The following is a 115,343-nucleotide window of genomic DNA, read 5'->3' on the forward strand; positions in this document are numbered from 1 at the left end:
ATTTTTAATTACTGAGAAATAATAATTTTTCTATATCTATGAATAACCACAACAAGACATACAACAGTTATGCATGAAATATAAATTGCCGAAACCTGCTGTATTCTATCTGTAAGTACAAACATATGAGTCAGAGGAAAAATATTTGATATTTTTCTCATTACTGATGGAAGTATGCTGACATCCATCATAATTCCGCTCAGGAAAATAGATGGTAAAAACAAACACTGAGACACAATGATAGCTACATTGTCTGACTTACAAACCATTCCTATTACAATTCCAATCAATGTTGATATAACAATACACGCCAATAATGTACATAAAAAATATCCCAGTGATGCCGGCAGTGCGGCATGGAAAAATACAGGTGCTGTGAGAATAATAAGTGTGCAAACAACAATAGAGTTAATCATGTTATTGATTGCAATTGATAAAAACACATGCCATAACCTAATTCCTCCAATAATGTATGCCCTGTTAATATCACCTACCGAATATTGGATTACGTTTCCTGGTAATCCCACTAAACTATTCATTGTAATAGCAAAAAGACACATACTACGTATTATAGTTTTCTTATTTTCTTCACTTATAGATACAAATACCGCACTGAACATCAGATAAAATACTATAGGCATTAAGTAGGATGAAATAAATAAAAAAACATTTCTAAAATTTATTTTGTAATAAACTGCTATATTTTTTCTGAATGCTTTCATGTTTACGCTCCTTTTATTAAATCCGCTAATTCTTTTTCTATCGAACTCTTTCTAACATATAAATCCTCAATTTCATCATCATTTTGTAAAACTAATAATAAGAATTCATTCAAAAAAGATGCTATCGAAATACAGTGATATTCCTCATATTCTTTTGTTTTGCCATGATATGTAGCCGATGAAATACCTTCAATATAGTTTCCTATACCTTTTTGAGTTTTAATACATATTACAAATTCTTTTCCTTCATTTTCTGGTGTACTCATTTCATCAATTCTGACAATACGACCATCAATAACAAATGCTACCCGATCACACAATTTTTCTACCTCAGTCATATCATGAGAAGTAATCAGTATAGTTTTTCCTTTAGCTTTTAATTCATCAATAACAGCATAAAGCTGTTCTTTTCCTTCAATATCAAGTCCTGCTGTTGGTTCATCCAATATTACAATCTGTGGATCATGAAGAATTGCAATAAATAAATGTAAACGTCTTTTCTGACCTGTTGAAAGCTGCTTATATTTTTTCTTTAGGAAGAACTGAATTCCAAACTTTTCATAATCTTCCTTAGAATAAGTAACTCCATGTTCAACTGCGAACAAATCCATTGCTTCTATAACCTTGATATCAGCAGGAAGTGAAGAACTTTGAAGTTGGACTCCCAACACTTCTTTATATTTTCCTAAATTGTTAACTCCCTGAATAGAAACTGTTCCGCTTTCCCACTTTCTTATATTTTCAATACATTCCAAAAGAGTGGTTTTTCCTGTGCCATTCTTTCCAACAATTCCGAGACATTCACCCTTCTTTACATTCAGGTCAATATCCTTTAACACACGCTTGGATCCATATGACTTGTTTAACTTACTAATATGAATCATTATCTCTTCCATCTACACTCTTCCTTTCTAGCTCATTGAATATATCTTGTGCATTTTTTAACTTTTTTAACTGTTCATGATATTTTTTCAATACTTTCTGATCCTGTGGCTCACAAAATAATTCTTTAATTTTAATAATACAATCTGACTGTTCAAACATTTCGTACTGCTTAAAGCATTGAAAATATAAGCTTTTTGATTCTAATGGAGCGATGTAATCATACCATCCCACAGGAAACGTCTTGCACTTGTATGCATCTTCATCCACACTTGAGTTAATAAGCACTACCCCTAGAATCCCTTTTAATATAACTTTCGCAAAGGATGTTGAAATAATATTTCGACTTAAAAATAAATCAGTTGCATCAATATATTTATCAAACGTATCTGGCGAAACAGATGGTAAATAATGAATGTTACTATCTGCTTCATTTTCTTTTCCTATTACTACGACGTAATAGTCTTTTGATAATTCCTCTAATATAGCCTGAAAATAACGTTCAGCCTTTTCCACAAAGCTAACTGCTCTCTCATACTTTCGATAAGTAGATTGCCACTGTGCATTTGTGATAAGTATCACCTTTTGTTCAATATTGATTCCAAGTGCTTTTTTGACGTTTTCCTTTTCCTCTTTACTTCGCAGTGTTAGTTTGTCCACCAAACGAACTGCAAAGCGATTTTTATTTTCATTAGTTACATCTCCTTCCAGCAATGGACATGGATGTAATATAAACTTTATTCTTTCGTCAACCGTAGTTAACTTGCTTTGGAATCCATATGTATCCATTCTTCGTGGATTTTCTACCTGATTGTATAAATCAAAACCACCAATTGTTCCTGTAAAATAATCTAAATCATCTAATGTTAACCCATAGTGTTTCTCACAAAATACATAGTTGAGGTAATCCGACAAAACAACAAAATCTGGGGCAAATGAATTTTGAATATTCTCTAGCATTATTTTATTAAGTTTTACCATGTTAAAATACAAAGATACAGTCTGAAAACCCTTTGTTTTTACATAATTCTCATGCTTTCTTGGTACCCAGAACAATACATCTTGAGGATTAGCTAATCCTTTGGCAAACTGAACTGCTATCTCCATCTCACCAATTGCCCAATAACTAGTTACAATGAACAATATCTTCATCTCATATCCTCTTTATGCAAGTTTTTTTACAATCTCCTCTGCTCTGCCATACAAATCTTCAATATCCTCATTAATATAAATTTCACCTTTATAATATTTGATGTCTCCACCAATCATTGTCATTAGAATATTAGTTGGATTAGCACTGTATACTAAAGCATTTTCTAAGATGTTAATAGGTTGCATATTTGGTTTCTTTAGGTCAATCATAATCATATCTGCATACTTTCCAACTGCTAGAATATCACAATCGATTAACCCCATTGCAATAGCACTACCTCGTGTTGCCATCCGTACAACCTGTTTAGCAGGACAAGCCGAAGCATCCTTATTGATAAGCTTTTGAAGTGTTGACACTAGGTACATTTCCTTAAACATATCAAGACCATTATTACTTGCTGGTCCATCTGTTCCTATACCAACATTAATACCATTCTCCGTAAATTCGCTGATTCTTGCCACACCACTGGCAAGTTTTAGATTTGAGCCCGGATTAGTTATAATCGATAATCCACGTTTCTTATATATTGAAATGTCACTGTCAGTCAGATGTACTCCATGAAAAGCTCCTCCACCAAAATCAAATAAACCCAAACTATCAAATAGCTGTGTTGGAGTCTTTCCATATCTATCAATACAATCTTTAACTTCTTGTTCTGTTTCTGAAACATGTGTATAGAATGGTTGTTTATATTTATGAACCATTTCTGCCATCTTTTCTAACAATTCCAAACTAGTCGTATATTCAGCATGAATTCCCAATCGATATGATATATACTTATGTAATTGATTATAGTGTAAGAATGCGTTTTCTATTGTTTCTGGTGTTTCTCGAAAATTATTTATTGCACCACATAATACTGTTCGAAAACCATATTCTTCTGACAGCCGTGACATTGACTGTGGTTCGTAATACATATCAAAACAAGCCGTAATTCCGTTTACAATATATTCAAGGAAAGCAATCTTGGAAAGCTCATATACATGCTCCTGCGTCATTTTTGCTTCCATTGGAAAAATAACATTAGTTAACCATTCTCCACCTTTTAAGGTGTCAGAATAATTTCTCCCAAAAGTCATTGCTGAATGAGTATGTGCATTTTTAAAGCTTGGCATAAGCAAATTACCCTCAGCGTCAATTTCCTTATCAAAGTGTTGATTTAATATATCAATATTCTTACCTACGTAAGAAATCCTTTCATCATCGATCCATATTTCTCCTTGAAATATTTCTTTTTCATTTTCCATTGTTAATATTCTTGCATTATAAATTCTGGTTTTCATTCAAATCCGGTTCCTCCTTTAAACTGCTTACTAATCTGCTCAACAAAACTACAAGCTTATCTGCAACGGCTTGAGCAGTATCTTTAACATCCTGATAAGACTGTTTTTGGTTAGTTATACCCGTTGCCATATTAGAAACACAGGAAATTCCACATACCCTAATCCCCATATGCCTACAACAAACTGACTCGACGACTGTACTCATTCCTACAAGATCAGCTCCCAAATTTCGAAGCATTCTAATCTCTGTAGCAGTTTCAAAACTAGGTCCCATCAGTTGAACATATACACCTTTATGTATATTGATGTTCTCCAATTTTGCTATTTCCTCCGCTCTACAGATCAGCTCAGTATCATAGACTTGTGTCATATCTGGAAATCTTATCCCAAATCTCTCGTCATTCTCCCCCATTAAACAATTAGGTACAAAAAGCGAGATATGGTCTTCTATCAAAACAAAATCACCAACCTCATACTGACAATTGATTGCGCCTGCTGAATTTGTCAGAATCATGATTTTAATCCCCATTAATTCTGCAATTCTCATAGGAATTATCACTTCATCCATAGAATATCCTTCATAGAAATGAATACGCCCTAAAAAAATGAGAGTTTCCACCCCCTCAAGTGTTCCATACAACAGTTTTCCACTATGACCTTCCACAGTAGATTTAGGATATTCATCGATTTCTTTTAAATCAATTTGCTTTTTCAACATGAAATTTTTCAAGTTATTCTCTAAGCCAGAGCCTAATACAATTCCAACTTTAGGATTTGCATCAATTAATTTTTCAATTTGGAAATGAATACGAAAAACCTGTTCTTGATCTATTCTTTTATTCAATATTGTCAATCTCCTACACTTATTATAGCAAAGGAGGTTTTTGCTTGAAGCTAAAGCTATTTGGGGACACACCTGCATAGCAGATGGTTTTATTTTTATCGTGAATACAAAAAACTGCCACCAAACGTAGCAGTCGAACCACCTTTGATTATTATTAATCTTTCGACTTCTAACTTTGCGTCCTTATATTTCTATAAGTTTGCCAATATTTTTATATTAATACATGATTTTCGTCAACAACCAATCCGAAATATTACACGATTGCCGACTATTTCATCACAGTTTCCAAATCACTTGACTTTAAACTTATTAGCCGCTTTTGGAAATTCAGGTTGGTGAGCCACCCATATACATGCCGAATTTGCAGTCTGCATAACCAACAATAACGCTAAGACATTTAAACCCTTCATTACACCTTTACCCCAATTTTTTTTTACTTTCATAGATTTATCCTCCTATATTTTTTTGTGCATCATACACCCATTTCCAAAATATTTAAATACAATGTCCCGATTTCGACATTTAATGTCCAAACTTTTCACAAACCCCTTTTATTTTACAAATCTAAATAACAAAAAAACTCCCTTTCAGACTTCAGGTAATCCTCATTTTATTACCTGCCTGAAAGGGAGTTTATCATTCTATCTAAATATGTAATTATTAATCAAACCGCCAGCACTACCACAGCATTAAATTTTTCATCACTAATATAATGTTCTAAATATCCATTATTCTGCTCGGCAATCTTTGAAACGCTTGTCAATCCTATCCCATGCATTCCTGCTTCTTTTTTCGTGCTTATCAATCTTCCCCTATCCTCCTGAATTTTTTCCACGAAATCATTTACTACCTTAATCACACAAAGTTTTCCTTCCTTTTGCATAAAAATTCTTACAATAACAGAGGAATCCTTCTCCTTCTTTGATGCAGCCAAAATAGCATTATCCAGTAAATTACCTAACATGGTAATCAGGTCAACATCCGGAATATGATTCAAAATACAGCCGGGTTCCACATATGCATCAAAAACAATCCCTGCACTTTCTGCTTTAGTCGAATATTCAAACAAAATTATATTTAACATTTTATGATTGCTGTATTCACAAATCTCTTCCCTGTTTAGCTTTCCATTCAGCTTATCCACCACTTTACATATTTCATCATTTTTTCTTTCATAAGCCAACTGTCCTATTACCTTAAGATAATGTGATGTATTATGTACAATTTCATTATAATTGTCATTCCACTCAGCAATTTTAGTCAATCTCTCTACTTCAGCTCTTTGATAAAGAAGTTCTAATTCCTGTTTAGAATTTTCACTTAAATTTTCCGTATACTTTTGAAATGCATAAAATAATACCATGTTTCCAGTTATCATACATACAAAAAACAATGTCATTAATATCTTTAAAACCATATTGTTTCCGATATCTATTCCTGAATAAAACACGATAAGCATAGTACCTAAAGTAGACACAGGCACGCATAGATAAACAAGAAACAGTTTGTTCGTCATTCGTTTTTTCGATTTTGCAGACATCTGTTTTAATACAATAAACGCAATATAATTCAAAAATTTTATAAGCAATAATTGCCATAAATATTCTGACACCGGAATTAAACCTGTTTTCGCCAACAATGCTGTTGTTGTATTGGACAATATAATGTACAAAAACTCCATACCAATCATGACACTATACGCCATAATAAAATACACAAATCTGATTCCTAATTTAGAGTCAAATAATACTGTCACAAAAATCCACAGTATCATAGGAATAAGAATCAAATTCAAAATACTACTTTGCAACATATTAATCAAAAAAATTGCACCTATTGTTCCTGCACATAATATTTTAATGTATTTTCTTTTTACCTTAAATTCAAAAAAATTGTTAAAATAGTCATACAGCAGGAAAACTTCAATAATACAACAAAAAAACAGGATAAGCAAATCCAACCATCCCATTATTTCCCACCTCTCTTATTAATATTTCCCAGCAATACTTTTTGTAAAAATTTGGCGGAATTCTTTTTGATATGTTCTTGATATAGACAAGCATTCATCATTATCCAAATAAACCTCATTATCTACTATTTTTTCAATATGTCCAATATTTATTATGTAGCTACTATGTGCAAAAGCAAGTTCATGATATTTAGCTACCAATGCATCCAGTTTATCATCTACCAGTATCTGTCCCTCAAATTTTGCCGCTTCACAATCTGAGCATACAGTAATTTTACTACCTCTTTTTGCATTTTCTGCATATAAAACATCCTGAATATTAACCCGAATTACATTATTTCTATAATGCCCTACCATATATTCTTCTTTAAACTTTTTTGTTACCTCTGTCAAAATTTCTTTCATTTCACATACAAATTGTCCATCTGAATGCGATTTCAACAAATATCTATAGGGCATCACCTTAAATGATTTGACCGTTGGAGCACGCACTCCTGAACAGAATACCAACACAGTGTCTTTGAATTTTTCACGAATTTTTCTTGCAGTTTCATCCCCATCAATACCACCTAATTCCATATCCAAAATAAGTAAATCTAAATGCACACTAGTATCTAAACTATTAACCAATTCCTCTCCTGAATAAAACTCATGAATTTTAAATTGATATTGATTACTCCCCTTAGCTTGATTAAAAATTTTTCTAATATATGATATAAATACCTTATCATCATCACAAATAGCCACATGATACATAGGGTTTCACCCCTCCTTCGATTTTTATTGGCTAAACATTATAGCGCATTCCCTATGTATAGGTCAATACCATTTTTAATTTTTATATGGTTTGTAAATTAAAAAAGTAAATTCTACTCTGGTTATCCTAACTGGAGTTTAGTCTTTCACATGTGGAGTTAACCCTTTCACATCCAATTTCTACGAGTATTTGATATTCCCTTAATTCTGTAGTATTCTGATATCTGTTGTTCTGACGGCATGGAGGTACACTATGTCGAAATCAATACCCGGTAATCAGAAACATCTGACCTTTGAGGACAGACAGTACATTGAAGACACACTGAATCAGCGTACATCGTTCAAAGATATCTCGAGGTTTCTCTGTAAGGATCCTACAACGATTTCCAAGGAGATCAGAAAACATCGTTCTCAGAATACCTGGAACAGAGGGAGTTTTAACAACCCTTATAACTTCTGTATCCATCGGTTTCGCTGTAAGAAAACAAATGCATGCCAAAAGGTGATTATCTGCGACAAGCATTGCAGATCCTGCCATAAATGCAATCAGGTCTGCCTGCGATTTGAACGGGAATCCTGCACCCGTCTTTTACATGCTCCTTATGTCTGCAATGGATGCAGTAAGAGAAAAAATCTCTGTTCCATCCCAACGAAATATAATTATAATGCCCGTACTGCTCAAAGGGAGTATGAAGAACTTCTGGAAGGCGCATGATCCGGAATCAATCTTACACGCTCAGAGCTTCATAGAATTGATTCTGTCGCTGCTCCGCTGATTGCACAGGGACAGTCACCTTATATTATTGTAACAAATCATCCGGAACTGGGTCTGTCTGTAAAAACACTTTATAACTACATTGACCAGGGGATCCTTCTTTCTCGGAATATCGATTTAAAACGCCAGGTGAAATATAAAGCCCGTAAATGCCATAAAACACAGATTGTAAATCGTGAGGTATTTCAAGGACGAACCTATTCGGATTTTAAAGTTCTGGGGCTGTCTCTTGGCGGGTTCGTTGAAATGGATACCGTATTATCAGCCCGAGGCTCTGACAAATGCATTCACACACTGTATTTCCCGGATATAGAACTATTGCTGGCACATCGTATGGACCGATCTCCGGGAGCTGTGCGGCTTGTATTTGAGCATTTGCAGGCTTCTCTGGGAGATGCCTATGAATTCCAGTCTCTGTTCCCCTGCCTGTTGACCGACCGGGGCAAAGAGTTCGGAGATCCGGACGGATTGGAAACGGATCCGGAAGGGTTTCAGAGAACCAGCATTTATTACTGTGATCCCATGAGAAGCAACCAGAAAGGCGGAATTGAGAATGTACATACCATGCTTCGAATGATTCTGCCAAAAGGCACTTTGTTTGAATCACTGACCCAATGGGATCTCAACAGGGTTGTGAACCATATCAACTCTGCTCCAAGGAAAAATCTGGGAGACCAAACGCCATATGAACTGGCATTAAAAAAATATGGCCCCGAAGTACTCGGGGCCCTGCAGCTAAAACTCATCCCACCCGATGAGGTGATCTTATCACCTAAGCTGCTGAAACACTAGAACCAATAAGAAAAACCTCTGTCAGGACAGACAAATCTTAAATTTAAAGCAGGACCTGTGGAATTAACTTTTTCATACACCAAATCCATAGGTCTTGTTTGCCATACCCAAAAACAGGAAGTTTCTCAAATCTTAGGATCATTATAACATCATTTAAGGGGTTTGTCTTAAGAAACTTATAAAAACTCAAGGTTTTTAGAGGGGGTGTGGAATTTAGTTCTGCATACGGAATTTACTTTTTCAATTCAGGTATATCTTCCGCATACGCTGCATCATCATCGTACCAAAAGACAATTTTTCTTTCCGTTCCCTGAAGCAAGGTATTTAGTTTATCTTGTATTTCCTGTAAATTCATGAAATCCATCTCCTTTATCTACGACATGATATGCGTCATTTATTACGACATTATTTACGTCATATATTACGACATTAAAAAACTATAGAACATTCCAAGTGCCGTTTCTATTTGATCCACTTCTTTCAATTATACCATCATCTTTCATAGTCTTTAACAATCTCTGTATCTGTCTTTCAGACATATCCAACTTCTCTGCTGCACTTTTAGCAGATATTTTGTTATCTTCTATTAACAATGCCAGCAGTTTATCCTGAACGGATTCATTGTCTTTCTTTCCATCTTTCGCAACATTCTGTGTTAATTCCATTAATGCCTGCTTGATAATTTGTAAGTGCTCCAAAAGATATCGTCGTGTAATTCCCGAGAAAATTCTGTAAAATTGACCTAAAATATCTTTAGGAGGCCACGCAATGGATCAGGATAATAGAGCTTTATGGAAAGAACGGATTCAAGAGCAGGCATCTAGCGGTATGTCTATGGCTGCATGGTGCCGGCAGAATCATATAAAAAAGTCTACTTTTTACTATTGGAAGAAACGGCTACATATAGAATCCAGGGAAATACAACCTGTAGCACCTCAGTTTGCCAAACTGGAGCTACCAGCCTCACCAGTACCATCAGGTACAACAGTTATGATGGATCTGTTTGTAAAAGATGCAAGACACATCTACCTGGCATGTGGGGCAACAGACTTCCGCAAACAGTCGGCGGGGCTTGCAGCTATTGTTAATATGCAGTTTGAACTGGATCCTTTTATAAATGAATATGTTTTCCTGTTTTGTAATCGGAAAAGAAACGCAATCAAAGTGCTCCGGTACGACAGCAATGGTTTTATCTTAGCAAACAAAAAGCTTCTGGATGGGATGAAATTCCAGTGGCCAAAAGATCCCTCGGAAGTAAAAGAGATATCCTACCAGCAAGTGCAGTGGCTTTTACAGGGGCTGGAAATTGAACAGAAAAGAGCGCTCCATCCGGTAAAAATGGATGCGAAGTCCACCTGTTTTTGACCACTGAAAAGTGACAGATAAAGCCTCTGGAAAGCGCGTAAAATTAGCACTTTTCGGTGCTTGGGATGTGCAAAAAAGATGGCATTATATGCTCCAAAATGGTATAATTATAGGTAAGAAAACAAAGGATAAGTATACCAATGACAGAACATGAATAACTGCTGAAACTTCGAGTGCTTGCCGAAAAACAACAAAAGGAAATCGAAGCAAAAGATAAGATTATCCAAAAACAGAATATACAGATCGAAAACATGATCTAGGCACTTCTTCATGCAAGAAAGAAGTTGTTTGGTTCCTCCACAGAAGTATCACAAATGGAAGGACAATTATCTTTGTTACCTCTCTGCAGGATCTTGCGGGAGGGCTGCTTAAAGAGAAAAAGGAGATTGCTGTTCCTGGTTATACAAGGACAGCACGGAAACCTGGGGTAAGAGAAGAAATGCTTGCAGGGTTGCCGCAGGAAGTAGAGGAGTATGTAATTCCAGAAAAGGAGACCTGTTCTAAATGTGGTGGAGAGTTAATCGTTATCGGTAAAAAGGTCGTCCGTACGGAAGTGGAGTTTGAACCGGCAAAGCTGAAGGTAAAACAGATCATTCAGCAGGTGGCAAAGTGTACAATGTGTGGAAAAGAAGGAAGTGAAAACCCAAGAGATCACTTTCAGAAAGCGGCAGTTCCTTCACCGATACTACCTCATTCAATAGCAACCTCCTCTCTTGTGACCCAGGTCATATATCAGAAGTTTGCACAGGGTTTGCCGTTTGCCCGTCAGGAGAAGGACTGGTATCGGATGGGATTGGTGTTGTCAAGAGGAAACTTGACCAATTGGACCATTCGCTGCAGCGAGGAATGGCTGACCCCCATTTATAACAGGATTCATGAGGTGCTGTTGAACTGCCAGATTCTGCACATGGACGAAACCCGAATCCAGTGTAATAAGGAAATGGGGAAAAAGGCAAGCAGTGAGTCCTATATGTGGGTAATTCGCAGCGGTGCCTGTGAAGACATTCGGGCCGCCTTCTTCCATTACTCCCGCACCAGAAGCGGTGACGTTGCAAAAGACCTATTATGGGGATTTCACGGATATCTGACCACGGATGCATACATAGGGTATGAAAAGGTGGAAGCATCAAAGGAAATTTATTGCCGGCGTTACTATATAGAAAGCATCCCGTTGGATAATCAAGGGGAGGAAATCCCCGGGTCCAAGGGAGCAGAAGGCAGGGAGTTCATCAATCTCCTCTTTAAAGTTGAGCAAGAGATTAAGGATCAGCCTTATGAAGATAAAAAACAGAAGCGTCAGGATGCGTCACGTCCCATCCTCGAGGCCTTTTGGTCGTGGGTGGAAGAAACAGCGGCCCTTTCTACTACGAATGAAAAACTGACAACTGCGCTGGTATACTCTAAAAACCAGAGAAACTATCTGGAAACATTTTTAGAAGATGGCAGGCTGCCAATCTCGAATAATTTATGCGAAGCAAATATAAAACCTTTTGCCACAGCAAGACGTGCATGGCTTTTTGCAGACACACCTAAAGGTGCAACGGCCAATGCCGTTCTCTATACATTAGTAGAATCCGCCAGGGCCAATGATCTGGATGTTTATGAATACCTGAAATACATCCTGGAAAGCATGCCCAATAACGACTATCTAAATCATCCAGAGATACTGGATAAATACCTGCCCTGGTCAAAAGAATTGCCAGAAGAATGCAGGTTGATTCATAAGCATAAAAAATGTCTCAAAAAATGATAGGCTTGGAATTACACAGCGCCATCTTTTGAAGCACTTACATCATTAGCTTTGATTCGTTTTCCTTTATGTTTAAAGATTGTATCACTCCTTTCTTGGGTATGAAAAAGCAAGTGGCATTTACCACCTGCTCATTTTTATTGCACTTCCATTATTTGAGAAGCAATAGCCTCATATTTATCAGAGGATAGCAAATGTTCTTCTACTTGAATAATGTTATAGCTTTTTATGCTTTCTAAATATTGAACATTGTCTGTTACTATTGAAAAGAAAATCTGATGTTCTAAAGATAAGAAGTATTTCTCAATCGCTTGGAACAATGTATTTGCGGTATCAGTAGAAATTTCATTTTTAATAAAGGAATCCATACAGAAAGGTATTTTATAAATTCCATATTTCTCTATCAATGAAAAATACATTAAATAGTAGCCAAGATATTTGATGTTTTTATCCATACCACTACCATCAATTTTTTTGAACTCTAAAAATCCTAATTCATTAGAATCTGTAAGTCCCAATGTGATTCGTATTCTGTTTTTAAAATCGTCAAAAGTCGTTTTTATTTGATTTTTTAAATCTTCTTTTTCTTTCTCCAATTTCCGCTTTTCTTTTTGAAGTTCTTTCTTTTTAGTATCATGCTCTAATCGAGTTGCTTTCTCTTTCTCGACAGTATTTTCTATTTCCGATACTGCAACCGTCTTAGCCCTAGCCTTGATATATTCATCTATTGTCAGTAATTGCTTAGATTTTTGAATTCTACTATTTAATTCGTCTATTTTCTCCTCAACCGTGTATTGTTGGCACTGAATATCTTTTACTTCTTGCTCCAATTTCTCAATCTTTTTTGATATTTTATCTCTCAATACAATAATTTCAAATTTGTTATTGTTAAGCCCTAATCTGGTAAGAGATTGTTCTTGTGTTAATTTTGAATGACAATATTTACATTCTGTTTCAATATACTTATGACGCTTTTCGTTCATCTTCAAAAGTTGATTCAATTCATCAAAATCTTGTCTTTGTAAGTCCAACTCTTCTCTTTTCTTCACTAATTTTATTTTAAATGTCAGTGCTACTTCTCCATATTCATTAACCAATCTCAAATAGTTTTTTATTTCCGTATCAAGCTTATCTCTATCAATTTCCTGTGCTTCGGGGACTTCTGATGTTTTTTCTTTGTAGTTGTCTAAAACTTTCCCCAGATTATCAATAATACTATTACAAACTTTAATGTACTCACTATACTGATTTATTTGGTTCTGTAATTTTTGCACTTCAATATCTGATATTGAAAAAATATATTCAAAAATCCCTTTGGGTACATCACTATATTGTCCCAATGTATCTGATACCCTGCGATATAGTACACCGTCCCAAGAGTCATCTTGATCGATATAGAATGGCAATAACAATGCCGTTGAATATACTGAATGTAGTTTCTTGGATTGCTTATTTGGTAATTTCATATCTATACCCAATGTTATTTGAAGCCATTCTGAATATTCCTTTGAATTCAAAGGTGTATCGTCTGCATCTACTTTATATATATCACTCTGGCGTGTGACAGTATGGCTAATACCATCATCAAACTTGACTTTTAGTTGAAAAACTTTATTACTTATATTCCAACCACTTGGGAATTGTCTAATATCAAATCCTAATGTGTAATATATCGATTTAAGTAAACTAGACTTTCCTTTTTTATTTCCAGTACTAACTATAAGATTAGTGCCATCGGAAAAGTCATAACTGGTAGCAGTTTTATCTTTAAAATCAACAATAGATAATGATTCAATTATCATGATTCTCCCTCCCATAAATCACAAAGGCACTCAACCGAAATAGCAACAAGTAAATTAACATCGCTAATTGTATCATCAGTTTCTCTTACAATAGTAACAAGCTCGTCAATCAATTCATCTTCCGATGAATTTTCAAAATCTAAATTGCAACAATTGCAATGCTCTTTGGCTTTCTTTTTAGTATTTTGATAGTGAATTAATATTTTAGTTCGCTCAAATCTAATTCTTTCCTTTTTAAAGGTATTATATTTAGATTTATCTAATATCTCATCAAATAAATCTAACTGTTGAACACGAATAAAAATATTTTTCAAATATTCACCATTAATTGTCTTCTCAGTGTAATCATCACCACTGACAAGTACTTCACTTTTTTGATCAATCATAAGGGATAGCTCAGCCAAAACTGCTCGACCGCTCTCCTTATCAACATGCAACCCTTGCGTAACCATTTCGCCAAACAATCTTGATATTGCTTCTGTCAAGTCATTGTTAAATGGTGTTGTATAAAGAAATTGATTATCCAACCTCTCTTTTTGACTCTCATCTAATTGTAGTTCTGTAGTAATTTTATCCTTATGTTCATCTGTATATTTTAAAAGTGGAGAGGTAATATTGCCCGTTGGAAGAACTGTAAGCTCTTTTTTAAAAGACGCACTTATGTCCCAAAAGAAGATTTTACGAATATCTTCATCTTGACCAGGAATAAGATTTTTCCCAATTATTTCTTTTTTAATTAACTTATTTAAAGTCATACATTTTGAGCCTTTAACCTGTATAAAAATATTTTTATCATCTATATGGACTTGAAAATCATCTTCTGCTTCTGGAATAATGTGAAACTCATCTCGGCTATAATTCTTTATCATAACCAAAATTATACAAGCCTTTTGATAATTGAATCCCTTTATAGCTATTGCTCCGCCATTATCTGTTGTAGACATTTCACCCCTCCTAACCTTACTCTAATTTTAGATTATAACATGAATAAAGGTAATGTTAAAGAAGTGTTATTTTTCCTCATGGTTCTGTTTTGATGGATTAGGCTGATTCCTAGCAGAATTTTCCAAAATTATGTCATCTGCCTTGATGTACCAGTCAACATCAGCACCCATATAGGTAGCAGTAGCTACTGTATCAGCAACTGGATTGATAAGCTCTACTCGTGCGTTGTAGTCAAACTCCTTCAAAGATACGCTGGCAGGAATGCTCTCTCGAATCATGCGTCCTTGTCCTTTGGATTTAAGGTCATAGGTTCTTTCCTTGATTTCTTCCGATACTGTACCGTCTTCATTCTGGATTCTTACTTCACGACGAAGTGCAGAGTACTTCATTTCCATTTACTACATTCGTCGTATAACTTGCACGGCTTCTGTGTTTTGATTTGAACTTTGGAAAACCACTCTGCGGATTTCTAAAAAAGTTCTGATATGCCCTTTCCAGATGAAGCTGCACATTGGCTAGTGCCAGTGAATCCACCTCTTTCAGCCACGGATACTGTTTTTTATAAAAAGCCGGCGTATTCTTCAACCGCTTTTTACTTTTTTGATATTCTTTCATCTTATCTTCCAACATCACGTTGTATAGAAACCGGCAGCATCCAAAGGTTCTTGCAAGCTGTTCTCCCTGCTCTTTATTTGGATAGATACGAAATTTTATGGCTTTGTTCATGCTTTTTCACCCTGACTTTCAATATAAGCCCGTATGGTTTCGATTGGTGCTCCTCCTGCACTGAGCAGACAAAAACTCTGGCTCCAGAATGCTTCTTTCCAAAGTTTCTCTCGAATCTGTGGATATTCTTTCTTAATTAACTGACTGCCTGCACTCTTATAGGCATTGATAAATTTGCTGAGTTCGCTTTTCGGCTGAGCCCGGAACATCACATGAACATGATCCCTGTCATGATTCCATTCTTCCAAGGTAATTCCATACTTGGGTGCAATATAAGAAAAAATCTCCTCCGCCCTTTTAGAACTATCATCATCAATCACTTTTCTCCTGTATTTTACGACCATAATCAGATGGTAATACAGGAGGAATACTGAATGTGCATTATTGTCCAATTTATTCACATCTATCATCTCTTTTCTCTTATCGACTGATGATAGCATAACACATTTTTGTCATAAGAACAAGTGTTCTCTCCATGTTTTAGAAAAAGTTTTGGAGGATACATGCAAAAAGCAACGATCCCTATACTGGTCGCTGTATATAATCTTTTCCAAAGATTTGGACATTATGGCAATTCATCCCGCCACCTGAAGAGGAAGGGGAATTCTTGCTAATTTATGTTAAATAAATATAATATTCCTACTTGCAACTTCGAATTTGCAATTCTCATTATTTTAAAAATGGGCAATCCCGATTGGGACTGCCCATTCACGCTTGTAATTATGCGTTTTTTTCGATCTGCACCGATCTCTGCATTAAATAATGTAATTTTAATGTAAATCACTGTTTTTTCAGAATTTCAACAAATGAAGTACATCTCGTTTATCGGGCAAAACGGTACATCTTAATACAGTTTCGCCCCTGCCGGAATATGGTCATCTACTAATAGAAGGTGCAGTTTCTCTTCTCCCTCTTCTTCATGAACAGCAGAAATCAGCATTCCACAGGAATTAATTCCCATCATCTTTCTCGGAGGAAGATTTACAATTGCAATTGCAGTCTTTCCAATCAGTTCCTCCGGCTCGTAGTATGCATGAATACCACTTAAGATCGTGCGGTCTGCATCAGTTCCATCATCCAGCGTAAACTGTAAAAGCTTCTTGCTCTTTGGAACAGCAATACAGTCTTTGATCTTCACAGCACGGAAATCTGATTTGCTAAATGTATCAAAATCTACCATTTCCTCGAAAAGCGGTTCGATCTTCACCTTAGAAAAATCAATCTTTTCCACTGGTTCTGCTGCCTTCTCAGGAGATATCGCAGCAGCCTTCTTTTCTCCACCGATACTCTTCATCGTCGGAACTTTCTCCGACGCAATTCCGAAGCCACTCATATTCCTGAGCAACTCCCTACTTTGCTTTTTTCAACCAGATAAAAAGCCTTGTTTACCTTTAAAATTGATTACTTTCCGCATAAGCAGTTGTATTATTTGATGTATTTGATGTAAATCCCGATTGAGAGAATGGGTTCTTCAATCGGATTGCTTACTAAATTATAATCATTATTATTAAATAAGTCAATCAGACCAAAAAAGCAGCGTACCAATTTTCATTTTAAAGTACGCCACTTTTTCCTACGCTATTGAATTATTGAAGTATTTATCCAGTCCATCAAACTCAGTTCTTTTTAGTTCCTTTGTTACATCAGTATAGATATTTAAGGTTGTTGTTATATCCTTATGTCCGAGTGTATCCTGAATAACTTTTATATTTACACCTGCTTCACACATTCTTGTTGTAAATGTATGTCTGAGCGAATGACAACTAAAATGCGGTAAAAGCACTTCTGGGTTTTCTGTTTTCAAAAACTGCTCATCGTTGCAATCACGGATTATGCGTCGGATTGCCTTATTCAAAGTTGATTGATGTTGTGGCTGTCCGAAGCGATTGAGAAATATAAAATCTGTATATCCATCTATGGTTGCTTCGCAGTGAACCCCTAGCAGTTCTTGTCTTTCTTTTTCCATAACAAATGCTTCTTTAACAAAATCGAGCATCGGAACTTGTCTATTTCCAGCTTCTGTCTTTGGAGTATTCACATTGAAATAGCAGCCCTTTTTTCCTTCAGAAGTTCTGTGGTCATAATAAACCAACGTGTGATTAACATCTATAATCCCATCTTCCAAATCAATATCACACCATCTGAGTCCGGTAACTTCTCCAACTCTTAACCCCGTTCCAAGCATTACTGCAAACACCGGATACCAATACACTGCTGCATTAGAGTTCTTCAGATAATCCATAAACAATTCCTGCTCAGGTCGAGTAAGTCCCCTGCGTTTCTCTGTCTTGAAGCAATGAGCTTTTTTCAATTCCCTTAAAACATTATTTGTCGGATTGTTTCTGATATAGTTATCATCAACCGCCATATCAAATATCTGATGAAGAATGTTGTGGACACCATCAACCGTTGCTGGCTTCAATCCTCGCTCATCAACCAGATAATTATAAAATCTCTTAATATCTGATTTCAAAAATGTTGAAACTCTCTTAGAACCGATTTGCCGACGTACAAAGGTTTCATAAATATATTTGTAATTCTCAAAAGTGTTGTTTTTCAATCCTCTCTTCAGGTCTTTCCACAACTCATATAAATCATCGAGTGTAACATATCGTGCTTCCGCTTTTATGCCATCACTTTTGTCTTTCTCAATCGCTTCCTCTTTAATCCTGAGTGCTTCAAGCGTTTTTGAATAGACATATCTTCTTTTATGGTTTTCATCAGTCCAACTGTACTGATAACTTCCATCACTTCTTTGAAGTTCTCCCGTCCGAAGAACTGTCCTTGTTTTATCTTTTCGTTTTGGTCTTGCCACGGCTGTTCCTCCTATATTTCATTCCTGCTATTTAAAAATTCCACAAATTTGTCGATGATGACATACACCTGATAACCGTCTGTCGTCATAAAATTGCAGTCTTTCCTTTTCATCAGCTCTCGTATTTTTCCCCTTCCGATACCTGTATAAGCGGCTGTTTCATTTACCGACAAACATTTCTTTTTCCAAAATGGCTGCTCTTTTTTCTTTTCTATAAGGCTTTCCCGATAAGCAATCATTTCTTCATCTGCAAAATCCACATTCATCGTTCCACCTCCTAAATCTCATACATTTTTTCAATGTACTCATCAAACAATTCTCTTTTTATCATTCGGCGTTTTCCCACCCATAACACAAATGGACAGTCAGCAAACCTTGTCATTTCACGAAGTTTTTCTCTGCCAATGCCGGTATAGGCAGTAGCTTCATCAATGGTCAGATACGGCTTATGCCATATCGGCACTTCTAATCTTTCTTTTTTTACTGGATTACTCACAATAATACCTCCTCATATCGAATACTGCTTTTTTATAAATTCAACAAATTCTTCTCTCTTGATAAGTCGCTTTGAGCCATTCCATAAAACGAACGGACATCTTTCATTATCGGTAAGCTGTCTGATTTTTCTGCTTCCAACACCTGTATAAGCTGCGGCTTCATCAATTGTAAGCATTACTTTCTCCCAAAGTGGGACATTATAGATTGTTTCATCTTTTTCGTTGTTCATATGCTGTAACCTCCTTTGCGTGGTTACAGCATACTCAAAAATCTACACTGAGCCAACGATGCGAATTTGCTCATCGCAGATTTGACTTTTTTATTAAATAGAATACTGATTTGCAATATATTTCTCAAAAATTTTTCGCTTTATCATTCGGCGGCTTCCTATCCAAAGTACAAATGGGCAATCTTGCTTTTCCGTCATTTCATAAAGTTTTCCTGTTCCAATATTGGAATATATAGATGCTTCTTCAATCGACAAATTAGGCTTATGCCAAAGAGGTACATTATAACTCTGCTTCTTTACACTGCTATTAGACATTCTTGCACCTCTTTTCTTTCTTTGATGAATATCTGTCGGTAACAACATAATCCCAACCATCCCCATCGCACTTATCACATCTGTCTTTTCGCTTTGCAAATGGGTCAAGTCGCCTTACAATATAGTCCGGATTGTGGATGTAATCATTCAGGCACTTCGGGCATAGACAACGAATATTTTCTTTCCTCTCCGGCTTGTAAACCCAAAGTCCAAAAGTCTTTTTCAAAGTTGCATTTATCTGCCTGAAAAGTTTATCGTCATCTATCGTACCTATGTATTCACGCAAATCCTCTCTATTGACTGTCCGAATTTGCTCCAGAAGAACCATTGACGGTTTCTTCAGTCCAAACTCCTCGCCAAGAATAATGTGCGATGGCAAATATCTTTTCTTGATTACACTTGTAACCGCTGCAACAATAATCGTTGGAGCATTCTGGTTATAATCGTCTGCCTGAACGACAAGCACCGGACGTTCTCCGCTTTGTACTGAACCACTGTTATCTCCAAAGTCATAGTAGAATAAATCCCCACGACAAATCATTTTTTCTTTCATATACATAACCTCACAAGAATCAAATTTTTAAAGTGTCATTCGTATCCGGAATGAAATAACCCCTTCACTCATTTGGACAAAGGGGTCTGAAATGCACACCCAAAATCAGAGATTTTCATAAAATTTGATAAAGTTTTTCTTTGCCGCAGCAATGGACTTATCCACGGAGCTGTAATATACGCCCTCCTGCTTTGCAATCGCTCTGGAACTCAGACCGCAGCATACATTCTTCATAAGGCGTTCCCTTTGAAATGGCTGCAACATTGAAAGTGCTATCCTTGCTTTCCTGATTTCACACTGACGCAATTCTTCTCTTTCCAGTTCAAGCCTTTCTTCCTCTGCTCTTTCAAACGGGTCGTCAAACATAATGGCAAGTTCTTTATGGAACTGTGATGACATTTCATCGTCATATCCATAGCAGTCAAGTGTGCGACTGCTTCTCTTTGCATACTTATCCTCATTTCGGTTTGCATCGTCAATTACCTCTCCCTGTGCAATGGAAAGATGAACAAACGGAGAATATCTTTCTATAACAAGGGGATACTTCTCCCAAAGCTCTTTTACAGACAATTCCGTAATAATCGCCCATTTTTCATCTCCGGTATAACCGTTATATTCGTATTTAAGATTTATCAGTTTACAATTCTTTTCAAATAATTCTTCTTGTTCTGTTAATGTAAGTTTGTTTGTCATTTCCGTAATCTCCTTTGAATTTTGAAAAATTGATAAGTTTCAAAATTCGGAGATTACGGGTACTCAGCTATCTGGCACTGCCATGCGTTATAAAACATAAAAGTCCTTTCCCAAGTAAGGGAAAAGACCTAATACTGCACGAAGCATAATCGAATAAAACAGCAACAAAAAAAGCACCGTCGAATCTGGACAGCAAAGAATACTTCTATTCTTCACTTATCCGGCTTCGTACGGTGCTTGGTAGTTTAGCAAATAAATTGCTTATCTCCGCTTACTCGATTAGAAATCGTTTCGATATTTACTTGTAATCTTCATCGCCTGCAATTCCTGCCATATCCGTTCCTACGGATTCTTCGGAAGTAAGCGAGATTTAAGATGTGGACATTCTTGCATTTCTGACACTTCACACTCAAATGTCCGGTTGCGTCTGAAAAAACTCTCTGTATCCTGAACCCGCAAGTCGGGCAGAGAATATCACGCTCTTTCAGGCTTTCTGCTTCTACTCTTGACAGAAGCAATCTCTTTTGTATTTCAGGTGCTACCTGAGTCTGTAACCTCATTGCGAAACACCTCCCAGATTTAACTCATTGGAAATGTACTCAAGGATATTGTGATACTCAAATAGTCCCATATCTCTCAATCTGATAACCAAGGCTGTATAAGATACTCCGATATAAGCTGCCATTCTGCGGATAACTGCTTTATCATTTGAAGTAATGGTATTATCGCCATAAACCTTTATCGGATTTGACTGATTATATTTCGCCAAGGCATTTTCAATAATTCTTCTCGGCATAAGAAGCGAAGCTCCCATTGTATCTGCCTGCCACTCAACAGACGCAAACATCTGAGCCAGTTCCTCTTTGGAATAACTACGCTCACTGTCATACTCTGCATGAAAGCGTCCTTCACTCGGCATTGCATACATCTTACTCAAGATATGATGTGACGCTTCGTGTGCCATTGTAAACCTGCGACGTCCCTGCTCCTTTTCGGCAAGAAGAAATTTATCAAGTACGATGGTATCTTTCGGGAAAACAAAGGGAATAATTTTTCCGTCCTGATGTATCAGCAGTGGTGTTGCTCCATCTGCCAGAAAACCAATCCTGCCTGCATCATCTTCTGCGAAAGAAGCGTATTCAATTCGTAACATAAGAAATTCTGTAATGAAATGTTCTATGTCGATGGATTGAATCACTCGATTGCTAAACTTATTAGCATAAGCTGTTATCAAGCCTTCGCTGATTTCTTCCAACTCGGCTCTTGACATATAAATACTCAAGTTGTGTCCACCTCCGACTCCACCTTGTCCGGCGGTGCAACTCCTCCGGCAAAGTTCTGTTGTATTTCCGCACTATCCAAATTGATTAGATAGCGAATTCCTTCAAGTGTTCTCATTCGTCTGTCCTCTGTTATAGTTCTTTGATGATATGACAAGCCACACCTTGAATGCAGCACTCATCTACAATAATGTCTTTCATCTTCTTATTTTCCGGGTGGAGAATGATTTTCTTATTCTCATCATCTCGGAAGTAGCGTTTCAACGTATTCTGATTATCCACAAGAGCAACTACTATATCGCCCTCTTTGGCTTCTACCTGCTTTTTAACAACCACAAGGTCGCCGTCATCAATCCCTGCTTCAATCATAGACTGACCGCTCGCTCTTAATATGAAGAAATCTCCTTTGCCGAAAATAGCAGTAGGAAGTGATACATATTCTTCAATATTTTCTTCCTCATACTGAGGACTGCCACAAGGAATAGAACCTACAATCGGCGTCTGTGTCTGTTCGCCACTGTACTTACGGGTCACATTGGTACGAATCTCCTGCCCGTCATATTCAATCATATTCTTCTGAGCCATCTCTACCAAGTATTTGTATGCTGTACCTCTGGCAATACCAACCGCTTCAGCAATCTTTGTAGTCGATGGGGATTGTCTGTTTTGCAGGTAATAATCCTCGATATACTTTTTTATCTCACTCATAAGTTCAGGACTCTTGCTTCTCATACCTGCACCTCGCCTTCTTTTCTATCGGAAGCAGTTTGCTTTCGATAGTTTTATTATACCTGATACGAAAAATTTTTCAAGTAGGTTTTTCGTAAAAGAAAAGAGGTGTCGCAATTTGCTAACACCTCAAAATTCCTTTGCTTGCACTGAAATCATTAACTCCAATGGCTTACTATTTTTCTCTATTCTCATCTTTTCTTATACAATACAAGTTCCGGATTTTTACCGTCTTCTTCATAAGTGCAAATAAGAATAAAATCCATATCTGCAACAACGCCGAAACATCTATCGCCGCCGTATTCACATTCAAGCTGATTGCCCAGATATGTCTTTGCCTCATTCAAAAACTTAGCCGCTTGCCCATTCGGAAGTCGGTACTCAAGATTCACATACTTTCCCACAAGGGCATTCAGTTTTTCCACCTTTGGCATTCCGTCAACATTCAATTCGTTAATCTCATTGATTAACTTTTTCTTGAATTCTTCAAACTGACCGTTATCACTAAGCTCATCATATTTCTTCCAGTAATCCAAAGTAGGAAGCAGCTCTTTCATATAAGAACGGGCTTGTTCCTCCGTGAAATTCTCGCTTACCATATTTTTAACACAAACTTCAATCAAATCATCCATATCATTGTAAGTATATGTTCCATCGGCATAACACCACTTACAATAGTCCTCGTTGAAAGAACCATCGTGATTGTGTCCGATAATATCATCATCTTCAAGCGGCATTCCGCAGCATTGACAAATAAGCTTTCTCGGTGAGCCTAAAAGTGTATTTATAGAAACATCGAATACTTCTGACAGCAATTTCAATGTTTCCGTATTCGGAACTGTTTCTCCGTTTTCCCAACGTGAAACTGCCTGACGACTTACAAAAACTTTTTCTGCAAGCTCATCCTGTGACATTCCCTTTTGAGTACGAAGTTCAAGTATGACCTGTTTTGTATCCATTATGCAGTACCTCCCTTACACCTTTATTATAGTCTAACGCATTATCTCAAACAAGCAACTCGCAGTTGCTGTCCTTATTACTCGCCTTTTTCGTTCACGGCTACCCAAATTTCACAATGATAGTTTGGGGCGGTTGTATCCGCAGACGGATAAACTTCAAACTCCACACCCTCGGCATATTCATACTGCGAGCTTTGCGGGAAGATTCTGCCGTTTCTTGACATCGTATGCTTTGGAGTGTTAGATTCCCTGTTCTTTGTTTTCTTTTTGCTGCATACCCTCATCGGCTTGTGCAATCATCTGCCTGTACTGTTCTTTCACACTTTCCGGTGCAAGTATTTGTACCTTGCCATTAAAGCCAAACACCCAACCAAAAAAGGTCGGACTGGCTGATACTTCGGTCTGTACCCTGAAAGAAGTCATATCATACGCAAGGGTTGTCACATCTTCTCCGAAACGGTCAACCATTGTTTTCATCAAGCTGTTATCACACCGTAAATCCACAAGAACTTTCTCGCCTGAGAACATAAAGAAAACTTCCTTTGTGTAATTCTCAATATCAAAATCATCAGGCATAGGAATAATGTCCTTATTCAATATCTCCGGCTTGGAAGCAATACGGTCTACCCTGAAATTGATAACCTTACTTTTCTTCTCAGAATATCCGAGAACATAATAATAGTCCCCACACCAGAGAAGTTTATACGGACTGAGTTTATAAATCTCGCCCTTATTCTTTAGAACCTTTTTCTTTAATCCGGTATAATCATAATACTGAAAAGAAATCTGTTTGCCTGCGTTGATGGCATCGTTTATAGCGTCAATAATGTAATATATCTGCTCATTATCCGGCTTAATACGATTGACCACATAGTTATTACGCTTCAGCTTTGCCACCTGCCCAGGACTTGTCATCGTATGTATCTTCTCAATCAGAGTTTCGCTTTTCTTCTTTGTGATGAACTTCGATGACTCCACTGCATCTATCAGCAGTTTCAGTTCCGGCAGTTCTAACTTGCGGCTGGCTACAAAGTATTTGCTCTGAGTAGAGTGGATAGTAACAATATCCATTCCAAACTCCTGAAGTGCTGCAATGTCTTTTGTGACCGTCGTTCTATGTGCAGATATTCCGTATTCATCATTCAATATATTGATTAACTGTGTTGTGGAAAGAGGATTTTCTTCATCAGTTCTTTCCAGTAAAATCTTTTGTAGGTATAAAATCCTTGGCTTTGTTTCCATTGTTGTCCTTTCCAACTACTAATACATATCTCCAAACATTTCTCCATCTATATCACTTATCTGCTTAATCGGGATGACCGTCTTATCTTCCATAATAACTGTATGTTCATATGCATCAAACTTCTTTACGCAACCGGAGCAGGTAATGTATGCTCCTCCAGCTTTTTTATTATCCGGTACGAAATAAGTGATTCTAACCCTTTGTTGTGTACCGATGGTTTCAGCAATCAGATTTAGCTTTTCATTCAATTCTGCTATGACTTCATCACTCAGCATCAATTTTTCGTCCGTCTGTCTTGCAGCTTCCTTAATAGCTGCTTCGTGTCCAGTAAGTGCCGCAAAAGGAGAAAACTGTGCTGCCCTGTCATAAAGGGACATACGAGGGTGTTTCTTTGAAGTCGGATTCGGCAGATTGATAATATCATCATATCTGTGATTGTCTTGATTCTCCATGATCTTCCTCCATTACAGTGGCATAGGTGTCTGTGCGAGTAGAAAACTGCAAATGATAGCTAGAATAACTGCTACGAATGCAACGCATATTGCTGTTTTCACTCCGTAACGCTTCTTCATTCCTTTGTAAATCAAAGCTACACACCACTCACATATGGCAACAATTAGAATAAATATCCCTATTGACTTCCACAGCCACGAAAGTTCATATATCCATCTCATATTCTGTTTCCTTAATCATATACCTTATTTTTCTACGCCTTGTGTCCACCTATCTGTTCATTACGGTCTTTGGCTGTCGCTCCCTCCTGAAGATTCATTCCTTTCAAGATGGCATTCTTCCCAAACTTCTTTTTTATCGTAAGCATTGTTTGTTGCATACGCTTTTCACGCTCTAAAGCTGCTTCTTCTTTGACTTGCTCCTGTTCTTTTGCCTTATAATCCGTAAAAAGGTCAAGCTGCTCATATTCATCTTCTTTCTTTGCTGAGTTCTCGTCTACAAGTCGGTTCGCTGTAATGTTAATTCTTCTGATAAGCAGATTTTTATCCACGATTCTGTCATACAGTTTCATCACAGCATCGGTTATCAGCATTGTTGATGATGTCTGCCTTTTCAGGTTTGTTGTTCCGTGAGCGTGTTTAGGAACTCTTCTTCCATATCTGTCAATTGTGACATCTCCCTTGTATTTTCTGCTTCGGTCTGGGTCTGTCAGATTTTCTATATCATAACCTATCGTCAACACAATCTGGTCAGTAACAAGTCCCTTATCTACTAAATCAAGAACCATAAGGTCGGTCATTTCTTTTACAACTAACTTCGCCTTATCGAAATCATACGGGCAGTGAAGTACCTGTCCTGAGCATACACTGTTGGTTTCCGGCTTATAGGCTTTGACCTGCTCCATCGTACAAGGTTCATATCCCCAAGCATGGTCAATTAGCAGTTCCGCATTGATTCCAAACAACTTATAAAGCAGTTCTTCGTTATACAGTTCATTCGACTTTCCGATGGAACACCTTGCAATATCTCCCATAGTAAAAAGTCCGTGTTCTTCCAGTTTCTTTGCATAACCTTTACCTACTCTCCAGAAATCTGTAAGCGGTCTGTGATTCCATAGCTGTCTGCGGTAAGACATTTCATCCAATTCGGCAATCCTCACACCGTCCTTATCCGGTTCAATATGCTTTGCCACAATATCCATCGCAATTTTACACAAGTACATATTCGTGCCGATTCCGGCTGTTGCTGTGATTCCAGTTGTTTTCAAAACATCCTGTATCATCGTCATGGCAAGTTCCCTTGCGGTCATCTGATAGGTATTCAGATAATTTGTTGCATCTATAAATACTTCATCAATCGAGTAAGGAAAAATATCTTCCGGAGCGATGTATTTCAAGTAAACACTGTAAATCTTGGTACTATACTCCAGATAGTATGCCATACGAGGTGGTGCAACGATATAATCAATCTCCAATGCTGGATTCGCATTTAATTCTGTACTGTCATCAGACGAACCAGTAAATGTACGATTTGGTGCTTTCCATCTTCGGGTGTTATTAACTTCTTTTACCTTTTGTACGACCTCAAACAAGCGTGGTCTGCCAGGTATCCCATAACTTTTTAATGACGGAGATACCGCAAGGCAGATTGTTTTCTCTGTCCTGCTCTTATCTGCAACAACAAGATTTGTTGTCAAAGGGTCACGATTTCGCTCTTTACACTCCACAGAAGCATAGAATGATTTAAGGTCGATTGCGATATAGGTCTTTTGCTTTGCCATCATTCTATGCCCCCTTCTAAAATTCCTTTGAGTAAATTATGCTATCGTTGCAATATAAAGATTGTCCTTGTCTACTAATAACTGTACCGGATTATTATTCAGTCGATTTACAGTATCAATATTATCAATAAACGGACGGACAAAGTTACTCTGTCGTTCAATCAACTGCCGCATCTGTTTGCGAATTTTTTCTGTTCCTATGTCGCCAAGCTTTTCCCCTGCTGCAATGAGCGTTTCATCAGCCTGCGTATCTCCAACAACTGGTATCCTCTCTACAATCTTGCCGACCGCTTTCGTTGTCTTTGATAATCCTTTCAGTAGAGAGGATTGTATAGAAGTAGAAGAATATCCAGATATTTCTTCATAGCACTGCGTATAAAGTTCTCTGTATTTCATCGAATAATCATCCAATTTTTCTGAAATACCGGACAAATACTCTTTGTCATAATTTCCCACAAGCATTACATCTAAGAATGAGGAGAATGCAAGTGTATATAATGCAAGCTGGTAATCTTTAAATTGGTCTTGTACCGCCTGCAACTGCTTATTTATCGTCTGGTCACTATGAATCAAAGATTTCTTATTTACTTTGGCAATTATCTGTTCACGGTAAAATACTATCTTTGCTTCTGCTTCTTTTTTTATAGCAAGCACCATTGTATGATTGCTATTCTTATACATTTCATTATTCCAGTTATACTTGTAATTATTGAACACATCATACAGAAATGTAAGATTTCCTTTTAATTCAGCCTTTTCCTTCTGAACAAAAAAATCCATCATTTCCTGCTGCATTTCTTTTATAGAATCCAGTTTTTTATCAATATTCGCAAGTGCAGCCGCCATAAAAAGCATTGTTGGGTCAAAAGCAAGCGGCATCATCTGAGCCTGTCCTCCGCCAACCAAACCTGCTGATGTTTTCAGAGAACCGATAAAATTGCCCGTTTCCTTCATCTGAAACATTGTTTTTCCGGCTGTATTAACATAGTACAATCCACTTCCACCAGCTCCGGTTACTGCGGTTTGCACAGCAGTTGTCAATGGTTGAAACGCTGTTCCCATAGCAGCCAATCTTGTTACTGGTAATTTTGTGTAATTGGAAACACCAACTTTTGTTTCCTCTAACAATGGACATAGCGATGCATCGTTCATCATTGCCATTATCTCATTATCTTTCCCATTATCCATTCTTACAATCTCGCCCATATTCATACCTCTTTTCGGTCTGTTATTTTAGTTTCATAACAGACCTTGTAAATTTTGCGAATATCCTGCCCGTAATTAAGAACAGTCAAAATATCTTTGTACTATATCATCTAACTGCCTCTTTATTTCTGCAAATTCACAGTCCAAATCCAGTGTTTTAACTGATATTTGATTTCCACCCATTTTATAATCATTATTTGGCAACACAATCTCATCTGTTTTGGCATATAATAACATTCCAGCAACATTACCGGAGTTGCTTGTATCAAGATTTTTCACATAAGTAAATATCTGATATAAATTTCCAGAATGCAGCGTATTTGTATTGTATTGACTTTGCGTGGTATGAGCATAGTATTTTGCATCAATTACCAAAATTTTATCTACGCTTTTAAGCATAATATCGCTTTGCATAACAGGGAGCATTTCTCTGTAATCATCGTCAGTATCCCAAGGAATTTGAGACGCTGACGCCCGAATTTCAGGGTGTTCCTTACGGTAGTATTCAAGAATGAACTTCTCATAAAGCCTGCACATACGCTGTTCATCAAGGAAGTCCATCAGTTTTGTGCTTCCGTCAGAGGTCGTTTGCAACAACCCTTTAAGTATCAGATAACAAATGGAAATCAGCATTTGATATGTCTGATTATTCTTGTTGAATTGAAGCTTCCAGTTTATGCTCTCCCGGCTCAATGGTTCAACTTCTGAAAAATAGATGAGCAATTTGCGAAGCTGCTTTTTTCTATCCTTACTGATTCCGCTTTTGACGAGAACATCCATCGTAGTACGAATAATTCGGTTCATATATGAATTAACCGAGAATTCATCAAAATTGCACACCAACCGCTTTTTCAACATTGATTGCTGTTTTATCGAAGCAGCTATATCTATTTTTCCACGGAGGGAGGATAACGGTTCACTTTGAACCACATACTCCTTACCTAATCCTCGCTTTATCTGCAAAGACAGCCCTTTAATAAGAATAGCAGCACACAACTCCGCAACATTGTCAAATTCCTCGGTAGCAACCTGCTTGTACCCTTGCTCATTTAAGACCTGAAACGCATATGAAAGCATATAGTATATGTTTTGTATGCGTATCATTTTATGGCACTCCTTAGTGCGGATGACCAATCCCTTACCTTAGCGGGTTCGTCAAACCAATACTCTTTAATAAGGGGAATAACTTCATATTCTACAACTGATTTCAGCCATCCATCTGTCACTTCATCATCTGTGCAGAAATAGCTATGACCAATTCTAAATCCATCTCCTAAAGATTCATCTGCCGCAATTGCATTATTAAGTAATTCAACTGTACTTATCAATTTTTCAAGTTTAGAAGAATTCTTTTCTGTTAAGTAATTTTTAAATCCATCCGAAGCAAATGCTGGTGCAAAGTCAAAAAAAGCAAATCGCCTACGTAACGCATAATCCATAAGGGCAAGGCTTCTGTCTGCTGTATTCATCATCCCGATAATCCGTACATTCTTCGGCACTGTGAACCATTCATTCGAGTAAAGTAGCTTTATTTTCTCACCACGCTTATCTTTTTCAATAAGCATCATAAGTTCACCTAATATTTTGCTCAGATTTCCACGGTTAATTTCATCTATGATAAAAAAATACGGTCTTTCGTTATCTTCCTCCGCTTCTTTACAAAACTTATAGAAAGCACCATTTTCAAGTTCAAATCCGTCTTTATATGGTCTATATCCCTGTATAAAGTCCTCATAAGAATAACTCTGATGGAACTGAACCATTGCGACACGACTGGTATCAATTTGTCCCATAATAGAATATGCAAGTCTTTTTGCTGCATATGTCTTTCCAACTCCCGGTGCCCCTTGTAAAATCACATTATACTTTGTTTCAAGTAACTCAGTCAGTGTATTATATGTATCCTCATCCATATAGACCTGATTCAAAAATTTTTCTTTTGAATATGACGGGTATTTAATCTCTTTCTGTTCCTGTACCTCTTCTGGTGTATCCTCTGCAAACAAGTCCAATAATTCCTGAACATAATCAGAATAAGGGGTAATGTTAGTTAATGTTTTCATTGCAGCTTGCTTCTGGAGTTCCCATTCGCCTTTATTCTGCCAGTCAACCTTTCTTATATGCCTATAAGTATCTCTTGAAGTATCATAAACATAACCAGAAGTAACAACACCTTTTCCTACAATTTTGTGCATACCTTTTTTAGCAAACACAACATCGCCTTCTTTTATTTCATTGGCAAATTGCCACAGGCAATGTGCATTATTCTTGTATGAATAGCTTGCGTCATATGTTTTTCGCATGTATTCCTTAATTGCTTCCTTTGATACAAACTGCTTCAAATCTGTAACATCATCCCAACCGATAGCCATTATACCAAGATTATAAAATTCGTCCCACATCGAAGCATTATCGCCCGGAGAATAAAGCCAGTAGTTTGTTTCTTTTACATTAGAATCAACAGGTGTTGTAGGATTATCATTTTCATTTTCTTCCTTTGTCGATTTCCACGCATAATACGATAATTCTGGGAAACTATGATATGGATATTCCTCATTCTTTAAAGCATTTCTCGCCTGCTCACACATATAGAAATAATTTGCACCATCTGGAAGCCCTTTATTCACATTTGCGAATATTGAAGTAAAATAATGTGGCATATTATCCACGTCATTTAAAAACTCTCTATTGCGAGAATCAAGATTGATAAATATATTTGGTCTTATCCAATATAATCCCATCGTAATGTTCCAGTTCACACCTTTTTGTTTTCTTACTTCATCATAAGATTTTTGCATATTACTTTTATATGGTTCACTTAACGCATTAGAATATTGAATGGCATTATCAAACAACTCCCAAAGATTATCTATATCTTTAGCATCTCTTTCTCCCTTAAAATAATAAAATGTTGCTTTTAAGTTATTTACGACAGGTACTCCGTCAAAAGCTATCGGCACATCGGCTTTTATATTAAATATTTTTGCTATTGCTCTGAGAATTTTTATTCTATTATCATTTGTAATACCTTTATTAAATAAAGCAAAAATTGTAAAAGGGTCTATATCCACAATATTATTATCCGTTTCCAATTTGGGTAATTTAAAATTTATGCTAGAATATACTTCTCTAATTTTATGAATTAAATCGAAGCGATTATTCTTATATTGAAGCAAGACATCCGCAAAATTCATATAAAACTCAACCCATCGATAATCCGCTTTACTATTTCTTTTGTCAGTCATTTCTGCCATTCCCTGTTTGAATATATCCGAAGCCAATTCATCCGTCATATCAACATTCCATCCCTGCTCCGTTAATTTCCACATACCATAAACACTTTTATCAAGATATCCTCCCGAAACAAGATAATTTCTTGCAAAAGCAACTTCATTTTCAAACTTATTGACGTTGTTTTTTCCTCTTGTTTCTGACAGTTCTTCTTCTGTTAAATGTTCATTTTTAGCAATGATAGAACGTACTTCCTGTGGTTTTCCTTGTCCACCTAATTCTTTTAATGCAATTATTATTGGTTTCATCCAATGTAAAAAAGCCGCATTAGATTTGCTATTTTTTGTTTCCATCTATTACACCCCTATATTTCCATCACATTATCAGTCCAAAGCTCGCACTGTGTCATAACAGTTTGCACAGCGTCTTCCATACCTTCAGGCGGATACTTGTGCTTTTTCAGAAGTTTTTTGATAAGCATACGCATTTTTGCTCTTGCGGACTCTCGTTTCTGCCAATCAATCGTCTTATTCTTACGGAGGGTATCAGCAAGCTCTTTTGTGATGGCAATCAGCTCATCATTCTCATAGAAGTCTTTGATTGCCTGCGGTTTTGTCAGAGCGTCGTAGAAAGCAAGTTCATCAGCAGTAAGTCCGAGTTTATCGCCCTCTTTCTGTGCGGCTGCAATCTGCTTTGCCAACTTCAGCATTTCTTCAATTACTTCTTCGTTAGTTAGCATACCGTTAAGATATGCATTGATAGAACGCTGCATAATCTCGCTGAACTTTTCGGATTTAACCACATTTGTTCTACGGTAAACGGACACTTGCTCCGCAATCAGTTTTTTCAGCAACTCTACCGCAAGGTTCTTTTCTTTCATATTAGCGACTTCTTGGAGAAACTTCGGGTCAAACAGAGAAAACTCCTCTTTGATGTCGGAAAAAAGATTGATAACACCATCGCTCTTGATACTCTGTTTCAAAAGCTCGTTTATTCTTGCGTTCATTTCCGGCAGAGAAATCTTTTTGCCCACACCGGCATTCGTCAGCCTGAGAACCAGTACACGCACAGACTCAAAGAACGCTGCTTCAAATCTGCTGTCCTCATCAACCAAAGAAGAGCAGAGAGACAATGCTTGATGGAGCATAAGGGCTTCTTTTACGAAAGAGTCTTTCTCATCATTTTTTTCTCTGCCCATAATAAAGTTGACAGCACCGCTAATTGTTTTTGCTCTTTCAAGGTCTGTTCCGTTTTGGAACTTAGAGTAATCATATCCGTGGAATTTATCACGGCAAACCGACAGCTTCTCCAAGAACTTCGGATATGCAACCTTTGCAACATCGGTATCGCCGTAGTTCTTTTTATCACGGGAGGTATAGTCATTCATTGCCTGTTTCAAAGCTGTAGCAATTCCTACATAGTCAACAACAAGTCCGCCTTCTTTATCACGGAACACACGGTTTACACGGGCGATAGCCTGCATAAGATTATGTCCGGACATAGGTTTGTAAACATACATTGTTGCAAGAGACGGCACATCAAATCCGGTCAGCCACATATCAACAACAATTGCAATTTTAAGAGGACTGTTGTTATCCTTAAATTTTTTTGCTAGCTCGTTTTTGTGGTGCTTGTTTCCAATTATTTCACGCCATTCTTCTGGGTCATTGTTGCCGGAAGTCATAACAACTGCAACCTTTTCTGTCCAAGCAGGACGAAGTTCTAAGATACGCTTGTAAATCTTCATAGCGATAGGGCGAGAATAAGCAACAATCATCGCCTTACCGGTCAACAGATTTTCACGGTTGTTTTCGTAATGGTCGAGAATATCGCAGACAAGGGAGTTGATGGTGTTATCGTTGCCGAGAACAGCTTCCATCTGTCCAAGCTCTCGTTTGCTCTTTTCGATAACCTCATTGTCGGCATTCTCCGCCATAATATCATATTCGGCATCAATCATCTTCAAGGTCGCTTCGTCAAGATTGAGCTTGATTACACGGCTTTCATAGTAAACAGGACGTGTAGCACCGTCCTCAACAGCTTGTGTCATATCGTAGATGTCGATATAATCTCCGAATACCTCACGAGTGCTGCGGTCTTTAGAAGAAATAGGTGTACCCGTAAAGCCGATATATGTAGCATTAGGAAGTGTATTACGAATAATACGAGCAGTTCCTATTTTAACCTTACCGGTCTTAGCGTCTACTGTTTCGGTAAGTCCATATTGACCTCTGTGTGCTTCATCAGCCATAACTATAATATTGTGGCGTTCAGATAACGGCTCGTGAGACTCCTCGAACTTCTGCATTGTGGTAAAGATAATACCGTTTGCTTTTCTGCCATCAAGCAAATTTTTAAGGTTTTCACGACTTTCTGCGTGCATAGGCTCTTGCCTTAAAAAGTCCTTACACTTTGCAAACTGACCATAAAGCTGGTCGTCTAGGTCGTTTCTGTCGGTAATTACAACAATAGTCGGGCTGTCTAATGCTTGCTGTAATAAGTGAGCATAAAATACCATAGAAAGCGATTTTCCGCTCCCTTGCGTGTGCCAGAACACACCACCCTTACCATCGGTAACGGTAGCGTGTTTTGTAGATTCGATTGCCTTTCTAACCGCAAAATACTGGTGGTATCCGGCAAGAATTTTGAATGAATTGATACCCTCGTTAGAAAAGCAGATAAAGTTTTTGATAATATCCAGCAGTCTTTTCTTTTGGAACATACCCTCAAAGAAAGTATCAAACTGGGCATACTGTGTGTTTTCATAGTCGCCGTCTTTTGTTTTCCACTCCATAAAGCGGTCTTCACCGGAAGTGATCGTACCCGCTTTGGAGGTCAACTGGTCGCTCATAACACAGATAGCGTTATATACAAACATTGACGGAATTTCCTGCATATAGTTACGAAGCTGTCTGTACGCTTCGGAAGCGTCCGTTTCTTCACGGGAGGGAGATTTCAGCTCAACCAAAACTACCGGCAAGCCGTTCAAAAAGAGAATTACATCAGGGCGTTTATTGCTATTTTCAATAAATGTCCATTGATTTGCTACAATAAAGGAGTTATTGTCGGGATTTTTGTAGTCAACAAGATAGACGATAGAGGAGTGTTCCTCACCGCTGACAAAAAATCTAACAGGAATGCCGTTTTGCAGATAGTCCATAAAGACAGCATTTTTCTGCACAAGCTCCCCGTTTTCAAAATTTTTGAGCTTGAATAAGGCGTCCTGAATTGCGTCATCAGGCAGTTCTCTATTCAAACGATACAGAGAGTCAATTAAAATCTCCTCATATAGTGGACTGTAAAAGTCCCTTTCTATATCGGGACCGTATGCGTACTCGTATCCCAAATCATTTCTGAACAGCTCGATTACTGAATTCTCATAATCGGCTTCGGTATATAATCCCGGCATTTTCGTTTCTCCTTTTTTTACAGCTCGGAGCTGCATATTCTTTCTTCGTTATACTTAATTAAATTGTCGTAGTTTCCGGTTTTACAGTCAAACATCACAACCTTAGAAAGTTCAAAAATTCCTTGTGATGTTCTAAGTAGTTTATATGGTGCATACCAAATCAAGTAATCAATTCCGCTATGCAAAAAGACATTTACGAAGTTTTTGTCCCAAAAGAACAAGTGCGGTTTTCCTGCTATCATTTCGCCTTCGTGTGCTTCATCCATATTCGGCTTATTATTTTCACATTGAAGATACGCAGAGGACTCATCCATAACAAACAAAACGGTTTTATAACCGATATGGTTGCTTTGGTAAAGCGGAAGTTTTTTTATGTGTTCAGAAACTACTCGCTCAAAATTTGATTTGTAGAACAAATAGTTATGGTCTTGCTCTGACGAAAGAAGCGTCTTGGCATTAACTATAAGTTCTGCATTAGAAAATATTTCTTGTATGCCACTTTCTTTAAGTTCTTTATAAAGCTTGCTTTCTCCGGCGTTTGTCGGATTTTGAATTTTTCCCTTTTTATCTACAAAAGCGTGGTCGTCAACTCGCATAACATCCATCATCAGCTCGTCTTTTGGCGAATAATAATCAGGTGGCGGGTCAGACTTACCGGAACTATTTATCCAATTGTTCCATAAGGCTTCCGTGTGAATTGATAAATAAACAGCTTCAATCGTCTCAGACTGAGTGGCAAACATAACCTCATTGTCGTTGACTCTCTGAAATTGAGATATTATCTTATCTTCATCATCAAACCTATTCATTTCCACCCCTCCTATCCTTATAAACAATAATTTAGTAGCTTAAAGGTCAATGCCGGAGACATCAAGTTCGCCAGACATAAGTTTGGGTAATAATTTATCACGAGTTTCTGCGAGTTTTTGATTTTCCTTGATGTTATTCTCTATTGTGTCGTACATAGGAGATACAATAGAGCAAAAAGCTTGGATAGTTTTCTCATCCGGTACAATAATATCATAAGTCAAAGTAATACTCGGAGTAGCTCGTTGCCTACTATTTGTTGAACCCGTAGTATGTGAACACAAAAAAGCTGAAAATCCTATACTATCAATAATTGAGTAAATAAAATCTCTATTCAAAGGATTTATTGGTTCATATACAATAAACTCAGTTGAACAAATCGGATTATCGGAAATACAGTAAGGTCTCCAAATTCTTTTGGTATCGGGATTGAGCTTTGAAATCATTACCGAATTTGATGATAGCCGGTATTTATTGCTCTTAATACCATTAGAAGTTTCAAATACCGGATAACGCTTTTCGTCATAAGCAGGAATACTATAATGCTCTACTTCAACATTTGGGTTCTTGGCAGGCGAAAATACCTCTGTTGAAATCTTCGCAATAGAGCCAAGCTGCGAGACTTTCCAATCTGAGGGCATAATCCCATAATTTAGTTCAAAGTCTACAAACCAAGACTTGAAAATAGCCTGCGTTTGTTGCTCTAAATTATTGTTTATTCTCTGATTGTTCTCAACTTTATCATCAATATTAGCTAACATTTTCGCTACACGCTGTTGCATTTCAATATCCGGTATAGCAACATCAATATTTGCGAAAGTATCCCTTGTAATCGTATCGAATACTGAACCGTGAGTCATTGCTTTAAGCTTTCTCACACTATGTTTTATCAAGTAATACAAGAAGGTACTATCAATGCCTTCTTTAGCTCTTATACCATAACAAGACTGATTAAAAGCCATCGGGAACGGTATCATAGCCAGTTCTCCAACAGTTCCTCTGGCTGAAATGATGATGTCATCTTTTCTGAGTAATTTTGTTGAGCTGTTATTAAGCCCTTCTTCTGTAATAGTTTTTTCTGTGGAATAGACATATCGGTTTTCATTATTAAAATCCTTAACTGATAACCAGTTAATATTTCCGCCCCAATACTCTGCTTTAGATGTTTTTGGAGTTCCACCACCGATAAGTTCTACTATATCTATCAGTGAAGTTTTCAACCATTCAGACATAATCTTTTCCTCTCTATCCAATGTATTTTCGGTGTGCAATCTTAACATTGCTCTGTTTAACCATTGCATACTGCAAAGTCGTATCTATCTTTCTATGCCCCAAGAGCTGTTGAAGCTGCTCAATGGGCATTCCTTTATCTATTGCCATAGTTGCAAGTGTACGCCTGAACTTATGCGGGTGTACCTTGTTAATTCCTAATTGCCTTCCAAATTCTCTAAGGCGAACCTCAACACCGCCGATTTTCAGCCTTTCGTGTGGCGATTTCAGCGATACAAACAATGCTGGATTATTGTCCGTCCTGCTATCCAAATAGTTCTGCAAATGTATCTTTGTGCGAGCGTCAAAATAGACCACTCGTTCGTTACTACCTTTACCGAAAACAATACATTCTCTTTCATTGAAATCAATATCATTCCGGTTAAGTAGTACCATTTCGCCAACACGCATACCCGTTGAAGCCAGCATATCAATAATCGCCAAGTCTCGAAGTTCCGTGCAGTTATCTCTCATAAGCTCTAACGCTTCATCGGAGTATGTCTCCTTTATGTTTGTCCCGGTTTTTACTCTGTGTATACGTCTGACCGGGCTTTTCAATATATAATCCTCGTCCTCCAGCCAAGAGAAGAAACTGGAAAGAATACGGCGAATATTGTCTATCGTTACCTTGCTTGACTTCTTCTTTTCCTGATATTCCGTCAGGTATCCTCTGATGTCGTCTGTAACTATGTGTTTAACATCTTTTTGAAGTTCACAAAGCATAGCTTCGATAGTCGCCTTATAGTATTTAAGAGATTTCTCGGAGCAGCCCTCAATTCGCTTCGCCGATAGGAACAGTTCTACATAGTTCTGCTCCGAGTGTTTCGCTTTGCTTTGATTTTCCGTTACCTCATACTTTGCAAGTGTGTATTTCAACACCTCTTGCAATTTTTCATTTTGTGCGTTGTTCAGGTAGGGCAACATTCCCTGAATAACATCTTTGATTAAATCTTGTTTCACAGTCAATTCTCCTTTGAAATATTCTTAGAGAACGACTATGGGGCGGAAGTCCCCCGAAATTAACTCCCGCCACCCACGGAAGTTATGGGATATGTTATAAACAATAATTTAGAGCAGCAAGCTCAGGCTGTGTATTATAAGATGTTTTCTGAGGTAAACACTGTACCAGTCGAATTATCAAGCATTATTGATGTTAGAGATGGCACTCACGACTCGCCTAAAGCACAAGCAACGGGATACTATCTTATTACTTCAAAACATCTTTTACCATTTGGTGTTGACAAAGCTTCAGCAAACCACATATCCAAGGCTGATTTCGATAAAATCAATGAACGTAGCCTTGTTGAAACACAAGATATATTGATGAGTATGATAGGGACTATTGGTTTAATATCTTATATTCCATATGAAACTGTTGACTTTGCCATAAAAAATGTGGCATTGTTCAAAACCTCTCATACACCTGAACTCGCATATTATTTTCTTTGCTACCTTAAAAGTGAGAAGACATTACAACATATTGGGAAATGTCTTGCGGGTAGCACTCAAAAATATATCAGTTTAGGTGAATTACGCAAAATGCCTATATATTCGCCAACAACCAATGAAATACGAGAGTTTAACTGCCTTGTAAAGCCAATGTTTGAGAAAATTGTATCTCGCACCTACGAAAATGCTCTGCTTGCAGAAATGCGTGATTCACTATTGCCAAAACTTATGTCCGGCGAATTGGATGTCTCCAAAATTGACATCTAAGCCGCTAAATTATTGTTTATGGCATTATTGAGTGCAATTTTTTCATCTATCGGATTAAGGCAAGAAAGTATTGTTTCTTGCTCTACCAATGACGGAATATCAAATTCAAGTCTATTAAGAGTTTCAGTTCTCAAGCTTGGAATTGTTGTCCCCTCATTATAGTTATTTAAGTCAATAAGCGACATAACATAATAAAGATACTTAGGAAGTACAATATCCGTATTTACGATGGTGTAGAAAAGCGTGTCAACTGTCCAAAACGGATGCTCTACATACTTAACTTTTCCTATTGTGCCTTTTCTTCCAATCAATACAGAAGGTTTATCATAAAGAGCGGTTGTCGCATACCCCATCAGTCCACCAGTACCATAGATAGGAATGTTTCCACTTTCTGAAAGAACTTTTTTTTGATTCTTTCCGTATTTAATAGTTGCCAAGTCGGAAAGAGCGTATCTATTAAATTTCATATCCAATCGCCCCCAGTTTCTTACGTATTTCGTCCTCCAGTTCGTGAGACTTTGCAAACATCTCCGATAATTCAGAAGTAAGACGGGTCATCTTTTCTTCAAACGGTTCTCCGTCATCCTCAACTTCTTCAATACCGACATATCTGCCCGGTGTCAAAATGAAGTCCTGCTTTTCGATTTCCTGAAGGTCGACAACAGCACAGAAACCTTTTACATCTTCGAGAGTGCCATCTTGAAACGCCGTAAATGTATCTGCCAACTTTTGAATATCATCATCGGTAAAATCTCTGTGCTTACGGTCAACCATATAACCCATTTTGCGGGCGTCGATAAAGAGGGTTTTGCCTTTTTGCTTTTTGTTCTTGGTAATAAACCAAAGCGTAACAGGAATGGTAACGCTGTAAAAGAGCTGAGTCGGCAGAGCGACGATGCCTTCCACAAGGTCAGCCTGAATAATGTTCTTTCTGATTTCTCCCTCGCCGCTGGACTGAGAGGACAACGCACCGTTAGCAAGTACAAGACCGATTTTCCCATTCGGTGCAAGGTGGTGTATCATATGCTGAATCCACGCATAGTTGGCATTGCCGGCAGGCGGTGTTCCGTATTTCCAACGAACATCTTCTTTGAGCTTTTCCTGTCCCCAGTTGGAAAGATTGAAAGGCGGATTTGCCATAATGAAATCTGCTTTCAGTGTTTTATGTAAGTCATTGAAGAATGTATCTGCTTGATATGCACCGAAGTCAGCATCAATGCCACGAATAGCCATATTCATTTTAGCCATTTTCCAAGTGTCAGCATTGGACTCCTGACCGTAAACGGCGATTTCTCCACGCTTGCCGCTGTGTGCCTGAATGAACTTCGCACTCTGTACGAACATACCGCCCGAACCACAGCAAGGGTCATATATACGACAGTTCTTAAACGGCTTTAAGATAGCAACGATTGTTTTAACAATACTTGCCGGGGTATAGAACTCGCCACCCTTAACACCTTCGTAAGCGGCGAACTGCTGAATACAATACTCGTAAGTTCTGCCGAGAAGGTCTTTGCTTTCCTCTGTGTCGCCCATATCCATATTAGTGAACAAGTCAACAACATCACCCAAAACACGCTTGTCCAAATCAGGGCTGGCATAGTTTTTAGGAAGTACATTTTTAAGGGTAGTGTTTTCCTTTTCAATGGCTCTCATTGCTTCATCAATGACAGTTCCAATTTCAGGGGTATGCGCCACAGAAGCAATCTTGCTCCAACGAGCGTCCTCCGGTACGAAGAAGATGTTGTCCTCTGCGTATGCGTCCTTATCATCTTCAAAACCGTCGCCCTCATCAACAAGCTGCTGATAGCGTTTTTCAAAAGCACTTGAAATATAACGCAGGAAAATAAGACCTACGATAACCTTTCTATATTCTGCTGCGGGAATATGTCCCCAAAGGACACACGCTGCGTCCCAAATCTGTTTTTCAAATCCGATATTTGCATTATTACTCGATGCCATTAACATATCCTCCTATAAAATCAAGTAAACCATAATACATAACTTTTTTATTACTCATCTAAAATAACTTCGCATATATCTCCGATGTCACAGTGAAATACCTGACATATCCTCATCAATACTTCAAGAGATACTGGCTCATTCTTATTTATCTTCGTTGCAGCGTATGATGTGATTTCGGCTGCACGCATTAAATCCTGTCTTTTCATTTGATTGTCAATCATAAGTTTTTGAAGTTTGTTATAGCATATCTTCATCAGTAACACCTCTTCATCTTATAATTCTTCTTCGTTACAGTTAACCATTTAATATTATATATTAAATTTTCAGGCATTTCAAGATTTCGGACAGAAATGTAACCTTTCAGACACTAAGGTGTCACTTTTTACAAACACCTAATACAACTCTTTTAAAGAATAATAAAAAAGAGATGCCGAAGCACCTCAATTATACATTCTATTATTAACATTCAATGCAATCATTGCTATGACCTTTTCTATCGGCGGCTCTTTTCCGTCCGGTGCAACTGCTTTCCAAAAAGCGATTGCTTCCGGTTCAGCACTTTTCATTGCTTCCCGAATGGCAAACTGCATTTCCTCTTTTACTGCTTTTTCGGTTGTTCCATTTTCTTTCGCTATTTGTCTGAAAATGTCGTTCACTTCTACTTCCTCCTATGTCTATTAGTATGTATCTATCACTGACAGTTGTTGTTATAGCATATTCTCTCTGTCGAAGTCCCGAAAAATTTGTCGATAGCAGAAATTTTTTATACTGAAAAAAAATAAAGCTCGTCGATTAGGACGAACTTCTGTGTTTTATGGAAGTATTTGCTTTGACTGCTTCACAAGTGTATCTATGACTTCATAAATTCTGTTTCTATCTTCAGGAACAAGTTTTTCAAGCTTCTCATTCAGCATTGAGTTCTTGACTGTATATCCCGTTTCCAGAACATCTGTAAGAACCATATCCGATGATACACCTAAAGCATTTACTATCTTTATGAAAGTTTCGAGTGACGGAATTTTCTCTCCACGCTCAACCATACCAATATAATTTGTTGTCAAATCTGTTTTCTCAGCCAAATCTTCTTGGCGTAATTTCCTCGCAAGTCGGAACTTTCTTATATTCTTGCCGATTGTATCGAGCTTCATCACATCACCTCCCCTAGTGTGTTTCCATAACTAATAGTATAGGTTAAGTCGATTTTAAATCACACGCACCCAAAGGAAGTCAAACCAACTATTAGTGATGATTCCCAACTATTTTTATGTTATACTATAAAAGTAGTAATTCACGATTGTTAATGGCGAACGACAAATCACAACCCAAGAGCCAAGTTAAACAATCTCCAAAAAAACTTAGGGGTAAAAAGGAATGGAAGAAAGAAAAATAATATTCAGTAAGCGTTTCAAGAAATATAAGTTCATGAATTCTGATACAGAATCCAAAGACGATGCTGATTACGATGCCGCTATTTCACAAGTCAGTGATTTCTTTGAATATATGCGAAAGAACCGCAAAAGTGTTCCTGATGAAGAAAGAATCGCCAATAAAGATAAGTTCATTAAAACCGTAGAAGAATTATCTAACACCTATAAAATTGATGTAGATTTAGAAGAATTTAGCGAAGGTTATGTAGCACACATCTATCTTGATTATGGTTGCTACAACGGATATATTAAGAAGCTGCTAGCAATGTTGTTTATCCTTGCCGATGATATTTCCTTTTTAGATGGCAAAAAAGAAGATGCCGATATGCTTTTCAGTTTCACTTATCACACACATCATATTTTCCTAAAAGACAGAGAAACAACCGATTTCTCATAATGTACCCGATGGCTACTCAACTGAGCAGCCATCTTTTCGATTTTCCAGACACCGTCTGGAATTTTTAATATGCCGGAATACCGTATCCATAGATATTGCTGCTTCCGACTGTGTACTGTCTTTGCTTGCAGGCGTCGCCTGAGTTGCCCTCTACGGTATAAACTGTACCATTCTCACATTTCTCTACAATACCAACGTGGTCTGTTGTACCGTCGCCTTCCCAATCAAAGAAGATAATATCTCCTGTCTTTGGTTCATATGTGCGGTCTTGCCATTTTCCATTTGACTTAAACCAGTTTGCACCCTCCACACAACCTGCAAATTTCGGAACAAGTCCGCTTTCAATATACCCGCATTGGTCAGCACACCAAGATACGAAGCAGGCACACCATTCCACTCGACTGTCAAAACCATACCAACTCCAGTAAGGTTGTCCTCCCTGATTGCCTAGCTGCGTCAAGGCAACCTCAACAATCGCCTGATTACCTCCGACAGTAAAGGCTCGCCCATACGGATAGTACCTCAGAACGTGAGCCGGATATTGGGTATCTCCATAACTATCCCAACCAAGCCTTTGTGCCTGCTGAGTGGAAAACTCCACTGCATTGGCATAAGAATAACCGCCATACTTTGATTTTGCCCAAGAGATATATCCATTACCGAAGTTGTAGCCTTGCAAAGCAAGTTTAATATGCTCCATATCTATCGGACTTTCCACTTCTGCCGAAGTAAGAGCCGCTTTCAATTCCTGAACTCCACACTGGATAGAATATTCAGGGTCTTTAATTCCATTGGGTTCGTGTGGATACTTCGTATTGAAACTTCCTTCTGCTGCCTGCATAGGGTCAAGTCCCCTGCCGCCGCTTTCCTGCATCATAACCGCCTTGATAAGTTCTACATACTCAGGAATGCCGTACTCTTTGGCATATTTCTGTATGATAGGTTCATAGGCTTCTACCTCTGCACTTACCGGAGTATAGGAATTACTGTCACTTCCTCCTCCAAACATTGCTACGGCAGCACCAAACAACACGACAATCATAATAATCAGCACCGCTATCCAACCGCCTGCTGCGATTGCTGCTACAAGTGCTTTTGTCCCTGCAATAATCGCTTTGACTGTCGCAACAGTAGCTTTCGCTGTGGCTTTAACGGTATCTGCTGTGGCTTTCGCCGCTTTCTTTGCCGTCTGAGCCGCTTTCTGTGTTGCTTTGGCTGTTGTTTTTGCTGTTTTCTGTGCTATAATGGCAGCTTCTTTTGTGGTCTTAATAGAAGTCTTTGCCGTTTGTTCTGCGGTCTTGACCGACCTTTGAACAGTATTGGTTGCACCTTTCGATACGGTCTTGACTGTCGAATTTCCTGCTGACCTTGCAGACTGCTTAATTGTTTTCTCCGTATGCTCTAGAGTTCGGATACTCTGTTTTCCGACAGGATTGACCGATTGTTTCTGAAGCTGTTTTTCTGCACGCTTGGTCTTGAAATTCTCAATTCCCGTTTTGGCTTTCTGATAATTCTGTCTTGTTTCACGCACACCCCATCTGCCGACTTTATCCGCACGGTATGCAGTTTCGTGAACAGTCCTATCCGTTGCCGCTTCGATTTTATCGGAAGCATATTCCTCTGCGGAATTTTCCGAAGCGTTAGTGGAATGTTCTGCCTTATCTTTCGTCATTACATAGGCTTTCTTCATTCGCTCCGTGGCAACTGCTGCCTTATTTATGGTCTTGATTGTACCTTTGCTTGTATCTCTTGTTTTTATATCAGCCATCGGTTTCCTCCTTTCTCGAAAAATAATAGAGAGTGGGGTTTAATCCACTCTCTTAGCGACAACAACAAGCCTGCCATTGTTTCTTGAATATTCACAAGTAGAAAGAGAAATCAGCTTGTCGCCATATTCTGCCGATACTCCGGTATCATACAAAGAAAGTTCCTTGCACTTAGCAACATACGCATCAAACTCTGCCGCATTTTCTGCGTCCGTAAACTCATAATACTTAAAGCTATCGGAGCTGTCTGTATAAACGACTGTCTTAAAGACTGCAATCACTTCATACTGGTGTCTGTCCGTCAGTGTATCAAAGGTAATAGTCTTATGACCTTCCCAAAAGCTCTTGTTTCTGTACTTCATCAGTCCCGTAAACATCGAACCGTCATTCATATGGTGTCCGTATATAATGATGTTGTCTGAAGGCTTCTGCACATCACAATTTTCCTGCACATATGGACAGCCATAAGCGGAATAGGTCTTATCAAACTTGTGCTTCAGGTAGAAGTTCGGCTCATTTACAGACTGCACGACCGGATAGTTGATATTGGTATCCTCAACCTTTATCCAACCCACCATATCCTCATTCTGCCGATAGAGTTCAAGATATTCCGCAAGATAGTCCTTATCTTCCGAAAACGTCACGCCCTCATTTTCCTTTGGCGGCTCGTCCTCCACAATCTCCGCAAGGTTATCATAGACTTCATTCTGCTTGGCAGAGTCAATGTGATTACGGATAATAAAGAAGGTGCTTACAGACAACACTACCGTAAACACCATCGCAATAATAATATAGATTTTTCTGCTCATTTTCTCTTACCTTTCCATATCGTTTCTCTTAGGTGGAGTCAAATCTCTGCAATACTCCGGATACCTCAACTTGATACCCTCCATGAAATACGGAGCATATCCACAACAGAACAGTTCCTCCGGTGTATAGAGATTTTCCCTGCCTTCTTCCGTAAATCCATTCCAGAGATTAAAGGCAAGGTGGCAGACCTTGACTGTGCCACTTGTCTGCCAACCGCCGTGCATACCTTCCGGTATGATGCAGTCCCTCTTAAAATCAAACATCTTTCCGATGTTCATTCTCGTTTCTTCTGAAATACCCATCACATAGAAAAACGCTCTGTGATAGCAGTCGTTTACTTTGCACTTATCCAGATTTTCCAATACAAAATCTCTGTGTGCAGCATTGCGAAATTGAATCTTAGACATTGTAAATCCCTCCTTACGCTTCGCCCGGCTTGGTCGTCATCAGTTTATAAAGTTTCGTGTTCTTAGGGAATTTGTTTGCAAACGGTACAAGCGAACTTCCCACCTTGATAAGTCCGTGTCCTGCTTCCACATTCGTGATATAGGACATCTGAAGGTCGGAAATATTCAGAAGTTTTGCAAGCTCAAGCCTGTCTGTGGAAGCCTGATTCAGCATAATAATGAACTCTGAGTTTGCAAGCATTGTTCTCGCTGTGTGGCTCTGCAAAAGGTCATCGACATTCTGAGTGATTCCACTTGCGTATGCACCGTATTTTCTCACACGCTTCCACAAGGTAAAGAGGAAATTTGCAGAGTATTCGTGCTGGAACAGAAGATAAATCTCATCAATAAAGATAAAGGTATTCTTACCCTTTGCACGGTTCTGTGTGATACGATTCAGGATAGAGTCAAGGACAACAAGCATACCAATCGGCATAAGCTGTTTACCCAAATCAAGAATGTCATAGCAGATAAGGCGGTTATTGGTATCCACATTCGTCTGCTTTGCAAAGGTGTTCAGAGAACCGTGTGTAAAAAGCTCAATAGCAAGTGCCAGTTCCTTTGCTTCCGGTTCGTCCTGCTGCAAAAGTTCTGCCCTGAAATCCTGCAAGGTCGGTATATGCCCTTGATAGTCATTCTGCTGATAACTGCGGTACACGCTTGCCGTACAACGGTCAATGATAGACTTCTGCTTTGCTCCGAGATTAGTTCCTCCGATAAGCTGTTCACAAAGGGACATGATGAACTCGGATTTCAAAATGACAGGGTTTGCACCGTCGCCGTAATCCTTATTCATATCCATTGCATTGATGTGATTATCGGAAGTAGCAGAAATATTGATTACCTCTCCGCCCATTGCATTGACAAGCTGTGAATACTCTCGCTCAGGGTCGATAATGATAATATCCGCATCCGAAGAAAGCACCTGATTGATGATTTCTCCCTTTGCCGCAAATGACTTACCGCCACCAGATACACCGAGAATAAAGGAGTTACCATTCAAAAGCTGCTTACGGTCTGCGATAATCATATTTTTGCTGATAACATTCTGACCGTAATAGATACCGTTCTCGTGGAAAATATCCTGCACCCTGAATGGGATAAATACCGAAAGGCTCTCTGTTGTAAGTGTTCTGAACGCATCAATCTTTCTTGTTCCAAACGGCATTACCGTGTTGAGTCCATCTACCTGCTGAAATCTCAGTGTTGCAAACTGGCAAAGATGTTTTCTTGCTGTGGTAAGCAATGCTTCCGTATCATTCTCAAGCTGTTCCTTACTGTCTGCTGTAATAACCATTGTGATAACAGCGAACATCATTCTCTGGTCACGGGTCGTAAGGTCATCGAGGAACTCTTTCATTTCTTTCTTCTGCTGCTCCATATCATACGGAACAGTTGCAGAGAAGTTGTTATTGGCATTCTGCCTACGCTGCCAGTTTGTGATATTGGTTTCCACACCAAGCAGACGGTTCTCTGCTTCCTTTACTGCTTCATCAGTTGGAACGGGAACAATATCAATGGACATCATCAGATTTCTGTTCATATCCGTAAGTTCCGCTACCATACTGTCTTTGATATAGGACGCATATTCACGAAGAAAAAGGACTCTTCCATAACGGTTTCCCATCTTGAAATAGTCCTTTTCAAATTCCATTGTGTCGGGGCAGATATAATCCTTAAAATCGTGTCCCTTTTTTCTTGTTTCCTTAATATCAAAGTGGAAAGAGCTTTCTTCTCCCACACGATAGAAGTCGTGGAAAATACGAAGTCTTTCGTCTGTTTCCAGTTCCACACACTTACTTCCAAGCCTGCCGAAGTGAGCAATCAAATCTGCACCGACACGGGCAAAATAAGTTCTTGCGTCCTCCACACTCTTTTTGTTGATGGAAATGGTAATATACTTATCCTGAACAATAGAGTTTGCCCCCGTTGCCTTATCAAGAAGCATTTTGTTGTATTCCTCTCGATATTCGTCCAGATTATCTCCGGTTGTCGGAATAAGAATTGTCTGCTCAAAATCCAGTCTGTTGAGCCGACGGTTATTGATTGTGATTTTTGTCGTCGCACCACTGTCAAGTGAGTTCAGAAGTTCGGAATATTCAAGAAACATCGCTTCCTTATCTTCACGGCTTGCCACTGCATAGTTAATATCCGTAAAGCGATAAGTCTTTGAATATTTATCCTTTCCCACTTTGAAAATGCCATCATCAAAGATAGCCGCCACGGGAATCACGTCCTGCACCCCTTTCGGTACAACAAATTTTTCTTTGTCCTGCTTAAACAAATTTGTAAGAGTCTTAATCATTTGACTTCAATACCTCCTTCTGCTTCTGTTCAATGCTTGGCTTCATCAGTTCGTAATACACATTGGTAGAATGAAACACCAGCTTCTTCGGCATTAAAAACTCCGACTTTATCCACGCATAGATTGCTTTCTCTGCGGTCATACCGTTGTACTTCACAAAACCAAGTGCCGCAAACGGGGCAGCACCCAAAATGCACACCCACGATACGGTTTCCGTGCCAACATACGGTCTGAGCAAGAAATACAGTCCTACCGCAACGCCACAAGCAAGAACAGAAAAAATGAACTGTCTGAGCGACAGTCCAAAAAACATTGACTCTGTATAATTTCTGATTTCACGGTTAATTTTTACTTCCATATCTGTTTCCTTTCCTGCGGTTTCGGTCGTTCTCCCTCCCGCATTTATCATTCAGGCAAAAGACTTTGCCCTTCCGTTTACCGCCATAGTAAACACATTTCTTACAATCTCTTTGGTTCATCTCAAAATCTCTCCTTAAAGTCCCATCATTTCTCGGATAATACGGTCAGACATCTTTACCGCACCGACAAGAACGAGCATATTAAATACCAGTTCCCCAATATATGCCCACACCTGCGTAACTGCTGCTGCATCAGGATTAACCACTGGCGGCGATGAAGCAAATACGGAGAAAATAATACAAGCAAGTACAATGACTGCCCCCTCAAGCAGAACTGCACAATAGCTCTTGATAAAACTCTTGCCTACATTCTGTGTCGGTTCTCCTGCAAATGTGGAAAGTGGTATCGGTGCAAGTGCTGTGTACATATAAAGTTTAAAAAATCGTCCATACACTGTCATTATCAGAATGAACGACAGCACCGTGATAAATAATCCTCCGATAAGCGTTACCGCCCACAAAGGGATACTCTCAAAAAATCCGCAATCCTCTATGGTCGTTACCATCTCTGCGGATAAGGTCGTCTGTTCCGGAGTTCCAAATCCGGCAGCATTCATAATGGTTGAAATCGTCCCTTGCACGATATTAAATAATGCAAGCATAAGCTCCATTCCGTATGTGATAACACCTTTCGCCAATGCAAAACGGACAAAGAGTTTTAAAGCGTGTTCCGGTTTCTTCACATCTGTAAAACTTCCGCAGGTCTTTACCATACCTATCACGAAAAACAATACAAGCAATGCAAGCCCGATAGCCTGAACTGCACCATTGATGTCAACGATAACCTTCCAGATATTCCCGCCCTTAAAGTTCTGCGGTGTAGTTGTGATGAGTGTCCATATTTCCGACAGTTTTTCATTCCAAGTTTCAAGGGCATTTTCAAGATTTTGAACTACCCAGTTATCACTCATTCAAAGCACCTCCTTACAATTAAGGGGTGTCCCGTAACTTGGCACACCCCTCGATAACTGTGTAACTCTTATCTTAGCCTGTGATAAGAGTAAGGATTTCTTTCGCAAAAGTGATAATGACACCGCCCGCAAGAGTCAGGAAGCCATTGGCTCTCTGAGAAGGGTCGTGAGATTTGAGTGAAAGACCGACCTGCACGATACCAAAGCCAAGCAAAATCATACCGATGGCACGGATAAGTCCGAAGATAAAGTCAGACAAATTATTAACTACGGTAAGCGGGTCATTCGCTGCAAATGCAGTCGTTGTCATTCCAAGTGCCAACGCACCGACAATGACCATTGTGCAGTAAGCACGGAAGCCTTTCTTGACCTTTCCGGTCATAGGCAGTTTCTTTGTTTCCTGAGTGTCAGTTGCTTTTTTCTTAAAAATAGTCATAGTTGAATACCTCCAAAATTTAATTTGTTTGATTGTTTATGAACAGAGCTTCCATCTCCTCATCGGAAAGAAGTTCCCAGTTCGTTTCTTCCATTTCCTTTTCAGGAAGTGTTGCAGGGTCAATGTCCCAAATGGCAATCGAAGCAATATCTTTTGTGACTTCTCCGTGCTTATAAGGACTTGCCTTTCCGTCTGTGGTAAGTGCCACATTCGGGTGTTTCATAATGTCATATTTGAAATCCATAATGGGTCTTTCCCCACGGATAAATAAAATAGCGTACTGATTATCGAGCATACGCACCTCATCAGGAGTAAGTAACTCTCTGCCGCTAATCTGATAGTTGGTGGAATAGTTACCGCTTCTTCCGGTACTCTTTCCGAACGTGTTGGTATCAATGGTTTCCTTGCCCAACAGCTCCGACACATATTTATGGGTTGACTGCTCATTTCCACCAAGGTAAAGAAATTCATCGCAGTTACCCACAATGCTCTCCCACTGTTTTTCAAACAAGGCTTTAAGCTGTGCCAAGTTCTGTAAGATGATGCTTACCGATACACCACGTGAACGCATAACCGACAGTATCTTGTCGAAGTCGTCCGGCAGTGAAACATTGGCAAATTCGTCCATCATAAAATGAACAGGCATCGGCAGACAGCCGCCGTGGATATGGTCGGCTGCATAAAACAACTGCTGAAAAAGCTGTGTGTAAAGAATGGATACCAAGAAGTTGAAACTAGAGTCGTTATCCGGTATCAATGCAAACAGTGCCACCTTTTTCTCTCCGAGTGACTGCAAATCCAGTTCATCGGCAGAAGTAAGAGCAGCAAGACTTTCCAAGTTAAACTTTTCAAGCCTTGCTGCAAGGGTTATCTGTATGGATTTTAATGTTTTGGAAGAACCGGAATGATAAGAGTGGTAATACTTCAAAGCAATGTGGTCAGGATTATCTATCATCAAATCCGAAAACAGATTATCAAGCGGAGAAGGACTTGGGTCGTCCTCATCCTCAATCGCCCCGGCTCTGAGCATTTCCATTACCATTGCAAAATTTTGTTCTTCCGGCGGTGCTTCATAGTGCAGATAAAATACAAGTGCAAGCAGAAGCATTGACGCTGCCGTATCCCAAAACGGGTCATTACTCTGTGAACCTTTCGGAGTGGTACTCTTGAATAGATTGGTTACGAGCTTCTGCACATCATTGTCATTCTGCAAATAAACAAACGGATTGTAACAATGGCTTTTCTCCATTGAAATCAAATCAAGCACACGCACTTCGTAACCTTTCTTCTCAAGAAGATGTCCCGTATCTCGCAGGATTTCCCCTTTCGGGTCTAATATCACATAGCTGTTTCTGGCAGCATTCATAATATTAGGCTTTGCATAAAACCTTGTCTTACCTGCACCGGAGCCGCCGCACACAAGCGTATTCAGATTTCGTCTGTGCTTCTTGGCATTAAGCCCAATGCACACATTCTGAGTCATCAGCTTATTTTCTGACAGCGGCTTTTGTCGGTACTTTTTATCAATGGCTCTGACATTGCCCCATTTGGCAGAACCGTGTTCCTCTCGTCTGCGGTAATTCTTTCTTGTTGAGAAATAAATCCCGATACCCATTCCATAGCATAAAAGTAAAATGAGGACAGTTTTCAGGCTGTCCCCACATAATTTTATGGAAAATGGATTATCAAAAAGTGTCGCAAGATTGGCTGCTATCTCCGGCAATCCTCCGCTTATGGAAGGTGCAATCAGAAGTGCCAGCCATATGACCGGAACGATACCGACAATGGATAAAATAATGGCAGTCTGCCTGTCATTATCTCGCTTCATCTGAGCGTTTCCTTTCAATCACTTTGAACTTTTTCAATGGGGCATTTCCGACTTTTACAAGCAGGTCGTCTACTGCGTCTGCGGACTTGCCTTCCTCCATCAACTTTGTTTTCTCATCGTTTAAGGAGCGAATGACAACACCGTGTTCGTAATCGTCCAAAGCAATGTGGTAGAGTTTTTCTTTTTTCATATCTGCCCTCCGTTATCTCTCATAGTCCTTTGAACGCTCCTGCTTTTTGCGGAACATTTCATCAGAGATATGACTGTGAATTTCTGCCATTGCATTTCGTGTCTTGGAAAGCTCCGCACGGATTTCTTTCGGCTCTTTGGAAGCCAGTCCCTCCGGAATACGGTTAATTGCAAAATTCTGTGTATCTACTCCATACTTCTTGCAAAGCATATATCCGATACACACTGCCTGAAAGCCCATATCCCTGCGGCTGTAACTTTCACTGTTGATAGAAAGCTGTGCGTGTCCGAGTTCCTGAGCGACACACTGGGCAACTGCTACGCTGTCGCCCACATTACGCTTCACATACAAGGTCTGCTTTTCATTATTATAGAAAGCTGCCATATTCGGATACGGAAGTTCATCGGTTGCCGCAACCTCCACCGGAGATACATCAAGCATTGTCGTGATAAGTGCTTTCGGGTCACGGTTTGCTGATACTGCCGGAGCTTTTCTTCCATTTGTCTGCGTAACATCAAATACCTTTTTGACATTGTAGGAAATACCCGGAGAACCATCTGCTCTTGTGTATTCCACTGGTTCAAGAATAGAAATACTCTTTGCCCCTTTGGTAATCTTCACATTGTCCTTACCCCAATCATCAAAATCTTTAAGCTGTGTCGCCTGCGGATACTGACTGTAAATAAGGAGAGCATTTGCTGCGGAATATCTGTCCATTCGACTCTGCGTATCAAGAAAGCTCTTGAACTTCTCAGGGTCATTCACAATCTCACGGGCAGCGTCATCAATCATCTGATAGACTTTTTCTTTTTCTGCTCGCTTCTTTTCCGCATACTCCTCTTTGGATAATCTTGGCTGAGTACCGCCAGCCTTTGCGGGTTTGAAATCATTTGTCATAGTGAATTACCTCTCTTTTGTTTTGGGTTTCTTCTTCGGCTGACGGTGTACCGTCTGACCGTTTTTCTGCTGCGGCTTCTTACCGTCTTTCTTAACCTCCGGCTCTTTACGCTCTGCTTCTTTTTGCTGTTTTGCCTGTGCCTTGTAACGGTCAAGTTTCTCTTTGACCGATGGCTTTTCTACTGGCTTTGCAACACCCTTATCAGATTGCGTTTCTACCGGCTCTGAGTTTTGCCTTGACAGAGGGCTTTTGTCTGTTTTGGCGACTGAGGGGTTTGCGTTTGCTCGCTCCTCTTTCTGCATTGGATTTCTGACCGCTTCTTCCATAATGATTTCACTCTTGGATTTGGTCGGCTTTTCTTTCTCAACCGCTTCACGGTCTGCGATAGCCTTCTCTGCTTCACTGACAATCGAAGCCTTATCCACCTTGCCAAGTTCAAATCTTTCAACGATACGCTGAATTTTAGAAGCGTCCTCTGCTCTTGCAATAATATCTACCGGAGCGTTCTCTCCCTTTGTGTTCTTATCTCTGAGGACACAATAAAGAACGCCATAGCGTTTTGCCTGTTCGGTAAACTTCTTCAAGTCCTTTTGCGGAATGGAAAAGACTTTCAGCTCCTTGCCTGACTTAATCATATTGGTAAGCCTTGCTTTACCCTTCGTCTTTTGTTCCTGCTTCAGAACCGATACCAAAAGCAATGCGATATTCTTCGCCGCCGAACCGCTTAATCTTGCAGCAACTTCAAATCCTTCAAGCGAAAGCCTAACGACCTGCTCTGCTGCGTCACCACCGTTGTTCATAGCGTGATTTCTCCTTTCTCTGCTGTTTTTGTTCCTCTGTTTCGATATGCTCAAGGTTTTCTTCCATAACCTTTGACCTCTCCGCAATATCCTCGCAGAGTTTTACTTCCCGTCGGAGTTTTTTTAATTCTCCGTTGATAGAAGCGATTTCATCTTTTGCCGCCTGAAGCTGACCATCATCAATATTTGTTCTTCTCTTTTTTCGGAGATGTGTTCTTCCGGCAATCAGATTTTTCATCTGCTCCTCTAAGGAAGTCTTATATGAAAAAAGCTGTTCGTCCGTGGAAATATTTTCTCGTCCGAGCAGCCTTACTTCATCAGTAATCTTATCGAGCTTCATCAAATCATCTTTCAAAAGATAATGAAGCCTTGCGTTATTCTGTTTCTTATACTTGGGCAGATAACCGAGTCTGTAACAGTAATACAGATACAGCCCATAAAGTCCGCCTTTCTTTTTCAGCTTCTGCCCTCTGGTCTGCATACGGTACTGTCTTGGTTTATAAGTCGCCCTCTGGAACGGCTCAATCTCTGCCCATCTGTCACGATTTTCTTTGATACGCTCTACAATCCGGTCATTGGTATAATCTGCTCCGAGATTTTTCAGTCGTATCGGCTTATCGTATCCCTTTGGAATGACCGTCCAGTATTTTCGGCTTGGACTTAGGTTATAGGCATATCCCATTTCCTTGAGAGCAAACTGAAATTCTTTCAGGGTCTTGCTATGGTCGATAGCATAATCAATGGCTTCTTTTGCAACCGAATAGCGTGTCGGCATACCTGCCTTTTCTTTCATCGTCAGATAATCCGACTGCTTACTGCGGTTCGGATTCGGGTCATAGTAAAGTCCGTACTTCTCACAAATTCTGTCTGCAACTTTTCGGAATTTGAACCACGCTTTTTCCTCGCCCCACAAATGTTTGCCATCGACAAAAGAAATAGAGTTGATGACAAAATGGCAATGCAGGTGCTTTGTGTTCAGGTGGGTTGTCACAACGACCTGAAATCTTTTACCCCACACTTCATTTGCAAATTCCATTCCGATTTTCTGTGCCATCTCAGGAGATATATCTGTTTCCTTGAAACTCAAATATCCGTGATAGGCTTGGATACCTTCTGTCTTTTGGTACTGTTCCTTAACTGTTATGAACTGTTCACGGGCAATCGCCACATTACAGTTGATACCCTCAACATAAAATTCTCGCTCTGTTTTTTCTTCGTCCTTTGCATAAGCAATAACATCAGCAAGAGCCTGATACTGTTCCGGTGAAAACTCCCTTTTGATATTTGCAGAAGTCTTTTCGGGATTGGTTGCATAGTCAATGACCTGACCAAGCCTTTCTGTTACCGACCACAACTTTGTTACTGCCATTTCATTTCGCTCTGATTTGGACGAAGATATGTCCTCTCAATCTCTGACTGGAACTTATTCCACTTTGCAGCTTCATTCTTCAGCATAGGTGCGTCAATGAAACCAAGTGTATTCGCTTTGGCAGCAAGCTGATTGATGTTATTACCGATAGAGGAAAGTTCCCTCATCACATCATAGAAACGGTCATCGGGTTTCTCTTTCGGTTCGTAACCTCTGATAAGTAAACGGATAAGTCCTGCTTCGGAAAGACAAGCCTTCTTTGCCTTAGCTGCCAAATCCTGTGCTTCCTTGCGGTTAAAGCGGACAATCTTCTGAATGTTTCTCTTTCTCATAATCAGTATCTTCCTTTCTCTTTACTCTGCAATCTTTGTTAATCTGGAATAAGCACATCATCGTAACGCCAAGACAACTGCTGAGCAGTGTCCCAGCGGCGATAAGTAATAACTCTCTCAAATCAAGTTCTCCTTTCTCACGGGGTATTAGGGGCAACCCCTAACGAGCCTTTTACCGTTTGGGAAACTGTGTTTATCCAAATGGTCTGCTCGCTAAGAATAAACATCTCCTCCGGGTTGCCCCGTTCTCAGTCTACTATCTCTCATAATCCTTTGATTTCGGCTTAAAAGGTTCAGCCACGATATTGCCGCCCACTTCCTTAGAAAAGCGTTCGGGATACTTGAACTGTTCCTTGTATTTCTTCATCATATCGTCCGGCAAGCTCTGAAAACTCTCACTCTCAGGCGGTGCATAACAGATAAAGAATTTGCCGCAGATAATATCTACCATCTCTTTCTTATCATTGTCCTGCACATAAACTGCACGGTTAAGCGGAAGTCCTCTCATCTTTCCTTCCTCATTACAGATGATTGCAACGTCATCGTCATAGGGCATATATTCCTCAATATCCCCGCCGACAACCTCCTGCATTGCTTCCAGACTGTCGTCAATTACAATTTCCTTTGGGTATTTTTCCGGTTCTACCAAGAGAACTTTAATCTTAGAATCATTCATCGTTCTTCATTCCTTTCGTGTGTTTTTTTATTGTAAATTCCCATCCGCATACAAAGAAAATCGTTGAAGTCCTTACCTGCTTTTGGTGGCTCATCAACGACTTCATACTTATCCGGCAGAATAGTTTTTAAGGTCTGTGCTGCCTTTCTGCCCGCTATATCATTGTCAAAATGGATACGGATTTTCCTGACAGATGGGTTACTGCCAAGATACTTTTCCAGTGCAATCGGCACTTTACTGTCCTCAATTTTCTTTGCCGGAGAATACACCCCGGACAGCGAAACAAAGCTCATTTCTTTCCAATCCTGCCCGTTCAGCTTCGCAAGCGTGGCATAGGATAACAGGTCTATGGCACACTCAAAGAGGTGTACTTCCTCCAAGTTTTCCTTACCAAGCCGAAAAGAATAATCTTTTTTACTGCCACTGCAATCGCCCATAATCCTACGCTTATTCGTGGAACGGTAGGCTGCATATTTCGGCTCTTTCTTCTCGTCATAGCCTACAAACACAACATTATGATACGGCAGGCTCTCAAAGATAAGGTCATTAGAGATACAGTAATTGATGATTTCAAAATCTATTCCTCTCCCGAAAAAATACTCTGTAATCACTCTGTTGGAAGAACATTTTTCAGGGAGAAGAAGCGGTTTATTTTCCTCTTTTGGCTGTGGCTTTTCATAGACCGGAGCCTGAATCGATGTGTGTCCGATAATGGTTTCCACCGCTTCAAGGAAGCTGTAACCTTTGACCTTAATCAGATAATCCAAAGCACTCCTGCCACCGATACCTCTCGACCACCATATCCATTTCCCGTTTGAAATCTTCAAACTATCGTGGGTTCTTGTGCAATAGGTGTTACCTGAAAACTTAACCAGCTCATACGGTTCATAATTTATCAGGTAGGTTAATAAGTCCATCTGCTTCGCCTGAATGATTAACTCAGGTGCGATAAATGGCATATCGACCACCGCCTTCCTGTTTATCTCTCATACGATTTCTCCTTTCTGCCGCCGACTGCTTCGCCCTCATCAGGCTCTCCGCCGACAATCTCATTTTCCTTTTTATCCATATTGAGCAGGATATTCAGCTCATCAAGTCGGGCAGTTTTTGCCCTCAATTCTTCCTCCTTTGCAAACGGCTTTTCGATTTCCTGCTTCGCTGTTTCAAACTGCTTCTCCGTATTTTCAAGGCTGTTTTTCGTATCAGCAAGTGCTTCCTCAAAGCGTTCTATGCCGTTATCTATTCTCACGATATTACCGTGAGCATCATCGCCAAGCGGTACATCTCTGCTCGTTTCGCCTTTCAATTTCACAACATAATTACGCTGCACCGTATCAAAATACAGTTCCATTTGAAAGCCACGGTACTCGCCAAGTGGTATCGCATCAGGACTGTTCATTGACTTGCAGGTATTGATGATTGCCTGACCTGCTTCGGCTTTTTCGGAATAAGAAACACCCGATACCGTCATTCCAAGCGGCTGCTCGTCTATCGGTTTCGGGTGTAATTTTGCTGTTTCAACATCTTTTGTAAGTCCCTCTACACGGGATTTTAAGTAAGCAATCTGTTGTGGGTAGAACTTGATGACCTTATCCTCTAGTCCATATTTCTCCGATAAAAAATTGGATTTTAACATCTTTAGCTTCTGCACCTGAATGTCTAAGTCCATCTTTTCTTTGATATACGGATTGCCTGTTGCAAGCATTTTTATCTCCGCATAGGACAGTGCTGTTTCATCAATATCCTCTGCCGACCTGACCGGAGATTTGCTCGTCATAATCTGACTTGCGAACTTCTGCTTACCTTCCACAAGCTGATAGAGGTATGCATCAAATGTCTGCTCTGTTACATAACGGTAAATATCTACCTGCGGATTTTCATTGCCCTGACGGACAATTCTACCGGAACGCTGCTCCAAATCTGAAGGTCGCCACGGACAATCCACGTCGTGAAGTGCGATAAGTTTGTCTTGCACATTCGTTCCTGCTCCCATCTTCTGAGTAGAGCCGAGAAGCACTCTGACTTCTCCCTTGCGGGTCTTTTGGAACAGTTCTTTTTTCTTCATATCCGTGTCGGCTTCGTGTATGAACTTCACTTCACTTTCAGGAATACCTCTCTCAATCAGCTTCTTTCTGATGTCGTTATAGACGGAAAATGTGCCATCATTCTTCGGCGTGGAAAGGTCACAAAACACAAGCTGTGCTGATTTCTTGTCGGCATTTTCTTTCCATATCCGATAGATGTTATCGACGCAGGCATTGATTTTACTGCCCTCAAAATCAGGCAGCATATCGTTTAGCATACGCTGGTCAAGAGCCAGTTTTCTTCCGTCATTCGTGATTTTCAGCATATTATCTACGCTTGAATCCACACCGCCGCCACGCACCTGCTCGGCTCTCTCTGCAAGGGAAGCAACCATTTCTTTCTGCATTTCTGACGGCTTTACTGCAATGCTATGGTACTTTGCTTCCGGTACTGGCAGGTTCAACATATCCGCTGTCTTAATGTCCGCTATCTCCTTGAACATCGCCATTAGTTCAGGCAGGTTATAGAATTTTGCGAACCTTGTCTTTGCTCTGTATCCTGTTCCTTCCGGTGTAAGTTCCACTGCCGTAATGGTTTCTCCGAAAGTGGAAGCCCAGGCGTCAAAGTGCTGCAACCCATTTTTCACAAGCGTGCTGTACTGCAAATATCGCTGTATCGTATAGAGTTCCACCATGCTGTTTGAGATAGGTGTACCCGTTGCGAATACGGTTCCTCGACCTCCGGTAATCTCGTCAAGGTAACGACACTTCATAAAGAGGTCGGAAGATTTCTGTGCTTCCGTCTGTGCGATACCGCCCACATTACGCATTTTTGTATAAAGATAAAGGTTCTTGTAATAATGGCTTTCATCAACAAAAAGCCTGTCTACACCAAGTTCCTCAAAGGTTACAACATCATCTTTTTTCGTCTGGTCATTGAGTTTATCAAGTTTCTGCTTGATAGATTTCTTTGACTTTTCAAGCTGCTTTATGGAGAAGTTTTCCCCTCGGTTTCGCTTGAGTTCTGCAATTCCTCCAGTTATCTCCTTAAGCTGCTGTTCTAAGATTGCCCTCTGTCTTTCAATGGACATCGGGATTTTCTCAAACTGTGAATGTCCGATAATAACGGCGTCATAATCTCCGGTTGCAATCCTGCCGCAGAACTTTTTACGATTCTTGGTTTCAAAATCTTTCTTTGTTGCGACAAGGATATTCGCCGCCGGATAGAGCTGCAAATACTCAGCCGCCCATTGTTCGGTCAAGTGATTTGGTACAACAAACAGTGACTTGTTACAAAGTCCAAGCCTTTTCGACTCCTGTGCTGCCGCTACCATTTCAAAAGTTTTTCCTGCTCCGACTGCGTGTGCAAGAAGCGTATTTCCTCCGTAAAGGATATGGGCAACCGCATTTTTCTGATGTTCCCTGAGTTCAATTTCAGGGTTCATACCATTGAAGATGATATGACTTCCATCATACTCACGAGGTCTGACGCTATTGAATTTCTCATTGTAGGATTTGCAAAGCCTTTCCCTTCGTTCAGGGTCAGACCATATCCAGTCCTGAAATTCCTGCTTAATCATTTCCTGCTTCGACTGAGCAATCGCTGTTTCCTTTTTATTCAGGACAGCCTTTTTCTTTCCCTCATCATCTTCGATATAATCAAAGATACGCACATCTTTTAAGTTCAGTGTTTCCTCGATAATCTTATAGGCATTGATGCGGGAAGTTCCGTAAGTGTTATATGCCCTTACATTTCCTTTGTCGTAAGATTTGCCCTCAATATTCCACTCACTCGTAAATGGAGAGAAGTGAACTTTGATATTCCATTGTGCATAGCGTGGTGTTTCAAGCAAATGAAAGATAAACTCCTGCACATCGTCCGGCGGCAGCCAAGTTGCACCAAGTCGCACGGAAATTTCACTTGCAGTCAGGTCTTTCGGCTGCACCTTTTGAAGTGCTTCCACATTGACCTTATAATCTTCCGGATAGAGTTCTGCCGAGTTCTTTGCAATCCTCAGCTTTTCCCTGACATTACCCGAAAGGTATTCATCAGCCATCAGATACTTCGGCTCGTAAGAATTTCCATACTCATAAAGCGGGTTTAAGAAGATAACACCCTTTAAGTCCTCAAAGATTTCATTCTCCGATTTACCGGAAAGCTCCATCATATAGTCCATATCAATCGTGGCTTTTTCTCCAAGAGATACCGCCAATGCTTCGCTTGCCGTATCAACAGAAGTAACCGGAGTATGCGGTTTAATTGTCCTCTTAGAAAACATATCAGCCTTACGCTCCAGTTCTCCGTCCTCTCCGATTATCTCCAATGCGGAAAGCAAAGAGAATGAACTGTCCTGCGAGAAAGCAGAAGTATTTGCACGGTTGTTAATGAGTCCGTACTTACCTGAAAAGGTATCATAAAGTCTGTTTAATCGCTCCTGCTCCGCTTTGATTTCGCTGTCAGGGTAATCTTCTGTCTGCAATTCAATCAGCGTTCTGACGGAATTTCTAATAGCAATCATACCCTTAATTCGGTTCTCTGCGGTTGCCGACACTTCCACCGGAGTCATACGGGAATTTTCACGATAATAGATTTTATCGTCCACCACCGTATAGGAAAAGTTTCTCACTGTCGGGTCTGCCGGAATAGAATTATCTTCCTCCTCCAGTTCTTCCTCGGTTTCATATTCCGTGATTTCTCCGTGAATGTTTGCTACTGCTTCATCAAGCTGTGCTGCAAGGTCTGCGTTTTCATATGGCACACAAGTTGCTTCCATACCAAAACGCCCTGATACCATTTTCATTTCTCCGAGTATCATTTCAGGGTGCTGCACAAAATAAGAGTTCATCTTAATTCCGTTCTCATCGGTATCAAGATGAACCCAATCCGGCTCAATATCTATCAGTCTGTCACGCTTTTGTAGGATAAGAATATCTGAAACGACTTCCGTTCCTGCATTACCCTTAAAGGTGTTATTCGGCAATCGGATTGCTCCAAGAAGCTCTGCCCTCTGTGCAATATATTTTCGTACCGCCGAGTTTTCCTTATCCATTGTGCCTTTGCTCGTTACAAGAGCCATTACACCGCCGGGTCTTAACTTATCAAGGGACTTGGCAAAAAAGTAATCGTGTATCAGGAACTTATGCTTGTCATACCTTTTATCCGATACCTTAAAATCTCCAAAAGGTACATTTCCGACAACTCCATCAAAGAAGCTGTCCGGCAGATTGGTTTCTTCAAATCCCTCTGCCGCAATGGTTGTTTTCTGGTAAAGCTGCTGTGCAATCCCTGCGGAAATCGTATCAAGTTCCACACCGTAAATCTTACTGTTCTGCATTGCGTCCGGCAGCATACCGATGAAATTACCGATACCGCAGGACGGCTCTAACAAGTTGCCTTCCTTAAAGCCCATCTGCTCCATTGCCTTATAAATAGCTGTGATAACTTCAGGCGGCGTGTAGAACGCAGTCAATGTGCTTTCTCTTGCCGAAGCATATTCCTCCGGTGTTAATACCGAAGAAAGTTCCAGATATTCCGTTGCCCACGCTGAATTATTTTCATCAAAGGCTTCTGAAAGCCCACCCCAACCGACATACTTTGATAAAACAATCTGTTCTTCAGGCGTGGCAAATCTGTTTTCTTGCTGACATTTTTTGAGAAGCTGTATTGCCATAATATTTCTGCGGAAGCGTTCCTTTTTACCAACCGTTTCAACCTCATTTTCTCTAAGATTAAAGGTGTGACGGTCTGCCATAGGCACATCAGGATGCAAGTCAAAGCCTTTGACTTTTTTCTTCTGCTCCCAAGCGGGAACTACCGGCTCAGGCTCTTTTTCATTTCTTTCTTCGGCAGGTTCTTCCTTTACAATCAAATGCTCATTCATCGGATTCTCTCGCACTTTTCTATCAAACTCTGTGCGTGAAAATTCCTTATTAAACAGTGGCACATCATAGTCATAGAGCATTACTCTCTCATCATCAACAGATAAGATTTCGTACTCAGAAGCACCGATATACACCTTATCGCCAAGATGATATTCATATTTCACATCTTGCAGCTGTTCTGCTTCTTCAGGTTCTTTTTCGGCTGGTTTGACCTCCTGCTCCGGTGGTGCATTAGAGAGTATCTCACGATTTCTTTTCGTTTCCTCGATTTTGGCTCTGCGTTCCTCTTGACTTTCAAGCCACTGAGGATAGTGTTCTTTTTCCTTTGGGTTTAAGTATCTGTCCATTCGGATAAGTTCCCCGATACGCTTCTCCACCTGCGACCACGAAAGCGTGATATGTGGCTTCTCTTTACCGATGCCTTTCGTAATCGTAATACCTTTTCCATCATGGCTCTCATCAATGCCTGCTCCGATTATGACAGGATAAGAACCGCCCCAACCGTATTCATTTTTCAAGAAGTCGGCATTTTCTTTTGCAGAAAGGCTTTTTTCAAACTGTTCATAGATACGCATTTTTCCCTCAGAAAATCCGCTTCCATTCGCAAGAACAGCATCGATAATCTCCTGAGAAAAAGTAAAGGCAGAGGTTTTCTTTTCCTCTGCCCGACCGTCTAATATGAATGTCATCTGACCGTTCATTGACGGTAATGGTTTTATGCTGTCACTTAATTCTCCCAGTAATCGCATAGCTTCAAAATGTCGGGCAATAACAGCCCAATCATAAAAGCTCTGTGCGGTTCTGCTGTCGTATTTGCCCTCCCACAAATGCAGAACGTTTTCAAAGGTCTTGTACCCTACTATCCTGCCGTCCTCTAAAGTAAGTTCAGTATAATCATTATTGAAAATACTCTTTATATACTCTGTGCGGTCTTTGTTATCAGGATTACGTTCATAATAATCTTTGATTTCTTCCAGACTAGCCGACAAATGTGGTGTCGTTCTGAGAATTTCATTGATTACTTCATCACGTCCAAAGAACGGAAGGCTTTTATCCTCGTGTGTTCTGTCGTAATACTCTAAGCGAATATCACTTCCGCTTTCACGATTTCCTGTGCCGAGCTGCGAAGGGAGTTCATCAGACGAACCCATTTCATCATATCCTCCGCTTTCATCTGTTCGGTCACTCCCTCTTTCTGTGCCATCTGGCTCAGGATTGTTTCCTCCATCTTGCTGGCTCTCTGTTCCACTTCCGCCAAGTGCTGTGTCAGTTCGCCCCTCGTCAGGAGATTGTAGTAAAGGACTCTGTGATGTTCCTTCAGAAACTCTCTCCTCATCTGAGCGTATCTGCCCAAAGTCACTTCCGGCTGCTGTGGAAGTTTCAGGTTTGGAAGGCTGTAATCGCCCACCATCGTGTAGGTCAGTTCGTTCATTGTCCAAACTCCTTTCGTCGTTATTTTCAACCTTATTGTATTCATTTCTGTCCTGACCGACAATTATGCGATTTTGACGGTTGAGTGCAGTAATTGTTTTAGATATTTCCATCAATCCCATTTCTGCAATATCACTGGTAGCAAATCCAAGTGCATTGAGTGTTTCCTGCGTATTGAAATTGGTAACATCTCTGAAATCATCAAGTTCAAAATAACCATCCGTATCGATGCCAAGCCTTGACATCATCATATATGCCACACTGTTTGCTACAACATTTTTATAAATGGAAGCCACAATATCCTCTTCCACTTCCTCAAATGAACTGCCCTCGGTTGCATAGTAAAGGTCTTGCAGATAATCAGGGATATTATCCTCTGCCGCATTTCTTGCTGCTTCCATAATTGCTTCGGCAAGACTGCTCTTATTCTCAATCTCTCCGAAAGTGCTTTCCAATGTTTCAATCACATCAGCTTCGTATTCCTGACGCATATCCCAAATCGGGACTGTTCTTGAATATCTGCTTTCGTGAGTATCTGAAATGTCAAAGTAATGTGTCAGTCTTTGCCGTGAACGGTTTTCATCAGCAAAAACAGCAATACCTCTTGCACCTCGGTTGACCCATCTGCCAAAAATTTTGTTCCACTGCTCTATCTCAAGAACCGCTGTTGCATCAGGTCGCTGTGCATATACAAGAAGCTGTTCGTCATAACGTAACTTATAATTTCGGCAAGCCGAAGCTAAGAATGCCTGCCAGTTCTGAGGATTTGACACAACCGTTTTGCAGGTGCGGTTGTAAAGCTCAGAAATAAGGTCATATTTTCGTGCCATTACTCTTGCACCTCCTTATCGCTGTTTTTCTCTGTTTCTGGTCTTGTTTTTTGACGGTTCGGATTGATTGATAGGTTCAACTTTGCTTCCATTAAGCTCCATTTTTTCAGCAAACTCGCATATATGATAGCAGCAATTCCCGACGTACAAATGGTAGTCATCAATATACTTGCACACTCTGTCTGCTGTGTGTCCATCACGAAAAGTAATCCTGATTATTCCACCATCGGGAATATAGAATTTTAAGTTGTAATGACTGTCTATAAATCGAATTTGCTTTTCCTGCGGCTCTGCTCTATTCTCCTGTTGCTTCATTTTCCTTACCTCTCATTTTTGTTGCTTCATCAGAACCGCCGCCCAAATACGAAAAGAGTTTACCGGACTTTGTATTCTTCTGAAGCTCCATAATCACACCCATATCAGGAATCGTGATATTCGGGATTTTCAGGATTGCTTCCATATCAAGCTGCTGCAACTTTTTCTCCGTATCACAACCGGAGTCAAAGAGTTTATTCAGCACCTTGACCTTATTCTGAAAAGTTGCTTTGTCTTTCACGAAAATACCTCCTTAGTTAATGTTGATTACAATAGAAATACTCCCGCTCTGTTCTTCTTTCTGCGGATTACGTGAATACTCAGGAAAAAGGGACTGTACTCTCTGCCTTGCCCTGCGTATGGTTTCAAAACAAGGAAGTCCGTATGCTCGGTAATTAAATACAATATCCTCAAGCGGAAGATTTCCGGCAGGTATATATCCGTACCGATTGTAATAATGCAAAATAAGAAGCATATCATCATACCTCGACATCGGGCATTCCTTTAAGATTTCAAGCACTCGGCTCTCCACCGTTTTCTGTTGTTTCATAATGTTCCTCCAAAAATTAAAGGGACAGAGTTTTTACGCTCTGCCCCGACTGGTTAATGTTCGCTTGTTACTTACTTCTTACGGTTTTTAACCTGAAGAAAGATAAAGCCACCGACAATAACGGCAACTAATGCGATAGCGATAATTGTCTTTGCTTCCATTACTCGTTACTCTCCTTTTTCTTCTTTTTGTGTGCAACAACAGAAGTTACAGCGATACCGACAGCAGAAAGTCCGGCAAGGACATACCAAAGTTTCATATTGGTATCATCTCCTGTTTTCGGCGTATCTCTTAACTCATTGTGCATTTTTACAACGGCTGTTTCATCAAGTTTGATAGTAACATTCTGGTCGGCAGGTGTGATATATGCGGCAGATGCATTGTTTGCCACTTCTGATATGGTATATTCGCCAATACGAAGTCCCTCAATCACGATTTCGCCATTCTTATCTGTTTCAAATGTCATATCATACCCGTTTGCTCCGGTTACTCTGAACGCAAAACCTTTGACCTTACCGTCTGAAGATGTCTTGACGATTTTCAGTGTTCCACGCATAGCTTCATTGATAAATCCAACTCCAGCCTTATTCTCAACGGAATAAGTTGTTTCGTCTTTCTCAATGAAAACAGAGTATTCTCCCTTATCAAGCAGGAAGCCCTCCGGTGCTTTTGTTTCACGGACAATATATTTTCCGTAAAGCAGCTCTTTCATCTCATAAATTCCGGTTTCAGTTTCTTCAAGATTTCCGATAAGTTCATCTCCATCATCAATCTTTCCGTTCTCATTGGTGTCCTTATATACCTCAAAGGTTGCACCCGTAAGCTTGTTATCCGGATATTCAGCGTCCACCTTCGTGAGTCTGATATTGCCGTGAACATACTCATTGACAATCTCAATTTCAACTACCTGCTCGGCTTTGCTGATATTGACCTCATACGCTTTTTCATCAAGAACAAATCCCTTTGGCTGCTCGATTTCTCTTACAATCCATTTGCCATAAGGAACTTTTGCAAAAGAAAAACTACCGTCTTTTTCAGAGGTAGTCGTCATAAGTGCAGTATCCTTTGTAAATTCTGTTTCTTCGGCTTTGAAGATACCGATAACAGCACCCTCAAGTGCTTCTCCATTCTCGTCAATCTTCTTACCTGATACAGAACCATAGATAAGTTCATTCTTGATTTCTTTTCCGTCATTCACTTTGATTTCAACCGTTGCGGTATCCTGACCTGCGTATTCAAATACAACCGGATACTTCGTATCAGAGAGAATATAATGCTCATCGGTTGCAGTCTCTTTGACATAGTATTTGCCAAACGGAAGGTCTGACTTCATAACAACTGTTCCATTTTCATTTACGCTGACAATCTCAATCAGTCCATCAGCCGGAATAACTGTACCGCTTGCAGATACAATATCTTCTGCGGCATAAAGACCAAAGCTGATGTTTTTGATTTCTCCGTTATCGCCAATATCAAATGTCTTATCCTTTTCAATGGCTTTTGCAAGGCTTACCTGCACTTTCTGTCTTTCGTTATAGAACGATGTGGAAGTTTCGGTAACAGAGATATTCTGACCTGCATAAGTAAGCTCAACCGTATGTGTTTCGCCACTCACTACCATTCCATAAGGTGCGGTAATTTCCTTGACCTCGTATTTTCCGAGATAAAGTTCTTTGCTCTTAACAAATCCATCGGAGCTTGTTGTGATAGTATCTACCACTTCGCCCTTTGAATAGCGGAGTGTACCGTCCGGTGTGCTAATATCTTCCGCAGCACGGACTTCATAAACTGCACCCTCAAGTCCTGACACTTCATAAACAGGCTGATAGATAACATCACTGTCCTCAGAACCACTTACATTGACACCACTAAATACTTCTCCGGTCTTTTCAACCGTGATAGTACCTTTCTGTGCCATATTCGGTTTATTGACTTTCACAACAGTTACGCCGCCTTCCTCTGTGGAATTTTCTTCGGTAATATCAAAATATACCGGAGTATCATCAAGTACATATCCGTATGGAGCTTGTACCTCTACGATAGAATATCCCTTGCCGTAATCCAGTTTCTCAGGTGTGACAAGAGAACCATTTGCGTCGGTATAGAACACATCAATCGTGGTCGGTGTCGGATAAGTAAAGGTCATTTTGACCTGATTGCCCTGCGGGTCGTAAATCTTAAATCCTGCTCCTGCATACGGAATACTCTTTCCGCTTTCTGCGTCCACCTTGACTACATTGACAAAGCTCTCGAAGTTACGGTTATTGATGAGATAACGATAAGTCTGTGCGTTCTGTGAAATAAACACATCAAAATCATCCATCATCTCTCTGCCTTCCCAACCGGAAGTCTGGTGTACGGTATAAATACCATACGGCATATCTTTTGTCTGACCGAAGCCATTTTCATCGCAAACAATGGTATCTCTCTCATCTTTATTTGCTGCGTCATAGCTTCCGGCAGATTTCAGATAAATCTCAAAGGAAGCACCCTTTTCAGGTGTTTCAATCTTTGTTTCTCCGTCATCGGTATGTTTGATGATAGCCACATTGCCTTTGATTACCTGCTCGGTTACATCATTGGAAGTAAGGTTGTGTTCCACCTCATAAAGTTTCGGGTCTGCACCTACTTCATGGATAGTCTTATCAAGCAAATATCCCTCTGACGGTGTAATTTCTCGGATTGTCCAGTCGGTATCACAAACATATTCTTTGGTAGTGAACTGACCATTTTCATCAGTAACATATTCATCTACAAGCGTTTCGCCCTTATAGATACCGTAAACTGCTCCTGAAAGTTTGGCATTACCCTGTGCTTCGCCTTTTTCAGCGTCACTCTTTGTTACTGTTACAGTAAACTTCTTCAAAATGTTATTGAAGTTTCTTGTGGTTACTTCTTTCCACTTCACTGGTGCAGTCTGATTTTTTGGCACAACATAACGGATAGCTGTGTCTACTTCTTCAAGGGTATATGGTTCAGAACCACTGATAAGCACATCTTTGAAAGTTGCCACACCGTCTTTGTCCGTAACTGCATACTGGTCAACAGCATCACCGGAAAGAGAAGTACCGAAAAGATGGAACTTCACACCTTCAACAAGGTTATCTTCTGAGGACTTCACCACCTGAAGGTCGCCACGCTTCAATTTGTTATTGAAATTGACCTTTGCAACCTGCCCTGCCACAACAGTAACTCTATGTGTTTCCTGCGGCTCATACTTATCGTATGTCTGCTCGGTTACGGTATAGATACCCGGCATAAGGTTATCAATCTGGAACTTACCGCCATTGGCTGTTGTAACTGTCTGATTGATACCGTTTCCAGTAATCGTGAAGTTAATACCGTCAACTTTTCCGTCCTCACTGGTCTTTACAATCTGACAAGAACCATAGCTGACTTTCATCTTCACATAACCGTTGATACTGTCGCTTACTTCCTGAGCATAGCTGACAACATCCTGCACACTGGAGTTCTGACCGTGTTTACCCTCTGACCATACAACCACACCTCTGCGGACTGCATTTTTCTTCGTTGCGGTAATGGTAAATTCCTTACTCGGTGCAGTATCCATAGAAACAGTAAGTTTGTTACCATTCACTGAAAAGCTCACTCCACTGATACTTGCTTTGAAATTATATTTGGACAGCACATTATTGGAGTCTGTCAGAGTAGTTGTGTACTTACTTCCGTTCCACTCAAGTTCTATTGTCTTTGCTGAACCGGATGATTTATTACAAAAGCTCGGTATGGTCGCATGGTTCTGTACACTCTGCACCATACTGTTGTAATAACTGAAAATCTTATTGCGAAGCGGATGCTTTGCATTGATGACATCTTTCACATTGCTGCAACCACTGGCTGCTACATGATTGAAGTTTGCATCACGCTCTCCGATAACAGTTTCCCAAATAAGAAGCTGTGTGGCATAAGCCTGTGCAATGCTGTTTGCTGCCGCTTCATTCTGTGACCTCCAAGAAGTCGAGATTGTCCCACGATAGCCATACTGTAAAATACGACCAACGAAAAGACGGATTTCATCTCCGGAAATAACCCCATTGGCTGCAAGGTTATTAAAATAATTTTCGTCATACTTATTCATTGTCTGACCGACCTTGAGCGAAATTCCCGGCTCAATACAATAAGCAACATTACCTGAGTATGAGCCAATAGCCTTAAGATTGGTAAAATTGGAACGTCCGGTATGCCAACCATTTTTCAAGGTCAAATTGCTGTGTCCCCATACCCCATCGTAATTAGCATCGCCATCACGAGGGAAATCGACCATATAAACATCGGCTTTTTCTCCCGAAGCAGCATATGCTGTTGTCGAGCCAATGCCTGCAAAAGTGGTCACACACATAAGGGTCGCCAAGAAAAGCGACGTGACTCTTTTGAATTTTGACTTTATCATTGCGTTTCCTCCTGTAAAAATTGAAAAACACACCGTATTTCTACGATGTGCCTTTGTGGATTTTCTCTTACGACAAGATTTACCTGCCGAAAAACAAATGCGGATTTTTCGTTAATTTTTCATTTTAGCATACACCTCCAGTCTGTTCATACTGTGCGATTCCCCCTTAGAGATAGACATATACTTTGAGATAGTTATATTCAAGTGAGATAGTATATATCATTTTCGGTAGGTAAAAGTATAACTAAGGGGTTAGAGTGTGAGAAAGGGGAACTGTAAAACAGGCTATCTGCTGTCACGCTCTGCACGGTTACGCAAAAACTTGTTGTAATGCTCCAATGCCTTGCAGACAAAATCCTCCGTCTGACTGACGGGAATGTTTTTCGGGATAAGCTGTCTTACTCTGTCGCCCCTCAACACGATTTTTTCCTTTTGGTTCGGCTTTTCCTCAGACATAACAGCGTGGATTGCTTCTGTTGTAAGGTTGCCCTCGTTGAATAACTTTCGCATACGGATTGTCTGGTCGTGTGACGGGGTAGCGTCATTCAGGTCGATTTCGTCAACCACATCACGCTGACAATCTTCGTCAAGATAGGAAAGTTCTACGGCAGGACGCATTTTAATACGCCCCTCATCAACAAATTCAAGCAGCTCGGGAACAAGGTTTGTCAGGCGGACATAACGCTGTATTTGTGTGTTACTGTCCTGACTCTCAGAAGCTAAAATCTCTCTTGATTTACCCACAATAGAATTGTGTCCCACTGGGACTCCATTTTCTTTGCTCGGTCTGCCTGCTTGCCTTTTCATTGCTTCCAAACGCATTTTATAGGCAAAGGCTTTTTCACTCGGCAATATCTCTGACCTCTGGAAATTACTTTCAACCATTAAAATGGTCGCTTCATCTCTGTTCAGGTCTACAATCTCACTTCTCAGGGTTTCAAATCCTGCCAGTTCACGCGCTCGCTTTCGTCTGTGTCCTGAAACAAGTTCGTATCTGCCGTCCTCTTTCTGCCTTACCGTTGCCGGAGTAATAACCCCTCTTTCCTTGACACTCTCCACAAGCTGCATCATATCTTCATCGTCCCTGACCTTAAACGGGTGGTCGGGAAAATCATCAATCAGCTCCAATGGAATATCTCGGATTTTTGAAAGCTGTTCTTCATCTCTCTGTGCCTGCGTGGTAAATAAATCATCGAGCTTCGTGAGAGTGAAGTCGCTCTTTCTTCCTGCCATCGGCTAACACCTCCTTTGTAAATTCAGCGTATGCCTTAGACACTGTGCTGTTTGGCTCATAAGCATAAATGCTTTTGCCTTTGGAAGAAGTTTCAGCAGCTTTCACGGCAATCGGGATTTGTGTTCGATACATTCTTATCTGATTACCGAAATTCGCCCTGAGTGCTTCTACCGTACTCTTTGCAAGGTTTGTTCGGCTATCCACCAAAGTAAGCAGCATACCGTCTATCTTAATATCCGGATTGATATACTTCTTTACTTTTGAAATGGTCTGCACAAGCTGTGTCATACCCTTTGCAGGCAAATACTGAGCCTGAACCGGAATGATAACACTGTCTGCCGCCGATAAAGCATTGAGAGTAACCATACCAAGTGAAGGCATACAGTCTATAATTACATAATCATATCTGTTCTTCACTTGACTCAGATAATTTTTAAGGGTAGTTTCTCTGCTCATTGCGTTCACAAGGTTAAATTCCATTGCTGAAAGCTCAAGGTTTGCCGGAACAAGGTCAACACCTTCTTCGTGGTGCAGGATACCAACCATAGGGTCTGTCATCGTTTCATTGATTACATCTGTGAGTTTCGTTGCAAGCGTGATACCCAAGCCGTCTGTATCCTGCCAACCAAGACAAGTCGTTAAATCTCCCTGCGGGTCTGCGTCTATGAGCAATACTTTCTTGCCCTGCATTGCAAGCCCGACTCCAAGATTAACTGTTGTGGTGGTCTTTCCGACTCCGCCTTTCTGGTTACATACGGAAATCGTTTTGCAGTTTGACACTTCTTTTTGCCCTCCTTTCTGAAAATTCATAGCCACCGCATTATGGCTATGTACCTGACCGACTCATTTCCTAATCGGTCATAGCAATATTTGTTCTCAACACCCCTTGCCAAGCAAAATGCTTATGGGAAGTCACTAAGGAACAGACTGCTTATCTGTATCATAGGATTCTAACCTCTGCCGGGTACTCCGCCAGCTCCGTAGAGAAGTATCATTATCATTCTGACTGTCATCGCCATATTAGGAGCAACCTGATACTCATAACCGGAGTTCTCGCTATTCTGAAATACAGAAATCACGGCGTACCTGCTAAAGTGGCTATCATCAGAAATAAAGTCTTAGTGAATGACTTATTCAATTTTCAAGCGAAAAGGCTTCCGTTTTTGCTATCCGGAATGAACCCCTTCACTCATTTGGACAAAGGGGTATGAAATGCACACCCAAAATCTCCGCTTTTCCAAAAATTTTTTAAAAAATTTTTGAAATAAAAAAAGCCGCCTGCTCCGGTTAAGAAACAGACGGCAAAACACGTTCTAAATGTATTCAATTTTCAATTTCTTTTTCTTTGCTCCAAGCACTTTGCAGAGGACATCATCTACTGCGTCTGTGTATCGTCCCTGGGCTGCTAAATTGTTCTTCAGTTCAATGAGCGATTGTATCACTCGGCTTCGTTCTTCTTCATTTAAGTATAGATGATAGGTTTTCTCTCTCATTGGCTGTCCCTCCATCTTTCAAATGTATTTTTGATTATCTCCACATCTTCCTCGGTATCGGAAGAAATAAATATATGTACGCTCTGAAAAGCTTTCTTTAAATTATTGGCATAATCCAGTTCTGTGCCTTTCATCGGCAGCTTAATCAGCCTTATTCCTCTTTGCTTGCACATATATGCTTTCATTATTTCTAAATTCTCATCGGCACTTCCTGACTCAATAGCCAACTTCTCTGAAGGTATGTATGTTTCAAGCGGAACTCCAAGCAATCGGTCAGAACCAAGTTCTGCTTTCAAGCCTTTCCTATTAGAATAATAGCTGACAGCCAAAGCAGGAAACAAGGATAAATACTCCTGCTCACAAATTCGACAGCCTTTATTCAATATCGTTCTTTCATTTATCTTCATACTCCACGAATGACCGTGCCTGCATTTCCACCACGCTCTCTTTGCTGAAGTTCGTGATATTTCTGTCGGCTTCAATTTATTCTGTTCATAATCCCATTCGCTAAGAAGCTGACTATCTGTTGTCGCCAAATCATTATATCCGGTAAGGACTTCTCTCTCCGCACAAACAGGGCATACCGTACCTTTCACACGGGCATTGATAACTGATTTCCACTCGTTACCGCATTTACTGCATCTCCACCAGACATTTTTCCTCGACTTTGCATTTACCTCATCAGGTTTCAATGGTAAGTTCTTCTCCGACCACTCCGAAGCAATTTCAGGGTGTGTTGTCTGCAAATCGTTAAACCCTTTCGAGAATATGTACCCACTGCAATACGGGCATTTACTGCCACTGGAACGGGTAGAAATAAGGGTATTCCACTCTCTGCCGCAATCCTTACACGTCCACCAAGCCTTACGATTGGCAAAGACCGTAACCTGAGTTGGAAGTAACGGATAATTTCTGTCCGACCACTCGGCAGCTATATCCGGCAGAAGCGTTGCAAGGTCATTAAATCCTGCCAACACTTTATTATGAGAGCAATACGGGCAACCCGTTTTATTTATTGTCCTGCTCTTAACGACAGCTTCCCACTCGTGACCTTTTTTACATCTCCATATCACTTTCTTATGAGAACCAATAGAAACCTCTGTCGGTTTTATCTTATTCTTTTCCGACCACTGCTTTTCCAGTAGCGGCTCTAATGTTGCCAAATCGTTAATTCCTGCAATTACTCTTGCACCAGAGCATATCGGGCATTTCTCTCCATTAGAACGAGCCTTAACGCTTGCCTGCCATTCATGACCGCAAGCACTTCTCCACCATACTTTTTTATTTGAACCGAAAGTAATGTCATCAGGCGTAAGCGTTAAATTCTTTTCCGACCACTCCGAAACAAGCTCCGGGTGTACTTCAGCTAAACTGTTATTCATAGCCAAACCTCAACCTCCTTGTGCTTAGAGTATATGAAGTTTTGGCTTTATCTTGTAGTTTGCGAATATCCGTATAAATAGAAAAAGCCCTTTGAGAAAGGGATTTCTCCTCTCTCAAAGGGCAAGTTGGCAAACTGGAATCTGTCTATTTCATCCTATCTATCATATTCTTTATTTTCAGTTCTATCTGATTAATTACTTTGATGAAATCTTCGTCTGATTTTCCTGTCGGATCATCCAATCCCCAGTTATCATCAAATGGTCTTCCAATGAACGGGCATCCAACATTACATCCCATAGAAATAGCAATATCTGGCTCTGGTATATCCGAAATCAGCTTTGAATACTGTTCTTTCTCCATATCAATGCCATACATTTCTTTCATAATACGAACTGCATCCTGATTTATTTGTGGCTTCGTTTCCGTTCCAGCAGAATAACTTTCAAATACGTCGGATGCAAAATGCTTTCCCAATGCTTCTGCAACCTGACTTCTGCATGAATTATGGACACAAATGAACGCTACTTTCTTCATACCTATCCCCTAACTTTCTTTAATGCTTTTATCACATCATCCTTACTTAATACTTTCCCCATTGAGACTACTTTATTATCAATAACCAGAGCAGGTGTACTCATAACTCCCATTGCCGCAATCTGACCAAAATCTGTAACATGGTCAATCTCATCCGTCATGCCAAGCTCACTAAGCGCTTCCTTCACATTCTTCTCCAATGCATTGCATTTATCACAACCGCCACCAAGAACTTTCACATTTGCTCCTGATGAAAGAGTTTCCTTTGCTGCCTCAACGCTTTCTTCATTGCAATTTCCACCACAGCAACAACCTGATTGTTCCTTAACCATTTCCTTTTCGTCCTTTTTCTTTCCAAATAAGCTCATAATTTCAATCTCCTTTTTTCTTTTTTCTAAACCAGTAGATACTGAATTGCATTAAAGAAATATCCAACAATAATTATTCCAACTGCACATATTACAATAAAAATTCCTAGTAACTTCGGTTTCACTGCCTTTCTAAGCATAATCATTGACGGTAACGAAAGTGTAGTCACACCCATCATAAAACTTAAGATTGTTCCAAGCTGTGCCCCTTTTGCAAGTAATGCTTCTGCTACTGGTATCGTACCAAAAATATCTGCATACATAGGAATGCCGACCAACGTTGCCAGAATTACACCAAATGGATTATCACTGCCAAGAATCTTTTCTACCCAGCTCTCTGGAATCCAATTGTGAATAACAGCTCCTATTCCGACACCAATCAAAATATATGGAAATACTTTCTTAAAGGTGTCTATAACCTGTTGTTTTGCAAAAGAAAGTCTTTCTTTTTGCGTTGGTTCATCCATATCAATATCGACCGCATTCGCTTTTCGAATAAACGCTTCCACTTCATTCTCCAAATGAAGCTTTTCAATAATTGTTCCACCTATTACCGCAATAACAAGCCCTACAATCACATATATGATAGCAACTTTTGATCCAAAGATACTCATCAGCAAAACCAGACTTCCTAAATCTACCATTGGAGAAGAAATCAGAAAGGAAAATGTCACACCTAATGGAAGTCCTGCACTGGTAAATCCAATAAACAGTGGAATGGACGAGCAAGAACAGAATGGTGTCACCGTACCAAGTAATGCTGCAATACAGTTTGCCCAGATTCCATGAAAACGCCCCATAATCTTCTTACTTCGTTCTGGTGGAAAGTAGCTTTGAATATAGGAAATCATAAAAATCAGGATACAAAGCAATATCGTTATCTTCAAAACATCATATAGGAAAAACTGTACACTTCCACCCATTCTACTTGAAGTATCCAAGCCAATTTTCTCAAGAAGATTTCCAATTAATGTACTCATCCATTTCATTCCCAAAATCTGATTTTGAATAAACTCCCAAATCATTATTGACAGCACCCTCTTTCCTCTTTACAGCAGGATAATCCTTCAATAAAAGTTTTAAAGGCATTCAAGGTCTCACAATTCAATGAATAATGATGCCATCTACCTTCTTTCCAATCATTCACCAGCCCACATTCATTTAAGATTTTCATATGATGAGAAAGTGTAGGCTGTGTAATCTCAAAAGCCTCCAATAGTTTACAACCACATTTTTCTCCGTCGGAGAGCATTTGGATAATCTGCAATCTATTACTATCTCCCAATGCTTTACAAATAAGTGCTACATCTATTGTATTCATATTGTCCTCCTTTACATAGATAATTGTCTATGTTTCTATTATGCATTATGCATAGATGATTGTCAATGTTTATTTTTATGGTTTACAAAATTCCCATCACCCTTTATTAGAAGTGTATGCTCATGATTTCAGGAACAACAAGAGCCAAAAGAAAACACCTGCCGCTTCTGACAGATGTTCCACTATAAACTATCTATTTTTCATCAAGACAAACACCGAGTTTCTCAATTCTAATTCTCCAAACTGGGAGTTGTTTATTTCTTCTTTTTCGGTTTTGGGGCTGGCAGTTCATCATACATTGCATGAAACAAGCCTGTCAAAAATTCCTTATTATCAACTTCATCTACCAACAACATCTCTTTTGCTCCCTCATAGGGTAATTCATACGGAGCTGTCGGCATATAACTAATTGCTGATTTTACTGGTTTAACAAGTAATCTATCATCATAGATACCGCCTACAATCTTGCCACGATAATAAATAATAAATTCTCCCATCATAGCTCGATAAGTAATTTCTTCTAACTCAGATAGCTGCCCTAAAATAAACTCTAAGTATTCCTTGCTTGATGCCATATTTCCACCTCAAATTCCGATTTGTATTTCTGTTTGTTTTAAAAATGGGCAACTCCGATTGGAATTGCCCACTCATTGCACTAATTATGCGATTTTTTCTTGCTTGCACCGATTTCTGCATCAAATGATGTAAGTTTGATGTAAATCGCTGTTTTTTTAGTTTTTTATCAAATGAAGTACGTCCCGTCTATTCGGTAAAACGGTACATCTTTACATCATCTTAATAAAGCTTTGCACCTGCCGGAATGTGGTCATCAACCATCAGAAGATGAAGCTTTTCTTCGCCTTCTTCTTCATGAATAGCACTGAGGAGCATACCGCAAGAGTCAATGCCCATCATAGCTCTCGGCGGAAGATTTGTGATAGCAATAAGAGTCTTTCCAACCAGTTCTTCCGGCTCATAAAAGCTATGAATACCGCTTAAAATGGTTCTGTCTGTGCCTGTTCCGTCATCAAGAGTGAACTGTAAAAGCTTCTTCGACTTCTTAACAGCCTCGCAAGCCTTAACCTTTACTGCACGGAAATCTGACTTGCTGAATGTATCAAAATCAACAAATTCCTCAAATAAAGGCTCTACCTTTACCTTAGAAAAATCAATCTTTTCAGACTCAGTTTTTACATTTTTTTCAGGTGCTTCAGAAGCTGTATTATTTACATCATTTTTCTTATTTACACCATCTAAGGACTTCATTGTTGGGAAGAGCAGCACATCTCTGATTGCTGCAGAATCGGTAAGAAGCATGACCATTCTGTCAATTCCGAAACCGATTCCCCCTGTCGGCGGCATTCCAATCTCAAGAGCATTCATGAAGTCCTCATCGGTTGTATTGGCCTCTTCGTCACCCTGAGCGAGAAGTTCTTCCTGTGCTTTAAAACGCTCTCTCTGATCGATAGGATCATTTAACTCTGAATATGCGTTGGCCATCTCCCAGCCGTTCATGAAGAACTCAAATCGTTCTACATATTCCGGGTTATCCGGTTTCTTCTTGGTGAGAGGAGAAATCTCAATCGGGTGATCCATGACAAATGTTGGCTGAATCAGATGTTCTTCCACATATGTCTCGAAGAACAGATTTAAGATATCACCTTTCTTATGACGCTCCTCGAACACAACTTCATGCTCTTTAGCTGCATTTCTTGCTTCTTCCAGTGTATGAATCTGTTCAAAATCTACACCGGAATATTTCTTAACAGCATCTACCATCGTGATTCTCTCGAATGGCTTTCCGAGATCCATCTCAATGCCCCTGTAAGTGATGGTTGTTGTCCCAAGTACTTCCTGTGCAATATGGCGATAGAGATTTTCTGTCAGATCCATCATGCCATGATAATCGGTAAATGCCTGATAGAGTTCCATCATCGTAAATTCCGGATTGTGTCTCGTATCCAGGCCTTCATTGCGAAATACGCGGCCAATCTCATAGACGCGTTCCATACCGCCGACGATCAGTCTCTTCAGATATAATTCGATCGAAATTCGAAGCTTGACATCCTCATCCAAAGCATTGTAATGGGTCTCAAACGGCCTTGCAGCCGCTCCGCCGGCATTTGCTACGAGCATCGGTGTCTCTACTTCCATAAAACCCTGCCCATCCAGATAATGGCGGATTGAACTTATGATCTTCGAACGCTTGATAAAGGTTTCCTTCACTTCCGGATTCATAATCAGATCCACATATCTCTGACGATAGCGAAGATCCGTATTCGTCAGACCGTGGAACTTCTCCGGCAGAACCTGGAGACTCTTCGTCAGCAATGTTATACTTGTCAGGTGAATCGAAATTTCACCTGTTTTAGTTTTGAATACAGTTCCGGCTGCACCAACAATATCCCCGATATCCATCTTCTTAAAATCTTTATAAGAATCGACTCCGATAATATCTCTTGCCACATAGCACTGAATAGAACCTTTGAGATCCTGGACATTACAAAAAGAGGCTTTTCCCATCACTCTTTTAGACATAATACGTCCGGCAATTAAAACCTCTTTACCCTCCAGCTCCTCATACTGATCTTTGATCTCCTGGCTGTGGTGACTCGCATCAAAACTTGTGATTTTATATGGATCTTTCCCGTCATCTCGTAGTTGTTGTAACTTTTCACGACGGACCTTTAATAACTGGTTGATATCTTGTTCCTGCGGCTGGTTCTGACCTTTTGCCAATGTTTTCACTCCTTTATCTATATCAGCGTTTGCTTGTTACTTAAGCAGTTTTCTCAATTGAAAGTACTTTATACTTCATTATTCCGACCGGCGACTCGACATCTACGACATCTCCAACCTTAGCACCCATAAGAGCTTTCCCTACCGGAGACTCATTCGAAATCTTGTTCTGCAGACTATTTGCTTCCGTCGATCCCACGATATTGAATAACATATCCTCATCATATTCCAGATCTTTGACCCCCACTGTACAGCCAACATTGATCTTATCGGAACTGATCTCGTCATCCATCACAACTTCTGCATTTTTTAATATTTTCTCTATCTCTTCAATCCGAGCTTCTATATCACGCTGCTCATCTTTTGCAGCATCGTATTCGGCATTCTCAGATAAATCACCTTGTTCTCTGGCTTCTTTTATCTTTCCGGCAATTTCTTTTCGTTTATTAACTTTCAAATCATGAAGTTCATCTTCAAGTTTTTTTAAGCCCATTCGGGTTAGTATATTCTTTTTTTCCATTTACTTAATGCTCCCTTTCCCACAAGAAGTTAAATCATCTGATGATACAAAGGTCAAAAGATTATGCTTCTTCATGCTCGCATGAAAAAGCATAACTTCGGGTGTATCATCTGGGTATATACACCCAGAGTTCAATTACCGTATTATAGATGAATTGAAGGGAAATGTCAAGCAGTTTCTTGCGGTCGAAATACAATTTTTTTTATTTACTTTTATATTCAAATCAATTGACATTCAAAGTATTCTGTGTTATGATAGCCTCTATGTAGTATTGATAACTACGTGTTGATACGTCATCACGATTTAAGAGGTAAAATGAAATGAATGGAATCAAAATTGGTAATAAAACCAGCCGTCTTCCAATTATACAAGGCGGCATGGGTGTTGGAGTCTCCATGCACTCCCTCGCTGGAGCAGTGGCGAAAGAAGGAGGCATTGGCATTATCTCTACCGCAGACATTGGATATCAGGAATCTGACTTTCTCAGTGAACCCAGGAAAGCTAATCTAAGGGCCATAGGACAAGAACTTTCTCGCGCGCGCAAGATCGCTCCGGATGGAATTCTTGGATTTAACATCATGGTTGCCTTATCCGATTACAATGAAATTGTAAAGGAATGTGTGAGACAAAAGGCTGATCTGATCATCTCCGGTGCTGGTCTTCCCATAGATCTTCCGCAGTATGTCATCGGAACCGATACTAAGATCGCTCCCATCGTATCCTCTGCCAGAGCTTTTAAACTTCTTTCGAAAAGATGGATTAAAAAATATAACTATGTGCCGGATATGATTGTCATCGAAGGTCCGAAGGCCGGCGGACATCTGGGATACAAAAAGGAAGAACTTGATTCCCCCGAATGTTCTCTGGAACATACCACCATGGAAATTGTTGCGCTTGTAAGACAGCTTGAGGAAAGTACAAAAAAAAGAATTCCGGTCATCGCTGCCGGAGGAATCTTCGATGGAAATGATATTGCACATTTTCTTAACCTTGGTGCCGACGGCGTTCAGCTCGCCAGCCGTTTCGTTGCAACTGAGGAGTGCGATGCCTCCCAGTTATATAAGATGTCCTATATAAATGCTACAGAATCTGACATTGCGATTATAGACAGTCCGGTTGGCATGCCGGGACGTGCGATCCGTAACGCCTTCATCAATCGGATGCAAAAAACCAAAGAGCCAATTACACGGTGTTATAACTGTATTAAGACATGTCATGTCAAGGACGCCCCTTACTGCATCACCAAGGCTCTGATTGATGCTGTACGTGGAGACCTGAATAATGGTCTATTCTTCTGCGGAAGCAATGCCGGCCGGATTCATGAAATCACCACCGTTCCAAAGCTTATGGCTTCCCTGATGTCAGAAGCAGAAAACACCCTCAGTAAAGCCGTATAAATATCTCACAAAAGACCTGCTTTCACAGATTCGAAAGCAGGTCTTCTAATTCCTGATAGGTCTCTATTTCATTAATCTCACGGCGGAGTTTCGCAGAGTGGGGAAATCCCGCAGTATACCACGAGATATGTTTTCTCATCTCTCTGATTCCCCAGTATTCTCCTTTATGTTCCAGCTGCATCCTTGCATGACGAAGCATTATCCCGATCGCTTCTTCTTTCGACGGGCCTTCAAGAAGTTCCCCTGTTTTCATATAATGCAGAATTCTCGAAAAGATCCATGGGTCTCCCTGTGCCGCACGGGCAATCATCACTCCGTCGCAGCCTGTCTGCTGCATCATCTGCACAGCCTTTTTTGGAGAATCCACATCCCCATTGCCGATTACCGGGATGGATACCGCTTCTTTCACTTTACGAATAATTTCCCAGTCTGCTGTTCCAGTGTAATACTGTTCTCTCGTCCTGCCATGAACTGCAACAGCGGCCGCACCACTGTCTTGTGCAATCTTTGCAATTTCCACTGCATTGATATGATCCTCATCAAACCCTCTTCGAAACTTCACTGTAACCGGCTTTTTGATCGCTCTTGCCGTTTTACTAATGATCTCACGCACAAGCTTTGGATCCTTCATAAGCGCAGATCCTTCATGGTTATTCACTACTTTTGGGACAGGGCACCCCATATTGATATCCAAAATATCGAACGGCTGATCCTCGATCCTTGCCGCTATCTCGCTGATAACATCCGGATCTGACCCGAACAGCTGAAGAGAAACCGGATGCTCAGAAGAATCAATCTCCATCAGACTTTCAGTATTCTTATTTTTATATAGAATTGCCTTTGCACTGACCATCTCTGTACAGACAAGACCAGCTCCCTGTTCCTTACATAACACACGGAAGGGCAAATCTGACACCCCTGCCATCGGTGCGAGGATCAGCGGTGAATCCAGCTTAACATTTCCTATACTAAGTGTTTTTGAAGTAGCTGTTCCGGGTTTTTTTTCAGTCATCTTCAATGTCCTCTCCGAGATAAAATACTTTGTAGAACAATTCCAGACTTTCGAATAATTCTTTTTTCTCTTCCCGGAGTTTTTTGATTCGCAGTGCAGCCCCGATGTCGTCATACATTGCATCTGCCGATAGAGCTTCGGTCTTCATCTCTAGTTTTCCGTCTTCATCAAAAAGAAGCTGAAAGATTCCGCCGATATCAACTGTATACAATACACATATCGCATGCAGCTCATCCTGAACAGTCTCAGGAAGCGAATTAAAATCTGAATTAAAATAATATTTCTGTTCATATGCACTCGATGCACATAAAACCACCTTGTCAGAATGCATTCATAAATCTCCTCTTGTCTAGTTATTACTTATTATATATAAGAAGAAACTCCCCGGATAGATACCTCTCCCGCATAGACTTTCTCCACTGTTTTATCTGGTTTTTCCACCAGAAGTTCTCCGATCTTGTTGATTCCTCTTGCAATTCCCTCATATGGATTCACGGGATCCAATACCCTGACTTCACGATCCCGATTAACCAAAACCTTGTTGTATTCCTCCTGAATCCCACTTAAATCTTCCGTCTTTAAGAAGATATTATAATTTTTTTCAAATGCATCAAAAACTGCATTCATAATCTCACGTTTGTCAACCGCATGTCCGGATGCAAGTTTCAAAGATGTGGCTGTGTCTGCCAATTCCGCTGAGAAAACACAATTATTGACATTGATTCCGATTCCGATGATCACGTAATTGATTTTCGTACGGCTGGCACTCATCTCTGTGAGAATCCCACATATTTTCTTCCCTGAGAGTATAAGATCATTCGGCCATTTCATCATCACCGGGAGCCCCAAGACAGAGGAAATTCCCTGTGATACCGACAAGCCCATCACAAGAGTCAACTGTGATGCTTTAAACCCTGGAATTTCCGGGCGTAATATCAAGGACATATAGATGTTATCTCCCATAGGAGACTCCCAGTCGTGTCCTCGTCTTCCTCTGCCGTTCGTCTGTGCATCAGCCAGAGCGAGGGTGCCCGAACAGGCACCCTCTTCTGCCATCTGTCTTGCCCAGTCATTCGTAGAATCTACTTCTTTCCGGTAACAGATTTTGATATCCATCGACTATGCCCCCAGGGTTGCCGCCATGACAGCCTTGATCGTGTGCATGCGGTTTTCTGCCTGATCAAATACTTTTGACTGGCCAGATTCGAAGACATCATCGGTTACTTCCATGTCTTTGATTCCGTATTTCTCGTAGATTTCTTTTCCAATTTTTGTATCCAGATCATGGAAGGAAGGCAGACAATGAAGAAAAATCGCATCCTTTTTTGCCATGTCCATGACACTTCTTGTGACTTTATAGGGCGTCAGATCTTTGATTCGTTCTTCCCATACTTCATCCGGTTCTCCCATGGAAACCCACACATCCGTATAGATCACGTTCGCAGAAGTTACAGCCGCGGCCACGTTCTCAGTCAAGGTAACAGTCCCTCCGCTTTGTTCAGCCCACACTTCGCACTGGCTCACAAGTTCCGGATCCGGAAAATACTTCTCTGGGGCACATGCGACAAAATTCATGCCCATCTTCGAGCAGGCGATCATCAGAGAATTCCCCATGTTATAACGAGCATCACCCATGTAGACCAGACGGATTCCCGCCAGATGATTAAACTGTTCCTTGATGGTCAGAAGATCCGCCAGTATCTGGGTCGGGTGATATTCATTCGTAAGGCCGTTCCAGACAGGCACTCCCGCATACTCTGCCAGTTCTTCCACAATCTTCTGTCCGAATCCACGATACTCAATACCTTCATACATCCGTCCAAGTACGCGTGCTGTATCCTTGATGCTCTCTTTTTTTCCAATCTGAGACCCCGTTGGATCCAGATATGTCGTTCCCATGCCGAGATCATGGGCAGCTACCTCGAAGGCACATCTCGTTCTTGTGCTGGTCTTTTCAAATATCAGTGCAACGTTCTTGCCTCTAAGCGTATCTACCGGTATCCCACTCTTCTTTTTATTCTTAAGCTGTGCTGCAAGTTTCAATAACCCTGTGATTTCTCCCTGTGTAAAGTCCTTCAGCGTTAAAAAATTACGTCCCTTAAGATTCATCGAAATTCCACCCTCTTAGTTCTCTTTATCTGTTACTATTTCCTTTAATGTAGTTGCAAGACTGGCCAGCCCCTGAAGATCCGACGGAACCACAATCTTAGTCGCCTTGCCGTCTGCGATACGTCCAAGTGCATCCAGGCTCTTCAGTGTAAGCACGGATTCATCCGCACCCGCCTCTTTCAGCATACGAATACCATCTGCATTCGCCTGCTGAACTTGACGGATTGCCTCTGCCTGGCCTTGCGCTTCATTAATTCTCTTTTGACGTTCTGCCTCTGCTTTTAAGATTGCAGCCTGTTTGTCGGCTTCTGCATCGAGAATCGCCGATGCTTTTTTACCTTCGGCTACCAAAATAGATGATTTCTTCTGCCCTTCTGCACGCAGAATCGCCTCTCTTCTCTCTCGTTCAGCTTTCATCTGTTTCTCCATAGCTTCCTGAATTGCCGCTGGAGGCATAATATTTTTAAGTTCCACACGGTTGATCTTAATCCCCCATGGGTCTGTAGCAATATCAAGTGCCGCTCCCATCTTCGTGTTGATGACCTCACGAGATGTCAAAGTCTCATCCAGTTCAAGATCACCGATAATATTACGCAAAGTCGTTGCCGTAAGGTTTTCAATTGCAAGAATCGGATTCTCGACACCGTATGCGTACAGTTTCGGGTCTGTTATCTGGAAAAAGATGATCGTGTCGATCCTCATGGTGACATTATCTTTTGTAATCACCGGCTGAGGCGGAAAATCCACAACCTGTTCTTTTAAGTTTACTTTGCTTGCTACCCTCTCTACGAAAGGTATCTTAAAGTGAATGCCATTTCCCCAAGTCTCTTTATAGCTCCCCAGGGTCTCCATTACATAGGCATTCGCCTGGGGTACGATCTTGACACACGATGCCAGTATCACCAATATAATTGCAATAAACACAATCAATACAATCATTCTTAATCTCCTCTCTCTTCTTCTGATTCTCTGACAATCAATTTCACACCTTGAATACTCACCACTTCTACTGTTTTTCCACTGTCAATAATCTCATCTTCTGTTTCTGATCGGGCACTCCATCGATTTCCTCCTATTTCTACCTCTCCCTTTCCCTTTAGATTGTTGATCTTAGAGGTAACAATGGCCTGCATCCCAATCAAACGATCCACATTCGTCGGTGTTTTCTTAGTATTCAGATATCGAACTGCTATTGGCCTGGTAAAAACCAAGAGTAAAATAGATACTGCTAGAAACAGGATAATCTGTATGTACAAATCTGCGCCCAGCAATGCTGCAATAAAAGCGACCAGTGCTCCACCCGCAAACCAGATCGTTGCAAGCCCTAACGTCATAGCCTCAATCGCAAGGAAAACAATCAGTGCAATCAGCCAGACCATCGGATTCGTTAATAATTCCATACATTCTCCTTTCCCGGTTAATTTCTATTATCATACTATATTTAATACTAAAATACAATAAAAAACAGGAAAAGACCTGTGAAAGCATGCTCTCTGTCAGGTCTTTTCCTGATATAAAATATAAATCAATCACTCATGTACGATTCTTTTCAATGAATTATGTTTATCCGGCTAATCTTTTAATAAAAATGCTGATTCCCAATCTGAGTTCCTTTACCGGAACCACTGTTAAAATAGAGACAGCCGCCAATTGGATTTTCTCCATTCAAAGCTGCTCTTGCAGCCTCGTAGCAGTCACTTCTTGCACCGTTTGCCAGAGTTCTTGCAAGACTTCCGTTCGTCACCGGTGAGAACTGTCCTCCCTGGTAAACAACACCATTAATGCTGTTTGGGAAAGATCCGCTTTTCACACGGTTTACAACTACTGCTCCGACTGCTACTTTCCCAGTTCTGCTCTCTCCGCCGGCCTCACACTGAATCAATGCAGCAAGCAAATCGACGTCTTGGCCTCCAACATTTGCCGCCGGTTTTGAATTCTTAGGCTGCTCTTCTTTTGGTGCTGCTGTCTGCTGATTCTGAGCTGGTGCATTAGTCTTTGTTTCCTTTGCTTTTGCTGCCTGCTGTGCCTCGGCCTGAGCTTTTGCCTCCGCCGCTGCTTTTTCTGCCTCAGCTCTTTTTTCTGCTTCAGCCTGCAGCTTTTCCTGATATTCCTGCGTAGTCATAGCGACGGAACTCAAGTCATCCAGCTTCAGATATTCTGCTTTAACGAATGCATCTTCGCCGTTATAATCAATATGATACCAACCGTCCTGATCACCCAGAACTTTCAGTTTGCTCCCATTTTCTGTTACCGCCAGGATCTGGGAATCCGTGTTCGCCTGAGCTCTTATCCTCAGAGCATCAGCCCCAACAGTTCCCAAGATACCACAGACGTTCGTGTAATGTGCTTTTGCTTCCTCCCCGAAAACAAGCAGGTCATCTCTTATATAACCTTCCACATTACCTGATTTTATCCTGCTCCAGTTTCCGTCATTCGAGATGACTTCTGCCATATGACCCGGCAGGAGTACCCCTACACTTTCGGAATCTGTATTTGCCTCCAAGCGGATATTTGCATATGATTGCACATTTGCAGCCGCCTTATCGGTCCAGACTGCTGTATTTAAAGTACTCTCCTCGTTCGTAATTTCAGCTGATACAGGATCAGCAAATACCGGTGCAGCCATGATTGTTGTGAGTGCTGCTGCGCTCCCTAATGCAGCCATGACACTTTTTTTTGTAACTCTCATACTTACCTCCAAAAAGATAATTATTACATTTCTGTTACAACTTGTTACGAACAGATTCTAACACTATTACAATTTCTTGTCAACTAGAACATTTTGACAAAAGATTGCATAAAAATGGTTATCTGTTTATTGAATATGGTCGTTTTTGTGTCTTTTTTTGAAGGCTATGATGATATAAAAAGTATTATGGGGAAAAAGAAGCTCAAAAAACAGCCGGCCTTTTCGACCGACTGTCATGAATAAAAAATTATGATATTGTATACAGTGCCGGATCTGTAGGTCTTCTCTGATCCCAAACACTTGCAGGATCGAACAGATCATTCAGCTTGTCGGAACCGGCGTACACGCACTGATACAGACGATACCCATCCAGGTTCCTTCTTCCCATTCTAAAGAACAGATCCCCTTGCTGTACAAAGTACTTAGATCCATCTACATTGCAAAATATTGAGAACCCCTGCTCTTTCAGATACTTAAACTTATCAGTGGAAGCATAGTCTTCATTCCAGTTAGCCAGATCCTGACCGTGGGCGAAGATGATCGTATCTGTCTCACCGATCAGTGGCTCTACATACTGTTTCCACTTTTGTGTATCCGTCATCAGGTGATCCATCGTGGCATCACCGATCCGGATATGCCCCCACGTATGGCTTGCAAAAGTCCATCCTTTAGCTTTGATGGCTTCTGCCACTTTTTTCGCATCTTTGCATTCTTTATCCCAGTTAAAGTCAGGATGTGCTGCAAGCCAGTCACTTTGATCTTTGCTCAGGTTGTCTTTCGTCTTATAGGCAATGTCTGTCCGATATCCCAGGATTCCATCATATCCGGTAAGTGCAATTGTTCCTTTAGAGCCTTTGTAAGAAAAATCCGGATGCTGCTCTACGAATGCATCAATCAGTGGAATACAGTCATACGCTCCTGTGACTGTCTTTCCATCGTCCTGAATATATTCATTCGTCGGGTTCTCATTGTCATCCAGAACCAATTTGCTGGCAGTCCCCCGTCCATCATAACTGTGATAATAGCTTACATCATCTAATGAAAGAACAAAAGGTGTCTTGCCCTGAGGGAGCATCACAGGTTTTTTCTTTACATGCGTTACACCATTCTCGTCTTTTGACTCCTCCACAAGTTCGTGAATGTCGACCAACACATACCCTCTGTCATACATCTGCTGTGTAATCTTATTGAACTCATCCAGAGTTGTCATCCACTGGCAAAAACCTGCCGTTTCATTGTTATTCTGAAAAAACGCTTTTTGAGGATCTACCACCAATGAATGGTAAAATACATGTGTGATGTTCGATGGGTCCGTCGGCACCAGACTATTCTTTGCCGATTCATATTCCGCTTTTTTCGTTATAATGTCAGAATCTGTGTCGGCACCTGGAATTTCATCCATTTTTCTGATTGCACCTTCATAATCATATTGTACGGCCAGTTTCTCCGCCTCAGCCATCTTTTCAGACTTGAGGTCGACTGACGCAGACGCTGGGGTACTGTCATCATTCGATGAACTGCTGCTTTCCCTCACCCCGGAATTTCCATTCTCTGTCTTGTTCTTTTTATCAAATCCTCCATACATCGCATAGAGAGCAACACCAAGGGTACACAAAAGAATGACAAGAACTATTGTTTTAAGAATTAGAATCCCACTTATCTTTGTTTCCTTTTTTTTATTATTCTCAGAATTATCTTTCTGCTTATCAGATTCCATATTGTTTTCCTCCAACCGATATGTTCTCTTTCTATTGTACACTACCGGACATGGAAAGTCGAGACCGTCCATTTTAAGATTTTGTTAAATAACTTTTTCTTCTCTGGCGATATGCTTCATACATGAGTATCGAAGATGCAACGGCAGCATTCAGCGACTCTACGTTTCCCTCCATGGGAATTCTGATCAGTCTGCCGGCTTCTTTCGATAACTTCTGACTTAGTCCATTACCTTCATTCCCGATGAAAAATGCAGTCCCTCCTGTATAGTCCTCCCTGTCATAGGTATGTTTTCCATCAAGATGTGCGGCAAATGTGGTGATTTTTCTGTCTCTTAATTCCGTCAAAATTGAGCATAAATCTTCTACATATAGATATGGAATTCTGTAAATAGATCCCATTGTAGCCCGAATTGTCTTTGGGTTGAAAAGATCTACCGTATTTTTGCTCAATATAATCCCTGTCACACCCGCCCCCTCGGAAGTTCTCATAATTGTTCCAAGATTTCCGGGATCTTGGAGATCTTCCAGAATCATACACAATGGACTCTCTTTCCCCAATATATCATCGAGTGAATAGAACGGCATCCTGATCACGCATAGTACTCCCTGTGGAGTCAATGTGTCTGACATCAGGCTAAATATAGGGTCTGAGACCACTTCATAATGATGTTCCAGCAACTCTTCCCTGTGCTGCTGTTCAAATTTCTGTGTTACATAAACGTCTAAAATCCAGTCTTTTGGGGCTTCGTTAAACATCTTATACCCCTCAGTGACAAATACTTTCTCTCGTCTTCTCTCTTTTGTCTTATGATTCAGTTTTATGATATGTTTTACCTGTGAATTCGAACTACTTGATATCATATTTCACCTCGCTGAAAAGCAAAAGCTGCCACATTTATCAGCGGCAGCTCCTTTTATATCTATTATTTGCTGTAATTATATGAAAGTGCGCGCGCAATTTCATATTGATATTCAGGGATTGTTTTGGTCATGGCAAGTGCTTCATTGATGTCAAAATCCACATACTCTCCATTCTTATACCCTACCACTCGGTTTGTCTTACCCGAGATGAGAAGATCCACCGCATAGGCTCCCATGATAGAAGCATAAACTCTGTCCTTGCATGTGGGGCTGCCGCCTCTTTGCATATGGCCAAGGATCGTCGCTCGGGTTTCTATTCCTGTGGCAGCTTCAATTCTTCTTGCCATACTCGTGGAGTGTCCGATGCCTTCTGCATTCACAATAATATGATGTTTCTTCCCTTTTCTCCGGTTTTCAATAATATTCTCAATGATCTTTTGCTCGTCATAGTCATACTTTTCAGGAAGCAGAATATCTTCCGCACCGTTTGCAATCCCGCACCAGAGAGCGATGTATCCGGCATTTCTTCCCATCACCTCTATGATGCTGCACCTCTCATGGGAAGTTGAGGTGTCACGCACTTTATCGATGGCTTCCATCGCAGTGTTGACAGCTGTGTCAAAACCTATGGTATATTCTGTGCAGGCAATATCCAGATCAATGGTGCCCGGAATACCGATTGCATTGATCCCCTGTTCTGCCAGTTTCTGAGCCCCCGCAAAGGAGCCATCTCCTCCTATGACAACCAGCCCGTCGATGCCGTTCTTTTTGCAGACTTCTGCAGCCCTTTTCTGTCCCTCCAGAGTACGCATCTCTGCACATCTGGCAGTATACAGAATCGTCCCGCCCCGTTCTATCGTATCTGAAACGTCCTTCGCCGAAAGGTCTATAATTTCATCATTCATAAGGCCGTCAAAGCCTTTTAATATACCTTTTACAGTAACTCCTTTTTGAAGGCCGCGCCGTACTGCTGCACGAATCGCAGCATTCATCCCCGGTGCATCGCCTCCGCTGGTCAACACTCCAATCGTATGCACTTTATTCTCTGAAGTCATTTTTTCCCTCCACCTTGCCTTTAAAGTTATGCCTTTTCCATGCAGGCATGAAAAAGAGCACTAATTTCTCTGTGATATCCTAATCGGGTTGCTTTCTCATGTTTGTCGGGTCAAAAGGTCATGCTTTTTCATTCGAGCATGAAACGCATGAGCTTTTGACCCTAGTATCATATCAATTTTAGGTGTGTTTTTCAATACTCTTTTCCACAACTCTCACATTATCTTTCCCGAATTCGCCCAAAAGTTTTGCTAACAGTTGTTCATCGATTTTTACATTCCGGCCCGGCGGCAGTCTTTTCAACGTTTTGTCGCCGCGGATATATAGTACCACATGATCAGATCCATCGGATTCTTTCAATAAATTATAGAGATCTCCTACTTTGCTTTCGTATTCTTCTCTTGTAGAAAACTGAACCCATAGTTCCTGTGGGATATCATCAAAGGAATACATCCGTTCACAGATCAGCTTGCTGGGCTTATCTTCCTCTTCAGAGACCCTTCCCCGGATAAAGAGCTTCGCATCTTCATTCATCAAAGATACATTTTTTTCATAGTCTCTGGGAAATACGATAACCTCAACAGTCCCAAGCAAATCTTCAATCGAAAGAAAAGCCATGGTCTTATTATTTTTTGTATATTTCACAGTTTTATCCGTAATCATGCCGCCGATCATTACTTTCTCACCATCGTGAACCTTCGTTTCCTGTGTTTCCTCATCCGGAAGAAAATCGGTTGTGACTGCCGTGATGTTTTTTCTCCAGCGTTCCTCATATTCTTCAAGCGGATGGCCACTGATATATACCCCGAGGACTTCCTTTTCAAATGCCAGTTTTTCCTCTTTACTATACTCGCCCACATCTGGCATATGAGTTTCGTAGGCTGTCTTTTCCTCCGGCGAAACTAAATCAAACAAGCTCATCTGTCCTGCCATAGAATTCTTTTTATCCTGATTTACCTCATCCACCAACTGAGTATAGACCATCATAAACTGCTTTCTGGTTCCTCCCAGATTGTCGAATGCACCAGATTTAATCAGACTCTCAAGCGTTCTCTTATTGACTTCTTTTCCGCTCAGGCGCTCAATAAAGTCCTTCATACTTTGATATTCGCCGTTTCGGCTCCTCTCCTCCACGACTGCATCCATCACCGGTTTCCCAATTCCTTTTACCGCTGAAAGTCCGTATCGGATAGCTTTATTCTCCACCGTGAACCTCCCCTCGCTCTTATTGATGTCTGGCGGAAGAAGGTCAATCTTCATCGCTCTGCAGTTTAGAATATAAGCCGATACTTTCGGTGGATTATCAATACAGGAGGTCATGATTGCCGCCATGAATTCCACCGGATAATAATATTTCAAAAATGCTGTCTGATATGAGACTACCGCATAGGCTGCCGCATGAGACTTGTTAAATGCATATTTTGCAAAGTCAATCATTTCATCATAGATCTGATTTGCAACTTTTTCATCAATTCCATTGGCGATACAGCCCCTGACGCCTTCTTTTTCATTTCCATAGACGAAGTTTTGCCGCTCCTCTTCCATAACTGCGGCCTTCTTCTTCGACATAGCTCTTCGTACCAGATCGCTTCGGCCGAGAGTATATCCGGCCAGATTACGGACAATCTGCATCACCTGTTCCTGATAGACAATACAGCCATACGTGGATTCCAGAATCGGCTCAAGCTGCGGACAAAGATATGTAATTGTTTCCGGATGCTCTTTTCCACGGATATACTGCGGGATGAAGTCCATAGGGCCCGGACGGTAAAGGGAGATTCCGGCTATGATATCTTCCAGACTCTGCGGTTTCAGCTCCTTCATAAAATTTTTCATCCCCGGACTCTCCAACTGAAAGACGCCCTCGCATTTTCCGGAACCGATCATGTCGAGAACTTTTGGATCATTATAATCAATATTCACAAGATCCAAAGTGATATCATTATCTTTATCCACCAGTTTTTTGGCATTTTGTATAACAGTCAGTGTCCGAAGGCCCAGGAAATCCATCTTTAAAAGTCCAAGTTCCTCCAACGTCGTCATCGTAAACTGTGTCGTAATTGTACCGTCAGCTGCCCGGGAGAGGGGAACATAGTCATCGACTGATTTCTGGGAGATAACCACACCTGCTGCATGCATGGATGTGTGTCTCGGAAGCCCTTCCAAGCGTCTGGACATATCAATCAGATAAGTAATCTGTTCATCAGTGTCATAGACATCTTTCAGTTCATGATTCATTTTCAATGCCTTGTCAATCGTAATGCCAAGCTCATTGGGAATCATCTTTGCGATGGTGTCCACAGACGCATAGGGCAGATCCAGTACACGCCCCACATCGCGGATTACCCCACGCGCCGCCATTGTTCCAAATGTCACAATCTGAACCACACGGTCCTTTCCATACTTTCGGACAACATAGTCTATGACTTCCTGCCTCCGTTCGAAACAGAAGTCAACATCAATATCGGGCATAGACACACGTTCCGGATTCAGAAAGCGTTCAAACAGCAGATCGTATTTCATGGGATCCAGCTGTGTGATGCCGAGTGTATAGGATACAATACTTCCGGCAGCGGATCCTCTTCCGGGTCCAACCATGATATCATTGTCCCTTGCAAACTTGATAAAGTCCCACACGATTAAAAAATAATCAACATATCCCATTGTCCGGATCGTATCAAGTTCATAAGTCAGTCGGTCTTTCAGTTTCTGTCCAGGGTCCTCATACAGTTGCTCTAAACCCTCCCAGCAGAGTTTGTTCAGATATTCCCAGGAGGTATAACCGTGTGGCACATCGAATTTTGGAAGTTTTGTCACGCCAAATTCTATCTCAACATGGCAGCGGTCCGCTATTTTCTGGGTGTTTTCCAGTGCCTGTGGGGCATAAGAAAACAGCTCTGCCATCTCCTCGGGAGATTTTACGTAAAACTGCCCGCCTTCGTAGCGCATGCGATCCTCATCTTGTACCTTCTTTCCGGTCTGAATACAAAGCAGTATATCATGTGCCGCCTCATCTTCGGCATACGTATAGTGAATATCATTGGTCGCCACCAGGCCGATACCCGTCTCAGAGGAAAGGCGCATCATCTGCTGATTCACCAGTCTTTGTTCCGGAATTCCGTGATCCTGCAGCTCCAGAAAATAATTGCCTTCACCGAAGATGTCCCGATAACGAAGGGCTCTATCCCTGGCCTCATCATAAAGTCCGCGTGCCAGAAAACGAGAAACTTCACCGGCCAGGCAGGCAGAAAGCGCAATCAGACCTTTGTGATAGGTTCTTAGAAGTTCCATATCCACACGGGGTTTGTAATAATATCCCTCGACAAATCCCTTTGAGACAATTTTCATCAGATTGCTGTATCCCTCGTTGTTCTCGGCCAGAAGAATCAGATGATAATACCGGTCTTCGCCCGACCCTGTTTCCCGATCAAACCGTGAACCGGGCGCCACATATACCTCACAGCCAAGAATTGGATTAATTCCGGCTTTTTTTGCTGCACGGTAAAAATCTATGACACCGTACATCACTCCGTGATCCGTGATGGCAGCGCTGTCCATGCCCAGTTCCCTGACACGGGCAACGTATTCATTGATTTTATTGGATCCATCCAACAGACTGTATTCCGTATGTGCATGCAAATGTACAAATCCCAATATTATGCTCCTTTCTGCAAGTATCCAGGATTATCTTTATCTCTTTTTCCAGATCTTCCCGTCCTTAATCTCAACTTTATTTTCTTTCATCAGATGTCCCACGGCCCGCTTAAATGCCGCTTTGCTAAGCCCCATCTCCCGCTGAAGCAGCTCAGGGGATGCCTTATCATCAAAGGGAAGAACTCCTGCATATTCATCAATCGCCTCGAGAATACTCTCTGCATCCATATCAATCTGAAGATATGCTTTCTCACGGGCAGAGAGATCCAGTTTCCCGTCCTCTTTGACTTCTGTCACACGAAGATTTAGCTTCTGTCCGACTTTATAATCAGCCTGAGCCTCTTTCTTCGGAATCAGTCCGGAGTACAGATCATCTACAGCTACAAAGACCCCGAAGTTCCCGCTGATTTCATAGATCGTGCCTTTCACATGATCCCCAATCACATAAGGAGAGGATGTCTTCAGATAGTCATATAATTTCATCGTTGCACAGAGACGCCCGCTCTTGTCCACATATAAAGCAACAAGACAGGGATCATTCTCTTTCACTCTTCTGGTCTGCTCTTTAAAAGGAAGGAATAGATCCTTTTCAAGGCCCCAGTCCAGAAACGCTCCGATCTTTCCGACAGAAACTATCTTCAGCTCTTTTACCTCGCCGAGCATCAGCTTCGGTTCATTTGTTGTCGCAATCATACGATCCGAAGAATCCCTGTATAAAAATACTTCCAGTTCATCTCCTGTTGAGATACCTTCGGGCACCTGTTTTTTCGGAAGCAAAATACGTTCCTTCGCGCAAGCGTCCTCATTCTCACCCAAATAGATACCAAAATCTACCGACTTTACTACCTTCAATACCTGCTTACAGCCTATATTTAACATATAACCTCCTATTTCTTTAACTCTGCCACAAAGTATGGCTTGTCATCTTTGTTATTAAAAACAATCACATAGCCGTCCGGGATATCGTAAAGTTCTGGCTTCATCACATCTCCCGGAAATGCCTGTTGTTTGTATTCCGCCCTCATCTTTTTCACTTCAAATCCTGTCGGCAGATAACCTTCGGCCAGTTGAATATACTGCCCATTATTCATATGATGGTTGGTATCCAGATGATATTCCATCACCGGAAATGCCTCAAATCTTCTGCCATTTTCTTTCGGTACTACAATCTTTCTTGAGCCAAAATCCGCCTGAATCGGCTCTGACAGACCATATTGATCGACCACTTCCTGTGTCACACGTTCTGGCCGTCCAGTTTCGATGTCGATATATGCCCAGTCTGAATTCGCATATGCGAGAAGCTCGCCGTCTTTTGATTCCATTGTGAAATTTCTAAGACCTCGAAATGCCTTAAACCCATAGGCCCATGTGCTGATCACTGTGTCTTCACCCATATCAGGGTAACGGTTAATATGAATCTGCCATGCAGCCAACACCCATAATTTTTTATGTCTGGTCAGCCAGTCGATTCCGATACCGGCCTCCTCGGACTGGAAATTGCTGCAGTCTTGGAAATAATTGACAAGTGCCGGAAGTGTCAGTTTTTTGTTCTCACCAATTTCACTATAACGAATTCTGCTTGTAAATGAATATCTCATTCTTTTGTCTCCTCATCTGGAAAATTCAAACTGGACCGTGAAAGCTCTGTAAACAAGAAAAGCCCCAGGTAAGAACCTGAGACTTGAAAGCTGGGCTACAAGGATTCGAACCTTGAAATGACGGAGTCAGAGTCCGTTGCCTTACCATTTGGCGATAGCCCAATTTGTAACAACAAATTGTATTATAATGGATAACTTCGAAAATTGCAAGCCCTTTTTTTAAATTATTTCTTTTTTAAGAAAACTTTCAGCTAGTCCTCGACGATATAGCTCTTATCCATTGTAATCACACATTCATATCTGGAATCCAACTCATGCATCAGAGCCTCAACCTGATGCTGAATTCTGTCTGTCTCTTCTTTCGAATAATCTCTGGGAACTACAAGATCAAAGATAAGATTGATCTGTCTTTCTCCGCTCACCATACGGAAATCGTGAAAACTTAATTTGGGATCCAGCGCTTCTACGATACGTCCAAGTTTTTCTTTTACCTCAAGTACCTTCTTATCCTGAGTTTCCACCGGATCCATATGGATAACCAAAACAAGGTTAAGTTTTTCTCCCACTTCCCGTTCCGCTCTGTCTATGATCTCATGAGAGATTTCAATGTCCACATTATTCGGAACTTCCGCATGAATCGATGCCATACTCTGATTTGGTCCATAGTTATGAACAATTAGATCGTGTGTTCCTACAATACCTTCATAACCCTCAACAGATTCTGAAATCTTTCTATACAGATCTTTTGGAATACCTTGTCCGATAAGCGGCTCCAGGGTATCTTTCACAATAGAAAAGCCGGCATAGATGACAATCCCGGAGACGATAATCCCAGCCACTGCGTCCACATGAAATCGTGTAAAGTAGCTGACAACAATGGAAACAATCGTCACCAATGTTGTAATCACATCTCCCATCGAATCAGCTGCCGCAGCAAGCATAATCGTGGAATCAATTCGTTTCCCAAGTTTTCGGTTAAACGCCCCCAGCCATAGTTTAACTCCAACCGATAGTACCAGGACCAGAAAGGGAATCCATGAGAAAATCAGCTCCTCCGGGTGGAACAATTTTCTGACCGAGCTTTTCAGAAATGACACACCAACTTCCATAACCAAAAAGGATACAATAAGTGCCGCAATATATTCAATTCTTCCATGTCCGAAAGGATGTTCCTCATCTGCTGGTTTTCCGGCCATCTTGACTCCAATAAAACTTATGACAGAGGATGCCGCATCCGACAGGTTATTGAATGCATCTGCCATTACTGATAGTGAATTCAGCAGTAATCCTATGATAAACTTGACTGCAAATAAAAGAACGTTGCAGACAATTCCCACCATGCTTGCCAGAATGCCATACCTTGTGCGTACCTGAGTGTCATCTGTGTCTTCATAATGCGAAACAAATCTATGTACTAAAAATTCTGTCATGACAGACCTCCCGGGGGTTAGTTCATGCTCCCACAATTATACAAATATCATAGCAGTTTTCCCCGAAAACTGCAAATAGAAACTCAGTTTTCGGGGCAGTTTAAAGTTGTTTTTTTTGATATTACTGTTCGATCTGCCTGCCCAAAAATCCTGCGGCTACTTGGACCAATGTTTTATCATTTTCATCCATCTTAGATTTAGAACTCTTTCCCCGATCCAACATCACAACCGCTCCGATGGCATCTCCGGAAGAAATAATCGGCACCACGATCTGCCAGGTACTGTCTTTGTCATCGTCTTCCGTTATTTTAATAAAAGAATTTTCCTTTCGCCCTGCAAAAATCGTGGTTCTCTCTGCAATTGCAGTTTCCAGATCGCTGCTGATATTCTTGCCTTCAAAACCTTTCTGGCCTGACCCACTGGCAGTGATAATCTGATCATGGTCTGTAACGCACACCAGGTAGCCTGTTGTCTGTGATAAAACCTGTGCGTATTCCTTTGCAAACCTTGACATCTCACCCATAGGAGAATATTTCTTTAACACAATTTCGCCTTCGCGTCCGGTGAATATCTCCATCGGCTCGCCTTCTCGAATTCTCATCGTTCTTCTTATTTCTTTCGGGACAACAATTCGTCCCAGATCATCTATTCTTCTGACAACACCTGTAGCTTTCATGTATTCCGGCTCCTTTAACTCTTGTTAGTTCGAATCTTTCCCTGACAGGGCTTTATTCTCTTGTTTGGTCGGGGCGAGAGGGGGATATGCCTTTTTCATGCAAGCATGTAAAAGAGCACGAATTTCCTTGTGGTGTCCCGCACCTTGCATGATACCACGGATTGTTCCGCACTTTGTGCTCCCACAATCCTCGCTCCGCTTCGGGCGGGTCACAGGGATATGCCTTTTTCATGCAAGCATGTAAAAGAGCACGAATTTCCTTGTGGCATCCCGCACCTTGCATGATACCACGGATTGTTCCGCACTTTGTGCTCCCACAATCCTACAAACATTCAAACTCCGCCCTGACGGGCTTCGTTCTCATGTTTGTTCGGGTCTCAAATTCATGCTTTTTCATGCAAGCATGAAACGCATGAACTTTTGACCCTGGTATCATTTTACATATTATTTGTAATTTATGGATGAAATATGCATGGAAGTAAATAGCCGGGAACTTCTTGTTCCCGGCTAGATCTGATGATATTCTTCTAAGGTCATTCCTGTCAGTGACAGGTATAGGGAAAGTGATTTTCCTACATATCGGATATGCCATGGTTCGTATGCGTACCCTGTGATATTTTCTTTTCCTTTTGGATATCGAAGGATGAAACCGAACATCGGAGCATAGACTGCCAGCCATTTACCTTCGGGCGTCTCTGCGAATATTTCTTCAAGTTCATAATCCACTTCTGGCGAAGAGACATCTAATGCCAAGCCTGTCTGATGTTCACTTGTCCCTGGTTTCGCCACATATTGATTTACCACTTCGGCGGGTGTTTCCTGTAATCTTTGATGGTAAATCTCTTTTTGCCGCTCATAAGAGCGATATCCCGAAACTCCATATAATGTATATCCGAATGATTTTCCATATTCTAAAAGTCTTCCCGCCGCGTCTGCCGCCGCCTTGCGAAGCTTCCTCTTTTCCTCTGATTCTTCTGCGCAGAAGGGGAATTCACATACAACTAAGTCTTCCGGGATATCTTCCGCCTTCAGTATATGTTCCCGATTCACGAGATATGTATAGTTTTGCATAAAAGCCCTCTCTTTCAATTTATCCTAAGAAACAGTATATGAAAGACAGAGGACTGCTATGCATCTAATTTTACTCTTCCAGTGCTTTATTGCTCATCTCTTCCAGAAGATCAGACTTCATCTTGTAAAGTTTATCCGACAAATCTACATATACGGTCTGAGGATTAACAAGACGGCGTGATTCATCCCAGAGAGTATTCTTCTCATGCGTACAGATATCACGAATTTCCATCACAGAGGGAGAAGTATACACGCAGATGCCCTTCTTGAATATGGGAACAAGCAGTTCCCTCAATGTATAACTTCCTCCCTTTACTTTAGTTTTCTTCCACGTCTCATGAGGATCAAACAAAATCATATCCTCCTGATCATCAAATGTCTCCTCCGCCAGGCAGATCAGATCCGCGCGTATCTTGCCGCTTTCCTTATCATATACGCGGTAAATTGTTTTATTTCCAGGATTTGTAACTTTCTCTGTGTTTTCAGACAGCTTGATCTTCGGTTCAAATTTCTCACTCCCGGAGCGCTTGATCGCTGCTAATTTATAGACCCCGCCGAATGCCGGGCAGTCATTAGAAGTGATCAGTTTTGTGCCAACTCCCCATGAATTAACTTTAGCTCCCTGCATCTTCATACTATTAATCAGATACTCATCCAGATCACTAGAAGCTGAGATGATCGCATCCTCAAACCCCTCTGCCGCAAGCATATCATAAGCTTTTTTGGAAAGATAGGCCAGATCTCCACTGTCAATACGAATGCCGTATCCTTTCATCGAAAGACCGCAGTCTCTCATTTCCCTGAACACCCGAAGCGCGTTCGGAATACCGGACTCCAATACATCATAGGTATCTACCAGAAGGATACACGCATCCGGATAGAGGTTTGCATATGTCTTGAAAGCTGTATATTCATCCGGAAAACTCATGATCCAGCTGTGGGCATGTGTTCCCTTCACCGGGACATCAAACATCTTGCCTGTCAAAACATTAGACGTTCCAATGCAGCCGCCAATCATGGCTGCTCTGGCACCATAGATGCCCGCATCCGGACCTTGAGCCCTTCTAAGTCCAAATTCCATGACACCATCTCCCTGTGCCGCGTAGCAGACCCTGGAAGCTTTTGTCGCAATCAGACACTGATGATTAATGATATTAAGTAACGCAGTCTCAACCAACTGTGCCTCCATAACCGGAGCAATCACTTTAACAAGCGGCTCTCTCGGAAAGATCACGGTTCCTTCCGGAATCGCATAGATATCTCCGGTGAAATGAAATCCTCTTAAATATTCCAGAAAATCTTCATCAAACATATGAAGGCTTCTTAAGTAGTCGACATCATCCGGTGAAAAATGAAGATCACGTATATATTCAATCACCTGATCCAGACCGGCCATAATCGCATATGCCCCGCCGCTTGGATTCTTTCTGTAAAATGCATCAAAAACGACAACCTGATCCGTAGGATTTTTAAAATAACCCTGCATCATTGTAAGTTCATACAAATCCGTCAATAAAGTTAAATTCTGTGCTCTCATGATAAAAGCCTCCATGTTTTCCGTTTATTGTACCCGTCTATCTTCGGGTTTTCTCTCATGTTTTTCTTATTATAGTCGAAAGTGTGTCAATTTGCAATGCCAACCAAAAACCATAAAAAGATCTGCCCGATAAGATTATCTCTCTTTTGGGGCAGATCTATCCACTTGAAGATTTTAAATAGGAAAACATTTCAAGCACCTGTTTACATTGCGGCATAAGGTCTTAAGATTTCTTCTAATGCAGTCGCACTGCTTGTATGGCAGCGAACAATTTCAGTATGACTCTTCTTTGCCCCATCCACCGCTGTCTTTACCATCTTATGGGAAACAGTGTTCGTAAAAAGGACAAGAAGGTCCGGACTCCCGATCTGTTTATTCATACCGGCGCTCATCTGTGTGAACACCTTTGCCTTACATTTATTTTTCTTGCAGATTTCTTTATACCTCTGTACCATACGATCATGTCCACCTACAATAACTACACTCATATCAATACCTCCTTTTTTGTTAGTCACGACTAACCCTTTATTAAAAACAAAGTCAGCATCCGCTTCTGAACAGTTTTTGCTTCTGCCGACCTTGTTCTTAAGAATCTTAATTGCGCATTATTTACTTTTTATTTATCATGAAAATTTGTCTTTGTCGCCGGATCACATCCAAAGCAGTTTCCTGAACAATAGGAACAGGATGTTGATTTGCCTGCTTTTTTGTCTTTAATCATTTTCCAGATCACCAAACCAACCACTGCGATTACTATGATTAATACTAAAAATGTTCCCATATAATCACTCTTTCTTATTGTTAAGCAGCTCTTTTGGCTTTTATTTTGCCCCTTTCACTTCCCAATTCCCTGTTTGGGCGAGCCAGAAGATAGATAAATAGTGCTATTACAAGGATTGCCGCCACGGTACCTATTCCAAAGCTTCCGCCTTCAAAGAGATGGCCAATCTGATAGAATACCAGAGAAGCACCATAGGCGAGTGTTGTCTGATAGCCAATTGCAAACCAGAACCATTTGCCATTATTCATCTCTCTCTTAATTGCCCCCATTGCTGCAAAGCAAGGTGCGCAAAGAAGATTGAATACCAGGAAAGAATATGCTGCTGCCGTGGTAAAGCTTGCAGCCAGAGTTCCCCATATCTCATTCCCGTTCTCAGCAACTTCTGCAAATCCATATAGGACACCAAAGGTACCCACTACGTTTTCTTTTGCCACGAGTCCGCTGACTGCCGCAACTGTCGCTTTCCAGTTGCCCCATCCAAGAGGAATAAAGATCCATGCGATGCCGCGTCCAATTGCCGCAAGGATCGAGTTTTCCATATCCTCTACCATACCAAAGGATCCATTCTCGAATCCGAATCCCTGTGTAAACCAGATGAAGATCTGTGAAAGCAAGATTACTGTACCTGCCTTCTTGATAAAGGACCATGCACGCTCCCACATACTCCTTAAGATATTAACTACAGTAGGCATATGGTATGCCGGCAGCTCCATGACGAATGGTGCCGGGTCGCCGGCGAACATCTTCGTCTTTTTCAGAATTATTCCCGAGCAAATGATGGCAAGCACACCAACGATATACGCACTCGGCGCCACCCACCATGCACCGTCGAACAAGGCTCCTGCAATCAAGGCGATAATCGGAAGCTTTGCACTACACGGAATAAATGTTGTCGTCATGATTGTCATCTTGCGGTCACGGTCATTCTCAATGGTTCTTGATGCCATGATTCCGGGAACTCCACATCCGGTTCCAATCAGCATCGGAATGAATGATTTTCCCGATAATCCAAATTTACGGAAGATACGGTCCATGATAAATGCAACCCTTGCCATATAACCGCATCCCTCTAAAAATCCAAGGAAGATAAACAATACTAACATCTGAGGAACAAATCCCAAAACCGCTCCTACACCTGCTATAATACCATTAACGATCAGGCTCTGCAGCCACGCTGCACAGTTAACCGCTTCAAGCCCTGCCGTTACAAGATCCGGTATGCTCGGCACATGGAGAGAAGCAATTCCAAGGAAATTCCATCCGTCACCGAAAACCTGTTCATTTACCCAGTCGGTAGCCCATCCTCCGACAGTTGTAACCGATATATAGTAGACAAGTGCCATGACCACGAAGAAAATCGGAAGTCCAAGCCAGCGGTTTGTCACCACGCGATCGATCTTATCCGATGTTGTCAATTTATTTTTGTTTATCTTTTTATATGCTTTCCCGATGACCTTTCCAATATACTCATATCGCTCATTCGTGATAATGCTTTCAGAATCATCATCGAGCTTATCTTCTATTTCTGTGATGATTTTTTCCACATCCGGAGCATGTTTCATACTACCTTTGATCTTTTCATCACGTTCAAAAAGCTTTATGGAAAAGAAGCGTCTCTGTTCTGACGGGATGCTTGCATCCAGCTGAACCTCTATTTTATTCAATGCATCTTCCACAACATCCTGAAATCTGTGAAGCGGAATATGATTATTTCTGATCCTGGCTTGTTCAACAACCTTATCTGTAGCTTCCTTGATCCCCGTTCCTTTTAGGGCAGAAATCTCAACCACTTTGCAGCCCATCTGTTTCGACAGCTCTGCTGTGTTGATTACATCTCCGCTTTTCTTCACCACATCCATCATGTTGATGGCCAGAACAACAGGAATTCCAAGTTCCATAAGTTGTGTTGTGAGATATAGATTTCTCTCCAGGTTTGTTCCATCTATGATATTCAAGATGGCATCCGGGCGATCCGTAATTAAATAATTACGGGCTACAACTTCCTCCAGTGTATACGGCGAAAGCGAATAGATACCGGGAAGGTCCATGATCGTGACATCCTTATGTCCCTTTAGTTTTCCTTCTTTTTTCTCAACGGTAACCCCCGGCCAGTTTCCAACAAACTGATTGGATCCGGTTAGTGCGTTAAACAGTGTTGTCTTTCCGGAGTTTGGATTTCCGGCCAACGCAATCTTTACTGACATTTTTTTCATTCCTCCTCTATGAATCTATCTTTACTCAGAAAGGTTAGATTGAGCTAACCATATGGTAAAAAATTACTGGACTTCAATCATTTCTGCATCTGTTTTACGTAAAGACAGCTCATATCCTCTGACTGTAACTTCAACCGGATCTCCCAGTGGTGCTACCTTTCGGACAAACACATCTGTCCCCTTCGTGATCCCCATATCCATAATTCTGCGCTTGATTGCGCCTGCGCCATGAAGTTTCACTACGGTAACATTTTGACCCACTTTTACTTCTTTTAGTGTCTGCATCTTTGTACTACTTCCTTCCCTATAACTTCCCTTAGATTTCCATACGATAAGAGACGAGTCAAACCATAATCTTATTAGCCAGTTCGCGGCTGATTGCTATTCTGGAGTCTTTGACGTTCACAATTACATTTCCATTTAAAATAGAAACAATTGTCACCTCGCCGCCGGTCACGAAACCTAAATTTTCCAGATGTCTCTTTACTTCACCTCTGCCGCCAACTTTGACAATCTTAGCTGGTATTCCTTCCGCAGCCATTGTTAAAGGCATCATCATCACTCCTTTCAGTTACTCTTCTCTAACTAATTCAAGGTTAGCACATGCTAACTAATTTGTCAACACTTTTATCCATTTTAGGCTTGACGTTTGTGATCATTTTGCATATAATATGAATATATGAACAATCATTCATATGACATTGCTTGACATGGAAATTATTTTATAAAAATGGAGGCATGCATCACATGACTAAAAAAACATACATCATAGAAAATATAGACTGTGCCAACTGTGCGGCAAATATTGAACGTAAAATTTCTGCTCTGCCCGAAGTGGAGGAGGCAACTCTCACTTATGCTACAAAGCAGCTTCGAGTAGCCGCAGAAGACCCTGACTTGCTTCTGGAAAAAATGACAGAAATCGCCTCAGCCGTTGAACCAGGTGTTGTCATCAGGCCAAAAGATCGTGTTTCTTCCTATAATATTTCGTTACATGAACCTCATCATGATCATCCGGAAGAATGTTCCTGTGAGAATCACGCGCATGAGGGATGCTCCTGCAACGGACACGAATATCACGATTCCTGCTGCAATGGGGAGCATGAGCATTCGAATATACCCGAACAAGCTCAGGCAGTCAGAAGATCATCGAAGTCAAACCGCCTGACCGATGAAAATAAGAAGGAGCTTATGAATATCGCTTGTGGTACAGTTCTGCTCATCAGCGCCGTTGTCTTAAAACATTTTGATTTTTCAGTTGCCTCTGTCGTGTTCTTTGTCCTCTCCTACATAGTTCTGGGCAAAGAGATTGTAATGACTGCCATCAGGAATCTGACGCACGGCCAGGTATTCGATGAGAATTTTCTGATGAGTATCGCCACCTTAGGCGCATTTGCAATTCAAGAATATGCCGAGGGCGTTGGCGTCATGCTGTTCTATCGTATCGGCGAACTTTTTGAAGACATTGCTGTGGAGCGAAGTCGTTCACAGATTATGGATGCCGTGGATATGCGCCCTGATGTTGTGACCAGAATAGCTGCAGATGGCCTTCATACCATCCCAGCCGAGGAAGCCGCTGCAGGCGACATCATTCAGATCAAACCCGGTGACCGAATTCCGCTTGACGGAACGATCATAGAGGGCGAAAGCCGCCTTGACACCTCTCCGGTGACCGGAGAGCCGGTTCCGGTCACCGTTGCCTGTGGTGACTCTGTTTTATCCGGATGTATCAACAGCTCCGGTCTCTTAAAGATCCGTGTAGATAAAGTTCTCGAAGAATCCATGGTGACCAAAATTCTGGATTCTGTTGAAAACGCTGCTGCCAACAAACCGCAAATCGAAAGATTTATCTCACGTTTTGCAAGATATTACACGCCAATTGTCGTTTTACTCGCTGCCGGAACCGCAATTATTCCTTCCCTCATCACCGGGAATTGGTCCCACTGGGTTTATACAGCACTCACATTTCTGGTAATCAGCTGTCCCTGTGCTCTGGTATTAAGTGTGCCACTGGCATTTTTCTCAGGGATCGGTGCCGGCTCCAAAAAAGGCATCTTATTCAAAGGGGGAGTGTCCCTCGAGGCGATGAATAATATAAAAACCGTTGTGATGGATAAGACAGGAACGATTACCAAGGGAAATTTCATCCTCCAGCAGACAGTGCCTGAAAAGGGTATTACCTCGGAAGAACTTCTCACTTTATGTGCATCTGCGGAATCAACATCCACGCATCCAATTGCTCATAGTATCGTATCTGCAGCAAAAGAAAAAGGTCTTGAGATTACAGAACCAAAATCTGTGGAGGAACTCGCCGGACACGGGGTCCTTGCTGTTCTTGCACAGGGAAAAGTTATCTGCGGAAATAAGAAGCTTATGGATCAGTTTCATATTAAAACTCCGTTCAACGCCCCATCCTATGGAACTGAGGTATTTGTCGCCCTGGACGGCATATATATTGGAAGACTTATGATCTCAGATACTATCAAGGACGACGCCAGATCCGCGGTTTCCGCACTGCAAAATCTCGGAATTAAAACTGCTATGCTCACCGGAGATGAGACAGACAGTGCCAATGCCGTTGCGGGGGAAACAGGTATTGAACAAGTATATGCAAGGCTGCTTCCCCAGGATAAAGTTACAAAGCTCGCCCAGATTCGCGATGAAAACGGTGCCGTTATGTTTATCGGAGACGGGATCAACGATGCACCCGTTCTCGCAGGCGCCGATGTCGGTGCTGCTATGGGCAGCGGTGCAGATGCTGCGATTGAAGCTGCAGATGTCGTATTCATGACCTCAAGCATGGAAGCAATTCCTGAATCTCTTCATATTGCCCGGGTTTCCAACCGCATCTCCAAACAGAATGTGGTGTTTGCCCTGGCTGTGAAAATTCTGGTTATGGCCCTCGGACTTTTTGGATTCGCAAATATGTGGATGGCAGTCTTTGCGGATACCGGCGTGACGATCCTCTGTGTTCTGAACTCCATAAGGATCTTGTATAAAAAATAATGCCTAAAACCGCTCAGCTATGATTGACATTCGGATAAAAATATGGTGTAATACAAGTTATAGTTATTGGATTTGGGGAATCGGGTGAGAATCCTGAACAGTCCTGCTGCCGTATGGATGGAGCATATCTCAGATTTTAACGGCCACTGGGGGATTATATCTCTTGGGAAGGCGAGTATATGTGTTGATATCTAAGTCGAAAGACCTGCCAATAGCCTGTTTTCATTAAATTTCACAGGTCATGGAGTTTATGATAATTCAACAGCATACACCATAATTGTTATCTTGTAATTTGATTGAATATTGAAACTCCGGCTTTTGCTGGAGTTTTTTATATTGCTTTATACCACCGATTTTATCATTAACAGGAGGAAACAACAAATGAAAAACAAATTCAGAAAATACCTGCTTGTCTTTTTATCTTCAGTCATGGTATTAACAACTTCTGCCTGCGCAGGCAACGAGGCTGCATCAAGATCCAATCGTAGCTCTTCAACTTCACAGACCAGTCAGTCTGCTTCCACTGCAAAAGAAGAAAAGACTATCAAAGACCGTGAGGGAAATGACTTTGTATTACCAGAACATTCCGACAAAATCATCTCGATGGCACCTGCAATCACACAGACAATCGTCGATTTGGGTTTAGCGGACAAGCTTGTCGCTGTCGACAAGTACTCTCTTCCCATTGACGGGGTAGATCAGAGCCTGCCGGCTTACGATATTATGGCCCCAGATGTGGAAAGTATCTCATCTTTAAAACCAGATATCATTTTTACTACCGGAATGAGTAAATCAGGCGGCGAAGATCCCTTTAAGCCCATTACAGATTTAGGTCTTTTGATGACATCAATCCCTTCCGCTTCCAGTCTGGATGATATAAAAAAAGATATTCTTTTTATTGGACAAGTTACAAAAACGGAAAAAAGCGCAAAAAAACTTGTAGCAGATATGGAATCAAAAATTAATGACCTTCAAAATAAAGTAGATAAAGATGCACCGGCTAAAACAGTTTATTTTGAAATCGGTGAATCCCCAAACCTGGTGAGTATAGGAAACGGAACTTATCTGAATGAAATCATAGAAATGCTGGGAGCCAAAAATATCTTTTCAGATCAGGACGGCTGGGTTTCTGTCTCTGAGGAATCTGTACTGGATAAAAATCCGGATATCATTTTTACCAATATCGATTATATGGATGATCCTGTGTCGGACATTTTCAATCGCAATGGCTGGGACGCTATTAATGCGGTGAAAAACAAACAGGTATTTCTCATAGATCCTAATGCAAGCTCACAGCCAAACGCACATGTTGTAACTGCCATAGAACAGATGGCAAAAGTACTTTATCCTGATTCTTTTAAATAACCATGAAGAATATTAAAAAATTTATCATCCTGATTCTTTTATGCATCTTATCCTTAATTGCTGCTGTAGGAATCGGAAGCGTTTCTATAGCTCCACAGGACACCTTAAAAGTAATTGTCGGTCAGTTATTCCATATAAAGTTCCAGGCTCCTGTGGAAGACACCATAATCTCCATCTTGCTGAAAACTCGGATCCCACGTGCATTACTTGCATTTGTCTCTGGTGGAGGGCTTGCTGTAAGTGGTGTCATGATGCAGTCTGTGCTGCAAAACCCCCTGGCGTCTTCATTTACCTTGGGAGTTTCTTCCGGGGCTGCGCTTGGAGCAAGTTTTGTGATTGTCTTAAACCTCTCATTTCTTGGGTTTCTGACACTGCCTGTATTCGGGCTGACAGCAGGTATCATCACCGTCTTCCTTTCTCTCGCTGTCGCAGTAAAGGTTGACAGGGGACTACACAATAACTCTATTATCCTGACTGGAATGGCTTTTTCCATGTTTGCCAATGCCATGATCACAATTCTGATGTCCGTTTCACAAGAAAACATGCAGCGTCTGGTCTTCTGGCAGATGGGGAGCTTCTCCATGAGAACGCCACGTGATTTCTGGATGATTCTGCCTTTTGTACTGACAGGTACTCTTATTGCTATGAACTGTTCCAGACAGATGGATATCATGACCTTAGGAGATGAGCAGGCTCAGACATCTGGTGTTGACGTGCAGAAGATGAAATGGCTTCTGCTGTCTCTGGGAGCTATTCTCACAGGCGCAATTGTCTCCGTTGCGGGTGTCATAGGCTTTGTTGATCTCTTCACACCACATGTGGCCCGAAGAATATTTGGCGCTTCTCATAAATATGTCATCCCTGCTTCCGCATTACTGGGGGGACTGTTTATGGTAACTTGTGATCTTTTAGCACGTACGGTTGTCGCACCTTTGGAGATACCCGTCGGCGCAATCACTTCAGCTGTCGGTGCACCATTTTTTATCTATCTTTTCTTGAATAAAAGGGAGCGTAAAGTAAAATGATTGATGCAGAAAATATCACAGCCGGATATGGTGATGTGGAAATCCTTCACGGTGTGTCCTTTTCTCTGAAGGATAATGAAAACTTAAGCATTATCGGTCCAAACGGATGCGGGAAGACAACCCTTTTGCGAGCTCTTGCAGGAACACTCTCATTCTCAGGAGATATTCTTCTGGATGGTAAGAATGTGAAAGACTACAAGAAAAAAGCTCTTGCAGGCAAGATATCCATGCTTTCACAGTCCACTCAAGTTTACTTCAATTATACCGTATATGATACAGTTATGATGGGACGTTATATCCATGAAAAAGATGGTGTTTTCAGAAAAGTCAGCGCAAGGGATAAATCTATGGTTCAAAAAGCCATGGAGGCGACCGGCATAGAGCAAATCTATGACCGCGAGGTAAATACCCTCTCTGGCGGACAACTTCAGCGCGTGCTTCTCGCCAAAGTCATAGCACAAGATCCCGATATCATCCTGCTGGATGAGCCTACAAACCATCTGGACCTAAGCTATCAGGTTGAACTGATTCAGTTTTTGAAGAAATGGTCAAAACGAAAAGGAAAATCAGTCATAGGTGTCCTGCATGATATGAATCTTGCGATGATGCTGACCGATCGAGTCCTGCTTATGGACCACGGAAAAATTGAAGCTGACGGATCATGCCGGCACATCTTCGGTTCGGATCTATTGAACAAAGTCTACCATATGAACGTATCTCATTATATGGTAGACTCTCTGGGAAGATGGCAGGACATTGCGGAGGATAAAAGGCATCAGGATTAATCCGATGCCTTTTATTCTTTAATGTTTTCAATTATTTAGGTTTTGTTTCTTCCCTCTGGCCACAAACATAATTACACCAACAATGAAGATGAAGATCGAGATAAACTGTGAAGTCGAAAGCGGTCCGACGGTTCCTCTGATTAGATCACCTCTGTAGAATTCGATGATAAACCTTCCCACACTGTATAGAATCAGATATGCTGCAGTAACCTGCCCATCTGCTTTCTTCTTTTTATCAACACCAAGCAGTGCTAAAAACAGCAGGAAATCAAAAGCACTTGACATCAACTCCGTTGGAACAAGTCTTACTCCGTTCGGTGCAAAATCCGAATGGCTAAATGTAATTCCGAACTTCGATTTCGTTTCAATTCCATAGCAGCAGCCTGCAAAGAAACATCCAAGTCTTCCAATCGCCTGCGCCAGTGCAACACTTGGAATTGCAAGGTCAAAATACTTCCAGGTATCCAGTTTATTCCTTCTGCAGAACAGATAAGCCCCTAAGATGCCTCCAAGGATACCTCCATAGATCACCCAGCCTTCACCAAAGCTTTCTATCATAATCCTGGGTTCTCTGATAATCTGCGGCAGTATCGTAATCCAATACAAAATCTTAGAGCCGAGGAATCCAAAAATCACACACCAAATCACAAGGTCTATAATCTTCTCAGAATCCAGTCCTTTCTTTTTCGCCCGCCTCTCAGCAGTCGCATAAGCTGCGATAATTCCAAGTGCTATCATCAGACCATATGTGTGAACGGTGAATGGTCCAACGGAAAATAAATCATTATACATAGATGTCTCCTCTGGTCTTCGTTAATAAGTGAAACTGTCCTAATTATATCCCACATTTCAAAAAAAGACAATCCTTAAGCCACTTTCTTTTAGATTTCAGATATGATAAAATATGATGATACCAGGGTCAAAAGGTCCTGCGTTTCATGCTTGCATGAAAAAGCATGACCTTGGGACCCGCAAAACATGAGAATGTAGCCCGATTAGGGCGGAATTCGAATGTTTTTAGGATTGTGCGAGCACGAAGTGCGTAACAATCCGTGTATCATAGATATTAAAAAGTTATGCGTTTCATGCTTGCATGAAAAAGCATAACTTTGCGACCCGCAAAACATGAGAAGAAAGGAAGAAACAGATGATACATTTTGAATGTGACTATACGGAGGGCTGTCATCCGGCCATCTTAGAGAAACTGACAGAAACGAATGACGAACAGACTTCCGGTTACGGCTTGGACCCGCACTGCGAACATGCCCGTGCAATCATCCGGGACTTATGCAAATCTCCGGATGCAGACGTGCACTTTCTCGTGGGGGGAACCCAGGCAAATACCACGGTGATTGCTTCTATTCTTCGTCCTTATCAGGGTGTACTCTGTGCTGTAACTGGCCATATCAATGTACACGAAACCGGAGCCATTGAAGCCGCCGGTCACAAAGTACTTCCGCTCGAGAGTACGGACGGTAAGATCACAGCTGCACAGATTCGCAAAGCCTATGACATCCACTATCATGACAGTGAACATGAGCATATCGTACAGCCGGGAATGGTATACATCTCCCAATCCACGGAGAACGGAACGATATATTCAAAAGAAGAGCTGCAAAGCATCTCCGATATCTGCAGAAAATGCAGTCTGCCGCTATTTCTGGACGGTGCTCGTCTGGGTTATGCTCTTGCGTCCCCGAAAAATGATCTGACTATGGAAGATCTCGCCAGTCTTTGTGATGTCTTTTATATCGGCGGTACAAAGGTAGGTGCACTATTCGGTGAGGCTGTCGTAATCACAAGCCCGACTCTAAAACCCAATTTCCGATATATGATCAAACAGCGGGGAGGGATGCTGGCAAAAGGACGTCTTCTGGGTATTCAGTTTGAAACACTTCTGGCGGGAGGAGAGGACAGCCTTTATTTTGAGATCTCCAATCATGCCATAGAATTAGCCATAAAACTAAAAGAAGCCTTCCTTAAGAAAGGCTATCGGCTTCTTTTTGACTCCTTTACAAACCAGCAATATCCAATTCTTCCAGATAACATTGTGGATAAGCTGTCAAAATCATTCTCATTTTCCACATGGAGCAAAGTGGACGATGACCATACTGCAATTCGAATCTGCACCAGCTGGGCGACAAGGCCCGAAGCCGTAGAGAACCTTATTGATCATTTGTAAGATGCAGCTTGTCAAGAACATAGAATGTCAGTGACAGCAGCATGCCGACCACACATGCCAATATCATTCCGGTCAGTGAGACGCTTCCGATATTGACAGAGATTCCCGAAAGTCCGATAACAAAGATCACAGATGTCAAAATCAGATTTCTGTTGATTCCATAGTCAACTTGAGAGTCCACCAAAATACGAAGCCCCGAAGTTCCGATCATGCCATAGAGCAAGATCGAGATTCCTCCGATGACTGGACCTGGTATTGTGCTGATCAGTGTAGACATCTTACCGCATAAGGATACGATGATGGAACAGATTGCCGCTCCCCCGATGACCTGCACACTGTAAACCTTTGTGACAGCCATAACTCCAATATTCTCCCCATAAGTTGTCGTGGGAACCGAGCCAATCAGTCCGGATAGTGCTGTTGAAAAATAATCACTAAACAGTGTTTTATGGAGACCTGGATCCTTGATCAGATCCCTCCCTACAATCTTACCGGTTACAACCTGATGTCCAATATGTTCAGAGGTTACCACCAACAGAACCGGCAAAATTGTGATAATAGCGCCCAAATTGAACTTTGCAAGTTGAAAATGTGGCAATGCAAACCACGGAGCCTTCACCACCTCGCTGAAATTCAGGATCCCGCAAATTGCTGCTGTTACATATCCGCAGATGATTGCGACCAATATCGGAATTACAGATAAAAAGCCACGAAACAGTAGCTGTCCAAACACTGCAACTCCCAGGGTTACCAAAAATACAATTACATTTCTCATATCTACTTTATCAACGTTTACAAGTCCGGCATTCTCGGCAGCATTTCCTGCAAGCTCCAGTCCGATTAACGCTACCACAGGTCCCATGGCGGCTGGAGGCAGCACAATATCAATCCAGTCTGTCCCAAACTTATAGATGATGAACGCAAGAATACATCCGCAGATACCGACAACGACAAAACCGCCCTGTGCATATTCAAAACCGTATTTGGCAATGACAATGCCGGCAGGTGCAAGAAAGGCGAAGCTTGATCCCAGATATGCAGGAGATTTGCCTTTCGTTATCAGAATAAAGAGCAACGTTCCGATTCCATTCATAAAAAGCACAATGGCAGGATTGATTCCCAGCACAAAGGGCACCAGCACCGATGCTCCGAACATGGCAAACATATGTTGAATGCTAAGAGGAATCAGCATCTTTGCGGGCACCTTCTCCTCAACTTGTATTACCTTCTTTTCCATTTTTCTTATGTCCTCCTTGATTTATGCTTTAAAAAAGGGCGTTTGATTTTTTATCAAACATCCCTGTTTTAACAATATTAAACTTTTAATACTTCAACAATCTGCCGGATATATTCCGGATCCGTTCCACAACATCCGCCAATCACACTGGCACCCGCGTCTGCGAGTGTCTTCATATGTCGGGCGAATTCGAAAGCTTCCATGTTGTAAATGGCTTCTCCTTTATCATTGATCAGAGGATTCCCTGCATTTGGCTTTGCGATAACGGGAATCTTTGCTCTTTTACTCATCGCTGAAACCACGGATTCCAGCTGATCCGGACCAAGAGAACAGTTGATGCCAACCGCCGCCGCATCCATCTCCTGAAGTGTTTCCATGGCTTCTAAGGCACTTCCTCCGAAGAACCCGGTACCATCCGCTTCCACGGTCATGGAACACATCATAGGAAGATCACAGACACTGGAGGCTGCATCAAGTGCTGCCATCATCTCATCCACAGCAAGCATTGTTTCTGCAACGAGAAGATCCGCTCCAGCGTTCGCGAGTGCAGTAATCTGTTCTTTATAGGCATCCAAAAGTTCTTCATACGTAAGTTCGCCATTTGGCTCAAGTCTTTTGCCTGTGGTAGTCAGATCACCGGCTATATAAGCGTTTCCCTGCACTGCCTCTTTGGAAATCTCAACAAGACGAGTGTTTAACTCCTCAACACGCGTTTCCATATGGAAATTGCGAAGACTGATCCTGTTCGCGGAAAACGTCGGTGCATAGACAATCTGTGAACCGGCCTTTATGTATTCTTTCTGCAGATCTTTAAGCACATCTGCATGTTCCAAAATCCAGAATTCAGTACTGATCCCCTTTGGCATCCCGGCTTTTGTCATATTCGTACCGGTCGCTCCGTCCAGAATAACGATGCCGGATCCAGCCAGTTCTTTGAATTCTTGTTTATTCATTCGTCTTTTCTCCTGAAGTATTTTCATCAGATGACTGTTCAGCACTTGTACTCTTGCTGCTCGTGGAAGAGCTTGAACTGTTGGTACTGCTGCTGTCTGTAGAAGGTGCTGTTGGTTGTTCCTGCTGCTTGGGTTGTTTAAAGGTATAGACATCCTTATCCGTCACCCTCAGTTTATCCCAGTACTTGGTCGTTTTGGTATCGGCCTTTTTTAACCAATCATCCAACAGCTTTTTATACTTCTCCTGTTTTTTGTCATTGATCATCAATTGTTTTTTCGCTTCTGTCTTTTCCTGATCGAACGTCTTGTCCAGACGGAGAACATAATATGCACCGTCTTTTCCTTCTATGACCTCCGGATTTACCTGACCATCCTGCAGCTTTTCAGCAGCTTTTTGAAGTGCTTCGTCTACTGTGGTTTCCTTGTCATCTTTTCCATAATTGTTCTGTGCAGCCGACAAGTCTTTATCAACTTCTTTTGCCAGTGCATCCATATCAGCATTTACAGGATCCCCGCTTGTATTAATTTTGTCAAGTATCTGCTGCGCCTGCTCTTTTTTCTTTTCTTTTTCCTTTTTGGTCAGGGCAATTGTCTTGCCGTCTTTATCTTTTTTCGTTCCGTCCGCAGACACTTTCACAAAAGTAATGCTTGTCTGAGCCGCTTCGTCATCGCTCACCTCTACCTCAATCCCATCTAAAATCTTGTTTGAGACCTTACTCTGATATGTATACAACTGGAGTGCCTCTGAGACATCTTTCTTAGTTACACCCAGTTTTTTCTGCACGTCTTTGTTATTTGCCTTCATGAAAGAGGCGGCTGCATCGTCCGCTTTTTTCATATCATCGTCACTTAAGGAAACCTGATAATCATCTGCCTTCGCCCTTAACAGATACATCTTCTCAATACTGTCAAGTACATCCTTCTTAAATTCCTCGCCGTAGGTGCCGTTTTTGGTCTTTGAGCTGAAGATCGCACTCGTACCTGCGCTCTGTCCGAACATAGAATAGTAGCTCATCATCGTGCCCTGCTGAAACCGCAGAAGAAAATTAGCCGTACCTAGATTTACAGATTCACCATCTATCTCAAATGCTTTTTGTGTACCGTCCAGTCCGGTCGTTTTCCCGCATCCGGATAAAGATGACGTAAAAAGAGAAATCGCCAATAAGCCACATGCCAGCTTAGCAGATAAATTTTTCATAATTTTCCTCCATATATTTAATCTATTCAAGTTTGTCCCTTCGGACTAGATTCTCATGTTTGTTTGCTTTATATAATTATGCCTTTTTCATGCTAGCATGAAAAAGAACACGGATTTCCCTGTGGCCTCTCGCGCCTTTTGTGATACTACGGATTGCTCCGCGCTTTAGCGCTCTCGTAATCCTACAAGCATTCGAATTCCGTCCTTTCGGACTACATTCTCATGTTTGTTTGGGTTTCAAGCTTATGCTTTTTTTCATGCTAGCATGAAAAAGCATAAGTTTTCAACCCTAGTATCACATTATATCTGGTTTTTCGATTAAGAGCAACATTTTTTTAAGATTTTTACAACATTTTGGCTCTCATTCAAGGCAAATTCTTTTTCTCTGTTTTTTTTAAGGGCAGGCTCCAGCAAAAAATATGGTCTGCTTCCGATTTTAAATGTTAACTGCCCTTGGAATTCTTTTAGTATATTGGGGATCATCTGCGGATTCAGACGTGCTCTTTCGTGCATTGTCAGTTTCACCGCATTACCCATTTGTTTGATTTCCACAATATCAGCCTGATGAGCCATCGCTTTGAGTCTCGCTACTGCCAGAAGGTTCAGTACTGACTTTGGCGGGTCTCCAAACCGGTCAACCAGCTCTTCCAGCATTTCCTCATATTCTTCATCATTTTCAATACCGGCAATCCGCTTATAAATATCTAATTTCTGATATTCGTTCGTAATGTAGGTAACAGGAATATATGCATCGAGTTCCACATCTACCGTTGTCTCAAAATCTTCCTGCTGAGGAATTCCTTTGGCTTCTTTTACAGCCTCACTGAGCATCTT

At 41.0% G+C, this 115,343-nt stretch carries 113 protein-coding genes, 1 tRNA gene, 2 pseudogenes and 2 riboswitches (1 of these 118 running past the window's edge); of the genes and pseudogenes, 11 read left to right on the forward strand and 105 right to left on the reverse strand.

Annotated elements, in window-relative coordinates:
- Positions 1-8: 8 nt before the first annotated feature.
- The 8 genes from INP51_RS14935 to INP51_RS14970 all read right to left on the reverse strand — a co-directional run bounded on the left by INP51_RS14935 (position 9) and on the right by INP51_RS14970 (position 7,609).
- Entirely contained in the window at positions 9-722 is a 714-nt protein-coding gene (locus INP51_RS14935) for an ABC transporter permease (protein ID WP_193735569.1), read from the reverse strand.
- 2 nt (positions 723-724) lie between these two features.
- Entirely contained in the window at positions 725-1,618 is an 894-nt protein-coding gene (locus tag INP51_RS14940; RefSeq protein WP_193735570.1) for an ABC transporter ATP-binding protein, read from the reverse strand.
- Positions 1,593-2,756 carry a DUF6365 family protein gene (locus INP51_RS14945; RefSeq protein ID WP_193735571.1) on the reverse strand — a complete coding sequence of 388 codons (1,164 nt, stop codon included), beginning with the start codon at positions 2,754-2,756 and terminating at the stop codon, positions 1,593-1,595. Before INP51_RS14945 ends, INP51_RS14940 begins: the two co-directional genes overlap by 26 nt.
- Before the next feature lie 12 nt (positions 2,757-2,768).
- Positions 2,769-4,040: an amidohydrolase gene (locus INP51_RS14950; RefSeq protein WP_193735572.1), complete on the reverse strand. Its 1,272-nt coding sequence runs from the start codon at positions 4,038-4,040 to the stop codon at positions 2,769-2,771.
- The gene (locus INP51_RS14955; protein ID WP_193735573.1) at positions 4,021-4,884 is read right to left on the reverse strand and encodes a purine-nucleoside phosphorylase; all 864 of its coding nucleotides are present in this window, start codon (positions 4,882-4,884) and stop codon (positions 4,021-4,023) included. The genes INP51_RS14950 and INP51_RS14955 overlap by 20 nt, the downstream gene beginning before the upstream one ends.
- 125 nt (positions 4,885-5,009) lie before the next feature.
- Positions 5,010-5,098: riboswitch (cyclic di-GMP riboswitch) on the reverse strand.
- Positions 5,099-5,174: 76 nt separating this feature from the next.
- Positions 5,175-5,327 carry a cyclic lactone autoinducer peptide gene (locus tag INP51_RS14960; protein WP_230406825.1) on the reverse strand — a complete coding sequence of 51 codons (153 nt, stop codon included), beginning with the start codon at positions 5,325-5,327 and terminating at the stop codon, positions 5,175-5,177.
- A gap of 221 nt (positions 5,328-5,548) precedes the next feature.
- On the reverse strand, positions 5,549-6,853 hold the full coding sequence (locus INP51_RS14965) for a sensor histidine kinase (protein WP_193735574.1): 1,305 nt from the start codon (positions 6,851-6,853) through the stop codon (positions 5,549-5,551).
- A gap of 18 nt (positions 6,854-6,871) precedes the next feature.
- Positions 6,872-7,609 (reverse strand): LytR/AlgR family response regulator transcription factor, encoded by a 738-nt coding sequence (locus tag INP51_RS14970; RefSeq protein WP_193735575.1) that lies wholly within the window; start codon positions 7,607-7,609, stop codon positions 6,872-6,874.
- Between the two features lie 253 nt (positions 7,610-7,862).
- Between INP51_RS14970 and INP51_RS16620 the strand changes: the two are divergent.
- A pseudogene (locus INP51_RS16620) lies at positions 7,863-9,176 on the forward strand (IS30 family transposase).
- Between the two features lie 232 nt (positions 9,177-9,408).
- Here INP51_RS16620 and INP51_RS16335 read toward each other — a convergent pair.
- Together INP51_RS16335 and INP51_RS14980 are read right to left on the reverse strand one after the other, a co-directional pair.
- Positions 9,409-9,531, reverse strand: a complete 123-nt coding sequence (locus INP51_RS16335; protein WP_268885800.1) for a hypothetical protein — start codon at positions 9,529-9,531, stop codon at positions 9,409-9,411.
- An 82-nt stretch (positions 9,532-9,613) separates the two neighbouring features.
- The gene (locus tag INP51_RS14980; protein WP_193735576.1) at positions 9,614-9,841 is read right to left on the reverse strand and encodes a winged helix-turn-helix transcriptional regulator; all 228 of its coding nucleotides are present in this window, start codon (positions 9,839-9,841) and stop codon (positions 9,614-9,616) included.
- Between the two features lie 103 nt (positions 9,842-9,944).
- On the opposite strand from INP51_RS14980, the gene tnpB reads away from it, so the two are divergent.
- Together tnpB and tnpC are read left to right on the forward strand one after the other, a co-directional pair.
- Positions 9,945-10,541, forward strand: a complete 597-nt coding sequence (gene tnpB, locus INP51_RS14985) for an IS66 family insertion sequence element accessory protein TnpB (RefSeq protein ID WP_193735577.1) — start codon at positions 9,945-9,947, stop codon at positions 10,539-10,541.
- A 439-nt stretch (positions 10,542-10,980) separates the two neighbouring features.
- Positions 10,981-12,291: an IS66 family transposase gene (gene tnpC, locus INP51_RS14990; RefSeq protein WP_230406826.1), complete on the forward strand. Its 1,311-nt coding sequence runs from the start codon at positions 10,981-10,983 to the stop codon at positions 12,289-12,291.
- A 137-nt stretch (positions 12,292-12,428) separates the two neighbouring features.
- Here the strand turns inward: tnpC and INP51_RS14995 are convergent, their stop codons facing one another.
- The 29 genes and pseudogenes from INP51_RS14995 to xerA form a co-directional block, all read right to left on the reverse strand.
- The gene (locus tag INP51_RS14995; protein WP_193735578.1) at positions 12,429-14,093 is read right to left on the reverse strand and encodes a hypothetical protein; all 1,665 of its coding nucleotides are present in this window, start codon (positions 14,091-14,093) and stop codon (positions 12,429-12,431) included.
- Positions 14,090-15,037, reverse strand: a complete 948-nt coding sequence (locus INP51_RS15000; RefSeq protein WP_193735579.1) for a dsDNA nuclease domain-containing protein — start codon at positions 15,035-15,037, stop codon at positions 14,090-14,092. Before INP51_RS15000 ends, INP51_RS14995 begins: the two co-directional genes overlap by 4 nt.
- 66 nt (positions 15,038-15,103) lie before the next feature.
- Entirely contained in the window at positions 15,104-15,433 is a 330-nt protein-coding gene (locus INP51_RS15005) for a YdcP family protein (RefSeq protein WP_193735580.1), read from the reverse strand.
- Positions 15,402-15,764: a helix-turn-helix domain-containing protein gene (locus tag INP51_RS15010; RefSeq protein WP_331463467.1), complete on the reverse strand. Its 363-nt coding sequence runs from the start codon at positions 15,762-15,764 to the stop codon at positions 15,402-15,404. The genes INP51_RS15005 and INP51_RS15010 overlap by 32 nt, the downstream gene beginning before the upstream one ends.
- A complete protein-coding gene (tnpA, locus tag INP51_RS15015) occupies positions 15,761-16,174 on the reverse strand; it encodes an IS200/IS605 family transposase (protein ID WP_193737403.1) in 414 nt (137 codons plus the stop codon). The genes INP51_RS15010 and tnpA overlap by 4 nt, the downstream gene beginning before the upstream one ends.
- A gap of 434 nt (positions 16,175-16,608) precedes the next feature.
- Positions 16,609-17,064 (reverse strand): annotated as a pseudogene (locus tag INP51_RS15020) (lysine--tRNA ligase); the annotation flags it as partial.
- A gap of 273 nt (positions 17,065-17,337) precedes the next feature.
- A complete protein-coding gene (locus tag INP51_RS15025) occupies positions 17,338-18,579 on the reverse strand; it encodes a tyrosine-type recombinase/integrase (RefSeq protein ID WP_193735581.1) in 1,242 nt (413 codons plus the stop codon).
- Between the two features lie 11 nt (positions 18,580-18,590).
- Positions 18,591-18,845, reverse strand: coding sequence for an excisionase (locus INP51_RS15030; protein WP_024853349.1), 255 nt, complete (start codon positions 18,843-18,845; stop codon positions 18,591-18,593).
- 11 nt (positions 18,846-18,856) lie between these two features.
- Positions 18,857-19,075 (reverse strand): excisionase, encoded by a 219-nt coding sequence (locus tag INP51_RS15035; protein WP_022146406.1) that lies wholly within the window; start codon positions 19,073-19,075, stop codon positions 18,857-18,859.
- 12 nt (positions 19,076-19,087) lie between these two features.
- Complete coding sequence (locus INP51_RS15040) at positions 19,088-19,306, reverse strand: excisionase (RefSeq protein WP_022146405.1); 219 nt, start codon at positions 19,304-19,306, stop codon at positions 19,088-19,090.
- A gap of 93 nt (positions 19,307-19,399) precedes the next feature.
- A complete protein-coding gene (locus INP51_RS15045) occupies positions 19,400-19,621 on the reverse strand; it encodes an excisionase (RefSeq protein WP_193735582.1) in 222 nt (73 codons plus the stop codon).
- Entirely contained in the window at positions 19,614-20,174 is a 561-nt protein-coding gene (locus INP51_RS15050) for a type II toxin-antitoxin system PemK/MazF family toxin (RefSeq protein WP_193735583.1), read from the reverse strand. Before INP51_RS15050 ends, INP51_RS15045 begins: the two co-directional genes overlap by 8 nt.
- Before the next feature lie 105 nt (positions 20,175-20,279).
- Positions 20,280-20,867 (reverse strand): sigma-70 family RNA polymerase sigma factor, encoded by a 588-nt coding sequence (locus INP51_RS15055; protein WP_193735584.1) that lies wholly within the window; start codon positions 20,865-20,867, stop codon positions 20,280-20,282.
- Positions 20,868-21,178: 311 nt separating this feature from the next.
- The gene (locus INP51_RS15060) at positions 21,179-21,427 is read right to left on the reverse strand and encodes a hypothetical protein (protein ID WP_002594701.1); all 249 of its coding nucleotides are present in this window, start codon (positions 21,425-21,427) and stop codon (positions 21,179-21,181) included.
- A complete protein-coding gene (locus INP51_RS15065; protein WP_193735585.1) occupies positions 21,424-22,149 on the reverse strand; it encodes an ImmA/IrrE family metallo-endopeptidase in 726 nt (241 codons plus the stop codon). The genes INP51_RS15060 and INP51_RS15065 overlap by 4 nt, the downstream gene beginning before the upstream one ends.
- Before the next feature lie 130 nt (positions 22,150-22,279).
- The gene (lexA, locus tag INP51_RS15070) at positions 22,280-22,855 is read right to left on the reverse strand and encodes a transcriptional repressor LexA (RefSeq protein WP_331463468.1); all 576 of its coding nucleotides are present in this window, start codon (positions 22,853-22,855) and stop codon (positions 22,280-22,282) included.
- A gap of 212 nt (positions 22,856-23,067) precedes the next feature.
- Positions 23,068-23,835 (reverse strand): zinc ribbon domain-containing protein, encoded by a 768-nt coding sequence (locus tag INP51_RS15075; protein ID WP_193735586.1) that lies wholly within the window; start codon positions 23,833-23,835, stop codon positions 23,068-23,070.
- Between the two features lie 77 nt (positions 23,836-23,912).
- Entirely contained in the window at positions 23,913-24,059 is a 147-nt protein-coding gene (locus INP51_RS15080) for a hypothetical protein (protein WP_207736884.1), read from the reverse strand.
- Between the two features lie 16 nt (positions 24,060-24,075).
- A complete protein-coding gene (locus INP51_RS15085; protein ID WP_193735587.1) occupies positions 24,076-25,077 on the reverse strand; it encodes a helix-turn-helix transcriptional regulator in 1,002 nt (333 codons plus the stop codon).
- An 18-nt stretch (positions 25,078-25,095) separates the two neighbouring features.
- Positions 25,096-25,530 (reverse strand): hypothetical protein, encoded by a 435-nt coding sequence (locus INP51_RS15090; protein WP_193735588.1) that lies wholly within the window; start codon positions 25,528-25,530, stop codon positions 25,096-25,098.
- Positions 25,531-25,542: 12 nt separating this feature from the next.
- Entirely contained in the window at positions 25,543-25,752 is a 210-nt protein-coding gene (locus INP51_RS15095; RefSeq protein ID WP_193735589.1) for a hypothetical protein, read from the reverse strand.
- Positions 25,753-25,784: 32 nt separating this feature from the next.
- Entirely contained in the window at positions 25,785-27,311 is a 1,527-nt protein-coding gene (locus INP51_RS15100) for a Y-family DNA polymerase (RefSeq protein WP_193737405.1), read from the reverse strand.
- A 36-nt stretch (positions 27,312-27,347) separates the two neighbouring features.
- Positions 27,348-28,517: a hypothetical protein gene (locus INP51_RS15105; RefSeq protein WP_193735590.1), complete on the reverse strand. Its 1,170-nt coding sequence runs from the start codon at positions 28,515-28,517 to the stop codon at positions 27,348-27,350.
- 75 nt (positions 28,518-28,592) lie between these two features.
- Positions 28,593-29,621, reverse strand: a complete 1,029-nt coding sequence (mcrC, locus tag INP51_RS15110; RefSeq protein WP_193735591.1) for a 5-methylcytosine-specific restriction endonuclease system specificity protein McrC — start codon at positions 29,619-29,621, stop codon at positions 28,593-28,595.
- Positions 29,618-32,101: an AAA family ATPase gene (locus tag INP51_RS15115; protein WP_193735592.1), complete on the reverse strand. Its 2,484-nt coding sequence runs from the start codon at positions 32,099-32,101 to the stop codon at positions 29,618-29,620. The genes mcrC and INP51_RS15115 overlap by 4 nt, the downstream gene beginning before the upstream one ends.
- 11 nt (positions 32,102-32,112) lie before the next feature.
- Positions 32,113-35,157: a type I restriction endonuclease subunit R gene (locus INP51_RS15120; RefSeq protein ID WP_193735593.1), complete on the reverse strand. Its 3,045-nt coding sequence runs from the start codon at positions 35,155-35,157 to the stop codon at positions 32,113-32,115.
- A 17-nt stretch (positions 35,158-35,174) separates the two neighbouring features.
- Entirely contained in the window at positions 35,175-35,966 is a 792-nt protein-coding gene (locus INP51_RS15125; RefSeq protein ID WP_193735594.1) for a hypothetical protein, read from the reverse strand.
- Positions 35,967-36,005: 39 nt separating this feature from the next.
- Positions 36,006-37,265, reverse strand: a complete 1,260-nt coding sequence (locus INP51_RS15130) for a restriction endonuclease subunit S (protein ID WP_207736885.1) — start codon at positions 37,263-37,265, stop codon at positions 36,006-36,008.
- Complete coding sequence (gene xerA / locus INP51_RS15135) at positions 37,210-38,193, reverse strand: site-specific tyrosine recombinase/integron integrase (RefSeq protein ID WP_193735595.1); 984 nt, start codon at positions 38,191-38,193, stop codon at positions 37,210-37,212. Before xerA ends, INP51_RS15130 begins: the two co-directional genes overlap by 56 nt.
- Before the next feature lie 84 nt (positions 38,194-38,277).
- On the opposite strand from xerA, the gene INP51_RS15140 reads away from it, so the two are divergent.
- Positions 38,278-38,949 (forward strand): restriction endonuclease subunit S, encoded by a 672-nt coding sequence (locus INP51_RS15140; protein ID WP_193735596.1) that lies wholly within the window; start codon positions 38,278-38,280, stop codon positions 38,947-38,949.
- Here INP51_RS15140 and INP51_RS15145 read toward each other — a convergent pair.
- The 5 genes from INP51_RS15145 to INP51_RS15165 form a co-directional block, all read right to left on the reverse strand.
- On the reverse strand, positions 38,946-39,416 hold the full coding sequence (locus INP51_RS15145; RefSeq protein ID WP_193735597.1) for a restriction endonuclease subunit S: 471 nt from the start codon (positions 39,414-39,416) through the stop codon (positions 38,946-38,948). The two genes, INP51_RS15140 and INP51_RS15145, sit on opposite strands and share 4 nt — an antisense overlap.
- On the reverse strand, positions 39,406-40,911 hold the full coding sequence (locus tag INP51_RS15150; RefSeq protein WP_193735598.1) for a type I restriction-modification system subunit M: 1,506 nt from the start codon (positions 40,909-40,911) through the stop codon (positions 39,406-39,408). Before INP51_RS15150 ends, INP51_RS15145 begins: the two co-directional genes overlap by 11 nt.
- A 50-nt stretch (positions 40,912-40,961) precedes the next feature.
- Complete coding sequence (locus tag INP51_RS15155) at positions 40,962-41,168, reverse strand: helix-turn-helix domain-containing protein (RefSeq protein WP_118374201.1); 207 nt, start codon at positions 41,166-41,168, stop codon at positions 40,962-40,964.
- Positions 41,169-41,354: 186 nt separating this feature from the next.
- Positions 41,355-41,570, reverse strand: coding sequence for a hypothetical protein (locus INP51_RS15160; protein ID WP_002594687.1), 216 nt, complete (start codon positions 41,568-41,570; stop codon positions 41,355-41,357).
- Positions 41,571-41,726: 156 nt separating this feature from the next.
- Entirely contained in the window at positions 41,727-42,062 is a 336-nt protein-coding gene (locus INP51_RS15165; RefSeq protein ID WP_055215124.1) for a helix-turn-helix domain-containing protein, read from the reverse strand.
- A gap of 223 nt (positions 42,063-42,285) precedes the next feature.
- On the opposite strand from INP51_RS15165, the gene INP51_RS15170 reads away from it, so the two are divergent.
- The gene (locus INP51_RS15170; protein WP_193735599.1) at positions 42,286-42,738 is read left to right on the forward strand and encodes a hypothetical protein; all 453 of its coding nucleotides are present in this window, start codon (positions 42,286-42,288) and stop codon (positions 42,736-42,738) included.
- Between the two features lie 64 nt (positions 42,739-42,802).
- Here the strand turns inward: INP51_RS15170 and INP51_RS15175 are convergent, their stop codons facing one another.
- The 33 genes from INP51_RS15175 to greA form a co-directional block, all read right to left on the reverse strand.
- A complete protein-coding gene (locus INP51_RS15175) occupies positions 42,803-44,506 on the reverse strand; it encodes a lysozyme family protein (RefSeq protein ID WP_193735600.1) in 1,704 nt (567 codons plus the stop codon).
- Positions 44,507-44,545: 39 nt separating this feature from the next.
- On the reverse strand, positions 44,546-45,313 hold the full coding sequence (gene srtB, locus INP51_RS15180; protein ID WP_055291071.1) for a class B sortase: 768 nt from the start codon (positions 45,311-45,313) through the stop codon (positions 44,546-44,548).
- Between the two features lie 6 nt (positions 45,314-45,319).
- Positions 45,320-45,721 carry a DUF6075 family protein gene (locus tag INP51_RS15185; RefSeq protein ID WP_002594682.1) on the reverse strand — a complete coding sequence of 134 codons (402 nt, stop codon included), beginning with the start codon at positions 45,719-45,721 and terminating at the stop codon, positions 45,320-45,322.
- 13 nt (positions 45,722-45,734) lie between these two features.
- Positions 45,735-48,065 carry a VirB4-like conjugal transfer ATPase, CD1110 family gene (locus INP51_RS15190; protein WP_055062744.1) on the reverse strand — a complete coding sequence of 777 codons (2,331 nt, stop codon included), beginning with the start codon at positions 48,063-48,065 and terminating at the stop codon, positions 45,735-45,737.
- Complete coding sequence (locus tag INP51_RS15195; RefSeq protein WP_023920514.1) at positions 48,058-48,423, reverse strand: PrgI family protein; 366 nt, start codon at positions 48,421-48,423, stop codon at positions 48,058-48,060. Before INP51_RS15195 ends, INP51_RS15190 begins: the two co-directional genes overlap by 8 nt.
- Positions 48,424-48,558: 135 nt before the next feature.
- Positions 48,559-49,395: a hypothetical protein gene (locus tag INP51_RS15200; RefSeq protein ID WP_193735601.1), complete on the reverse strand. Its 837-nt coding sequence runs from the start codon at positions 49,393-49,395 to the stop codon at positions 48,559-48,561.
- 73 nt (positions 49,396-49,468) lie between these two features.
- Entirely contained in the window at positions 49,469-49,831 is a 363-nt protein-coding gene (locus INP51_RS15205) for a hypothetical protein (RefSeq protein WP_015530024.1), read from the reverse strand.
- A gap of 19 nt (positions 49,832-49,850) precedes the next feature.
- Entirely contained in the window at positions 49,851-51,659 is a 1,809-nt protein-coding gene (locus INP51_RS15210) for a VirD4-like conjugal transfer protein, CD1115 family (protein WP_008789328.1), read from the reverse strand.
- Entirely contained in the window at positions 51,646-51,849 is a 204-nt protein-coding gene (locus INP51_RS15215) for a hypothetical protein (RefSeq protein WP_193735602.1), read from the reverse strand. Before INP51_RS15215 ends, INP51_RS15210 begins: the two co-directional genes overlap by 14 nt.
- Positions 51,850-51,861: 12 nt before the next feature.
- The gene (locus tag INP51_RS15220; protein ID WP_193735603.1) at positions 51,862-52,746 is read right to left on the reverse strand and encodes an LtrC-like protein; all 885 of its coding nucleotides are present in this window, start codon (positions 52,744-52,746) and stop codon (positions 51,862-51,864) included.
- Between the two features lie 6 nt (positions 52,747-52,752).
- Positions 52,753-53,547 (reverse strand): PcfB family protein, encoded by a 795-nt coding sequence (locus tag INP51_RS15225; RefSeq protein WP_015530022.1) that lies wholly within the window; start codon positions 53,545-53,547, stop codon positions 52,753-52,755.
- A complete protein-coding gene (locus INP51_RS15230) occupies positions 53,531-54,916 on the reverse strand; it encodes a relaxase/mobilization nuclease domain-containing protein (protein WP_193735604.1) in 1,386 nt (461 codons plus the stop codon). Before INP51_RS15230 ends, INP51_RS15225 begins: the two co-directional genes overlap by 17 nt.
- Positions 54,907-55,248 carry a plasmid mobilization protein gene (locus INP51_RS15235; protein WP_002594670.1) on the reverse strand — a complete coding sequence of 114 codons (342 nt, stop codon included), beginning with the start codon at positions 55,246-55,248 and terminating at the stop codon, positions 54,907-54,909. Before INP51_RS15235 ends, INP51_RS15230 begins: the two co-directional genes overlap by 10 nt.
- Positions 55,211-55,369 carry a DUF3789 domain-containing protein gene (locus INP51_RS15240; RefSeq protein ID WP_193735605.1) on the reverse strand — a complete coding sequence of 53 codons (159 nt, stop codon included), beginning with the start codon at positions 55,367-55,369 and terminating at the stop codon, positions 55,211-55,213. Before INP51_RS15240 ends, INP51_RS15235 begins: the two co-directional genes overlap by 38 nt.
- Positions 55,370-55,504: 135 nt before the next feature.
- Positions 55,505-55,924 (reverse strand): DUF3846 domain-containing protein, encoded by a 420-nt coding sequence (locus INP51_RS15245; RefSeq protein ID WP_002594669.1) that lies wholly within the window; start codon positions 55,922-55,924, stop codon positions 55,505-55,507.
- Positions 55,921-56,883: a DUF3991 and toprim domain-containing protein gene (locus INP51_RS15250; protein WP_132381000.1), complete on the reverse strand. Its 963-nt coding sequence runs from the start codon at positions 56,881-56,883 to the stop codon at positions 55,921-55,923. The genes INP51_RS15245 and INP51_RS15250 overlap by 4 nt, the downstream gene beginning before the upstream one ends.
- Before the next feature lie 20 nt (positions 56,884-56,903).
- On the reverse strand, positions 56,904-64,091 hold the full coding sequence (locus INP51_RS15255) for an N-6 DNA methylase (protein WP_193735606.1): 7,188 nt from the start codon (positions 64,089-64,091) through the stop codon (positions 56,904-56,906).
- A 15-nt stretch (positions 64,092-64,106) separates the two neighbouring features.
- The gene (locus tag INP51_RS15260; protein ID WP_132380998.1) at positions 64,107-64,406 is read right to left on the reverse strand and encodes a hypothetical protein; all 300 of its coding nucleotides are present in this window, start codon (positions 64,404-64,406) and stop codon (positions 64,107-64,109) included.
- Positions 64,387-64,647, reverse strand: coding sequence for a hypothetical protein (locus INP51_RS15265; RefSeq protein WP_023920501.1), 261 nt, complete (start codon positions 64,645-64,647; stop codon positions 64,387-64,389). Before INP51_RS15265 ends, INP51_RS15260 begins: the two co-directional genes overlap by 20 nt.
- 12 nt (positions 64,648-64,659) lie before the next feature.
- Complete coding sequence (locus INP51_RS15270; protein ID WP_044682078.1) at positions 64,660-64,956, reverse strand: hypothetical protein; 297 nt, start codon at positions 64,954-64,956, stop codon at positions 64,660-64,662.
- A 160-nt stretch (positions 64,957-65,116) separates the two neighbouring features.
- Entirely contained in the window at positions 65,117-69,367 is a 4,251-nt protein-coding gene (locus INP51_RS15275) for a SpaA isopeptide-forming pilin-related protein (protein ID WP_193735607.1), read from the reverse strand.
- A gap of 285 nt (positions 69,368-69,652) precedes the next feature.
- Entirely contained in the window at positions 69,653-70,600 is a 948-nt protein-coding gene (locus INP51_RS15280) for a ParB/RepB/Spo0J family partition protein (protein WP_132380994.1), read from the reverse strand.
- On the reverse strand, positions 70,557-71,381 hold the full coding sequence (locus INP51_RS15285) for a ParA family protein (RefSeq protein WP_054754259.1): 825 nt from the start codon (positions 71,379-71,381) through the stop codon (positions 70,557-70,559). Before INP51_RS15285 ends, INP51_RS15280 begins: the two co-directional genes overlap by 44 nt.
- A 170-nt stretch (positions 71,382-71,551) precedes the next feature.
- A complete protein-coding gene (locus tag INP51_RS16340; RefSeq protein WP_268885801.1) occupies positions 71,552-71,680 on the reverse strand; it encodes a hypothetical protein in 129 nt (42 codons plus the stop codon).
- Between the two features lie 234 nt (positions 71,681-71,914).
- Positions 71,915-72,094 (reverse strand): hypothetical protein, encoded by a 180-nt coding sequence (locus INP51_RS15290; RefSeq protein WP_055182540.1) that lies wholly within the window; start codon positions 72,092-72,094, stop codon positions 71,915-71,917.
- Positions 72,091-73,476, reverse strand: a complete 1,386-nt coding sequence (locus tag INP51_RS15295) for a zinc-ribbon domain-containing protein (RefSeq protein WP_132380992.1) — start codon at positions 73,474-73,476, stop codon at positions 72,091-72,093. Before INP51_RS15295 ends, INP51_RS15290 begins: the two co-directional genes overlap by 4 nt.
- A 145-nt stretch (positions 73,477-73,621) precedes the next feature.
- Complete coding sequence (locus INP51_RS15300) at positions 73,622-74,011, reverse strand: arsenate reductase ArsC (protein WP_202030722.1); 390 nt, start codon at positions 74,009-74,011, stop codon at positions 73,622-73,624.
- Positions 74,012-74,013: 2 nt separating this feature from the next.
- Positions 74,014-74,379 (reverse strand): thioredoxin family protein, encoded by a 366-nt coding sequence (locus tag INP51_RS15305; protein WP_117568210.1) that lies wholly within the window; start codon positions 74,377-74,379, stop codon positions 74,014-74,016.
- 26 nt (positions 74,380-74,405) lie between these two features.
- A complete protein-coding gene (locus INP51_RS15310; RefSeq protein WP_193735608.1) occupies positions 74,406-75,404 on the reverse strand; it encodes a permease in 999 nt (332 codons plus the stop codon).
- Positions 75,404-75,700, reverse strand: a complete 297-nt coding sequence (locus INP51_RS15315; RefSeq protein WP_130179744.1) for an ArsR/SmtB family transcription factor — start codon at positions 75,698-75,700, stop codon at positions 75,404-75,406. Before INP51_RS15315 ends, INP51_RS15310 begins: the two co-directional genes overlap by 1 nt.
- Positions 75,701-75,954: 254 nt before the next feature.
- Complete coding sequence (locus INP51_RS15320; RefSeq protein ID WP_072850661.1) at positions 75,955-76,275, reverse strand: TfoX/Sxy family protein; 321 nt, start codon at positions 76,273-76,275, stop codon at positions 75,955-75,957.
- Positions 76,276-76,495: 220 nt separating this feature from the next.
- Positions 76,496-78,448, reverse strand: a complete 1,953-nt coding sequence (gene lysS / locus INP51_RS15325; protein WP_408610504.1) for a lysine--tRNA ligase — start codon at positions 78,446-78,448, stop codon at positions 76,496-76,498.
- Positions 78,449-78,479: 31 nt separating this feature from the next.
- Positions 78,480-78,959 (reverse strand): transcription elongation factor GreA, encoded by a 480-nt coding sequence (greA, locus tag INP51_RS15330; protein WP_193735610.1) that lies wholly within the window; start codon positions 78,957-78,959, stop codon positions 78,480-78,482.
- Between the two features lie 320 nt (positions 78,960-79,279).
- Between greA and INP51_RS15335 the strand changes: the two genes are divergently transcribed.
- Positions 79,280-80,356 (forward strand): NAD(P)H-dependent flavin oxidoreductase, encoded by a 1,077-nt coding sequence (locus INP51_RS15335; protein WP_193735611.1) that lies wholly within the window; start codon positions 79,280-79,282, stop codon positions 80,354-80,356.
- A gap of 22 nt (positions 80,357-80,378) precedes the next feature.
- Here the strand turns inward: INP51_RS15335 and dusB are convergent, their stop codons facing one another.
- The 23 genes from dusB to INP51_RS15450 form a co-directional block, all read right to left on the reverse strand.
- On the reverse strand, positions 80,379-81,368 hold the full coding sequence (gene dusB / locus INP51_RS15340; protein ID WP_193735612.1) for a tRNA dihydrouridine synthase DusB: 990 nt from the start codon (positions 81,366-81,368) through the stop codon (positions 80,379-80,381).
- Positions 81,361-81,699, reverse strand: a complete 339-nt coding sequence (locus INP51_RS15345) for a DUF6145 family protein (RefSeq protein WP_193735613.1) — start codon at positions 81,697-81,699, stop codon at positions 81,361-81,363. Before INP51_RS15345 ends, dusB begins: the two co-directional genes overlap by 8 nt.
- Positions 81,700-81,731: 32 nt before the next feature.
- Positions 81,732-82,484 (reverse strand): biotin--[acetyl-CoA-carboxylase] ligase, encoded by a 753-nt coding sequence (locus INP51_RS15350; protein WP_193735614.1) that lies wholly within the window; start codon positions 82,482-82,484, stop codon positions 81,732-81,734.
- Between the two features lie 3 nt (positions 82,485-82,487).
- A complete protein-coding gene (argF, locus tag INP51_RS15355) occupies positions 82,488-83,477 on the reverse strand; it encodes an ornithine carbamoyltransferase (RefSeq protein WP_193735615.1) in 990 nt (329 codons plus the stop codon).
- Positions 83,478-83,492: 15 nt separating this feature from the next.
- Positions 83,493-84,416 (reverse strand): SPFH domain-containing protein, encoded by a 924-nt coding sequence (locus tag INP51_RS15360; RefSeq protein ID WP_193735616.1) that lies wholly within the window; start codon positions 84,414-84,416, stop codon positions 83,493-83,495.
- A 2-nt stretch (positions 84,417-84,418) separates the two neighbouring features.
- On the reverse strand, positions 84,419-84,877 hold the full coding sequence (locus INP51_RS15365; RefSeq protein WP_193735617.1) for an NfeD family protein: 459 nt from the start codon (positions 84,875-84,877) through the stop codon (positions 84,419-84,421).
- 179 nt (positions 84,878-85,056) lie between these two features.
- Complete coding sequence (locus tag INP51_RS15370; RefSeq protein WP_193735618.1) at positions 85,057-86,166, reverse strand: cell wall hydrolase; 1,110 nt, start codon at positions 86,164-86,166, stop codon at positions 85,057-85,059.
- Between the two features lie 247 nt (positions 86,167-86,413).
- Entirely contained in the window at positions 86,414-87,883 is a 1,470-nt protein-coding gene (locus INP51_RS15375; protein WP_193735619.1) for a polysaccharide deacetylase family protein, read from the reverse strand.
- A 73-nt stretch (positions 87,884-87,956) separates the two neighbouring features.
- Entirely contained in the window at positions 87,957-88,745 is a 789-nt protein-coding gene (locus tag INP51_RS15380; protein WP_193735620.1) for a TrmH family RNA methyltransferase, read from the reverse strand.
- A gap of 62 nt (positions 88,746-88,807) precedes the next feature.
- The gene (gene pfkA, locus INP51_RS15385; RefSeq protein WP_193735621.1) at positions 88,808-89,800 is read right to left on the reverse strand and encodes a 6-phosphofructokinase; all 993 of its coding nucleotides are present in this window, start codon (positions 89,798-89,800) and stop codon (positions 88,808-88,810) included.
- A gap of 178 nt (positions 89,801-89,978) precedes the next feature.
- Positions 89,979-93,452, reverse strand: coding sequence for a DNA polymerase III subunit alpha (locus tag INP51_RS15390; RefSeq protein ID WP_193735622.1), 3,474 nt, complete (start codon positions 93,450-93,452; stop codon positions 89,979-89,981).
- A 36-nt stretch (positions 93,453-93,488) separates the two neighbouring features.
- Positions 93,489-94,331 carry a CvfB family protein gene (locus INP51_RS15395; protein ID WP_193735623.1) on the reverse strand — a complete coding sequence of 281 codons (843 nt, stop codon included), beginning with the start codon at positions 94,329-94,331 and terminating at the stop codon, positions 93,489-93,491.
- A gap of 8 nt (positions 94,332-94,339) precedes the next feature.
- Complete coding sequence (locus tag INP51_RS15400; RefSeq protein ID WP_193735624.1) at positions 94,340-95,050, reverse strand: acyl-[acyl-carrier-protein] thioesterase; 711 nt, start codon at positions 95,048-95,050, stop codon at positions 94,340-94,342.
- Between the two features lie 90 nt (positions 95,051-95,140).
- Positions 95,141-95,212 (reverse strand) — tRNA-Gln (locus tag INP51_RS15405).
- A gap of 89 nt (positions 95,213-95,301) precedes the next feature.
- Positions 95,302-96,480 carry a cation diffusion facilitator family transporter gene (locus tag INP51_RS15410; RefSeq protein WP_193735625.1) on the reverse strand — a complete coding sequence of 393 codons (1,179 nt, stop codon included), beginning with the start codon at positions 96,478-96,480 and terminating at the stop codon, positions 95,302-95,304.
- Positions 96,481-96,601: 121 nt separating this feature from the next.
- Entirely contained in the window at positions 96,602-97,156 is a 555-nt protein-coding gene (locus INP51_RS15415; protein WP_193735626.1) for a stage V sporulation T C-terminal domain-containing protein, read from the reverse strand.
- Positions 97,157-97,663: 507 nt separating this feature from the next.
- The gene (locus INP51_RS15420; protein WP_193735627.1) at positions 97,664-98,227 is read right to left on the reverse strand and encodes a M15 family metallopeptidase; all 564 of its coding nucleotides are present in this window, start codon (positions 98,225-98,227) and stop codon (positions 97,664-97,666) included.
- A gap of 70 nt (positions 98,228-98,297) precedes the next feature.
- A complete protein-coding gene (locus INP51_RS15425) occupies positions 98,298-99,764 on the reverse strand; it encodes a nicotinate phosphoribosyltransferase (RefSeq protein ID WP_193735628.1) in 1,467 nt (488 codons plus the stop codon).
- A gap of 203 nt (positions 99,765-99,967) precedes the next feature.
- Complete coding sequence (locus tag INP51_RS15430; RefSeq protein WP_193735629.1) at positions 99,968-100,252, reverse strand: DUF2325 domain-containing protein; 285 nt, start codon at positions 100,250-100,252, stop codon at positions 99,968-99,970.
- A 128-nt stretch (positions 100,253-100,380) separates the two neighbouring features.
- A complete protein-coding gene (locus INP51_RS15435; RefSeq protein WP_193735630.1) occupies positions 100,381-100,545 on the reverse strand; it encodes a FeoB-associated Cys-rich membrane protein in 165 nt (54 codons plus the stop codon).
- Between the two features lie 20 nt (positions 100,546-100,565).
- The gene (gene feoB / locus INP51_RS15440) at positions 100,566-102,749 is read right to left on the reverse strand and encodes a ferrous iron transport protein B (protein ID WP_193735631.1); all 2,184 of its coding nucleotides are present in this window, start codon (positions 102,747-102,749) and stop codon (positions 100,566-100,568) included.
- Positions 102,750-102,821: 72 nt separating this feature from the next.
- Positions 102,822-103,043 (reverse strand): FeoA family protein, encoded by a 222-nt coding sequence (locus tag INP51_RS15445; protein WP_193735632.1) that lies wholly within the window; start codon positions 103,041-103,043, stop codon positions 102,822-102,824.
- Positions 103,044-103,101: 58 nt separating this feature from the next.
- Positions 103,102-103,311, reverse strand: a complete 210-nt coding sequence (locus INP51_RS15450) for a FeoA family protein (protein ID WP_193737407.1) — start codon at positions 103,309-103,311, stop codon at positions 103,102-103,104.
- 194 nt (positions 103,312-103,505) lie between these two features.
- On the opposite strand from INP51_RS15450, the gene INP51_RS15455 reads away from it, so the two are divergent.
- The 4 genes from INP51_RS15455 (at position 103,506) to INP51_RS15470 (ending at position 108,939) form a co-directional block, all read left to right on the forward strand.
- Positions 103,506-105,764 carry a heavy metal translocating P-type ATPase gene (locus INP51_RS15455; protein WP_230406829.1) on the forward strand — a complete coding sequence of 753 codons (2,259 nt, stop codon included), beginning with the start codon at positions 103,506-103,508 and terminating at the stop codon, positions 105,762-105,764.
- Between the two features lie 26 nt (positions 105,765-105,790).
- Positions 105,791-105,991: riboswitch (cobalamin riboswitch) on the forward strand.
- A gap of 154 nt (positions 105,992-106,145) precedes the next feature.
- Entirely contained in the window at positions 106,146-107,129 is a 984-nt protein-coding gene (locus tag INP51_RS15460; RefSeq protein ID WP_193735634.1) for an ABC transporter substrate-binding protein, read from the forward strand.
- Between the two features lie 2 nt (positions 107,130-107,131).
- Positions 107,132-108,154 (forward strand): FecCD family ABC transporter permease, encoded by a 1,023-nt coding sequence (locus INP51_RS15465; RefSeq protein WP_193735635.1) that lies wholly within the window; start codon positions 107,132-107,134, stop codon positions 108,152-108,154.
- The gene (locus INP51_RS15470; RefSeq protein ID WP_193735636.1) at positions 108,151-108,939 is read left to right on the forward strand and encodes an ABC transporter ATP-binding protein; all 789 of its coding nucleotides are present in this window, start codon (positions 108,151-108,153) and stop codon (positions 108,937-108,939) included. Before INP51_RS15465 ends, INP51_RS15470 begins: the two co-directional genes overlap by 4 nt.
- A 27-nt stretch (positions 108,940-108,966) precedes the next feature.
- On the opposite strand, the gene INP51_RS15475 is transcribed toward INP51_RS15470, so the two are convergent.
- Positions 108,967-109,731 carry a prolipoprotein diacylglyceryl transferase gene (locus INP51_RS15475; RefSeq protein WP_193735637.1) on the reverse strand — a complete coding sequence of 255 codons (765 nt, stop codon included), beginning with the start codon at positions 109,729-109,731 and terminating at the stop codon, positions 108,967-108,969.
- Between the two features lie 355 nt (positions 109,732-110,086).
- On the opposite strand from INP51_RS15475, the gene INP51_RS15480 reads away from it, so the two are divergent.
- Positions 110,087-111,121 carry a threonine aldolase family protein gene (locus tag INP51_RS15480; protein ID WP_193735638.1) on the forward strand — a complete coding sequence of 345 codons (1,035 nt, stop codon included), beginning with the start codon at positions 110,087-110,089 and terminating at the stop codon, positions 111,119-111,121.
- Here the strand turns inward: INP51_RS15480 and uraA are convergent.
- From uraA to mfd, 4 genes are all read right to left on the reverse strand, one after another.
- Positions 111,105-112,358, reverse strand: coding sequence for a uracil permease (uraA, locus tag INP51_RS15485; protein ID WP_193735639.1), 1,254 nt, complete (start codon positions 112,356-112,358; stop codon positions 111,105-111,107). The genes INP51_RS15480 and uraA overlap by 17 nt on opposite strands.
- 77 nt (positions 112,359-112,435) lie before the next feature.
- Positions 112,436-113,311 (reverse strand): homocysteine S-methyltransferase family protein, encoded by an 876-nt coding sequence (locus tag INP51_RS15490; protein WP_193735640.1) that lies wholly within the window; start codon positions 113,309-113,311, stop codon positions 112,436-112,438.
- Complete coding sequence (locus INP51_RS15495; RefSeq protein WP_193735641.1) at positions 113,304-114,509, reverse strand: peptidylprolyl isomerase; 1,206 nt, start codon at positions 114,507-114,509, stop codon at positions 113,304-113,306. The genes INP51_RS15490 and INP51_RS15495 overlap by 8 nt, the downstream gene beginning before the upstream one ends.
- A 318-nt stretch (positions 114,510-114,827) precedes the next feature.
- Positions 114,828-115,343 carry the final stretch of a transcription-repair coupling factor gene (gene mfd, locus INP51_RS15500; protein WP_193735642.1) on the reverse strand. 2,835 nt of this gene lie beyond the right edge of the window, so 516 of the gene's 3,351 nt are visible here — the last part of the coding sequence; its start codon lies off the right edge, out of view — the gene reads right to left on this strand; the stop codon is at positions 114,828-114,830.

This window comes from Blautia liquoris (assembly GCF_015159595.1).
Lineage (GTDB): Bacteria > Bacillota > Clostridia > Lachnospirales > Lachnospiraceae > Novisyntrophococcus > Novisyntrophococcus liquoris.

Coding starts and splice junctions, on each gene's coding strand:
- INP51_RS15255 (WP_193735606.1), bottom strand. CDS start 64,091: ATGGCACGAAAATATGACCTTATTTCTGAGCTTTACAACCGCACCTGC.
- argF (WP_193735615.1), bottom strand. CDS start 83,477: ATGAATCTTAAGGGACGTAATTTTTTAACGCTGAAGGACTTTACACAG.
- mcrC (WP_193735591.1), bottom strand. CDS start 29,621: ATGATACGCATACAAAACATATACTATATGCTTTCATATGCGTTTCAG.
- INP51_RS15140 (WP_193735596.1), top strand. CDS start 38,278: ATGGGATATGTTATAAACAATAATTTAGAGCAGCAAGCTCAGGCTGTG.
- INP51_RS15455 (WP_230406829.1), top strand. CDS start 103,506: ATGACTAAAAAAACATACATCATAGAAAATATAGACTGTGCCAACTGT.
- INP51_RS15040 (WP_022146405.1), bottom strand. CDS start 19,306: ATGAACAACGAAAAAGATGAAACAATCTATAATGTCCCACTTTGGGAG.
- INP51_RS15415 (WP_193735626.1), bottom strand. CDS start 97,156: ATGAAAGCTACAGGTGTTGTCAGAAGAATAGATGATCTGGGACGAATT.
- INP51_RS15475 (WP_193735637.1), bottom strand. CDS start 109,731: ATGTATAATGATTTATTTTCCGTTGGACCATTCACCGTTCACACATAT.
- INP51_RS15145 (WP_193735597.1), bottom strand. CDS start 39,416: ATGAAATTTAATAGATACGCTCTTTCCGACTTGGCAACTATTAAATAC.
- INP51_RS15060 (WP_002594701.1), bottom strand. CDS start 21,427: ATGAGGTTACAGACTCAGGTAGCACCTGAAATACAAAAGAGATTGCTT.
- INP51_RS15470 (WP_193735636.1), top strand. CDS start 108,151: ATGATTGATGCAGAAAATATCACAGCCGGATATGGTGATGTGGAAATC.
- INP51_RS15420 (WP_193735627.1), bottom strand. CDS start 98,227: ATGCAAAACTATACATATCTCGTGAATCGGGAACATATACTGAAGGCG.
- INP51_RS15480 (WP_193735638.1), top strand. CDS start 110,087: ATGATACATTTTGAATGTGACTATACGGAGGGCTGTCATCCGGCCATC.
- INP51_RS15010 (WP_331463467.1), bottom strand. CDS start 15,764: ATGAACAAAGCCATAAAATTTCGTATCTATCCAAATAAAGAGCAGGGA.
- INP51_RS15170 (WP_193735599.1), top strand. CDS start 42,286: ATGGAAGAAAGAAAAATAATATTCAGTAAGCGTTTCAAGAAATATAAG.
- INP51_RS15055 (WP_193735584.1), bottom strand. CDS start 20,867: ATGACAAACAAACTTACATTAACAGAACAAGAAGAATTATTTGAAAAG.
- INP51_RS15270 (WP_044682078.1), bottom strand. CDS start 64,956: ATGAAACAACAGAAAACGGTGGAGAGCCGAGTGCTTGAAATCTTAAAG.
- INP51_RS15155 (WP_118374201.1), bottom strand. CDS start 41,168: ATGAAGATATGCTATAACAAACTTCAAAAACTTATGATTGACAATCAA.
- INP51_RS15260 (WP_132380998.1), bottom strand. CDS start 64,406: ATGAAGCAACAGGAGAATAGAGCAGAGCCGCAGGAAAAGCAAATTCGA.
- INP51_RS14935 (WP_193735569.1), bottom strand. CDS start 722: ATGAAAGCATTCAGAAAAAATATAGCAGTTTATTACAAAATAAATTTT.
- greA (WP_193735610.1), bottom strand. CDS start 78,959: ATGGAAAAAAAGAATATACTAACCCGAATGGGCTTAAAAAAACTTGAA.
- INP51_RS15460 (WP_193735634.1), top strand. CDS start 106,146: ATGAAAAACAAATTCAGAAAATACCTGCTTGTCTTTTTATCTTCAGTC.
- INP51_RS15345 (WP_193735613.1), bottom strand. CDS start 81,699: ATGCATTCTGACAAGGTGGTTTTATGTGCATCGAGTGCATATGAACAG.
- INP51_RS15210 (WP_008789328.1), bottom strand. CDS start 51,659: ATGAAGCGAGATAATGACAGGCAGACTGCCATTATTTTATCCATTGTC.
- INP51_RS15305 (WP_117568210.1), bottom strand. CDS start 74,379: ATGAGCTTATTTGGAAAGAAAAAGGACGAAAAGGAAATGGTTAAGGAA.
- INP51_RS15360 (WP_193735616.1), bottom strand. CDS start 84,416: ATGATTGTATTGATTGTGTTTATTGCAATTATATTGGTGATACTGGCA.
- INP51_RS15280 (WP_132380994.1), bottom strand. CDS start 70,600: ATGGCAGGAAGAAAGAGCGACTTCACTCTCACGAAGCTCGATGATTTA.
- INP51_RS15310 (WP_193735608.1), bottom strand. CDS start 75,404: ATGATTTGGGAGTTTATTCAAAATCAGATTTTGGGAATGAAATGGATG.
- INP51_RS15295 (WP_132380992.1), bottom strand. CDS start 73,476: ATGAATAACAGTTTAGCTGAAGTACACCCGGAGCTTGTTTCGGAGTGG.
- INP51_RS15050 (WP_193735583.1), bottom strand. CDS start 20,174: ATGAAAGAAAAAATGATTTGTCGTGGGGATTTATTCTACTATGACTTT.
- INP51_RS15315 (WP_130179744.1), bottom strand. CDS start 75,700: ATGAATACAATAGATGTAGCACTTATTTGTAAAGCATTGGGAGATAGT.
- INP51_RS15490 (WP_193735640.1), bottom strand. CDS start 113,311: ATGAATAAACAAGAATTCAAAGAACTGGCTGGATCCGGCATCGTTATT.
- INP51_RS15225 (WP_015530022.1), bottom strand. CDS start 53,547: ATGAACAACGGTGGTGACGCAGCAGAGCAGGTCGTTAGGCTTTCGCTT.
- tnpA (WP_193737403.1), bottom strand. CDS start 16,174: ATGATAGATGTGAATAAATTGGACAATAATGCACATTCAGTATTCCTC.
- INP51_RS15300 (WP_202030722.1), bottom strand. CDS start 74,011: ATGAAGAAAGTAGCGTTCATTTGTGTCCATAATTCATGCAGAAGTCAG.
- INP51_RS15230 (WP_193735604.1), bottom strand. CDS start 54,916: ATGGCAGTAACAAAGTTGTGGTCGGTAACAGAAAGGCTTGGTCAGGTC.
- INP51_RS15115 (WP_193735592.1), bottom strand. CDS start 32,101: ATGGAAACAAAAAATAGCAAATCTAATGCGGCTTTTTTACATTGGATG.
- INP51_RS15095 (WP_193735589.1), bottom strand. CDS start 25,752: ATGAGATGGATATATGAACTTTCGTGGCTGTGGAAGTCAATAGGGATA.
- INP51_RS15195 (WP_023920514.1), bottom strand. CDS start 48,423: ATGGAAGTAAAAATTAACCGTGAAATCAGAAATTATACAGAGTCAATG.
- srtB (WP_055291071.1), bottom strand. CDS start 45,313: ATGAGCAGAAAAATCTATATTATTATTGCGATGGTGTTTACGGTAGTG.
- INP51_RS15235 (WP_002594670.1), bottom strand. CDS start 55,248: ATGAGAAAGAGAAACATTCAGAAGATTGTCCGCTTTAACCGCAAGGAA.
- INP51_RS15005 (WP_193735580.1), bottom strand. CDS start 15,433: ATGGAAATGAAGTACTCTGCACTTCGTCGTGAAGTAAGAATCCAGAAT.
- uraA (WP_193735639.1), bottom strand. CDS start 112,358: ATGGAAAAGAAGGTAATACAAGTTGAGGAGAAGGTGCCCGCAAAGATG.
- INP51_RS15190 (WP_055062744.1), bottom strand. CDS start 48,065: ATGATTAAGACTCTTACAAATTTGTTTAAGCAGGACAAAGAAAAATTT.
- INP51_RS15365 (WP_193735617.1), bottom strand. CDS start 84,877: ATGGAATTATTAACGAATCCGATGGTCTGGCTGATTGCACTGATTGTT.
- INP51_RS14970 (WP_193735575.1), bottom strand. CDS start 7,609: ATGTATCATGTGGCTATTTGTGATGATGATAAGGTATTTATATCATAT.
- INP51_RS14980 (WP_193735576.1), bottom strand. CDS start 9,841: ATGGAATTAACACAGAATGTTGCGAAAGATGGAAAGAAAGACAATGAA.
- INP51_RS15100 (WP_193737405.1), bottom strand. CDS start 27,311: ATGGCAAAGCAAAAGACCTATATCGCAATCGACCTTAAATCATTCTAT.
- INP51_RS15030 (WP_024853349.1), bottom strand. CDS start 18,845: ATGAATGTGGATTTTGCAGATGAAGAAATGATTGCTTATCGGGAAAGC.
- INP51_RS15350 (WP_193735614.1), bottom strand. CDS start 82,484: ATGGATATCAAAATCTGTTACCGGAAAGAAGTAGATTCTACGAATGAC.
- INP51_RS15200 (WP_193735601.1), bottom strand. CDS start 49,395: ATGAGTGATAACTGGGTAGTTCAAAATCTTGAAAATGCCCTTGAAACT.
- tnpB (WP_193735577.1), top strand. CDS start 9,945: ATGGATCAGGATAATAGAGCTTTATGGAAAGAACGGATTCAAGAGCAG.
- INP51_RS15220 (WP_193735603.1), bottom strand. CDS start 52,746: ATGACAAATGATTTCAAACCCGCAAAGGCTGGCGGTACTCAGCCAAGA.
- INP51_RS15290 (WP_055182540.1), bottom strand. CDS start 72,094: ATGAGAGAGAAAACCTATCATCTATACTTAAATGAAGAAGAACGAAGC.
- INP51_RS15275 (WP_193735607.1), bottom strand. CDS start 69,367: ATGATAAAGTCAAAATTCAAAAGAGTCACGTCGCTTTTCTTGGCGACC.
- INP51_RS15175 (WP_193735600.1), bottom strand. CDS start 44,506: ATGGCTGATATAAAAACAAGAGATACAAGCAAAGGTACAATCAAGACC.
- INP51_RS15320 (WP_072850661.1), bottom strand. CDS start 76,275: ATGGCATCAAGCAAGGAATACTTAGAGTTTATTTTAGGGCAGCTATCT.
- feoB (WP_193735631.1), bottom strand. CDS start 102,749: ATGTCAGTAAAGATTGCGTTGGCCGGAAATCCAAACTCCGGAAAGACA.
- INP51_RS15495 (WP_193735641.1), bottom strand. CDS start 114,509: ATGAAAAATTTATCTGCTAAGCTGGCATGTGGCTTATTGGCGATTTCT.
- INP51_RS14995 (WP_193735578.1), bottom strand. CDS start 14,093: ATGATAATTGAATCATTATCTATTGTTGATTTTAAAGATAAAACTGCT.
- INP51_RS15130 (WP_207736885.1), bottom strand. CDS start 37,265: ATGCAATGGTTAAACAGAGCAATGTTAAGATTGCACACCGAAAATACA.
- INP51_RS14945 (WP_193735571.1), bottom strand. CDS start 2,756: ATGAAGATATTGTTCATTGTAACTAGTTATTGGGCAATTGGTGAGATG.
- INP51_RS15250 (WP_132381000.1), bottom strand. CDS start 56,883: ATGCCATTTATCGCACCTGAGTTAATCATTCAGGCGAAGCAGATGGAC.
- INP51_RS15445 (WP_193735632.1), bottom strand. CDS start 103,043: ATGCAGACACTAAAAGAAGTAAAAGTGGGTCAAAATGTTACCGTAGTG.
- INP51_RS15215 (WP_193735602.1), bottom strand. CDS start 51,849: ATGAAAAAAGAAAAACTCTACCACATTGCTTTGGACGATTACGAACAC.
- INP51_RS14940 (WP_193735570.1), bottom strand. CDS start 1,618: ATGGAAGAGATAATGATTCATATTAGTAAGTTAAACAAGTCATATGGA.
- INP51_RS15335 (WP_193735611.1), top strand. CDS start 79,280: ATGAATGGAATCAAAATTGGTAATAAAACCAGCCGTCTTCCAATTATA.
- INP51_RS15120 (WP_193735593.1), bottom strand. CDS start 35,157: ATGCCGGGATTATATACCGAAGCCGATTATGAGAATTCAGTAATCGAG.
- INP51_RS15085 (WP_193735587.1), bottom strand. CDS start 25,077: ATGGAAACAAAGCCAAGGATTTTATACCTACAAAAGATTTTACTGGAA.
- INP51_RS15435 (WP_193735630.1), bottom strand. CDS start 100,545: ATGGGAACATTTTTAGTATTAATCATAGTAATCGCAGTGGTTGGTTTG.
- INP51_RS16335 (WP_268885800.1), bottom strand. CDS start 9,531: ATGAATTTACAGGAAATACAAGATAAACTAAATACCTTGCTTCAGGGA.
- tnpC (WP_230406826.1), top strand. CDS start 10,981: ATGCTTGCAGGGTTGCCGCAGGAAGTAGAGGAGTATGTAATTCCAGAA.
- lexA (WP_331463468.1), bottom strand. CDS start 22,855: ATGAGTGAGATAAAAAAGTATATCGAGGATTATTACCTGCAAAACAGA.
- INP51_RS14950 (WP_193735572.1), bottom strand. CDS start 4,040: ATGAAAACCAGAATTTATAATGCAAGAATATTAACAATGGAAAATGAA.
- INP51_RS15380 (WP_193735620.1), bottom strand. CDS start 88,745: ATGATATCAAGTAGTTCGAATTCACAGGTAAAACATATCATAAAACTG.
- INP51_RS15245 (WP_002594669.1), bottom strand. CDS start 55,924: ATGAATGATTCTAAGATTAAAGTTCTCTTGGTAGAACCGGAAAAATAC.
- INP51_RS15465 (WP_193735635.1), top strand. CDS start 107,132: ATGAAGAATATTAAAAAATTTATCATCCTGATTCTTTTATGCATCTTA.
- INP51_RS15045 (WP_193735582.1), bottom strand. CDS start 19,621: ATGTCTAATAGCAGTGTAAAGAAGCAGAGTTATAATGTACCTCTTTGG.
- INP51_RS15080 (WP_207736884.1), bottom strand. CDS start 24,059: ATGTCAAGAAACGGCAGAATCTTCCCGCAAAGCTCGCAGTATGAATAT.
- INP51_RS15075 (WP_193735586.1), bottom strand. CDS start 23,835: ATGGATACAAAACAGGTCATACTTGAACTTCGTACTCAAAAGGGAATG.
- pfkA (WP_193735621.1), bottom strand. CDS start 89,800: ATGACTTCAGAGAATAAAGTGCATACGATTGGAGTGTTGACCAGCGGA.
- INP51_RS15090 (WP_193735588.1), bottom strand. CDS start 25,530: ATGGAGAATCAAGACAATCACAGATATGATGATATTATCAATCTGCCG.
- INP51_RS15165 (WP_055215124.1), bottom strand. CDS start 42,062: ATGAAGCTCGATACAATCGGCAAGAATATAAGAAAGTTCCGACTTGCG.
- INP51_RS15430 (WP_193735629.1), bottom strand. CDS start 100,252: ATGAGTGTAGTTATTGTAGGTGGACATGATCGTATGGTACAGAGGTAT.
- INP51_RS15425 (WP_193735628.1), bottom strand. CDS start 99,764: ATGAGAGCACAGAATTTAACTTTATTGACGGATTTGTATGAACTTACA.
- INP51_RS15185 (WP_002594682.1), bottom strand. CDS start 45,721: ATGTCTAAGATTCAATTTCGCAATGCTGCACACAGAGATTTTGTATTG.
- INP51_RS15375 (WP_193735619.1), bottom strand. CDS start 87,883: ATGGAATCTGATAAGCAGAAAGATAATTCTGAGAATAATAAAAAAAAG.
- INP51_RS15205 (WP_015530024.1), bottom strand. CDS start 49,831: ATGACTATTTTTAAGAAAAAAGCAACTGACACTCAGGAAACAAAGAAA.
- INP51_RS14965 (WP_193735574.1), bottom strand. CDS start 6,853: ATGGGATGGTTGGATTTGCTTATCCTGTTTTTTTGTTGTATTATTGAA.
- INP51_RS14960 (WP_230406825.1), bottom strand. CDS start 5,327: ATGAAAGTAAAAAAAAATTGGGGTAAAGGTGTAATGAAGGGTTTAAAT.
- INP51_RS15125 (WP_193735594.1), bottom strand. CDS start 35,966: ATGAATAGGTTTGATGATGAAGATAAGATAATATCTCAATTTCAGAGA.
- INP51_RS15105 (WP_193735590.1), bottom strand. CDS start 28,517: ATGGGCGAGATTGTAAGAATGGATAATGGGAAAGATAATGAGATAATG.
- INP51_RS15000 (WP_193735579.1), bottom strand. CDS start 15,037: ATGTCTACAACAGATAATGGCGGAGCAATAGCTATAAAGGGATTCAAT.
- dusB (WP_193735612.1), bottom strand. CDS start 81,368: ATGACTGAAAAAAAACCCGGAACAGCTACTTCAAAAACACTTAGTATA.
- INP51_RS15450 (WP_193737407.1), bottom strand. CDS start 103,311: ATGCCTTTAACAATGGCTGCGGAAGGAATACCAGCTAAGATTGTCAAA.
- INP51_RS15370 (WP_193735618.1), bottom strand. CDS start 86,166: ATGAGAGTTACAAAAAAAAGTGTCATGGCTGCATTAGGGAGCGCAGCA.
- INP51_RS15410 (WP_193735625.1), bottom strand. CDS start 96,480: ATGACAGAATTTTTAGTACATAGATTTGTTTCGCATTATGAAGACACA.
- INP51_RS15150 (WP_193735598.1), bottom strand. CDS start 40,911: ATGGCATCGAGTAATAATGCAAATATCGGATTTGAAAAACAGATTTGG.
- INP51_RS15400 (WP_193735624.1), bottom strand. CDS start 95,050: ATGAGATATTCATTTACAAGCAGAATTCGTTATAGTGAAATTGGTGAG.
- INP51_RS15395 (WP_193735623.1), bottom strand. CDS start 94,331: ATGTTAAATATAGGCTGTAAGCAGGTATTGAAGGTAGTAAAGTCGGTA.